Source organism: Streptomyces sp. NPDC058985, assembly GCF_042740985.1.
Lineage (GTDB): Bacteria > Actinomycetota > Actinomycetes > Streptomycetales > Streptomycetaceae > Streptomyces.
On sequence record NZ_JBHYJX010000007.1, the window covers coordinates 1 to 111,211 of the forward strand.

Consider the following 111,211-nt stretch of genomic DNA (forward strand, 5'->3'; position numbering starts at 1 on the left):
CGGCGTCCAGCGGGGAGACGCCCTCGTCGTTGCTCTCCCAGTCGGCGCGGGAGCCTCACTTCTTCCCGGCGCCGCGCCGCACCGCCCTGCGCACCACCCGCCGGGCCCGCCGCACCTGGAGCCTCGCGCGCAACTGCGGGCGGCTGCCGGGCAGTCCCAGCTCCGTCAGCCGCAGCTCGGAGAAGTAGTGGGCGGGGGTGGCGGCAAGCCGGGCGCGCAGCCACGCGTCGGTCGGCTCCCGCAGGTCCGCGTACGTCTTGGGCTGCATGCAGAAGCCGATCGCCCGCACCAGCGGTGACAGCGATTCGGGCGCCGCGCCGACGCGGGCCGGCTCCTCGCCGCGCTCCAGGTCGGGCACCAGGTGGTCGACCACGGCCAGCGGCACCCGGTTGCTGTTCGGGTACGGCTTGAGCCGCTCCATCACCAGCGCCGTCCCCACCCGGGCGACGGGCACGTCGTAGTAGGCCGAGGCGGTCACCATCGCCGTCGAGAAGCAGCCGACGACCAGTTCGGGCGCGCAGCGGTCGTACAGCGTCTCGGCCAGCAGCGGCGCGTCCAGCACGGTGAGCCGTACGCCCGCGTCCGCCGCCGCCTTGCTCAGGGCCGCCGTGTACCCGGCGGGGGCCGTCGGGTGCGGCTTGAAGACCACGGACCGGTGCCCGGCCCGCGCGGCCCCGGTGAGCATCCGGACGTGCAGGTCCTCCTCCTCCCGCGCGGTGAGGATGTTGATCGCCGCCAGGTACTGGCCGAGCAGCACGGCCGTCGGCTTCTGACGGATCACGGGGGCCAGTTCGGAGTCGTCCGCCGCCTCCCGGGAGATCTCGTCGAGCACGGCGCGGAACGCGTCGTCGGGGACGATCTCGGGTTCGACGCCGTACTCGGACAGCAGCAGGGGCCGCAGCCCCGGGATCAGGTCCAGGTGGAGGAGGCGCCGGACGCGGCTCGCGATGGTCAGCGGGAGCTTCTCGCGGGTCGGGCCGTAGCTCATCAGGCCGTCGGCGTACACGTGGACGGCGCTCTCCGAGAAGATCGCCGCCAGCGCGCGGGCCGGGTTGACCTGGATCGACTCGACCGCCAGCTCGACCAGGTCCCGCTCGTCGATGCCCCAGGCGAGCCGGAAGGCCTTCTGCCACAGTGCCGTGTCGTTTCCGCGCGGGCCCCAGGCGCTGGGGTGGTGCGGGCGGATCGCCTCGTTCCAGCTGACGACGGAGTCGAACCGCGCCGTTATTCGCCCGTACCCGTGCATCTCGTCCAGCCGCAGCGCGGTCTCGGGTACGGCGGCGTTGTTCGAGACCAGCAGGATCCGCCGGGCGCCGTCGCGCGGCCCGAACAGGCCCGCGTCGAGCGCCGCGGCGAGGGTGGCCGCGCCGTACAGCGTGGAGACCTGGAAGATCTGGGTCCGGTGGGGCGTGGAGGTGGTGTGGGACATGGGTCAGGCAGCCTTCCGCCCGTCACGCAGGCGGTTGAGCAGCCTGCCGCGAGTCCTGTCGATGGTCCGGAGGGTCTCCTCCAGCACGTGCTGGGGCATGCGGTGCAGCGCGTCCCGCGCCTCCCGGCGCAGCCGCTGGGCCGCCGCCGACTCGTACTCGTCCACCTTGCCGAGGTGGAAGGCGATCATGGCGCAGTACGTCCGCACGGCCTTCGGCAGGAAGCGCTCGGCCTCCGGGTCCTTCAGCAGGTCCGCGAGGAGCATGTCGTAGGCCGGGATGAAGTCCAGCTGCCGGGAGTCCTTGATCTGCGTCAGCGAGGTGGCGACGCCGCGCCGGTAGAACACGCCGTGCAGACCGACGGACGCGTACGAGCGTGCCTTCAGGTGCAGGCGCCAGATCCACAACCGGTCCTCGGCGGTGCGCAGTTCGGTCGCGAAGCGCATCCCGCCGTCGGCGAAGAGGTGCCGGCGGTAGATCCCGGCCCAGACGAAGGGGTAGTCCACCATCGTCTCCATGTGCGGCGGCGCGATGCCGTCGCGCGGGTCCATCACGGTGTTGCGCACGGGCGCCGGCGGCCGCTTGATCACCCGCTCCGTGCCGTTGGCCTGCACGTGGTCGGTGCGGGCGAAGTCGCAGCCCAACTCGTCCATACTGCGCACCAGTTCGGGCAGGTAGCCCGGCCCGTACCAGTCGTCGCCGTCGAGGAAGGTGACGTACTCGCCGCGGGCCTCGTCGATGCCGCTGTTGCGGGCCTGCGCTATGCCGCGATTGGTCTCGTGCCGGATCACCCGGGTGTCGGAGCGTCGCTCCGCCCAGCGGTCGATCACCCATGACGTGGCATCCGTGGAGCAGTCGTCGACGAGCAGGAACTCGAAGTCCGGGTCCGCGTTGTTGGCGAGACTTCTCAGAGTGCTCTCGGCGAAGGTCTCCACATTGTGCATGGGGACGACGACGGACAGTTTCGGCACGCGGGCCTCTCACGCTCGTAGGTCGGGGATTGGAACAGGCTAACGACGCCGCCGAATCCGCCGGTGTCCAATCGGGCGCGGAAAAGCGAACTCCGTTCGCGGTGGAAGTGAATTCTTGGTGATTCCCGCCCGGGATCACGTCAGGCCGAAGACGTCCCGCAGTTCCTGGAGGTTCTCCTGCGTGGTCTTCCACAGGAATTCCTGCGCGCCGTGCACGTCGGCGACCGCCGCCGCGTGGTCGTCGAGCACCGCGGACGCCCGCTCCGCGAGACGCGGTCCCAGCTCCCGGTCGTGCACCGACAGCCCCCACTCCGGGCGCCCGATGTCCGACAGGAAGTAGGCCAGCTTCGGATGGGAGACGAGGCTCAGGATCGGGGTCCCGCAGCCGAAGGGGATCATCCCGGCGTGCCCGCGCATCCCGATCACCAGCCGCGCACGGGCGTACAGGTCGCGGATCGTGTCGTTCGACAGCGCGTAGAGCCGCTCGACGGGCAGGGCGATGCCGTGCTCCCGGCGCAGGTCGTGCACGAACCGCTCGTCCGCCGGCATGTGCGCCGCGTACCGGACGTCCGCCCGCTCCCGCAGCGCGCCGAGCGCGTGGGCCGTCTGGGCGAGGAAGTGCCCGTAGTCGTGGCCGAATCGCAGGCCCGCGCGGTCGTAGGCGCAGTTGACCAGCACGGTGTCGGACCGCTCGGCCGCCTCGAAGCGGCCCGGGAGCAGCTGCCGGGCCACCGTGGTCGGGCAGGGCTGGTAGCGCACCCGGTCGCGCAGTGAGGCGGGGAGCAGCTCGCGGACCCGGTCGATGGAGCCGTGGTTGCGCAGCCCGAAGAAGGCCGACCGCTCCACGAGGACGCGCAGGCTCTCGGCGAACCGGCGACGCCGGTACAGCTGCCCGTCGAAGACGTTGTAGCCGACCGCGAACACCGCGAGCGGTGCGGTGACGCGGGACAGCAGGTCGTCCGGCACGTTCCACTGCCAGTGGCTGTTGCCGTTGGGGGAGGTGTCCGGGAGGAAGAGCCCGCCGCCGCCCACGACCACTCCGCGGCGCGCGTTGAGTTGCTCCAGGGCCGCCTCGTCGACCAGCCGGTGCACCGGCTGCGGGTACCAGTGCCGGGGGCCGGTGTCGGTGCCGAAGCACATGCGTACGGCCTCGGGCAGGACCTTGTCCCCGGCGTTCTCGTCGCCCTCGGCGAACAGCGCCACGTGCGCGAGCTGCCCGGAGGGGGCCGGCCCCGGAGCGGCGGCACCGCCCTCCGGCTCCCGTGTCCGGGTGCGGACGTACCAGGCGTGGCAGCCCGCGTCGGTCGGGTCGGCGTCCAGGCCCTCGCGGGCGTAGGCGTGCGCGTCCGCCTCCCGGCCCAGGAGCCAGGCCAGCCGGGCGAGCTGCGCGAAGGCGCGCGGGGCGACGTCCGGGGCGGCGGCCGCCAGCAGCAGATGGGCCTCGGCCTCGTCGTAGCGGGAGAGCGCCATCAGGCAGACGCCCAGGGTCTCGTGGCAGCGCGGCGCGTCCAGCCGGTCCGCCACGACGGGCGCGAGGACCTCGACCGCCTCGTCGTACCGGCCCTGCCCGCGGTACACGTCGGCGACCGTGCGGGCCAGGTCCAGCGAGGGGCGGGCCTTCAGCAGGGGTGGGGCGTAGTGCGCCAGCAGTTCGGGGTGCTTGCGGCCGCGCAGGGCGCGGAAGGCGGCGCGGAACTCCTCGTCGCCCAGCTCGAAACGGCGCCGCGCCTCGGCCGCCGGGCCGTGCCCGGGGGTGCCGGACGGTCCCGTGAAGCGCAGGACGACGACGTCCTCGGGCACCGGCAGGTCGTCGTGCAGGCGGCGGGCCGGGAAGTCGTACCGCGCGTCGAGCGGGGTGAGGGCGCCGTCGGGCGCCACGCCCTCGCCGGAGCCGGAGCCGGAGCCGGAGCCCGACCCCGAGCCGGATGCGGACGCGGCGGCGAGCCGGGTCGCCAGGGCGTCGTCCACGTCCGCGCGCTGGAGGACGAACAGCCCGTCCGGCAGCACCACCGGCCGCTCCCCGTCCCGCTGTCCGGCGTGCGGCGACCGCGGTACGGCGGCCACCCCGTGGCGCATCCGCAGCAGCTCGCCGAGGTCGCCCAGGACGACCATGCCGGGGTCGAGGGCGACGACGGTGTCGTACCCCTCCAGCCGGAGGACGTCCCCGCGGCCGCCCTCCGCGCGGCGGGTGAGGAGGCGCGGGTGCAGCGGCCGCAGCGCGTCGAACGCGTCGTCGGGCAGCCCGGGGTGGAGGACCACGAAGTCCTCGCACACCCCCGGGTTGGTCAGCGCCAGGCTGCGTATCAGCGTGGGGAGGCGGGACAGGCCGTCCCGGTCGGTGTGGACGGCGAAGGCGATCCGGCGTCTGCCGGTGACGGCGCTCCGGTCGTCCGCGGAGGCGGGGGAGTGGGTCATCGCAGGGCGATCCTCATCTTGCTGTCGTCGACGTGCGTCGCGCGGTCCATGACCCACTCGGCCTCCCTCGGCCGTAGCCGCCCGGGCAGGGTGAAGCCGATCAGGTCGAGGCGGGGGCTCGCGTCCAGGAAGTCCAGGAGCCTGAGCACGGTGAAGGCGGTGGTCGTCGCCGGCTCCCAGCCGCCCTCGCCCAGCAGGGCCGGGTCGGCGAGCGGGCGGCGCAGGGAGGCGTCGCCGACGTGCTCCTGCGCCCCGGGCGCCAGCCGGGTCCGCACGGCGCGGCGCCAGTCGGCGGCCGGGTCGCCGAAGACCAGCCGGATGCCGGCCGGCCGCGCCCAGGCGGGCTCCTCCCAGGGGGCGCCGCCGCCCCGCAGCGTGACGGCGTGCAGGCCGGTGCGCTCGCCGGTGCCCTCGGCGCGGACGCGGTAGCCGTCGCAGCGCACCACCAGGTCGTAGTGGTCGATCTCCGGGCCCAGGGTGCTCGCGGCGACGTCCCCGGCGTTCGCGACCAGGCACACCGTCCGCCCCGCGATCAGGCCCCGCAGGCCGGCCACGCCGACCGGGGCGGCGCCGCCGAGCAGCGGTTCGGGTGCGGCGCCCTGCTCGACGAGGCGCCGGTGCCGGCCGTGCAGCTCCAGCAGGCGCCGCACCGCCGGGTCGCCCGGGCCGTGCTCGGCCAGCCGCTCCCGTACGAAGGAGGCGAACCGGGGTTCGACGACCGCGGTGGTCGTCGTGGGCTCGCGGAGCAGGCCGGCGAGAGGGGCGCCCGCCTCGGGGAAGAGCGCCACGGCCGCTTCGAGGCAGGCCCGGCGGCGGCGCAGGGTGTCCATCCTGCGGGCGACCTCGGGCGCCGGGGCGCCGCCGCCGAGGAGCGTGACGTAGCGCTCGTAGCACTGCAGCGCCTCGTCCCCGCGGCCGAGCCCGTCCAGCGCCAGGCCGCGCAGCCGCCAGGCGCCCTTGGACCGCTGCCGGATCCCGGCCGACGACTCGGCGAGCCCGAGCGCCAGGCCCAGCCCGCGCTCCCCGCCCGCCTCCAGTGCGCGCTCGCCGACCTGGAGCAGGGCGTCGAAGGGGTCGGCCGACGGGCTGTCCAGCGAGGCCGCGAACACGCCGATCGCCCGGGTCAGCCGCACCTGCGGGACGCCGGCCTTGTCGCCCTCCCCGGCGAGGTGCTCACCGCACAGCCGCATGCTCCGCGCGTACAGCACCGGCCTGGCGGCGTCCTTCTGCCGTGCCTTGAACAATCCCGCCAGGGGTTTCGTCATGCGCTCCACCGTTCTCCGACCGGAGCCCGAATGTGCCGCAGCCCAACGCTCCGCGGGTGTCCGGGGGACGGACACCGGGTGAACACTCGCCCCGTCCAAGAGCCCCGCACGCACCCGGCACCCGGCCGCCTCACCGCCCCAAGGAACGCCGAATCGCCCGTGCCCGCCGCACGACCCTCCGGGCCGTCGAGTTGTGCGGCAGGAAGCCCAGGCGGGACGGGATGCCGCCGGGGAGGCCCAGGGACGTGAGGCGGCGTTTCTTGAAGTAGCGCCAGGTCTGGGGGGTCAGGCTGGTGCGGAGGTAGGTCTCGGCGGCGGGGCGCAGCTCCGGGAGGACCTTCGGCTGCATCGCGAAGCCGACGGTCCGCAGCAGCGCGGTGAGGGCGTCGGTGTCCGTGGCGGGCCGGCCCTCGGCGACCGCTTCGGCGTCGGACAGGTCCGGCAGCAGCGCGTCCACGAGGGTGGCGGGGACGCGGTTGCTGTTCTCGTACGGCGTCAGCCGGTCCAGCAGCGTCTCGGTGCCGACCCGCGCCACCGGCAGCCCGTACAGCGTGGACGCGGTGAGCAGCGCCGTGGAGAAGCAGCCGACGACCAGCGCCGGGCGGGTCCGCTGGAACAGCACCTCCGCGAGGACCGGCGTCTCCACCACGTGCAGCTCGACGCCGAGTTTCCCGGCCTCCCGTTCCAGCGTCCGCGTGAACCGGGCCGGTGCGGTCGGGTGCGACTTGAACACCACGCGGGTGTGCCCGAGCGCCGCCGCACCGGTCAGCATCCGTACGTGCAGGTCTTCCTCCTCCTCGGCGGAGAGCACCCCCAGCGCCGAGAGGTACTGGCCGAGCAGCACCGCGGGCCGCTCCACGTCCGGCAGACCCGCGCCGGTCTCCGCCAGCTCGGCGAGCACCTTCGTGAACGCCGGGGCCGGCACGATCTCGGGTTCGACGCCGAACTCCGTCAGCAGCAGCGGCGCGAGCCCCGGCACCAGGTCCAGGTGGAGCAGCCGTTCGACGCGCGTGCCGACCAGGGGGGCCAGCTTGGTGCGGGTGGGCCCGTAGCTCATCAGCCCGTCCGCGTAGACGGTCAGCGGCGCGTCGGTGAAGATCTGCGCCACGCCGAGCGCGGGGTGCACCTGGATCGACTCCACGGCCAGCGCCACGTCGTCGTCGCCGATGCCCCAGGCCAGCCGCAGATGCCGCTCCCACATCGGTACGTCGTCCAGCCGCGGCGACCAGCCGCCGGGGTGGAAGGGGAAGACCGTCTCGTTCCACGACACCACGTCGTCGAACCGGTCGCGCAGCCGCTCGAACCCCGGCATCCGGTCCACGGACGGGGCCGTCTCGGGCGTCGCCGCGTTGTTGGAGACCAGCAGGATCCGCCGGTCGGCCGGGGTGAAGCAGCCGGTGTCCAGGGCCGCCGCGAGCGTCGCCGTGCCGTACAGCGTCGACGCCAGGAAGATCTGCGTGGTCACGCCGCCGCCCCCGTCCCCGCACGCCGGCGCAGCCGGCGCAGTCGCGTGGCGCGCTCGGCGTCCATCGAGGCCAGCGCCCCCTCCAGCGCGTCCTGCGGCATCCGCCGCAGCGCCGCCGCGCTCATCTCCTTGAGTTTCCGCGCCACGGCAGGCTCGAACCTTTCGATGGAACCGAGATGGTGGGAAATGATCGCGCAGTACGTCCGCACGGCCTTGGGCAGCAGCAGCTCCGCCTCCGCGTCACCCGCCGCCCCCGCGACGACCTCGTCGAACGCGCGGATGAAGTCGAGCTGGCGGACGTCACCGATCTGGGTGAGCGAGGACGCCACCCCGCGGCGGTAGAAGGCACCGAGCAGCCCGGTCACCGCGAAGGAGTCCGCCTCCCGGTGCAGCTTCCAGATCCACGGCCGGTCCTCGGCCGTGCGCAGCCCGTCGGTGAAGTGCAGCAGGCCGCGCTCGGCCAGCCGCCGGTGGTAGATCCCCGCCCACGCGTAGGCGTAGTCCACGGAGGTCGAGCGGTGCGCGGGCAGGATCGCGTCGCGCGGACGCAGCGCCACGTTGCGGCGGCCGTGCGGGACGCGGTGCAGCGTCCGGGCCCGCCCGGTGCACTGCACGTGGTCGGTGCGCACGAAGTCGACGTCCAGCCCCTCGATCGCGGTCACCAGCCGGGCGCAGTGGCCCGGCGCCAGCCAGTCGTCGCCGTCCAGGAAGGCGACGTACTCGCCGCGCGCCCGGTCGATGCCGGTGTTGCGGGCGGTCGCCAGGCCGCCGTTCTTCTCGTGTATGACCAGCACCGCCCCCGGCAGCTCGCGCTCGGCACGCGCGAGCAGGTCCACGGTCCCGTCGGTCGAGCAGTCGTCGACGAGAATGAATTCGAAGTCGTCCCGCGCGTTTGCGCGCAGACTCCGCAGGGTGTCTGGTGCGTACTGCCGAACGTTGTAGAACGGCACGATGACGGAGAGCTTGGGCACGTGAGCGACGTTATGCGCCGGCCCGGCATTCGGCTTTACCGCCGCCTTGATGTGAGGTGAACGCGGCGTGGCGAAGCAGTGAAGCGAACATTCTTACGGGCGCCGGGTGAGCTGATTCCCCTTCCGGCGATGTGCTGTTCACCATTTGTTGGATTCCGGTTGGGCGGTTCCTAGAAATGGCTTCCTAGCGTCTACGACGTGCCAGCAAGTGCAACGAAGGCCCTGCGAGTCGCCGTCCTGGCGGACTCCGACACCCGGTGGAAATGGGGCGCGCTCACCGCGACCCGGATCTCCCCCGCGGAACCGGAGGACATCCGCCTCGACGGCTACCTCCTGCGCGGCCGAGCCACCCCCACCGCCCGCCAGCTGCGGGAGGTCGGCGTCACCGCGGACTCGCTCCGCGAGGTGACCGCCGTCGAGTTCCTGCGCGCCATGGAGACGGCGACGGGCGAGGAGTCCTACGACGTCCTCGTCCTCGCCCTGGTCGGCGGCGGCGTCCAGGCGATGCTGCACGGACTCGGCCGCGTCTGGCGGGACCGCGCCGACCGGCCCGTGGTCGTCACCGGCTACGTCGGCGTCGTCTACGAGAAGCTCGCCGACGGCCTGCTGCTGCGTCACGGCGCCGACCTCGTCCTCGCCAACTCCCGCCAGGACGCGGAGCGTTTCCGGTCCGTGTACGAGGGGGTCGGCGCCGACGCCTCGGCCGTGACCGAGGTGGCCCTGCCCTTCCTGGGCGGCGCGGGGTACACGGGCGAGCCCGACGGCACCGACCGCCCCTACACGGTCGTCTTCGCCGCCCAGCCCTCGGTGCCGGACAGCCGCAAGGACCGTACGTACCTCCTCGAACGGCTGATCCGGCACGCCCGCCGGCACCCCGAGCGCGAGGTGCTGCTCAAGCTGCGCTCCAAGCCCGGCGAGCACACCACGCACATCGAGGAGCTGCCGTACCAGAAGCTGGTGCAGCGGGCCGACCCGCCGCCCAACTTCCGCCTGGTCTACGGGCACATGGGCGATGTCCTGGACCGCACCGACCTGCTGGTCACCATCAGCTCCACCGCGGCCCTGGAGTCCCTGCACCGCCGCATCCCGACGGTCGTCCTCACCGACCTGGGGGTCCGCGAGACCCTCGGCAACCACCACTTCGTGGGCTCCGGCTGCCTCGCCTCCTGGGACCAGCTCGACGAGGGCCACCGCCCCGAGCCGGACGCCGGGTGGGTCGCCCGGCAGGGCGTCGCGGCGGACGGCGAGTACGCGACCGCCTTCGACGCGGCCCGCGACCGCATCACCGCCCTGCGGGGCGCCCTGCCCCCGCTCGCCCCGTACTACACACCGGTCACCGCCCCCGGCTACCTGCCCGGCATCCTCGCCCGCCACCACCTCGCCCCCGACGGCACCCCGCTGCCCGGCGCGCCCGCCGCGGACCGCGAGCCCGGCCCCGTCCGCCAGGTCGTGCGCAGGGCGGCACGCGGCGCCTACCGCCACGGCGTCCAGCGGGTCGCCCCGGTGATCCGACGCATGGGGGAACTGTGACCCCCGCGACCTCGGCCCCCACGACCTCCACCCCCGCACACATCCCCGCACAAGGAGCAGACCCCATGTCCAACCCGCAAGCGGGCCAGGGCGCTTCGGTGCGCCGGGTGCTCGCGGTGATCCCCGCGCGCGGCGGTTCCAAGGGAGTGCCCGCGAAGAACCTCGCCCCCGTCGGCGGCGTCCCGCTCGTGGCCCGCGCGGTGCGCGAATGCCGGGCCGCCCGCCTGGTGACGGACGTCGTCGTCTCCACCGACGACCAGACCATCGCCGCGGCGGCCCGCGAGGCCGGCGCCGAGGTCGTGCTGCGGCCCGCCGCCATCGCGGGGGACACGGCCACCTCCGAGGCCGCCGTGCTGCACGCCATGGACGCCCACGAGGCCCTGCACGGCTCCGCCGTCGACGTGGTGCTGCTCGTGCAGTGCACCAGCCCCTTCATCGTCCGCGAGGACATCGACGGGGTGGCCGGCGCGGTCGCCGAGGCCGGCGCCGACACCGCGGTGACGGTGGCGCCGTTCCACGGCTTCGTGTGGCGCGACGGTGCGGACGAGGCGGAAGGCACCGACGGCGGCTACGGCGTCAACCACGACAAGTCGTACCGCCCCCGCCGCCAGGACCGCCCCCAGGACCTGCTGGAGACCGGCGCCGCCTACGCCATGGCCGCCCCCGGCTTCCGCAAGCACGGGCACCGCTTCTTCGGCCGCACCGAACTGGTCCGCACCGACCCGGCCCGCGTCCTGGAGATCGACGACCCGCACGACCTGGCCCGCGCCCGCGCCCTGGCGCCGCACTTCGACGCCGCCCGGCCCGGCGCCCTCCCGACCGCGCGGGACATCGACGCGGTCGTCCTCGACTTCGACGGCACCCAGACCGACGACCGGGTGCTGATCGACTCCGACGGACGGGAGTTCGTCTCCGTGCACCGCGGCGACGGACTCGGCATCGCGGCCCTGCGCCGCAGCGGCCTGACGATGCTGATCCTGTCCACGGAGGTGAACCCGGTCGTCGCCGCCCGCGCGCGCAAGCTCAAGCTCCCCGTGCTGCACGGCATCGACCGCAAGGACCTCGCGCTCAAGCAGTGGTGCGAGGAACAGGGCATCGCGCCCGAACGCGTGCTCTACGTCGGCAACGACGTCAACGACCTCCCGTGCTTCGCCCTCGTCGGCTGGCCGGTTGCGGTCGCCAGCGCCCACGACGCCGTACGCGGCGCGGCCCGCGCGGTGACCACCGTCCCCGGCGGTGAGGGCGCCATCCGGGAGATCGCGAGCTGGCTCCTCGGCCCCTCGCTCGACTCCCACGACACCCCCGACTCCTTCGAATCCCCCACGATCACCCAGTCCAAGTAAGGAACCACTGCCATGAGCACCAACTCCCGTATCCGCACCTTCGGTACCCGCGAGGCCGGCCCCGGCCGCCCCGTCTACGTCACCGGTGAGATCGGCATCAACCACAACGGCGAGCTGGAGAACGCCTTCAAGCTGATCGACGCCGCCGCCGAGGCCGGCTGCGACGCCGTCAAGTTCCAGAAGCGCACCCCCGAGATCTGCACCCCGCGCGACCAGTGGGACATCGAGCGGGACACCCCCTGGGGCCGGATGACGTACATCGACTACCGCCACCGCGTGGAGTTCGGCGAGGACGAGTACCGCCAGATCGACGAGTACTGCAAGACCAAGAACATCGCCTGGTTCGCCTCCCCGTGGGACACCGAGGCCGTCGCCTTCCTGGAGAAGTTCGACGTCCCCGCCCACAAGGTCGCCTCCGCCTCGCTGACCGACGACGAGCTGCTGCGCGCCCTGCGCGCCACCGGCCGCACCGTCATCCTCTCCACCGGCATGTCCACCCCGAAGCAGATCCGCCACGCGGTCGAGGTCCTGGGCAGCGACAACATCCTGATGTGCCACGCCACGTCGACGTACCCGGCGCAGGCCGAGGAGCTGAACCTCCGCGTCATCCACACCCTCCAGCAGGAGTACCCGAACGTCCCGATCGGCTACTCCGGTCACGAGACCGGCCTGCAGACCACGCTCGCCGCCGTCGCCCTCGGCGCCACCTTCGTCGAGCGCCACATCACCCTCGACCGCGCCATGTGGGGCTCCGACCAGGCCGCCTCCGTCGAGCCGCAGGGCCTGACCCGCCTGGTGCGCGACATCCGCACGATCGAGGCCTCCCTCGGCGACGGCGTCAAGAAGGTCTACGAGTCCGAGCTGGGCCCGATGAAGAAGCTGCGCCGCGTCACCGGCGTCGTCGCCGAGGCGGAGATCGCCGACGCCGCGGGCGAGCCCGTCAACGTCTGACACCAGGCCCCACCACCCCACCAGGCCCTCACCACGGGACGGTCGTACGCCGATGAGCCCCCGCGCCGGGAATGCCGGCCCCCGCACTCTCGCCTTCGTCGAGAGCCCGGTACAACTGCTGAACGTGCTGGAGTGGGCGCACACCCGCGCACCCGGCGCGGAGCTCACCCTCGTGGTGCTGTCCCCCGTGGACCCGATGACCCGCGGTCAGCTGCGCCGCATGGCGGAACTGGCCCGCAAGGAGGGCCACACGATCCGCTGGGAGGAGGCCCGGGGCGGTGCCACGGCACCCTTCCGCACCGTGGGCGGCCTCACCACCGCCCTGCGCCAGGCCGAACGGGTCGTGATGGGGGACCCCTTCTCGCGCTACGTCCAACTGCTCCTGACCATCACCCGCGCCCACGATCTCGTCGTCGTCGACGACGGCACGGCCACGATGGAGTTCGTCACCCAGCTCGCCCAGGGTGAACGCCTGGTGCGCTGGCACCGCAAGGGCAGCCGGCCCGGCCCGCGCGACCTGCTCTTCGCGCCCGTCTCCCGGTCCGCCCGGCACCGCCTGACCCCGACCCCCGACCGGCAGGTCTCGGTCTTCTCCTCGATGCCGATCGAGGACGTCCCGGACGGCGTCACCGTCACCGCGAACGACTTCGCCTGGACCCGCGCCCGCTTCGGCCCGCCACGCATCACCAAGGGCGCCGACATGGTCGGCACCTCCCTGGTCGAGACCGGCGTCGTCGAGGCCGACCGCTACCTGGACGCCGTACGCGGCCTGGCGAGGACGCACGGGGCCGCCCGCTACTTCGCCCACCGCCGGGAGAGCGCCGAGAAGCTGCACCGGCTGGCCGTGGAGACGGGCCTGCAGATCGTCCGCCCCGACCTCCCCCTGGAGCTGATCGCCCGCCGCGGCCCGATCGGCCGAACGGTCGTCAGCTTCCCCTCCACCGTCGTCCACACCCTGCCGCTGGCCCTGGCCGGCACCGAGGTCCGCGTCGCGGTCTGCGACATCGACCCCGCCTGGCTCACCCAGCACGCCTCACCGCGGGCCCGCGGCTTCCTGTCCGGGGTCACGGGCTCGGCCCGGGACGTCCACCGGCTGTCGGCGGTGGCACACGCGGGGCAGGCCGTCTCCTGGGCAACTCCGTAGGCCATCTCACGTGGACGCTCCAGCGTGGCTCAGCCGTACCGTGGTATGCGTGAGAGGAGCAAGTAAACAGGAAAGACGGAGCCGGGTGCCGAGGCCAGAAGCGGGTGAGTGTACCCACCCCCGTTGAGAGCCATGCGCCGAGCGGCCAACTTTCTTCGCCCAGCGGGCTGAAATTTTGTTGATCGCGGGACAGTTGACCACCCCGGCGTCCTACCCTTCAGAGGGTGAAGCAACTGATGTCCCGTGAGACCGAGGCCGATCCGTCAGGGGAAGCGCAACTTCCCGGTACGTTGCCGGAGGCGTTGCGCGCAGAACTCGTGGCCTTCCGCCGCGACCTGCACATGCACCCCGAGCTGGGCAACCAGGAGTTCCGCACCACCGCCGCGATCAAGGAACGGCTCGAACGAGCCGGCCTCAAGCCGCGCGTGCTTCCGGTCGGAACCGGGCTCGTCTGCGACATCGGCACCAACACCGACTCGGGGCAGTGGGCGGGCGGGCCGCGCATGCTCGCCCTGCGGGCCGACATCGACGCCCTGCCCATCCCGGACACCAAGAGCGACTGCCCGTACCACTCGCGGGTGCCGGACCGCGCCCACGCCTGCGGCCACGACGTGCACACCACCGTCGTCCTCGGCACCGGACTGGTCCTCGCCGCGCTGCACGAGCGGGGGCTGCTGCCCCGGCCCGTGCGGCTGGTCTTCCAGCCCGCCGAGGAGGTGCTGCCCGGCGGTGCGGCCGACGCGATCGAGGGCGGCGCGCTCGACGGGGTGCGCCGGATCCTGGCCGTGCACTGCGACCCCCGGGTGGACGCCGGGCGGATCGGACTGCGGGTGGGGCCGATCACCTCCGCCTGCGACCGGCTGGAGATCGCCCTCAACGGACCCGGCGGCCACACCGCCCGCCCGCACCTGACCACCGACCTGGTCACCGCCGCCGCACGGGTGGTCACCGACGTGCCCTCGCTCGTCGCCCGGCGCGTGGACAGCCGCAGCGGTCTCGCCCTGACCTGGGGCCGGGTCGAGTCCGGCCACGCCCCGAACGTCATCCCGCAGCACGCCGAACTCGCCGGGACGGTCCGCTGCCTCGACCTCGACGCCTGGCGCCAGGCCCCCGACCTGGTGGTGGGCGCCATCGACGAGATCGCCAACCTGTACCGGGCGAAGTCCGAGATCACCTACGTCCGGGGCGTGCCGCCGGTCGTCAACGAGGTGACCAGCGTCGAACTCCTCCAGACCGCCATGATCGCCCGGCTCGGCACGGACTCCGTGGAGAGCACCGAGCAGAGCCTCGGCGGCGAGGACTTCTCCTGGTACCTGGAGCAGGTGCCCGGCGCCATGGCCCGCCTCGGCGTCCGCCCGCCCGGCGAGCGGACCGTCCGCGACCTGCACCAGGGCGACTTCGACGTGGACGAGTACGCCATCACCGTCGGCGTGGAGATGTTCACCGCGGCGGCGCTCATCGACGCCGTCAACTGAGCGGCACCCGTCCGCCGAGCCCGTCGCGGTTGCGGCCGCGGCGGGCCGGGGGCAGCCTGACGCGGTCGTTCACAAGGTCGTAACCGGCCAGCGGCACGAATGGGTAACGGCCATGCGGAACCCCGTTCCCAGGAGTTTCTACGCGCGTTAATCTGCGCCGAACCGAGCGCCCGCTGCGGGGCTTTGGAGAATGGGGAACTTCAGATGCGTCGGATATCGAGACTCACCCGCGTCGCGGTGGGGGCCGCGTCGCTCGCACTCGCCGCCACGGCCTGCGGAGGCACAAGCAGCGACAGTGGCGACGGCAAGGACGACAAGGGCCTCGCCATCGCGTACGACATCGGCGGCAAGGGCGACCAGTCCTTCAACGACGCCGCGTACGCCGGTCTGGAGCGGGCGAAGAAGGAGTTCGGCTACGAGACGGCCGACATCGAGCCCACCGACGGTGAGACGGACGCCGACAAGGAACAGCGTCTGACCTCCCTGGCCAAGCAGGGCTACAACCCCGTCATCGGCGTCGGCTTCGCCTACGGCCCGGCGATGAAGGCGGTCGCCTCGAAGTACCCGGACACCACCTTCGGCATCGTCGACTCGGTGGTCGAGGGCAAGAACGTGGCGTCCCTCGTCTTCGCCGAGAACGAGGCGTCCTACCTCGCCGGTGTCGCCGCCGCCAAGGCCACCAAGACCAAGACGGTCGGTTTCGTGGGCGGCGTGGACATCCCGCTGATCCACAAGTTCGAGGCCGGCTACAAGCAGGGGGTCCAGGACACCGACCCGAAGATCAAGGTCGTCTCGCAGTACCTGACGCAGACCGCCGAGGAGGGCGGCTTCTCCAGCCCGGACAAGGGCCGCGCGGCGGCCGAGGGCCAGATCGAGAAGAAGGCCGACGTCGTCTACCAGGCGGCCGGGCTGTCCGGGCAGGGCGTGATCGAGGCGGCCGCCAAGGCGAAGGTCTGGGCGATCGGCGTCGACTCGGACCAGTACGAGCAGGAGGCCCTCGCGGCCTACAAGGACTCCATCCTGACCTCCGCCCTCAAGGACATCGACGGGGCGGTCTTCGCCCTGGCCGAGTCCGTCGAGGACGACAAGCCGCTGGCCGGCACCCACACCTTCGACCTGAAGTCGGACGGGGTGGGCCTGTCCGACAGCAACCCGAAGTTCGCCGAGGTCCCGGGCGCGCAGGACGCCGTGGCCAAGGCCAAGGAGGGCATCACCAGCGGCTCGATCAAGGTGAAGACCGAGTAGCGGGGGCCGGCACGGCACGTCCCGAAGCGGGCGGGCGCCCCGGGCGCCCGCCCGCTTCGGCATGCCCCGGACGCGCTCCCGGCTCCGCCCGCCGCGTCACCCTCCGCCACCCTCCGTTTGCGTCCGGCAAGCCTCGCGCCCCCGTCCGGGCCGCCTAGCTCACGGGCGGATAACAAGGTGGACAGAAGGGGTTTTCAGGCAGGTCTACGCGCGTTAATCTGCGGCGAAACCCAGCGCCGCAGCCGAACCGTCCCCGGCGCTTGTACGACAGGAGCACCAGACATGCGCCGGATTTCCCGGATCACGGTCGCAGGCGCAGCGACCGCCTCCCTGGCCCTCGCGCTCTCCGCCTGCGGCGGCACCTCGACCTCCTCCGGGTCGGACTCCGAGGGCGACAAGGGCCTCGCCATCGCCTACGACGTCGGCGGCAAGGGCGACCAGTCCTTCAACGACGCCGCGTACGCCGGTCTGGAGCAGGCGAAGAAGGAGTTCGGCTACGAGACGGCCGACATCGAGCCCACCGACGGCGAGACCAACGCCGACAAGGAGCAGCGCCTGGTCTCCCTGGCCAAGCAGGGCCACAACCCGGTCATCGGTGTCGGCTACGCGTACGCCGCCGCGATCAAGAACGCCGCCGAGAAGTACCCGGACACCACCTTCGGCATCGTGGACGACGCCACGATCGAGTCGAAGAACGTGGCGGACCTGGTCTTCAACGAGGAGCAGGCCTCCTACCTCGCCGGTGTCGCCGCGGCCAAGAGCACCAAGACCGACACGGTCGGCTTCGTGGGCGGCGTGGACATCCCGCTGATCCACAAGTTCCAGGCCGGCTTCGAGCAGGGCGTCAAGGACACCGACCCGAAGGTCAAGGTCCTCTCCCAGTACCTCACGCAGACCGCGGAGGAGGGCGGCTTCTCCAGCCCCGACAAGGGCAAGACCGCCGCCGAGGGCCAGATAGAGAAGAAGGCCGACGTGGTCTACGCGGCCGCCGGTCTCTCCGGCCAGGGCGTGATCGAGGCCGCCGCCGCCAACAAGATCTGGGCGATCGGCGTCGACTCCGACCAGTACAAGCAGGAAGCCCTCGCGAAGTACAAGGACTACATCCTGACTTCGGCCACCAAGGACGTCGCCAAGGCCGTATACAACCTCGCGAAGTCCGTCGAGGACGGCAAGCCGGAGACCGGTATCGTTCGGGGCGATCTGAAGTCCGGCGAGGTCGGTCTCTCGGACTCCAACCCGAAGTTCGCGGACGACGCCGAGCTCCAGGCAGCCATCAAGACGGCCAAGGAGAAGATCATCAGCGGCGAGATCAAGGTCAAGAGCAGCTGAGCACCGAGCAGCTGACCAGCAATACCTCGAACAGCGTGTAACCGCGCCGGTCGCACCGCTCGGCGGGGTACGGGGAGGGAGCCTCCGGCTCTCCTCGTACCCCGTCGTGTCGATGTGCCGCCGCTTTTAGATGCCGTAGGGGCGCTACGCGCGTAGACGGCCCCCGTCCCCAGGAGTGTGCGCCATCAACGCGTCCAGCAGCCCTCCGGCCGAAGCGGCGGTCAGCGAACCGGTGACCGCCGTCGAACTCGCCGGGATCACCAAGCGATTCCCCGGCGTCGTGGCCAATCACGACATCCACCTCACCGTCCACAAGGGCACCGTGCACGCCCTCGTCGGCGAGAACGGCGCCGGCAAGTCGACGCTGATGAAGATCCTCTACGGCATGCAGAAGCCGGACGAGGGCACCATCGCGGTCGACGGCGAGAAGGCCGCCTTCTCCTCGCCCGCCGACGCCATCGCCCGCGGCATCGGCATGGTCCACCAGCACTTCATGCTCGCCGACAACCTCACGGTCCTGGAGAACGTGGTCCTCGGCAGCGAGAAGCTGTACGGCATCGGCGCCAAGGCCCGCCGGAAGATCAAGGAGATCTCCGAGCGGTACGGCCTCGGCGTCAAGCCCGACCTCCTGGTCGAGGAGCTGGGCGTCGCGGCCCGGCAGCGCGTGGAGATCCTCAAGGTCCTCTACCGCGGCGCCCGCACGCTGATCCTGGACGAGCCGACCGCCGTGCTCGTGCCGCAGGAGGTCGACGCCCTCTTCGACAACCTGCGCGGGCTGAAGGCCGAGGGCCTGTCCGTCATCTTCATCTCCCACAAGCTGGGCGAGGTCCTGTCGGTCGCCGACGAGATCACCGTCATCCGCCGGGGCACCACGGTCGGCACCGCCGTCCCCGCCGAGACCACCCCGCGCCAGCTCGCCGAGCTGATGGTCGGCAGCGAACTGCCCACCCCGGAGACGGCGGAGTCCACGGTCACCGACCGCGCGGTCCTCACCGTCGACACGCTGCGCCTGGCCGCGCCCGGCGGCAAGGCCCTGCTGGACGACATCTCCTTCACCATCCACGCCGGTGAAGTGCTGGGCATCGCCGGTGTCGAGGGCAACGGCCAGACCGAGCTGGTCGACGCGCTCATCGGCCTGCGCCACGCCGACTCCGGCTCCATCCGCTTCCTCGACGAGGACATCACCGCGCTGCCCACCCGCAAGCGCCGCGAGCAGGGCGTCGGCTACATCCCCGAGGACCGCCACCGCCACGGCCTGCTCCTGGAAGCGCCACTCTGGGAGAACCGCATCCTCGGCCACGTCACCGAGAAGCCCAACAGCAAGGGCGTCTGGCTGGACCCGAAGGGCTCCCAGGAGGACACCCGCCGCATCGTCGAGACGTACGACGTCCGTACCCCCGGCATCGAGGTCACCGCCGCCTCGCTCTCCGGCGGCAACCAGCAGAAGCTGATCGTCGGCCGCGAGATGAGCCACAAGCCGCGCTTCCTGATCGCCGCCCACCCCACCCGCGGTGTGGACGTCGGCGCGCAGGCCGCGATCTGGGACCACATCCGGGAGGCCCGCCGCGAGGGCCTCGCCGTCCTGCTGATCTCCGCCGACCTGGACGAGCTGATCGGCCTGTCCGACACGCTCCGGGTGATCTACGACGGCCGGCTCGTCGCGGACGCCGACCCGGCCTCCATCACACCCGAGGAGCTGGGGTCGGCGATGACCGGCGCCGCGAGCGGCCACCTGGAACACGACGCGACCGACGCGACCGGTACCACCGACGCGACCGACGAGACCCCCGAGATCCGCAAGTCTCCCCAGTCCCCGTCCCCCGAGGCTCCGGAAGACGAGGCCCGCTGATGAAGAAGTTCGACAAGGAGCGCGTGCTCCTCGCGGTGGCCGGGCCGGTCATCGCGCTCGCCGTGGCCTTCGTGCTCAGCGCGATCGTCCTGATCGCCTCGGGCAAGAACCCGGTCGAACCGTTTGCCCTGATGTTCGAGCAGGCCGGATTCTCCGACATCCAGGTCCTGATCATCAACCAGGCGTCGATGTACTACATCGCCGCCCTGGCGGTCGCCATCGGCTTCCGGATGAACCTGTTCAACATCGGCGTCGACGGCCAGTACCAGCTCGCCGCCTTCATGGCCGCCGTGGTCGGCGCCCACGCGAACCTGCCGGCCTTCCTCCAGGTCCCGCTGCTGCTCCTGACCGCCGTCCTCACCGGCGCCTTCTGGTCCGGCATCGCCGGTGTCCTCAAGGTCACCCGCGGCGTCAGCGAGGTGGTCGCGACGATCATGCTCAACGCGATCGCCACCTCGCTCATCGTCTACATGTGGAAGCCGGACGTCTTCGGCGTCAAGATCGGCAACAACAGCACCACCGGCGAGATGCACGAGTCCGGCTGGATCCCCGGCATCGACATGGGCGCGGCCGGCGAGGTCTACGGCCTGGTCGTCCTGGCCGTGCTGCTCGGCATCGGCTACTGGATCACCCTCAACCGCACCCGCTTCGGCTTCGACCTGCGCGCCTCCGGCGCCTCCGAGTCCGCCGCGGCGGCCAGCGGCGTCGACCCCAAGCGCATGGTGCTCACCGCGATGCTCCTCTCCGGCGGCCTCGCCGGTCTCGCGGGCCTGCCGATCCTCCTCGGCGACACCCACACCTACAGCCTCAACTTCCCCACCGGCATCGGCTTCCTCGGCATCGGCATCGCCCTGCTCGGCCGCAACAGCCCGGTCGGCATCGCCTTCGCCGCCCTGCTGTGGGCCTGGCTCGACAAGGCCTCGCCCGAACTGGACTTCCACGGCTACGACAAGGAGATCGCGGTCATCATGCAGGGCCTGATCGTCCTCTCGGTCGTCGTCTCCTACGAGGCCGTCCGCGAGTGGGGTCTGCGCCGCCAGCAGCGCCGGGTCGGCGCCGAGCTGGCCGCCGGACACGTCCTCGGCGCCACCGACAACACCAAGAAGGAGGTGGCTGGCCGATGACCACCGCAACCGACCTCAACCAGCCCACGCTGGAGCACGGGGCGCCGGCCGGCCGCCGGATCTCGCTGGGGGTCCTGATGCTGGTTATCGCCGGCGCCCTGGCGCTGACCTCCATCGTCCGCCTCATCACCGGTGCCAACGGCATCACCAACGTCAGCCAGATGTCCACCGCGCTCCAGCTCGCCGTGCCGATCGGCCTCGCCGGTCTCGGCGGCCTGTGGGCCGAGCGCGCGGGCGTGATCAACATCGGCCTCGAAGGCATGATGATCCTCGGCACCTGGTTTGGTGCCTGGGCCGGCTTCCAGTGGGGCCCGTGGACCGGCATCCTCGTCGGCATCGTCGGCGGCGCGCTCGGCGGCCTGCTGCACGCCATCGTGACGATCACCTTCAACGTCAACCACATCGTCTCCGGCGTGGCCATCAACATCCTCGCCCTCGGCGCCACCCGCTACCTGGCCCCGCTGGCCTTCGAGGGCCACCAGGGCGGCTCGGCCAAGCAGTCGCCGCCGGTCGAATCCCTCGGCCACTTCACGGTGCCTGGCCTCTCCGACGGGCTGGTGAGCCTGAACGACCAGCACTGGTTCCTGATCTCGGACATCGCGGGCCTGCTCGGCGGTCTGGTCACGAACGTCTCCTGGCTCACCCTGATCGCCGTCGCGCTGGTCCCCGCCACCTGGTACATCCTGTGGCGCACCCCGTTCGGCCTGCGCCTGCGCTCCTGCGGCGAGAACCCGGTCGCGGCCGAGTCGCTCGGCGTCAACGTCTACAAGTACAAGTACCTCGCCGTGATCATCTCCGGCGGCCTGGCCGGCCTCGGCGGCGTCTTCCTCTCCATCGTGGCCAACCCCTTCTACCTGGAGGGCCAGACCAGCGGCCGCGGCTACATCGGCCTCGCGGCGATGATCTTCGGCAACTGGATGCCGGGCGGACTCGCCCTCGGTGCCGGGCTGTTCGGCTACACCGACAGCCTCAACCTGCGCGGCGGCTCCGCCAACGTGCACGCCCTGCTGCTGCTCGGCGCGCTGCTGCTGGTGGCCGGCGCCATCTGGCTCGCGATCCGCAAGAAGTACGTCAAGGCCGGGATCACGGTGCTCGTCGGCGCCCTGGTCTTCGCCTGGTACGCCGGTACCGACGACGTTCCCAACCAGGTCGTCTCCGCCACGCCGTACGTCGTCACCCTCGTCGTCCTCGCGCTCTCCGCCCAGCGGCTGCGGATGCCCAGGGCGAACGGCAGGTCGTACCGGAAGGGACAGGGCAAGTGACGGCCGTCGACTGGGACGGACTGCGCGCGGCCGCCCGGGACGCGATGTCCCGGGCGTACGCCCCCTACTCCGGGTACGCCGTCGGCGCCGCCGCCCTGGTCGACGACGGCCGCACGGTGACCGGCTGCAACGTGGAGAACGCCAGCTACGGCATCTCCCTGTGCGCCGAGTGCGGGCTCGTCTCCCAGCTCCGGCTGACCGGCGGCGGCCGCCTGACGCATTTCGTCTGCGTCGACGGCGAGGGCGCGGTCCTCGTCCCGTGCGGCCGCTGCCGCCAGCTGCTGCACGAGTTCGGCGGCCCGGAGCTGCTCCTGGACACCCCGGCGGGGATCGTCCCCCTCGCGCAGATGCTCCCGCAGGCCTTCGGCCCGGACCACCTCACCAAGTAACTCCCGCAATCCCGTTAGGAAAGCCATACATGGGCATGGACGTCATCTCCGTCATCCGCACCAAGCGGGACCGCGGCGAACTCAGCGGCGAGCAGATCGACTGGGTCATCGACGCCTACACGCGCGGCGAGGTGGCCGACGAGCAGATGTCGTCGCTGGCGATGGCGATCCTGCTCAACGGCATGAACCGCGGCGAGATCGCCCGCTGGACGGCCGCGATGATCGCCTCCGGCGAGCGGATGGAGTTCTCGTCCCTGTCCCGTCCCACCGCGGACAAGCACTCCACGGGCGGCGTCGGCGACAAGATCACGCTGCCGCTCGCGCCCCTGGTGGCGGCGTGCGGAGCGGCCGTCCCGCAGCTCTCCGGCCGCGGCCTCGGCCACACCGGAGGCACCCTGGACAAGCTGGAGTCCATCCCGGGCTGGCGCGCGCTGCTCTCCAACGAGGAGATGCTGCACGTCCTGGACACCACCGGCGCGGTGATCTGCGCGGCGGGTGACGGCCTCGCACCCGCCGACAAGAAGCTGTACGCCCTGCGCGATGTCACCGGCACGGTGGAGGCGATCCCGCTCATCGCCTCCTCCATCATGTCCAAGAAGATCGCCGAGGGCACCGGCTCCCTGGTCCTGGACGTCAAGGTGGGCTCGGGCGCCTTCATGAAGACGCTGGACGACGCCCGTGAACTGGCCTCCACCATGGTCGGCCTCGGCACGGACCACGGCGTGAAGACGGTCGCGCTGCTCACCGACATGGCGACCCCGCTCGGCCTCACCGCGGGCAACGCCCTGGAGGTCCGCGAGTCGGTCGAGGTGCTGGCCGGCGGCGGCCCCGCCGACGTGGTCGAGCTGACCCTCGCCCTGGCCCGCGAGATGCTGGCCGCGGCGGGCCTGCCGGACGCCGACCCGGCGAAGGCGCTGGCCGACGGCTCCGCGATGGACGTCTGGCGGCGCATGATCGCGGCCCAGGGCGGCGACCCGGACGCGGCCCTGCCCACGTCGAAGGAGCAGCACGTGGTGAAGGCGGGTGCCTCCGGCGTCCTGACCCGCCTCGACGCCTACGACGTCGGCGTCGCCGCCTGGCGCCTCGGCGCGGGCCGCGCCCGCAAGGAGGACCCGGTGCAGGCCGCCGCGGGCGTCGAGCTGCACGCGAAGCCCGGCGACACGGTCGCGGCCGGCCAGCCGCTCCTCACCCTCCACACCGACACCCCGGACCGCTTCGAGTACGCCCTCGCGGCGATCGAGGGCTCCTACGACGTCGCCCCGGCAGGCGCGGAGTTCACGGCGTCGCCGGTGGTGCTGGAACGTATCGCCTGACCTGCGAATTCCCCATTCGGGTGAACGGGACCGGTAGACCAGTGCCGGTCCCGTTCGGCATGCTGGGATCGGTGACGCATCGATTGGAGACACCGCCATGAGCGCACTCAGTGCCGAGCCGACCCCTGGAGGGGCGGGCTGGGACGAGGTCGTCCGTGTCCTGGAGGAGACGGACGCTCCGGAGGGCAGCAAGGTGGAGATCATTGAAGGGATCGTCACCGTGGCGCCTCCGCCGTCCGAAGCGCACAACGACACCGCCGAACTGCTTCAACTCAGCCTCTACACCGCTGTCCCCGAGGGCTGTGGCATCTACCAGACTTTGGGTCTGGGGGTCCCGGAGACTGCCGGTGTTTTTCAGCCCGATCTGTGCGTGGTGCCCAGAGTGGCGTTGCGGCAGGGCAGGAGAGTGCATGCGAGTGAGGCGGAATTGGTCGTCGAAGTCACCTCGCGCAGCAACGCCAATCACGATCGGATCAAGAAGGTCAGGGGATATGCCCGGGCCGGTGTCCCCCTCTACCTTCTTCTGGACCCCTGGCACAGCGGATGCCCGACGGTCACGCTGTACGGAGTACCTGAGGACGGCACCTATCGCGTCCTGGCGTCGGTGGAGTACGGAGAGAAGTTGACCCTGCCGGACCCCTTTGGCCTGGAGATCGACACCGGCGCCTTCCCCGCAAGCTGAGGCTCGTCAACCCAGCACCGCCGCCACCCCCACCAGCACCGGCACGGACACCACCGTCGACACCAGGATCGCGTCCCGGGCCAGGCGCTCGCCGACCCCGTACGTCGACGCGTACGTGTAGAGGTTCTGCGCGGCGGGCAGTGCCGACGTCACCACCACGTCCAGGAGTTGGGCACCCCGCAGCCCGAACACCCCCGACGCCAGTGCCCAGGCCACCGCGGGCTGGCCCACCGTCTTCAGCGCGACCGCGAGCAGCACCGGCCGCCGTTCCACGCCCCGCAGCGGCATCGTGGAGCCGCACAAGGAGATGCCGAAGGCCAGCAGCACCGCCGGGACGGACATGTTGCCGATCAGGGTCACCGGGTCCATCACCGCGTCCGGCACCCGCAGCCCGGTCGCGGCGACCGCGACACCGGCGAGGGAGCCCAGCGCGATCGGGTTGCGCAGCGGAGTCAGCAGCCGCCGCCAGAGAGGGCCCCGAGCGCCCCCGCCGGACAGGTCCAGGATCGTCACCGCCACCGGTGTCACCAGCACCAGCTGGAACAGCAGCACCGGCGCCACCAGAGAGGCGTCGCCCAGCACGTACACGGCGATCGGGATGCCGAGGTTGCCGGAGTTGACGTAGCCGGAACAGAGCGCGCCGACCGTGGTCCGGCCCACGCCCCAGCCGCGTACGGCGCCCACCGCGACGAAGGCCCCGGCCACCGCCACCGTGGACAGCGCCGTCACCAGGAGCCGGCTGGAGAAGACCACCGACAGGTCGGCCGTCGCGAGGGTGGTGAACAGCAGGGCGGGGGACGCCACGTGGAAGGCCAGCTTGGTCAGCACCTCACGCCCCTGCGGCCCCAGGTGGCCGCGCAGCCCCAGTACATAGCCGACGGCGATGACGACCGCGATGACCGCGAACCCGGTCAGCACCCCCTGCACGGCGACGCCTCCTCGGCGAGGACGGGGACGTCCGGCGGCACGGCGGGGCAGGGCGATGCATGGGGCATACAGCAAACCCTCCGGCGGAGGGCATGCGCAGGTCAATGTGATCTCTGCCCGCGGACACCGATGAGTTCGGGGCGCGTGCCGGGTCTACCGCTCGTGGACGCCGTGACACCCGCCGTGCTCGTGCTGCCGGGGCCCGTCTCCCGAGGGGAGACACCCCGGCTCTGCGACGAGGCGCGCGCGCTGCTGGAAGCCACCCGCGCCGGGGTGGTCGTCTGCGACGTCGGGGGGCTCGGACCGCCGGGGCTGGCGGTCGTGGACCTGCTGGCCCGCCTGGAACTCACCGCCCGGCGGGCGGGGGGCCGGATACGGCTGCGGGACCCCGACCCCGCTCTGCACGCGCTACTGGACCTGGTCGGCCTCCGCTTCGAGACGGAGGGGCAGGTCGAACAGCGGGAACCACCGCTTCGTGTCGAGGAAGCAGTGGAACCCGGTGATCCGGCCGTCTGAGATCTCCAGCACCTGGACCGCCCACGGCGTGTACCCGCCCGCCTCGGGGTCCGGCTTGTAGTGCGCGAAGGCGGGCAGTCCGTTGGCCTCCACCCGCACCAGCCGGGAATCCGCGCAGGCCGCGCCGAGCGTCGTCATGAAGCCGGTGATGTCCTCGGGACCGGCCAGCCAGAGGTCGAACGGCGGCATCGTCATGACCGCGTCCTCGTGCAGCAGCGCCGTCAGCGCCGTCATGTCATAGCCCTCGAAGGCGGCGACGTACCGCTCCAGGAGCTTCTGCTGCTCCTCGTCGAGCGGGTCGGAGACGGCCGCGCCGTCCCCGCGGTCCGCCCGGTCGGCGAGGGTGGCGCGGGCGCGCTGCAGGGCGCTGTTGACCGACGGGACCGAGGTGCCGAGCAGCTCGGCGACCTCGCTCGCCTTCCACGCCAGCACCTCGCGCAGGATCAGCACCGCCCGCTGCTTGGGCGGCAGCTGCTGGAGGGCGGCCATGAAGGCGAGCCGCACGGACTCCTTGGCGACCGCGGCCTCGGCCGGGTCGGCGGTCGAGGGCAGCACGCGGGCGTCGGGCATCGGCTCCAGCCAGGTGTGGTCCGGGCGGGGGGAGAGGGCGGCCTGGGCGAGCGGCGTGGACTCCGTCAGGTCCATCGGGCGGGCCCGCTTGTTGCCCGCGGTCAGCATGTCCAGGCAGACGTTGGTCGCGATCCGGTAGAGCCAGGAGCGGAGACTGGAGCGTCCTTCGAACTTGTCATAGCTGCGCCAGGCGCGGACCAGGGTGTCCTGCACCGCGTCCTCGGCCTCGAAGGAGGAGCCGAGCATCCGGTAGCAGTACCCGGTCAGCTCGGTCCGGTGCTTCTCCAGCGCGGAGTCCAGCTCCGTCGTCATGGTGCCGTTGGTCATCGTCCACCCACCCCTGTGGCCGTCCCGTCGTGCGCGTCTTCGCGCCCCGCACTTCGGAAGCTACCGCAGGGGACTGACAATGGCCTGTGCAGCGAATGAAACCGCAGGTCGAGGCGGTCCCTCCCGTCCGGCCCCGACCTGTTCCGCCCCGGCCCCCGAGACCCTCAGGCGCCCGCCGCGACCGGCCCCGCGCCGCGCCGTGCCGCCACCGAGCCCGTCACCGTGATCGCCACGACGCCCAGGACCGCCAGCAGGCCGATGCCGACCGTGCCGGTCCAGCCGCCCGCGTGGAAGGCGACCGCGCCCACCGTGCTGCCCGCGCTGGAGCCCACGTAGTAGGCGGACTGGTACAGGGCCGAGGCCTGGGCGCGGCCGTGCTGGGCGGTCTTGCCGACCGCCGAGGAGGCCACCGCGTGGCCGGCGAAGAAGCCCGCCGTGATCAGCACCAGGCCCAGCAGGACCAGGGGCAGGGAGGGGGCGAGGGAGAGCAGCAGGCCCGCCGCCGTCGTGCCGCCGCCCAGGTACAGCGCCCCGCGCCGGCCGAGGCGGCCGACCAGGCGGCCCGCCGTCGAGGCCGAGACCGTGCCGACCAGGTAGACCAGGAAGATCGAGCCGATGAGACCCTGCGGGAGGGAGAACGGCGCCTCCGCCAGCCGGTAGCCGATCACCGTGTAGACGCCGCCGAAGACCGTCATGAACAGCGCGCCGATCGCGTACAGGCGCCGCAGCAAAGGGTTGGCGAGGTGGTCGCGGACCGTGCGGACCAGGACGCGCGGGCGCAGCGAGCCCGGCCTGAAGTGCTTCGGCGCCGGGAGCAGCAGCCGGAAGGCGACCGCGCACGCCACCGCCACGACGCCGATCACGCCGACGGCGACCCGCCAGCCCCACTCCTGGGCCACCCAGCCGGTGATCACCCGGCCGCTCATCCCGCCGACGCTGTTGCCCGCGACGAACAGACCGATCGCGGTGACCAGCGCCCGCGGCGTGACCTCCTCCGCGAGGTACGCCGTCGCCGAGGCCGGCAGCCCCGCCAGCGCCGCGCCCTGCACCGCGCGCAGCGCGACCAGCGCCGGCAGCGAGGGGGCGAAGGGGACCAGCAGCCCGACGGTCACCGCGACCGCCAGCGACGCCGTCATGACCGTACGCCGCCCGAAACGCTCCGAGAGCGCGCTCATCGGCAGCACGAACACCGCCAGACCACCGGTCGCGGCGGCCACCGTCCAGCTCGCGTCGCTCGCCGTGACGCCCATGTCGCCGGAGATCAGCGGCAGCAGCGCCTGCGTGGAGTACAGCAGCGCGAAGGTCGCGACGCCCGCGAGGAAGAGGGCGAGGCTCATCCGGCGGTAGCCGGGCCCGCCCGGGGCCATGCGCGCGTCGGAGGTGTCGGGGACGGAGACTGCGGATGCGGCGCCCACGGTGGTGGACGCCCCGGTATCGGCGGGAGTCATACCGTGACCGTACGGAGCCCGTGACTCATCCGTCCAATGCATGGAATGGGCATAATCGTTCCCATGGTGCATCAGCAAAGCTCACAGGCGCGGCTGTCACGGTCCGGTGACACAGAAGACATCGTCGCGCTGCTCGCGCCCCGCCTCGCGCACTTCGCCGGCGTCGCCCGCACCGAGCACGTGACCCGGGCCGCGCAGGAGATGAACGTCCCCCAGTCGACCCTCTCCCGCGCCCTGGTCCGCCTCGAAGCCGACCTGGGCGTCGACCTCTTCGTCCGCCACGGCCGCACCCTCGCGCTGACCGTCGCCGGACGGACCTTCCTCGGCTCCGTCGAACGCGCCCTCGCCGAGGTCGAGCGCGCCGCCGAGGAGGTCCGCGCGGACGCCGACCCGGCCACCGGCAAGGTCGCCTTCGGCTTCCTGCACACCATGGGCGCCGAGACCGTCCCCGGCCTGCTGCACGCCTTCCGCGCCGACCACCCCCGGGTCCGCTTCAGCCTCGTCCAGAACTACGGCGAGGCCATGCTGGAGCGCCTGCGCGCCGGGGAACTCGACCTCTGCCTGACCTCTCCGGTCCCGGACGCCCCCGACCTCGTCGCCCGCCGCCTCGACGAGCAGAAGCTGCGCCTGGTCGTCCCGGCCGACCACACCCTGGCCGCCCGCAGGCGCATCCGCCTCGCCGAGGCGGCCGACGAGAACTTCGTGACCCTGGAGCCCGGCTACGGCCTGCGCCGCATCACCGACGCCCTGTGCGTGGAGGCCGGTTTCCGCCCCAAGGTCGCCTTCGAGGGCGAGGAGGCGGAGACGCTGCGCGGCCTGGTCGCCGCCGGGCTCGGCGTCGCCCTGCTGCCGCCGCCCGCCGTTCCCCGCCCCGGTGTGGTCGAGTTGACGGTCACCGCCCCGCGCGCGGCCCGGGAGATCGGCGTCGCCTGGCTGGCGGGCCGCGCGGACACCCCGCCCGTGGCCGCGTTCAAGAGGTTCCTGCTCTCCAGGAGGGGGAGCCTGCTGCCGTCCTGACCCGGGGCCCGCCCCGTCCGGTCCCTACCGGCGTAAGGACTTGCCGAACCCCACCGCCAGCGGCATCCGCAGCCCCAGCGGCGGCGGCGCGGCCAGCGCGTCCTCCACCGGCCGCGAGAAGGGCTGCCCGAAGAGAACGCCCATCACGAAGTCCTCGGCCAGCGCGGCGACTTCCTCCCGGTACTGACGCAGCCCGTGGCCGTCGGAGTGCACTTCGAACCGGCACACCGCGCGGTTGGCCTTCTTCGCCCGCGAGGCCAGCCGGAACGACAGCTCGGGGTCGCTGCGTTCGTCGTTCGTGCCGTGCACGATCAGCACCTGCCGGCCGGCCAGCTGCTTCACCGGTTCGGGCGGTGCGGCCACGTCCTCCTCCGGCAGCCAAGGGGCGATCGCCAGCACCGAGTTGACGGCCTCGTGCCCCGCCGCACGCAGCGCCGCCCGGCCGCCCATGCCGATACCGGCCAGGCAGACGGGCACGTCGCCGTAGCGCCGTACCGCCTCGTCGGCGGCCCAGTCGGCGTCCCGGGCGAGGTGCGCCTCGGTGCCGTTCCAGCCGCGGTAGCGGTAGTGCACGACGTGCGCGGCCAGCCCCTCGCCCCGCCCCGCCCGCGCCACCCGGCGCCCCAACGCCCGTACGGACGCGGCCGCCAGCAGCGGAGAGGGTCTGCGGCCGGACACCTCGTCGCCGCCGGGGAGCAGCAGCACCACTCCGCTCACCGCCGTCCCCTCCGGGCCGAGCGTCCGCCCCAGCCGGGCCTGTCGGACCGGCGTCGCTTGCTGTGCCATGGCAGAACATTCTCAGAAGACCGGGTGTACGCCACCTGTCCGTGCAATCACCGTTACATATCGACGGAGCTGTACACCGGGGCGCCTCGTTCCCCCCGCATTCACGTCCTCGTGCGTTCGCCCGGCGCTCTACGCGCGTAGGAGTTAGAGTGCGGAAATGACGAGCCAGAACACCGCGAAGAGCGCCGCGGGGAACGCGGCGAAGGCAGGGAAGGCGCCGACTCCGGACCGGATCCGCCGGGCGCCGAAGGTTCTGCTGCACGACCATCTCGACGGCGGGCTGCGTCCCGGTACGGTCGTCGACCTCGCCCGGGAGACCGGGTACGCGGGCCTGCCCGAGACCGACCCCGACCTGCTCGGCACCTGGTTCCGGCAAGCCGCCGGCTCCGGGTCGCTGGAGCGGTACCTGGAGACCTTCTCGCACACCGTCGGCGTCATGCAGACCCGCGACGCCCTGGTCCGGGTCGCCGCCGAGTGCGCCGAGGACCTCGCCGAGGACGGCGTCGTCTACGCCGAGGTGCGGTACGCCCCCGAGCAGCACCTGGAGGGCGGGCTCACCCTGGAAGAGGTCGTCGAGGCCGTCAACGAGGGCTTCCGGGAGGGCGAGCGGCGCGCCCGGGAGAACGGCCACCGCATCCGCGTCGGCGCCCTGCTCACCGCGATGCGGCACGCCGCCCGCTCCCTGGAGATCGCCGAACTCGCCAACCGCTACCGCGACCTGGGCGTCGTCGGATTCGACATCGCCGGCGCCGAGGCCGGCTACCCGCCCACCCGGCACCTGGACGCCTTCGAGTACCTCAAGCGCGAGAACAACCACTTCACCATCCACGCCGGCGAGGCCTTCGGGCTGCCGTCCATCTGGCAGGCCCTCCAGTGGTGCGGCGCCGACCGGCTCGGGCACGGGGTGCGCATCATCGACGACATCCAGGTGCACGAGGACGGCACGGTCAAGCTCGGACGGCTCGCCTCCTACGTCCGCGACAAGCGGATCCCCCTGGAGCTGTGCCCCAGCTCCAACCTCCAGACCGGCGCCGCGGACTCCTACGCCGGACACCCCATCGGACTGCTGCGCCGGCTGCACTTCCGCGCCACCGTCAACACCGACAACCGGCTGATGTCCCACACCAGTATGAGCCGGGAATTCGAGCACCTGGTCGACGCCTTCGGTTACACGCTCGACGACATGCAGTGGTTCTCCGTCAATGCGATGAAATCAGCGTTCATTCCTTTCGATGAACGACTGGCCATGATCAATGACGTCATCAAACCCGGATATGCCGAGCTGAAGTCCGAATGGCTGTTCCAGCAGACCGCTTCGACCAGCGACTCTTCGGAGGGCGAGGGCTGAACGGGACCGCACGGTAATACGGGACAGCGGACCGGCGTTCACAATCCGTCCGCATTTCGATGTTTGCCGCGCGGGGCGGGGCGTGTTTACGGTCGAGCACCGCTCACATCCCCGTCACCCCAATACGAGGACGCATTTCATGAAGCAGTCTGCTGTCAGGACCCTCGGTGTCGCCGCACTCGGTGCCGCCTTCGCCGCCGCCGGTGCCGGCGCGGCCGCCGCGGCCCCCGAGCTCCCCAACACCGCGCAGACGGTGGACTCCGTCGCCCGCACCCTCCCCGCGGAGACCGTCTCCCAGGTGGCACCCGGCGCGGGCAACGTGCTGGAACAGGGCCGTCGCCTCTCCGGCACCGGCCTGACCGCCGCACAGCCGGTCGCCGAGCAGGTGCTCGCCGAGCAGCTCGCGGAGGGCCCGACCGAGCCGGTCGCCAAGAGCCTCGGCGGTGTCCCGGTGCAGGGACTGCCCACCAAGGGCCTGCCGGTCAACGGCATCCCGCTCGGCGGCTGAGTCCCGCCCTCCCCGCACGCGCCGACGGGGCGCACCCGGCGACACCGGGTGCGCCCCGTCGGCGTACCAGAGGGGAGGTGCGGGCATCACCAGGCCGTGCGCGCCGCCTTCTCCTCGGAGGGGAGCAGCAGCCACAGGGCCAGGTACAGCAGGAACTGCGGGCCGGGCAGCAGGCAGGAGACCACGAAGATCACCCGCATCGTGGTGGTGGAGGTGCCGAAGCGCCGGGCCAGCGCGGCGCACACTCCGCCGATCATGCGGCCGTGGGTGGGGCGGGCGAGGCGGGACATCGCGGCTCCTTCGTGAGCGTGTGGGCGGGGCTGCCGTTCGGCTTCCCCTTCATCTGCCCTCCACGCTACGGAGACGAACGGAACATAGCGTCGCTCTACGGGGCGATCCCGACCCTGGGAATCGTCGGGGTCCGACCCTGAGCGGGCTCCTCCCGGGGAACGCCCTCCCGCCCCTCCCGCCGGTACCTGCGGCGGAGCCGGGCGCGGCCCGCCGGGACGACGGCCAGATGCACGAGGGCCACGCCCGCCGTGTTCAGCAGCAGCGAGTCGACGTCGACCACCTGCCCGGGCACCCCGGTCTGCAGCAGCTCGATGCCCAGCGACAGCAGGATGGCCGCGGCCGTGGTGCGCAGGAGGGAGGCCAGCGGCGAACCGGTCAGCCGCCCCCCGGCCATCGGCAGCAGTACGCCGAGCGGCGCCAGCAGCGCGAGCGCCCCGCCGAGCGAGCGGGCCGCCCCGGGCCAGCCCAGGGCCACGTCGGCGCGGATCCCGTCGAACGGACGCAGGTTGGGCGGCAGTACCCAGGGGACGTCCAGCGGGCGCAGCGTGTACCAGGCGACGAACGCGAGATGTGCGACCAGGAGAACACTTCCTGTCACACGGATGCGGAGCGCGGCGCTGCCGCCGAGGAACCCATGACGCTGCACGTCCCCCTAGACGCGGCCTCCGCCACGCGCGGTTCCGGTCTCTCCCGCGCGAGGATGAGGCTTGCGCCACACGGCCCCCACGCGGGGTGGTCAGCCGTCCTCGGCCTCGGTGGCCGGCGGCTCGTTGCTGCCCGGCCGGGCCCGCACCTCGTCCGTGCAGGCGTAGCGGCGGGCGGGCCCGTCGCCGGGCCCGGCCAGGACGACCGAGCCGTCCCCCTCGGCCGCCGCCGAGTCGGAGAACGTGCAGACGACCTGGGCGAGGGCGTACGAGGTCAGGTCGTCGGGCGCGGTGCTCAGCCGCAGCGTGTCGTCGGGGTCACCGGAGCGCGGCCCGGTCACGGCGATCCCGCGGCGGACGTCCGTCGTGTACCCGGCCTCCTTCTCGGCGGGCGACGGCGACGCCGCGAGCCGGTCGAGCAGCCCCTGCGCCACCAGCACCCGCCGCCCCGAGTCGGACGCCCCGTCCGGCACCCGCACCGTGCGGTCCACCGCCACCAGCGACGAGCCGCACAGCAGGAACACCTGGGCCGGCACGCCGGCCGCGTCCTGCTCCGACACGTCCGTCTCGGCGAGCGGGCAGCGCACCCGCGACGGCGCCGGACCGTAGTCCGTGGGCACCTCCGTGGCGCGGATGCCGCACCCGGCGAGCAGTGCGGTCAGCGCGGCCAGCACCGCGAGCCCGGGCCGTGCCGGCAGGCGGCGTACGGTCATCAGACCTGTCCCTTCGCGTCCTTGCCCCTGCTCCCGTCGTCCGGGACGCCCCCGCTGCTGCCGCCGCCGTCGCCGTCGGCGTCCTCGTCCGTGGGCGGCGACGGGTCCTGCGGCAGCCGCAGGACGAACACCGCACCCCCCTCGGGCGAGTTCTCGGCGGTGATCCCACCGCCGTGGATGTGCGCGTTCTCCACGGCGATCGACAGGCCGAGGCCGCTGCCCTCGGAGCGCGGCCGGGAGGCGCTCGCCTTGTAGAAGCGGTCGAAGACGTGCGGCAGGACGTCCTCGGGGATGCCGGGTCCGTGGTCGCGCACCCGGATGACGATCTCGTCGTCCGCCCGCGCCACCGACACCCTGACCGGCGAACCGCCGTGCTTGAGCGCGTTGCCGATCAGGTTGGCCAGGATCACGTCGAGCCGGCGCGGGTCGAGGCGGGCGTGGATGCCGCGCTCGGCGTCCAGGTCTACGGCGTCCAGCCAGGCCCGGGCGTCGATGCAGGCGGTGATCTGGTCGGCGACGTCGACGTCGTCCAGGACCAGCCGGGCGGTTCCCGCGTCGAAGCGGGTGACCTCCATCAGGTTCTCCACCAGGTCGTTGAGCCGCCGGGTCTCGCTCACCACCAGCCTGACCGCGGGCTCGACCATCGGGTCAAAACTCCCGCCCTCGCCCTCGAACTCCAGCTCCTCCTCCAGCACCTCCGTCACGGCGGTGAGCGCCGTCAGCGGCGTACGCAGCTCGTGGCTCATGTCCGCGACGAAGCGGCGGGAGGCCTGCTCGCGGCCCGCCATGTCCGCGACCCGCTTCTCCAGGTTCTCGGCGGCGCTGTTGAACGTCCGTGACAGATCGGCCAGTTCGTCGGTGCCGGACACCCGCAGCCGGGTGTCCAGCCTGCCCTCGCCCAGGCGCCGCGCCGCGACCCCCAGCCGGTGCACGGGCTTGAGCACGGTCGTCGCCAGGGCCTGCGCGAGCAGCGCGGAGCCGAGCAGGGCGAGCGCGGTGGCGATCCCCAGCGACCAGGCCAGCGAGTTCAGGTCCTTGGCCTCCGGTTCCAGCGACTTGAGCATGTAGCCGGTCGGCCCGCCGCCGATCACCTTCGTGCCGGCCACCAGGTACGGGGTGTCGTCATCGGTGATCCGCTGCCAGTACAGGTGGTACGGGTGCTTGTTGGCGGAGGTGAGCTTCTGCTCCTTGTTCACCGCGGTGCGCAGCGACTCGGGCACGTCGGCCAGCGCGAAGCCGTCCAGGCCGCCGGAACTGCCGTACACGGTGTCCCCGTCGGCGTTCTCGGCGACCAGCAGCACGCCGAACCGCTGGCTGCTGTTGGCCATCTGCCCGGCGGTGTGCTGCAACTCGTCCTGCGTGGGGTGCTCGGAGAGCGCGCCCGCCCGGTTCTGCATCTCCTGCTCGAAGTCGCGCAGCACGGCGTCCTGGGTGCGGGTGAGCACCGCCTCCCGGTTCAGCCAGTAGGCGATGCCGGAGGCGGACACGGCGGCGGTCAGCGCGACCAGTCCGAAGACGAGGACCAGCCGCAGCCGCAGGCTGGTGAAGCGCAGCCAGGACCAGACTCCCTTGCGAGCCGCGGTCCAGCCGCGTGAACCCCCCTGGTGTTCCTCCGTCACTGAGGCGGATCCAGCCGGTAGCCGACACCCCGCACGGTACGGATCAGGGTCGGCGACGACGGTACGTCCTCGACCTTGGCGCGCAGCCGCTGCACGCAGGCGTCCACCAGCCGGGAGTCGCCGAGGTAGTCGTGCTCCCACACCAGCCGCAGCAACTGCTGACGGGAGAGCGCCTGCCCCGGCCGCCGGCTCAGCTCCAGGAGCAGCCGCAGCTCGGTCGGCGTCAGCTGGAGGTCCTCGCCGTTCTTCGTCACGGTCATCGCCGAACGGTCGATGACCAGGCTGCCGAAGCTCGCCGAATCACTGGACTCCCGTTCCCCGCGCCGGAGCACGGCCCGGATCCGGGCGTCAAGGACCCGGCCCTGGACCGGTTTGACGACGTAGTCGTCGGCGCCCGACTCGAGACCCACGACCACGTCGATGTCGTCGTTGCGCGCGGTCAGCAGGATGATCGGCAGCTGGTCGGTGCGCCGGATGCGACGGCACACCTCGAAGCCGTCGATGCCGGGCAGCATCACGTCCAGCACGATCAGGTCCGGCCGCTGCTCGCGCAGCAGCTTCAGACCGTCCTCACCGCTGGCAGCCGTGGCCACCCGGTGACCCTGGCGGCTCAGGGAGAGCTCCAGGGCCGTGCGGATGGCGTCGTCGTCCTCGATCAGCAACAGGGAAGGCACGGGCTCATTCTGGCCCATGGAGGGGCCGGTGTTCGACCTGTGGGGTGCGGAAGCGGCCCCGGGGCGCCGCCGGACCCTGTGAAGGACCGGTGATCCAGCCGTGACGGACCCCTGTGACAGGTCTGTGACAGTCGACGGACACGGCCATGAAGTCGCCCCGGCAGGCTTTTGGTCAGCACAGTGAGCCGAACACCGGAAGTCCACGACGGGGGGCGCGAGATGAACACGCTGAAGGGCACCACCAGCGCAGTGGTCACGCGTCTGCACGACGTGCACGGACACCGGGGTTCCGAGAAGGCCGGTGCCGTGAGCGGGCGGGGGTGCGCTCGCGGCACCGGGCGTCAGCACACCGCGTACATGGCGGTGGTCGACGCCCGCCAGGGGGAGACGCACGGGGGAACCGCGTACGGGGAGGCAGAGGGGGAGCGCCGCTCCCTGTCGGAGGCGGAGTTCACCGCCTACGTCCAGGAGCGCCGCGCCTCCCTGTACGCCACCGCCTACCACCTGACCGGCGACCGCTTCGAGGCCGAGGACCTGCTGCAGAGCGCGCTGTTCTCGACCTACCGGGCGTGGGACCGGATCACCGACAAGGCGGCGGTCGGCGGCTACCTCCGCCGCACCATGACCAACCTGCACATCAGCGCCTGGCGGCGCCGCAAGCTCAACGAGTACCCGACCGAGGAACTGCCGGAGACGCCCGGCGACATCGACGCGATGCGCGGCACCGAGCTGCGCACGGTCCTGTGGCAGGCGCTCGCCCGGCTGCCCGAACTCCAGCGCACCATGCTGGTCCTGCGCTACTACGAGGGCCGCACGGACCCGGAGATCGCGGACATCCTCGACATCAGTGTCGGCACGGTGAAGTCCAGCATCTGGCGCTCGCTGCGCCGGCTGCGCGAGGACGAGGTCCTCAGCTTCGGCCGTGACCGGGAGGACGCCTTCGGCGAACTCGTCGCCTGAAGGCAGGGGGGCCGGGGGGCCCGTCGAAAAAAGTGGGAGCCGGGGTGTATCAGGGGGAGGATGCCGGGCTCTTACTCACGGGGAGGCACCACGGGGGACACGGGGGCCTCCCCAGGGGGGACACGGGGGAACGGAAACACGGGGGTCACGGGGGATACGGGGGACCCACGGGGGAGCGGAAAGAGAGCGGGACTGGAGGGCCGGGGGGTCCGTCCAGTCCCGCTCTTTCCGTCTGTACGGACGCGCTGTCCGGACGCGCTGTGCGGACGCGCTGTGCGGACCCGCGCGTGCGCCGGAGGCGTCAGGCGGCCGTACGCGCCGTCGCGCACCGTCCGGCCGCGGCGTCCGCCAGCCGCCCCATCGCCTCGTCGCGGTCGCACGCGTACGCGCCCAGCGCCGTCTGCCGGGCGATGACCGACCGCTCCTGCCGCATCAGCCGCCAGCCCCTGCGCAGCAGGAATGGCACGGACTTGCGCCCCTCGCGCAGATCCCGCACGAAGCGGCGGCGGAAGGTGGTCACCGGCCCGCGGCTCAGGCACAGGGCGTCGGCCAGCACGCCCAGTTCCCGGCAGCGCGTCACCAGCTCGGCGGCGAAGATGCCCTCCGCGAGGAACAGCGGCGTCCGCCCGATGTCGACCGCCTCCGCGCCGGTGCGGGCGCTCAGCGAGAGGTCGTAGACCGGCACCCGGGTACGGCCCGTGCGGCACAGCTCCGCGATGGCCGCGACGGCCGCGTCCGCGTCCCACGACCCGGGATGGTCCCAGTCGATGTCGGAGCTCTGGGGCACCGTCGGCAGCGTCGGGTCGGTCCCCTCCTTGTAGAAGTCGTCGAGGCGCAGCACCGGGAGACCGGAGCGGGCCGCGAGGAGGGACTTGCCGGAGCCGGAGGGGCCGCAGAGCAGCACGACTCGGGTCGGTATGGGCGGATGGGAGGTCACGGGAGACCAGTCTGAGGCATCCCCCGGCCGACGTACGACCCCGCGGGTGGACTTTGCAGTGCGCGTCACATCTCGGTTGCGTTGTGCGGTGACCTGATCGCGGTCTGCGCTGTTATCAGGGCAGTCCGTAGCAATCCACACCAAGAGGTGGCACCAGGCATGGCCCGACACGCGTCCCCCCGCCCCCCGCACGCACAGCGCGCTCTGATCGCCCTCGCGACCGCCGGGGCCGCCCTGGCGGCAGGAGCGGCGACGGCTTCCGCGGACAGCGGTGAGACGATCGCCGGCCTGGCCCACACCCGCCCCACCTCGCTGGGCAACATCGACCCGCAGGCCGGGGCCGAGGCCCTGACCGGAACCGTCGGTCACGTCACCGGGCCGGTCTCCGGCCTCAAGCCCAACCCGCTGGCCGGTACCGGCATCGACCCGCTGGACAACGGCGTCGGCACGAAGGTCGCCGACTTCCAGCCGCTGACCTCGACGGCGCTGACCGGCCCCGTCGCCCAGGCCGAGTCGCTGGGCGCCGTGCCGGTGCTGGGGCAGGCGACGTCACTGCTGGGCTGACTCGCCCGCACGCGAAGAGCCGCGCCCACCCCGGACGGAGGGAGGGCGCGGCTCGCTCTCGGTGCGCGCGGTGCCGCGGCTGACTCAGTACGACGACCCGGACGCGCCCAGCGCGCCCGTCGGGTGCCAGACCGTCTTCGTCTCCAGGAACGCCGTCATGCGGTCGGTGGCCGGGGCCGCGGACCAGTCCGCGTTGTCCACAGCCTGTGGACGCAGGACGCGCTTGAGGTTGTCCGCCGCCGCGATCTCCAGCTCCTTCGCCAGCGCCTCGTCGGCGCCCGCGAGGTCGATCGCGTTGACGTCCTGGTGGGCGGCGAGCGGGGCGGCGATCTCCGCCGTACGGCCGGAGAGGACGTTGACCACGCCGCCGGGGAGGTCGGAGGTGGCCAGCACCTCGCCGAGGGAGAGGGCGGGGAGCGGGGACTTCTCGCTCGCGACCACGACCGCGGTGTTGCCCGTCGCGATGACCGGGGCGACGACCGAGACCAGGCCCAGGAAGGACGACTCCTGCGGGGCCAGGACGGCGACGACGCCGGTCGGCTCCGGCGAGGACAGGTTGAAGAACGGGCCCGCGACCGGGTTGCCGCCGCCCGTCACCTGGGCGATCTTGTCGGTCCAGCCCGCGTACCAGACCCAGCGGTCGATCGCCGCGTCCACCTGCGCCGCCGCCTTCGACTTCGACAGGGCCTCGGCGCCGGCGACCTCCGCGACGTACTGCTCGCGGCGGCCCTCCAGCATCTCGGCGACGCGGTAGAGGATCTGGCCGCGGTTGTACGCCGTCGCGCCGGACCAGCCGCCGAACGCCTTGCGCGCGGCGACCACCGCGTCACGGGCGTCCTTGCGGGAGGAGAGCGGGGCGTTCGCCAGCCACTTGCCCTTTGCGTCGGTCACCTCGTACACCCGGCCGCTCTCGGAACGCGGGAACTTCCCGCCGACGTACAGCTTGTAGGTCTTCAGCACGCTGAGACGCTGCTCGGACTTCTCAGACATCGAGGTACGCCTCCAGGCCGTGGCGGCCGCCCTCGCGGCCGAAGCCCGACTCCTTGTAGCCGCCGAACGGCGACGTCGGGTCGAACTTGTTGAACGTGTTGGACCAGATCACGCCCGCGCGGAGCTTGTTCGCGACCGCCAGGATGCGCGAGCCCTTCTCCGTCCAGATGCCCGCGGACAGGCCGTACGGCGTGTTGTTGGCCTTGGCGACCGCCTCGTCCGGGGTGCGGAACGTGAGGACGGACAGGACCGGGCCGAAGATCTCGTCGCGGGCGACGGTGTGCGCCTGGGTGACGTTGGTGAAGAGCGTCGGCGCGAACCAGTAGCCGGAGGACGGCAGCTCGCAGGCCGGGGACCAGCGCTCGGCGCCCTCCGCCTCGCCCTGGTCGGCCAGCGCGGTGATACGGGCCAGCTGCTCGGCGGAATTGATCGCGCCGATGTCGGTGTTCTTGTCCAGCGGGTCGCCCAGGCGCAGGGTGGCCAGGCGGCGCTTGAGGGAGTCGAGCAGCTCGTCGTGGATCGACTCCTGGACCAGCAGGCGGGAACCCGCGCAGCAGACCTGGCCCTGGTTGAAGAAGATGCCGCTCACGATGCCCTCGACGGCCTGGTCGATCGGGGCGTCGTCGAAGACGATGTTGGCGCCCTTGCCGCCCAGTTCGAGAGTGAGCTTCTTGCGGGTGCCCGCGACCGTGCGCGCGATCTCCTTGCCGACGGCCGTGGAGCCGGTGAAGGCGACCTTGTTCACGTCCGGGTGGGCGGTCAGCGCGGCGCCGGCGCGGCCGTCACCGGTGACGATGTTGACGACGCCCTTGGGCAGGCCCGCCTGACGGCAGATGTCCGCGAAGAACAGGGCGGAGAGCGGGGTCGTCTCGGCGGGCTTGAGGACGACCGTGTTGCCGGTCGCCAGGGCCGGGGCGATCTTCCACGCCAGCATCAGGAGCGGGAAGTTCCAGGGGATGACCTGGCCCGCGACGCCCAGCGGGCGCGGGTTCGCGCCGTAGCCGGCGTGGTCGAGCTTGTCGGCCCAGCCCGCGTAGTAGAAGAAGTGCGCCGCGACCAGGGGGAGGTCCGCGTCGCGCGTCTCCCTGATCGGCTTGCCGTTGTCCAGGGTCTCCAGGACGGCCAGCTCGCGGCTGCGCTCCTGGATGATCCGGGCGATGCGGAAGAGGTACTTCGCGCGCTCGGCGCCGGGGAGCGCCGACCACTTCTCGAAGGCCCTGCGGGCGGCCTTGACGGCCCGGTCCACGTCCGCCTCGCCGGCCTCGGCGACCTCGGAGAGGACCTCCTCGGTGGACGGGGAGACGGTCTTGAAGACCTTGCCGTCGGCCGCCTCGGTGAACTCGCCGTCGATGAACAGGCCGTAGGACGGAGCGATGTCGACGACCGCGCGCGACTCCGGCGCCGGTGCGTACTCGAAAACAGGTGCCATGGTGATCAGTCCACCGTCACGTAGTCGGGGCCGGAGTAGCGGCCGGTGGCCAGCTTCTGGCGCTGCATCAGCAGGTCGTTCAGCAGTGAGGAGGCGCCGAAGCGGAACCAGTGGTTGTCCAGCCAGTCCTCGCCCGCGGTCTCGTTGACCAGGACCAGGAACTTGATCGCGTCCTTGGCGGTGCGGATGCCGCCGGCCGGCTTCACGCCGACCTGGACGCCGGTCTGCGCGCGGAAGTCGCGGACCGCCTCCAGCATCAGGAGGGTGTTGGAGGGCGTGGCGTTGACCGCGACCTTGCCGGTCGAGGTCTTGATGAAGTCCGCCCCGGCCAGCATGCCGAGCCAGCTGGCGCGCCGGATGTTGTCGTACGTCGACAGCTCGCCGGTCTCGAAGATGACCTTGAGGCGGGCGGACGTCCCGCAGGCCTCCCGTACGGCGGTGATCTCGTCGTACACCTTCATGTAGTGCCCCGCGAGGAACGCCCCGCGGTCGATGACCATGTCGACCTCGTCCGCGCCCGCGGCCACGGCCTCGCGCACGTCGGCCAGCTTGACGGCCAGCGAGGCCCGGCCCGCCGGGAACGCGGTGGCGACCGAGGCGACCTTCACGTCCGACCCGGCGACGGCCGCCTTCGCGGCGGGCACCATGTCGGGATAGACGCAGACGGCCGCCGTGGCGGGGGCCGTGCGGTCGGTCGGGTCGGGGCGGACCGCCTTCGCGCCGAGCGCCCGGACCTTGCCCGGGGTGTCCGCGCCTTCCAGCGTCGTCAGGTCGACCATCGAGATGGCGAGGTCGAGGGCGTACGCCTTCGCGGTGGTCTTGATGGAACGGGTGCCGAGCGAGGCGGCGCGCGCCTCCAGGCCGACCGTGTCGACGCCGGGCAGTCCGTGGAGGAAGCGGCGCAGCGTGCTGTCGGACGCGGTGACGTCGGCGAGTCCGTGTGCGGATGCCGCGGGTGCGGCGGATGCGGCGGGTGCAGTGGTGGGCATGGTCACCAGGCGAGCATATCTACGCGCGTAGCGGCTGTACAGCCCCGGGCGCTCATTCGTCCTGACGGCATCGCCCATGAGCGTCCCGGCGGACGTCGGCGAGAACCGGTCGTGCACAATCGGCAGCATGACGACCCCGGAGCCCCAGTCCCCCTCGCCGCAGCCGCCGGTGCCCGCGTCCAAGGACCGCGTCTACCGCTCGCCCGCGGGCATCGCCGGTGGCGTGCTGCTGCTCGCGCTCGCCCTGTGGCTCGGTATCGACGCCGTCGTCGCGGGCGAGGGGCGCACCCCGTGGACGGCTGCCGCGGCCCTGCTCTTCCTGGTGCCGCTGATCGCCGCCTACACGGTGCGGCCCGCCGTGTTCGCCGGCGAAGACCGGATGCGGGTGCGCAATCCCTTCCGCGTGATCGTGCTGCCCTGGGCGCAGGTCGGGTCGTTCCGTTCCGCCTACTCCAACGAGGTCTTCAGCGAGGCCGGCGACAAGTACCAGCTGTGGGCCCTTCCGGTCTCGCTGCGCGGGCGCAAGAAGGCGGCGCGGCAGGAGTCCCGGCGGGCCGCCGGGGGTGGCCGGGGGCGCGGCGGTCTGTTCGGGGGCGGCCGGGGGGCCGGTTCCGGCGGGGCCGTGGACGAGGGGCCGGTCCGCGCCGAGGCCGACAAGGTCATGGACGAGCTGCGGGAGCTGTGGGAGGCGCGGAAGGACGCCGACACCTCGCGGGGTGAGGTGGCCGTGCGGTGGGCCTGGGAGGTCGTGGTGCCGGTGGTGGTGGGGGCTGTGGGGCTGGCGGTGTTGCTGGGGACGCAGTGACGGGGCCTACGGCCGGGGGTGGTGATGGTGCCGCTCGCGGAGGCCGTCACCGGAGGCCGTCACCGAGCTTGGCCGGGAGTGCCGCCGTGGGGGTGACCGGGGGGCCGGGGGTGCCGCTGTGGGCACCCCCGGGTGTGGTCAGATGCCCGCCGCTGCCGAGAGGTCGCGCTTGAGCGTCGTCAGCAGGTCCGTCGCCTTCGCGCGGGCCGCGGGGAGGTCGGCGTGCGCGCCGACCGGGACGACCACCTCCAGGTAGCACTTCAGCTTCGGTTCCGTGCCGCTGGGGCGGACGATGACGCGTGCGCCGTCCAGGGTGTAGCGCAGGCCGTCCGTGGGCGGGAGCGTGGCCGTGCCCCGGGTGAGGTCCTCGGCGTCCGTGACCGGCAGGCCCGCGAGGTGGGTCGGGGGCTGCTCGCGCAGCCGGTCCATCGCGGCCGAGATGAGGGACAGGTCCTCCACGCGGACCGAGAGCTGGTCGGTGGCGTGCAGGCCGTGGTCCACGGCCAGGTCGTCGAGGAGGTCCAGGAGGGTGCGGCCGTCCTCCTTGAGGGTGGAGGCCAGCTCCGTGATCAGGAGCGCGGCGGTGATGCCGTCCTTGTCGCGGACGCCCTCCGGGTCCACGCAGTAGCCGAGGGCCTCCTCGTAGCCGTAGCGGATGCCGTCGACGCGCGCGATCCACTTGAAGCCGGTGAGGGTCTCGACGTGCGGGCGGTCCGCCTTCTCGGCGATGCGGCCGAGGAGGGACGACGACACGATCGACTCCGCGAACGTGCCCTGCGCTCCGCGGGTGACCAGGTGGGCGGCGAGGAGGGCACCGACCTCGTCGCCGCGGAGCATGCGCCAGTCGTCCGTGGCGTCCCGTACCGCCACCGCGAGGCGGTCGGCGTCCGGGTCATTGGCGATGATCAGGTCGGGGGTCGTCTCGCGGGCCCTCGCGAAGGCGAGGTCCATCGCGCCGGGCTCCTCCGGGTTGGGGAAGGCGACGGTGGGGAAGTCCGGGTCGGGGTCCGCCTGCTCGGTGACGAGGGCGGGGGTGGGGAAGCCGGCCCGGGCGAAGGCGGCGAGGAGGGTGTCCTTGCCGACGCCGTGCATCGCGGTGTAGACCGTGCGGGCCGTGCGGGGGGAGCCGGGGGAGAGGACCGCGTCCGTGCGGGCGAGGTAGGCGTCGAGGACGTCGTCGCCGAGGGTCTGCCAGCCGGTGGTGGGGCGGGGGACGTCGTGCAGGGAGGCTACGGCGTCGATCTCCGCGGCGATGCCGGCGTCCGCGGGGGGAACGATCTGGGAGCCGTCGCCCAGGTACACCTTGTAGCCGTTGTCGCGGGGCGGGTTGTGGCTGGCCGTGACCTCCACGCCGGCGACCGCGCCGAGGTGGCGGATGGCGAAGGCGAGCACGGGGGTGGGGAGGGGGCGGGGGAGCACGGCCGCCCTGAGGCCGGCGCCGGTCATGACCGCGGCGGTGTCGCGGGCGAAGTCCTCGGACTTGTGGCGGGCGTCGTAGCCGATGACCACCAGGCCGTCGGTCCGGCCCTCGTTCTTGAGGTACGCGGCGAGGCCGGCCGCGGCGCGGATGACCACGGAGCGGTTCATGCGCATCGGGCCGGCGCCGAGTTCGCCGCGCAGGCCGGCGGTGCCGAACTGGAGGGTGCCGGAGAAGCGTGCGGTGAGCTCTGCGTGGTCCTCGGCGTCGATGAGCTTGGCGAGTTCGGCGCGGGTGTCCGCGTCGGGGTCCTCGGCCAGCCATGCCTTGGCCCGTGCGAGGAGGTCGTCTTGCACGTCGGTCAGCCTCTCGTGTGTCGGTTGTCTGCGGGGTGCCTGCGGCGGCCTGTGCGGGTGGGTGGGGGTGCGCGTAGCGCGGTGCGGTGTGTTGTGGGTTGGGGTCGCGCCGGGGGGTGTCCGTCCTCGGAACGGCGCGGAATCGGTGCCTCAAGATGCGTGGTTCGTTGACGCGCCAACCGCTGCGGGCGGACACCCCCCGACACGCCCCCTTCGCGCCGTACGCGGCTCTCCGCCGTCTCCCCACCCCAGCTGCGGGCGGTCGTGCCGCTGGGGCGATGGGGGAGGGTGGGCGCGGCGGCACCCGGCAAGCGCCGGGTCGCGTCGCCCACCTCCCGAGCCTGCACCCACGCCGGGTGCCGAGGTAACGGCGTCGGGCTAGAGACGGCCCAAGACCTGCGTCAGCAGTTCGCCCATCCGGGTGGCCGAGTCGCGGCCCGCCTGGAGGACCTCCTCGTGGTTGAGGGGCTCGCCCGTCATGCCCGCGGCGAGGTTGGTGACCAGGGAGATGCCCAGGACCTCCGCGCCGGCCTCGCGGGCGGCGATCGCCTCCAGGACCGTCGACATGCCCACCAGGTCGGCACCGATGACGCGGGCCATGCGGATCTCGGCCGGGGTCTCGTAGTGCGGGCCGGGGAACTGGGCGTAGACGCCCTCCTCCAGCGTGGGGTCGACCTCCTTGCACAGCGCGCGCAGGCGCGGCGAGTAGAGGTCCGTCAGGTCGACGAAGTTCGCGCCGATGATGGGGGAGGTGGCGGTGAGGTTGATGTGGTCGCTGATCAGGACCGGCTGGCCGGGGCGCATGCCCTCGCGCAGGCCGCCGCAGCCGTTGGTCAGGATGATCGTCTTGGCGCCGGCCGCCACCGCGGTGCGGACGCCGTGGGAGACGGCGGCGACGCCGTGGCCCTCGTAGTAGTGGGTGCGGCCCAGGAAGACCAGTGCGCGCTTGTCGCCGATCGAGTACGAGCGGATCCTGCCGCCGTGACCCTCCACCGCGGGCTTGGGGAAGCCCGGCAGGTCGGTGACCTGGAGATCGGCCTCGGGGGCGCCCAGGGCGTCCACGGCCGGTGCCCAGCCGGAGCCCATCACGAGGGCGACGTCGTGGGTCTCGGCGCCGGTGAGTTCGCGCAGGCGGGCCGCGGCGGCGTCGGCGGCAGCCCCCGGGTCAACTGGGGTGGCGCCCTGGATGTCGTCCGGAAGAAGAGATGCGTTCACGCCGACGAGGGTAGCCGGTTTACGCCTACGCGCGTAGATGACAGAGGTCACGGGATGGAGATTGTTGGGTTGGAGGATCTGACAGGGATGGGGTCAGCAGGGGCGTTTGCGGAGTTCCATCACGTAGTCGTGGGGGGCGCCCGCTGATTCGGCCGCGTCCGCCACCTCGCCCAGGTAGCGGGCGGAGGGCAGGCCGCCCTCGTAGGCGTTCAGGACGTACGTCCAGGCCTTCTCCTCGCCCTCCAGGGTGTGGACGCGCACCCGGGTGCGGCGGTAGATGTCCAGACCCACGCCCTCCCAGCGGTCGAGCGAGTCCTCGTCCATCGGGGCGACGTCGTAGAGCGCCACGAAGACCTGCGAGATCGGGTCCTCGACCAGGGTCGCCAGCGCGCCCTCCCAGCCCATGTGCTCGCCCCCGAAGGTCAGTCGCCACCCGTTCAGCCAGCCGGTCGCGCGCAGCGGCGAGTGCGGGGCGCGGCGGGTCATGAGCCGCGCGTCGAGGTTGCCGGCATAAGCGGCGTAGAGCGACATGGGGGAAGGGTACGACAGGCGCCACGCGCATCACGTTCGTAACGGTGGTGCCCCCGGGCAGCCGCCCGTTGAAGGGTGCGGGACAATGGAGTACGTGACTCGGATCGTGATCATTGGCGGCGGACCCGGCGGATACGAAGCGGCGCTGGTGGCCGCGCAACTCGGTGCGGAGGTGACCGTCGTCGACTGCGACGGTCTGGGCGGGGCGTCGGTGCTGACCGACTGCGTGCCGTCCAAGACCCTCATCGCCACGGCCGAGGTGATGACCACCTTCGATTCCTCTTATGAGGAACTGGGGATCATCGTCGCCGACGACACGCCGCCCATGGAGCAGGCCGCCCGGGTCGTGGGCGTCGACCTCGGGAAGGTCAACCGACGGGTCAAGCGGCTCGCGCTCGCCCAGTCGCACGACATCACCGCCTCCGTGACGCGGGCCGGCGCCCGGGTCATGCGCGGGCGCGGGCGGCTGGAGGGGATGCAGGGGCTCGACGGGTCACGGAAGGTCGTGGTGCGCGCCGCCGACGGGAGCGAGGAGACGCTCACCGCCGACGCCGTGCTGATCGCCACCGGCGGGCACCCGCGCGAGCTGCCGGACGCCCGGCCCGACGGGGAGCGCATCCTGAACTGGACCCAGGTCTACGACCTGGACGAGCTGCCGGAAGAGCTGATCGTGGTCGGGTCCGGTGTGACCGGTGCCGAGTTCGCCGGTGCCTACCAGGCGCTCGGGTCGCGGGTCACCCTCGTGTCGTCGCGGGACCGGGTGCTGCCCGGTGAGGACCCCGACGCCGCCGCCGTGCTGGAGGACGTCTTCCGGCGGCGCGGCATGAACGTCATGTCGCGGTCCCGGGCCCAGTCCGCCAAACGGGTGGGCGACCGGGTCGAGGTCACGCTCGCCGACGGACGGGTCATCACCGGGTCGCACTGCCTGGTGGCCGTCGGCGCCATCCCCAACACCGACGGGATGGGTCTCGAGGAGGCCGGGGTCAAGCTCAAGGACTCCGGGCACATCCGCACCGACCGCGTGTCGCGGACCTCGGCTCCCGGTGTGTACGCCGCCGGTGACGTCACCGGCGTCTTCGCCCTGGCCTCGGTGGCGGCGATGCAGGGGCGCATCGCCATGTACCACTTCCTCGGGGACGCGGTCACTCCGCTGAACCTCAAGACCGTCTCCGCCAACGTCTTCACCGACCCCGAGATCGCCACCGTCGGCTACTCCCAGGCCGACGTCGACGGCGGCAAGATCGACGCCCGCGTGGTGAAGCTGCCGCTGCTGCGCAACCCGCGCGCCAAGATGCAGGGCATCCGGGACGGCTTCGTCAAGATCTTCTGCCGGCCCGGCACCGAGATCGTGGTGGGCGGTGTCGTCGTGGCGCCGCGTGCCTCGGAGCTGATCCACCCCATCTCCCTCGCCGTCGACAACAACCTGACGGTCGAGCAGATCGCCAACGCCTTCACCGTGTACCCGTCGCTCTCCGGCTCGATCGCGGAGGTCGCCCGGCAGCTGCACACGCGGAAGGCGGGCGGCGAGGGCTAGCGACGCAGGGTGCCCGGTCCGCTGGCACGACCGTACGGACCGGGCCGGGCTCCCCATGAGCGCTCAGTCCTCTTCTCGTACGTACTTGTCGATATTCTTGGACAGGCGACCGGCCGTCTTAGCAGCCTCCCGCCACTTGTCACCGGTCAGCGAGTCGTAAGGCGGGTCCTTCAACTCCCGGAAGAGTTCGAACGCGTCCCACGCGGACCGCACCGACTCGAAGAGGACCTTCTCGGGCTCTTCCGCGGCGGTGACCGGCGTGATCAAGTCCTCCTTGAGGACGCGTTCGCGGAGCCAGTCGTTGTTGTACGACGGTGTGTTCGCTTTCGCGTCGTCGGGCAGTTCGTTGCCCTCGGGGTCGAGCCGTGGGAAGGGACGGTCCTCGCGAGACGCCCGGACCGTGGCCATGAGCTGCTGAATCCCCCACTCGCTCTGCATCATGCGGCCGATCACCACGGCTGGCTGCCCTCGGTAGCGGGCGGAGCCGCGGTCGACGCCCAGCCCGCCCAGAGCCAGGAGGGGAACCACGCCACGGGCGGCGACCTCGTGGCAGTGGGAGCCCGGACTGCCGTCGTGGACCTCCGCCAGCGCTTTCTCTTCCAGTTCGCCCAGGCTCTTGTGGTCGGGACGCGGCACGACGTCCCAGTCGGTACCCGAGTCCGCCCACAGGGCGTGCACAGCAGCGTTCCGGGCGCGTTCGAGGTAGGGGCCGTCGTAGCCGGAGAAGGAGCGCAGCGCCAGTTCGATCGTCGGGCGGGAGCGGTTCTTGGCTGAGAATGCCTTGGCACCGAGCGTCTCGTTCAGGATCCTACGACGAGCGGGGTCGGGCGAGGTCATGAGCCGGATGAGCCAGGCGCAGCGTTCGTCACGATGCCGACTGAGCCCCAGAGCTGCCGCGACGCGCGTCAGATCCTCGCGGCCGAGCGCGTAGACGAGCTCGGTGGAGCTGATCATCCCGTAGTCCGCCAGCGTGTTCACCGCGCGTTCCGCGAGCAGGGTGCCCTGAGCCTCGGCGGAGAAGGACTTCGGCTCGATGTTCTGCGCGCCCAGGGCCAGGTTCAGCGTGCTCGCGTACGTCGGATCGACGCCCTGGGGACGTCCCGCGATGCGCTCGTCCCAGCCCCAGCCGACGATCAGGTCGGCCTCGGCTGTCACGGCGTTCACCTGGCTCTCCATGGCCAGCAGCCGTTGGTGGTCCGGCTCGTCGGTGGTCACGAGGGCGCTGACGTCGGTGTTCAGTCCCTTCAGGAAGCGGGTGAGCCACTTGCGCTGTGCCTCGGGAGTGACCGCGACGATCTCCGACTCAGTGAGGCCGAGGACCCGATGTGCCGAGGCGGTACGGGACGTACCGTCCACGACACCGACAGCGGGGCGCGGTGGAGCGTCGGTGAAGCGGTACTCCACGTGCCCCGCGAGCAGCGGCATCAGAATCCCGTTGAGCCGGATGTCGGCTTCCCAGGAGTTCTCCCGGCGTACGAAGTCCGCGTTCTCGTCCAGCGCGGTGGCGACGGCCTGCCGGGTACCACGGTAAACGAGTGAGGGGATGGTGCCGGAGGAGTCCGGCGCCGCGAGGGCGACCTTGGTCGTCGTTCCCGCGGAGACCCTCGGGTCGGACAGGTATGTCTGACCGACGACGAACCGGCCGTTCGTCGCGTCGACGAGGAGCAGAGGCGTCCACACGGTGACCCGCAGGAGGTGCAGGACGCGTCCGCCGCGCACACGCTGCGACCGTATCTGGGTGGGGCGGATCGCCCTCGGGTCGACCGCGACGCTGAGCAACTCGGTCGCCGACTCGACGGTGTGCGTCGTACCGCTCGGATGCTCCACGATGCGTTCGGCCGCGGAACGGATCGACCTCAGGTCGCGAACTTGCAGGTCACGTAGTCGGTCGGCGAGAACACCGACGCGGCTGTTGTATTCGTCTTCGGGCAGGTCGTAGGAGGTGTCGACGTCACTCATACGTGGATGGCCTTCCGCTTGACCCCCGGCGGGCGGGGAGGCAGAGTGGGTGTAATGCCGACCCCAGGAGGGGTCGGAAGTGGGGCCAGGCCATCCGCCGGACGACGGACGCCTGGCCTTCGCGCTTTCTCAGTGAGGCCCCGGCCTGATGGCGGGCGTGTGCGGCGTCCCGCAGGCCCCGCAGGTCAGCACGGTGCCCTTGCTGCCCTTCAGAGCCTGCTCCCAGTTGGCGCACGTGCCGCCCATCGCGGCGTTGTACGCTCCAGCCGCGATGTCGGCCGCCCACAGCGCGTGCTCATCGCTACCGGGGGCGTGGTCCACCCGCATCGTGGACGGCAGTATGCCGGAGCGCCGCAGCCCTGCCAGCGAGGCCACGTCGGCCCGGTCGCGGTCCGGCCCCCGCGACTCGAACAGGGCCTGCCGCACCGAGCGGCGGGCCAGGTCCAGCAGCAGAGTCTCCAGCGCCTTACGGCGGGCGCGTTCCTGCTTGTCGTGGCTCATGCCGCACCAAGTGGCGATGACGATGTCGGCCCGCAGCGAGGCCAAGCCGTCCGCGGCCAGCGCTCGGCGGGCCGCGGACTCGTCACGCCAGTGCAGCTTCTTGCGCTGTCCGGGCAGCCGCAGTCCCGTCATCCGTTCACGTACGGCGGCCAGTTCGCCCTGGGGCACGATCACCGAGGACAGCAGGTAGACACCGGAGGTGGGGGTGTCACGACGCATGGATTCGTCGCACAGCGCGACGGTTCCCGTCTCCGGCTCGTCCGGAACGGTGTACGGATGGGCGGCATTCATGTCAGGTCTCCTCGGAGCCATTCGGCTCTACGCAGGAGGCCGGCCGCGAGGGCTTGTCTTCCTGCACTCCGTCGCGTGAGGGCGCTCGGCGCTCGCGCGTTCCAGTGGGTGGACCGGTTCGTCATGCGCCTACGACAAGCTCGACAGGAGCGGTTCCTGGTGGAACCGGCCAGCCGGGCGTGAAGGAGAGGAGGTCTGACCGTGCGGCTGCCTGAGGCTCCGGCGGTGGGACGTCTTCCCGCGTACGAGGTTGTCGATCCGTGGTGCTGTGCTGTTGTGGTCAATTACCGTACTGGCAGGCGCGCTTGCCTGACAAGTGCGATCGCCGAGAGTCTGGCGGCTCGTCAGGTGACGGAGCATCAAGTGTCAAGTGACTCTGTTCGCAGGCGACATGACACGTCAGGCGGCCGATAGGCGACGCCCGCTGGTCACGGGGAGTTGCGGCGCTTGCGAGTGGCATAGGCGGCCGGGGTAGGCCCGTATACCACTTCCGGTGGTGGCATGCGAACAACTTCTGTTATTCGGCGCATACTGCTGAAAGCAGACGGTCGTTGGGGTTACTGTCAGTTTCGTGTTCGCTGCAGAACGTCGCCAATTGATCCTCGAAATGGTGCGCGCGAACGGGGCCGTGTCGCTCCGTGAGCTCGCCCGCGTCGTCCAGACCTCCGAAGTGACCGTACGGCGGGACGTGCGCGCACTGGAGGCAGAAGGACTCCTCGACCGCCGGCACGGCGGTGCGGTACTGCCGGGCGGTTTCACGCGAGAGTCCGGCTTCCCGCAGAAGTCCCATCTCGCGACCGCCGAGAAGACGGCCATCGCCGATCTCGCCGCGGGCTTCGTCGAAGAGGGCGAGGCCATCGTGGTGGGTGCCGGGACGACCACGCAGGAGCTGGCCCGCCGGCTCGCGCGGGTGCCCGGGCTGACCGTCGTCACCAACTCGCTGCTGGTGGCCCAGGCCCTCGCGCACGCCAACCGGGTCGAGGTCGTGATGACCGGCGGCACGCTCCGCGGGTCCAACTACGCCCTGGTCGGGTCGGGTGCCGAGCAGTCCCTCCAAGGGCTGCGGGTCTCCAAGGCATTCCTGTCCGGGAGCGGACTGACCGCCGAACGGGGGCTGTCCACCTCCAACATGCTGTCGGCGTCCGTCGACCGCGCCCTGGTGCAGGCTGCCGCCGAGGTCGTCGTCCTCGCCGACCACTCCAAGCTGGGCACGGACACCATGTTCCAGACCGTGCCCACGGACCTCATCACCCGCCTGGTCACCGACGAGGCGCCGCCTCACGACGACCGTGCCGCCACCGAGCTGCAGGCCCTTGCCGACCAAGGGGTGCAGATCGCCGTGGCGGGGGCGTCGGGCGGTGCGGCGTCCGGCCCGGGGGGCACCGGGGCCCCGGGGGGTGATGCCGTCCCGGCACGTCAGCAGCGCCGCGACGTGCCGCTTCCGGGGCCGCGCCGACAGGTTCCGGGCGCGGCGGCGGGGCTCCGCTCGGCGACCGCCCTGGGCGAACAGCCGGCCGGGCCGGAACGGGCGCGCGTCGCCGACATGCGCCGACGCTAGCCGTCGTACGGCCCCGGCATCCGCTGTACGTCCCCGGTCGCCGGCAGCCGCCGAACGGTCCCGGAAGCCGTCGTACAGCCTCCGGCAGCCGGCGTACGGTCCCGGTCGCGCCCCCGAGAACGGCGGGGGCGCCCGGCGGACCGGTTGCTTCGGTCCGCCGGGCGCCCCGGATGTCTTCTGCGGGTGCCTCAGTCCTTGATCTCGCAGATCGCCGCGCCGGAGGTCACGGAGGCTCCGATCTCGGCGCCCAGGCCCTTGATGGTGCCGGACTTGTGGGCGTTGAGGGGCTGCTCCATCTTCATCGCCTCCAGTACGACGATCAGGTCGCCCTCCTGGACCTCCTGGCCCTCCTCGACGGCGATCTTGACGATGGTGCCCTGCATCGGGGAGGCGAGGGTGTCGCCCGAGGCCGCGGGGCCGGACTTCTTCGCCGCGCGGCGCTTGGGACGGGCGCCGGCCGCCAGTCCGGTGCGGGCCAGGGACATGCCCAGGCTGGAGGGCAGGGAGACCTCCAGGCGCTTGCCGCCGACCTCGACGACGACCGTCTCGCGGCCCGACTCCTCGTCCGCCTCGGTGTCGGCGGGCGCGTTGAAGGGCTTGATGTCGTTGACGAACTCCGTCTCGATCCACCGGGTGTGGACCGTGAAGGGGGCGCTGGAGCCGGTCAGCTCCGGTGCGAACGCCGCGTCACGCACGACCGTGCGGTGGAACGGGATGGCCGTGGCCATGCCCTCCACGGTGAACTCGTCCAGGGCGCGGGCGGCGCGCTGGAGGGCCTCCTTGCGGGTGCGGCCGGTCACGATGAGCTTGGCCAGCAGGGAGTCCCACGCCGGGCCGATCACGCTGCCGGACTCGACGCCGGCGTCCAGGCGGACGCCGGGGCCGGTGGGCGCGTCGAAGAGGGTGACGGTGCCGGGGGCGGGCAGGAAGCCGCGGCCCGGGTCCTCGCCGTTGATGCGGAACTCGAAGGAGTGGCCGCGCAGCTCCGGGTCGTCGTAGCCGAGCTTCTCGCCGTCGGCGATGCGGAACATCTCGCGGACCAGGTCGATGCCGGCGACCTCCTCGGTGACCGGGTGCTCGACCTGCAGGCGGGTGTTGACCTCCAGGAAGGAGATCGTGCCGTCCATGCCGACGAGGAACTCGACGGTCCCGGCGCCGACGTAGCCGGCCTCCTTCAGAATCGCCTTGGAGGCCGAGTACAGCTCGTCCATCTGCGCCTGGGACAGGAACGGGGCGGGGGCTTCCTCGACCAGCTTCTGGTGGCGGCGCTGCAGCGAGCAGTCACGGGTGGAGACGACGACCACGTTGCCGTGCTGGTCGGCCAGGCACTGGGTCTCCACGTGGCGGGGCTTGTCGAGGTAGCGCTCGACGAAGCACTCGCCGCGGCCGAACGCGGCCACCGCCTCACGGACGGCGGAGTCGTACAGCTCGGGGACCTCGTCCAGGGTGCGGGCGACCTTCAGGCCGCGTCCGCCACCGCCGAAGGCCGCCTTGATCGCGATCGGCAGGCCGTGCTCCTCGGCGAAGGCGACGACCTCGTCCGCGCCGGAGACCGGGTCGGGGGTGCCCGCGACCAGCGGGGCGCCCGCGCGCTGCGCGATGTGCCGGGCCGCGACCTTGTCGCCCAGGTCACGGATGGCGTGCGGGGGCGGACCGATCCAGATCAGCTCCGCGTCCAGGACCGCCTGGGCGAACTCGGCGTTCTCGGAAAGGAATCCGTAGCCGGGGTGGATGGCGTCCGCGCCCGACTCCCGCGCGGCCTTGAGGACCTTGTCGATGTCCAGATAGCTGGTGCCGGGGGTGTCACCACCCAGGGCGAACGCCTCATCAGCGGCACGGACGTGCAGAGCGTCCCGGTCCGGGTCCGCGTAGACGGCCACGCTCGCGATCCCCGCGTCCCGGCAGGCCCGGGCCACACGGACAGCGATTTCGCCACGATTGGCGATGAGCACCTTGCGCACGATTGAGGCTCCCTCCTTGAAACAAGCCGATTTTAGGGACTGCCGACACGGCACTACGACCCGTCCCCAATGGTGAGCTTGCCCACACGGAGCGTGATTCGAGGCTCGCTCGACCCGCGAAAGCCCGTGCAGTACCGCGGTACGCAGGACTCATGGGGCAAACCCTAGCCCTCCCGTGTGGTCAAGGTCTCTGTAAGAGCGTGCTGCGGGCCACTCCGTTTCTTTGTCGAGTCCCTACTAATGGCCCAATGATTCTTTGCTCGCGGCAGACCTCTTGTCGCGAGGTTTACCCGTTAGTAGCGTTCGGGTCGTCTCGAACGTACTTGGGGTAACAGCTGTCCCGTGCGACAGCGGTCGAAAGTGGGTGGGGACCGGTGTCAGTGCGCAGGCCGGTGGCGTGGATCGTGGCGATCGTGCTCTTCCTGGAGGCGGTCGGCGTCGCGGCGCTGAACTGGTTCCTGGGGATCGTCGTCGACCGGCAGGACATGTCCCTGGCCGGTCTCGATCCGGACGCGATGTCCGTGTCGTCGAAGATCGGCGGAGTGGTCTTCGGGCTCTACTTCGCGCTGTGCGGGCTGGTTGCCCTGCTGGTGGCGCTCCGCGACCGCGCCCCGGCCGGGCTCGGCCGGATCCTGCTGATCAGCGCGGCCGTGGTGCACGGGCTGCTCGGGGCCTTCACCTGGGGACTGGTGGGTCCCGGCGCCTTCGTCTTCATGATCGTCGTACTCGGTCTCATCGTGCTGCTGCTGATGACCTACGACGCCCACGAGCGGCCCGCGCCCGCGGCGCGCCCCGAGGACGGCGCGGGCGACGACGGTACGCCGGTCAGCCCGCCGCCGGCGCCCACAACTCCGTGATGCCGGTCCCCAGCTCGGCGAGCAGCCGCCGCAGCAGGGGCAGGCTGAGGCCGATCACGTTGCCGTGGTCCCCGTCGATGCCGTCGATGAACGGGGCCGAGCGGCCGTCCAGGGTGAACGCCCCGGCGACGTACAGCGGCTCTCCGGAGGCCACGTAGGCCGCGATCTCCTCGTCGGTCGGCTCGCCGAAGCGGACGACGGTGGAGGCGGTGGCCGAGACGTGCCGCCCGGAGGCGGTGTCCCAGACGCAGTGGCCGGTCTGCAGCGTGCCCGCCCGGCCGCGCATCGCCTTCCAGCGGGCGGTCGCCTCCTCGGCGTCCGCCGGCTTGCCGAGGGCCTGGCCGTCCAGGTCGAGCACCGAGTCGCACCCGATCACCAGGGCACCGTGCACCTCGGGCTTCGCGGCCACGACGGAGGCCTTGGCCTCGGCCAGGGCGAGGGCCAGCTCGGCGGGGGTGGGGGCGGTGACGGCGTCCTCGTCGACCCCGCTCACGAGTACCTCGGGAGCCAGGCCGGCCTGGCGGAGCAGGCCCAGTCGGGCCGGGGACTGGGAGGCGAGGACGAGGCGGCGGCGCGGCTGCTGGTCGGTCATGGGACCAGGGTATCGGCGGCGCGGGGATCGCCGGCGGCTCAGTGCAGGCCGGCGACCAGCATCGCGAGCACCATCGCCAGCGCCAGGAAGACGCCCAGCCGCCGCAGCCTGTGCTGCATGTCGCGCAGTTCCTCGGGCGGCTCGTTCTTCGGGTCGGACCACAGCATGGCACCAGCGTGCGGCTTGGGCGGGGGGCGGCGCTTGAGTACGGGTACCTAGATCGGGGCGCGGGGTTCCGCTGCCGTGCGCGGTTCCTCGCGCCCCTGGGCGTTCGCCCTCAGGCCGGCCAGTAGGTGCGGCCCCATGTCGCCGGGCCCGGCTGGGGCAGCCGGTGGGCGGCGATGCGGGCGGGGTCGGACCACGCGTCCCTGCCGCCCGGCGCGCCCGTGGGCTCCGATTCCGCCGCCGCCGCGCGAGCCCTGACCACCGCCAGCGCCGCGGCGAGTTCCTCCGGGGTCGGGTTGCCCCGTACGACCTTGATCACAACGGCTCCTTACCGGGGTCAGAGGGGGATGTTGCCGTGCTTCTTCGGCGGCAGGGACTCGCGCTTGGTGCGCAGTTGGCGCAGGCCGCGGACGATGTGGCGGCGGGTGTCGGACGGCATGATCACCGCGTCGACGTAGCCGCGTTCGGCCGCCGTGTAGGGGTTGAGGAGGGCGTCCTCGTACTCCTGGATCAGACGGGCGCGGGTGGCCTCGGCGTCGTCACCGGCCTCGGTGATCGTGCGGCGGTGCAGGATGTTGACCGCGCCCTGGGCACCCATGACGGCGATCTGGGCGGTCGGCCAGGCCAGGTTGAGGTCGGCGCCCAGGTGCTTGGAGCCCATGACGTCGTAGGCGCCGCCGAAGGCCTTGCGGGTGATGACCGTGATCAGGGGCACGGTGGCCTCGGCGTAGGCGTAGATCAGCTTGGCGCCGCGGCGGATGATGCCGTCGTGCTCCTGGTCGACGCCGGGCAGGAAGCCGGGGACGTCCACGAAGGTGATCACGGGGACGTTGAAGGCGTCGCAGGTGCGCACGAAGCGGGCCGCCTTCTCGGACGCGGTGATGTCCAGGCAGCCGGCGAACTGCATCGGCTGGTTGGCGACGATGCCGACCGGGCGGCCCTCGACCCGGCCGAAGCCGGTCAGGATGTTCGGCGCGAACATCGCCTGGGTCTCGAAGAACTCCGCGTCGTCCAGCACGTGCTCGATGACCGTGTGCATGTCGTACGGCTGGTTCGCCGAGTCCGGGACGATCACGTCCAGCTCGGCGTCCTCGTCGGTGACCGCGAGGTCGGCCTCCTCGGGGAACGCGGGCGGCTCGGAGAGGTTGTTGGACGGCAGGTACGACAGCAGCTGCTTGACGTACTCGATGGCGTCCTTCTCGTCGCCGGCCATGTGGTGCGCCACGCCCGAGTTGGTGTTGTGGGTGCGGGCGCCGCCCAGTTCCTCGAAGCCGACGTCCTCGCCGGTGACGGTCTTGATGACGTCGGGTCCGGTGATGAACATGTGCGAGGTCTGGTCGACCATGACCGTGAAGTCGGTGATCGCCGGGGAGTAGACCGCGCCGCCCGCGCAGGGGCCCACGACCAGGCTGATCTGCGGGATCACGCCGGAGGCGTGGGTGTTGCGGCGGAAGATCTCGCCGTAGGCGCCGAGCGAGGCCACGCCCTCCTGGATGCGGGCGCCGCCGGAGTCGTTGATGCCGATGACCGGGCAGCCGGTCTTCAGCGCGAAGTCCATGACCTTGACGATCTTCTGGCCGTAGACCTCGCCCAGGGCGCCGCCGAAGACGGTGAAGTCCTGGGAGAACACGGCGACGGGGCGGCCGTCGACGGTGCCGTAGCCGGTGACGACGCCGTCGCCGTAGGGGCGGTTGGCGTCCAGGCCGAAGTTGGTGGAGCGGTGCCGGGCGAACTCGTCCAGCTCGACGAAGGAGTCCTCGTCGAGCAGGAGCTCGATACGCTCACGGGCCGTCAGCTTGCCCTTGGCGTGCTGCTTCTCCACGGCACGTGAGGAACCGGCGTGCGTCGCCTCCTCGATACGGCGCGTCAGATCCGCGAGCTTGCCCGCGGTCGTGTGGATGTCGGGCTGCTGCTCTTCCGGCTCGGACATCGGGATGCGGCTCCCTGCCTGCTCAAAAGGGGGGACGGTTACTCATTCGTAGAGTAGTAGGGGGTCTTCCGTTCGGCAGTGCGGTGTTTCCCACACCTAGGGTGGGTTGCATGACGCCGCGCGATGCCTCTGGCTCCCCGAACAACCGCTGGTCCGACCTGGACCGGCCGCCCCTCAACGGCACGGCGCTGCGCCGGGCGCTGGTGCGGCAGGGAGGGCTGTGGCAGCAGGTGGACGTGGTGCAGCGGACCGGCTCCACCAACTCCGACCTCGTGGCCCGCGCCGCCGAGGAGGAGCTGGGAGAGGGGGCCGTCCTGGTCGCCGAGGAGCAGACCGCCGCGCGGGGCCGCCTGGACCGGCAGTGGACGGCACCGCCCCGCTCCGGGCTCTTCTTCTCCGTGCTGCTGCGCCCCACCGAGGTGCCGGTGGCCCGCTGGGGCTGGCTGCCGCTGCTGACCGGCGTGGCGGTGGCGACCGGACTCTCCCGGGTGGCGGGCGTCGACACGGCTCTTAAGTGGCCCAACGACCTGCTGGTGACCGTCGGCGAGGAGGAGCGCAAGGCCGGCGGCATCCTCGCCGAGCGGGCCGGCGACGGGGTCGTCATCGGCGTCGGCCTCAACGTCAGCCTGAGGGCCGACGAGCTGCCGGTCCCGCAGGCCGGCTCGCTGACGCTGGCCGGCGCCGCGAACACCGACCGGGATCCGCTGCTGCGGGGCGTGCTGCGGTCGCTGGAGGACTGGTACGGGCGGTGGCGGTCGGCGGAGGGCGACCCGGTGGCCAGCGGGCTCCAGGAGACCTACGCGGCGGGCTGCGCCACGCTCGGACGCGTGGTCCGGGCCGAGCTGCCGGGTGACCGGTCCCTGGTCGGGGAGGCGGTGGCCGTGGACGGGGACGGGCGGCTGGTGCTGGCCACGGGCGCGGGGGTGCAGGAGCCGGTGGGGGCCGGCGACATCGTGCACCTGAGGCCGGCGTGAGCGGGGCTCGGCGCGAGGCCGGGCGGGGCGGGCGCGGTCCGGTGCGGGGTCGGGCGCGCGGGCGTACGCGAGGGTCGGGCGGGGGCGCGGGAGGCCGTGGGGGCCTCGTGCGCCTGCCTTTGGTGTGCGCCCGGTTCGGGGGCACGCTGGGGACGCGCATGGTCCGGTGCGAGGCCGGGCGGGTCGGGGACGGTCCGGTGCGGGGTCGGGCGCGCGGGTGTACGGAGCGCCGGCTTGCTGGGCGGGGGAGCGGGAGCCGGTGGGGGGCATCGTGCACCTGCCTTTGGTGTGCGTCCGGTTCAGGGGCGCGCTGGGGGCGCGCATGGTCCGGTGCGGGTTCGGGCTTCCGCCGCGCGGGAGCGCGGCGCCCACTGGACGAGGGCCGGGGACGCGGGAGCCCGTGGGGGCGGGGGACCGCCTGCGGCCGCGGGTGGCGTGCGTGCGGTTCGGGGCGCAGGCTCGGGCGAGCGGGGTTCGGTGCGGGCTCCGGCCTGTGGCTGTACGGAGAGGGGCGTGTGCCGAGTGGGAGAACGGTGGCGTTCGTGCGGGAACCGGGGTGCGGGACGGGCCCGGGGACGGCGGGCCCGGAGTGCGGCCGCACGGCAGTGAGCTGGGGCACACCTGACGTAAAGTTGTGGCCGGTCGATATCTGACCGCGGCAGATCGGAAGGGCAGCAGGCTTGAGCGTCGACGACACGGGCCCCGGCGCGGACGGGGACGGCCGGGTGGACCCCGAGCCCGCCCCGGACTCCGCCGACTCCGGCGAGGACCCGCTCGCGCTGCGCCTGGAGGGGCTCATCCTGGGCGCCGAGCGCCGCTACACCCCCTTCCAGGCCGCCCGGAGCGCGGGCGTCTCCATGGAGCTGGCGTCCCGTTTCTGGCGGGCCATGGGCTTCGCCGACATAGGCCAGGCCAGGGCGCTCACCGAGGCCGACGTCCTCGCCCTGCGGCGGCTGGCCGGTCTGGTGGAGGCGGGCCTGCTCAGCGAGGCGATGGCCGTGCAGGTGGCCCGGTCCACCGGGCAGACCACCGCCCGGTTGGCCGAGTGGCAGATCGACTCCTTCCTGGAGGGCCTGACCGAGCCGCCCGAGCCCGGCATGACGCGCACCGAGGTGACGTACCCGATCGTCGAGCTGCTCCTGCCCGAGCTGCAGGAGTTCCTCGTCTACGTCTGGCGCCGTCAGCTCGCCGCCTCGGCGGGCCGGGTCGTGCAGGCCGCCGACGACGAGGAGATGGTGGACCGGCGGCTCGCGGTCGGCTTCGCCGACCTGGTCGGCTTCACCCGGCTGACCCGCCGGATGGAGGAGGAGGAACTCGGCGAGCTGGTCGAGGCCTTCGAGACCACCGCCGCCGACCTGGTCGCCGCGCGCGGCGGGCGGCTGATCAAGACCCTCGGCGACGAGGTGCTCTACGCCGCCGACGACGCCGGAACGGCCGCCGAGATCGCGCTGCTCCTCGTCGAGACGATGGCGAACGACGAGACCATGCCGGAACTGCGCGTCGGCATAGCCTTCGGCACGGTCACCACCCGGATGGGCGACGTCTTCGGTTCGACCGTGAACCTGGCCTCCCGGCTGACCTCGATAGCTCCCCGTGACGCGGTCCTCGTCGACGCCGCGCTCGCGGAGGAGCTGATCCGCACGCAGGACGCGCCGGCCTCGGAGGCGGTCGCGGCCGAAGAGGCCGCCGCCGCGGAGAAGGCGGGCGAGGACCCGCCGTCGTACCGCTTCGCGCTCCAGCCGATGTGGCAGCGCCCGGTGCGCGGTCTCGGCGTGGTCGAGCCCTGGCTGCTCACCCGCCGGGGCGACGACGGCGACGAGGGTTAGGGCCAGTGCCGGGCCCGCCCGGCGGATCAGGTCGCAGGAAGGCGCGGCCGTCAGTCGCCGCCGCGCAGGTCCACGCAGAGGCCGATGACCGGCACGCAGAGCCCCGGATCGTGAGGTTCCGGGGCGGGTGCCGACGGTGTGCCGCGCTCCGGGGGCGGTGTGGGGCGCGGGGCGTCGGAGCGCGGGGGCCGTGGGGCGTGGGTGGAGCCCGGCGGCCGTGGGGTGTGCGGTGCGGCCGTGGCGCCGGCGTCGGCGCGGTCTTCGGGCGGGTTCGGAGCGTCGGGGACGGTCGTCGTACCGGAGGCCGATGACGAGGCCGATGACGAGGCCGCGGGGTGGGGCGTGGACGGGGCCGGTACCGGGCCGCCCGCCGGGGATCCGCTCAGGCCGCCCATGGCGGACGTCGCCGAGGGGCTCACGCCGGACGGACCGGCGGTGCGGGCGGTGCCCGGTGTCCCCGCCCGGTCCGTCGCGGTCTCCCCGCCCCCGCGCGGGTCCACGCGCGGCGCGGCCTCGGCGCCGTGGCCAGCCGCGTCGCCGCCCGGCCCGGGCAGCAGGCGTACGAGGCTCAGGGCGCCGGCCGCGAAGGCCAGGCCGCCCGCGGTCAGCAGCACCTTGCGGGGCCGCGGCCGGCGGTGCCGGCCCCGGCGGCCCCAAGGGTGCGCCCGTCCTGTCGGTGTGCCGGTCGTCGTCATGATCCCTCCCCGGTGCCACGGGCCCCCGCCGCACCGTGGCGGGGCGACGCTACGGGCTGCCGGCGGCCCCGGTACGACGGTCGGCCGGATGTCACTCGAACGGGTGGGCGGCGTGGCGCGGGGGCCGGGCGGGTCCGGCCTTCCGTCGCGCGGGCATGCCTGCGATGATCGGACGGTCGGCTGTTAACACGCGTTAACCGGAGGGTGTCATGAGCGAGGAGCGGTTCGGAGATTTCGTCCTGGTGCGGCGGCACGGGGACGGGCATGTCGCGGAGCTCGCGCTCGACCGGCCGAAGGCCATGAACGCCGTATCGACCGCGATGGCCCGCTCCGTCGCCGAGGCGTGCGCGGCGCTCGCCGAGGACCGCGGCGTGCGGGCGGTGGTGCTGACCTCGACCCACGAGCGGGCGTTCTGCGTCGGCGCCGACCTGAAGGAGCGCAACTCCTTCTCGGACGCCGACCTGCTGCGCCAGCGGCCGGTGACGCGGGGCGCGTACACCTCGGTGCTGGAGCTGCCGGTGCCGACGATCGCGGCCGTGCACGGCTTCGCGCTGGGCGGCGGCTTCGAGCTGGCGCTCTCCTGCGACGTGATCGTGGCCGACCCCACGGCGGTCGTGGGGCTGCCCGAGGTGTCCGTCGGGGTCATCCCGGGCGGCGGCGGGACGCAGCTGCTGCCGCGCCGGGTGGGGGCGGCGCGCGCCGCCGAGCTGGTGTTCACGGCGCGCCGGGTGGAGGCCGCGGAGGCGCGCGAGCTGGGGCTGGTGGACCAGCTGGTGGACGAGGGGCGGGACCGGGAGGAGGCGCTGGAGCTGGCGTCCCGGATGGCCGCGAACTCGCCCGTGGGGCTGCGGGCGGCCAAGCGGGCGCTGCGGCTCGGTCACGGACTGGACCTGCGGGCGGGGCTCGAGGTCGAGGACGCGGCGTGGCGCGCGGTGGCGTTCTCGGGTGACCGTGCGGAGGGAGTGGCGGCGTTCAACGAGAAGCGGGCGCCGCGGTGGCCGGGAGAGTAGCTCGACGTGTCGTATGCGACCCCGTTCGCCCTGCTTGAGTCACTTTTCTGACTGAATCTCCCTAGCCTGGAGTGATGGGTGAGGACAGACGGCTGGCGGCGGTGGTGGCACTGGCGCAGGGCATGGCCGCCGCGCACAGCTCCCGCGAGGCGTGGCGGGCGGCGGCGGCCGGTGCGTGTCTGGCGCTGGGCGGCAGCTTCGCCGCGCTGTCGGTGTGGGAGCGCGAGCTGGGCCGGCTTCGCGTGCTGGTGAACGTGGGCAGGCGGGCCGAGGACGAGGAGGAGTTCCCGGAGGACGAGTCCTACCCGGTGCACCAGTTCGCGGAGATCACCGAGTTCCTGCACGAGCGCTGGGCCGGCGGTGGGGAGCCCGACGCCTGGGTGGAGACGGCCGAGGGGCCCGCCGCCGGGCGGCCGGGGTACGTCCACCAGCGGGTCGCCGCCCTGCGCCGCCGGGGGCGCGGCTGCTGCGTCGTCGCGCCGATCGTGCTGCACGGCCGGGCCTGGGGCGAGCTGTACGTGGCCCGCCCGGTGGGCGACCAGGTCTTCGCGCGGCCCGACGCCGACTTCGCCACCGTGCTGGCCTCGGTGGTGGCCGCCGGGATCGCGCAGGCGGAGCGTCTCGAGGAGGTCCGGCGCCTCGCGTACACCGACGCGCTCACCGGGCTCGCCAACCGCCGTGCCGTGGACGCGGCGCTGGACGAGGCCGTCGAGCGGCACCGCGGGGACGACGTGGTCGTCAGCCTCGTCGTCTGCGATCTGAACGGCCTCAAGCGGGTGAACGACACGCACGGGCACGCCGTCGGGGACCGGCTCCTGGAGCGGTTCGGGTCGGTGCTGTCGCTGTGCGGGGCGATGCTGCCGGGGGCGCTGGCCGCGCGGCTGGGCGGGGACGAGTTCTGCCTGCTCGCGGTCGGGCCGCCCGCCGACGAGGTGGTCAAGGCCGCCGAGGAGCTGTGCCGCCGGGCGGCCGAGCTGGAGCTGGGCGACGGGGTGGCCTGCGGGGTCGCGTCCACGCAGGACGAGGTCGGGCCGGTGCGCTCCGCCCGCCGGCTGTTCCGGCTCGCCGACGCCGCCCAGTACCGCGCGAAGGCCGAGCGCTCGGCCGGCCCGGTCGTCGCGGGCCGTGAGGGACCCGACGACCCCGTCGTACGGCTAGCCGACGAACCGTCCCGGGAGGAGGGCGGGGAGCGCCGGCGGTTCCGGGGGCGGCACTCGCCGTAGGGCCGGGTCCGCCGCGGCGCGGAGTCGGGTCGGTAAGGGGTGAAAGCGGTGCCCGATGGTGACGTACCCCCTCGTGACATCAAGGAATTCACTGCGTACGCTCCTGAATATGGATATGCACACTGTGGTGGTGGGGACGTCGGGGGTCACCGCGTCCGACGTTCTCGCCGTGGCGCGCGCCGGCGCCCGGGTCGAGCTCTCCGACGAGGCGGTGGCCGCCCTGGCCGCGGCCCGCGACATCGTGGACGCGCTGGCCGCCAAGCCGGAACCCGTGTACGGGGTGAGCACCGGCTTCGGTGCCCTGGCGACCCGGCACATCAGCCCGGAGCTGCGGGGCCGGCTCCAGCGCAACATCGTCCGCTCGCACGCCGCCGGGATGGGCCCGCGGGTGGAGCGCGAGGTGGTCCGCGCGCTGATGTTCCTGCGGCTGAAGACCGTCTGCTCCGGCCGCACCGGCGTCCGCCCCGAGGTGGCGCGGACCATGGCCGACGTGCTGAACGCCGGGATCACCCCGGTCGTGCACGAGTACGGCTCCCTGGGCTGCTCCGGCGACCTCGCGCCGCTGTCGCACTGCGCGCTGACCCTGATGGGCGAGGGGGACGCCGAGGGCCCCGACGGCACCGTGCGCCCGGCCGGTGAGCTGCTCGCCGAGCACGGGATCACGCCGGTCGAGCTGCGCGAGAAGGAGGGCCTCGCCCTCCTCAACGGCACCGACGGCATGCTCGGCATGCTGGTCATGGCCCTCGCCGACCTCGACACCCTCTACAAGTCCGCCGACGTCACCGCCGCGCTGACCATGGAAGCCCTGCTCGGCACCGACAAGGTGCTCGCCCCCGAACTGCACGCCATCCGCCCGCACCCCGGGCAGGCCGCCAGCGCCGCCAACATGCTCGCCGTGCTCGACGGCTCGGGCCTGACCGGCCACCACCAGGACGACGCCCCCCGCGTCCAGGACGCCTACTCGGTGCGGTGCGCCCCGCAGGTCGCCGGTGCCGGACGCGACACCATGGCCCACGCGGGGCTGGTCGCCGAGCGCGAGCTGGCGTCGGCCGTGGACAACCCCGTGGTGCTGCCCGACGGACGGGTGGAGTCCAACGGCAACTTCCACGGCGCCCCCGTCGCCTACGTCCTGGACTTCCTCGCCGTGGCCGTCGCCGACCTCGGGTCCATCGCCGAGCGGCGCACCGACCGGCTGCTCGACAAGAACCGCAGCCACGGCCTGCCGCCCTTCCTCGCCGACGACGCGGGCGTCGACTCCGGGCTGATGATCGCCCAGTACACGCAGGCGGCCCTGGTCGGCGAGTTGAAGCGGCTCGCCGTACCGGCCTCGGCGGACTCGATCCCGTCCTCCGCGATGCAGGAGGACCACGTCTCCATGGGCTGGTCGGCGGCGCGCAAGCTGCGCACGGCCGTCGACAACCTGGCCCGCGTGATCGCCGTCGAGCTGTACGCCGCCACCCGCGCGATCCAGCTCCGCGAGGGCCTGACCCCGGCCCCGGCCTCGCGGGCCGTCATCGACGCCGTACGGGCCGCCGGTGTCGAGGGGCCCGGACCGGACCGCCACCTGGCGCCGGACCTCGCCGCGGCGGACGCCTTCGTGCGGGCCGGGCACCTGGTCGCGGCGGCGGAGACGGTGACCGGACCGCTGCGCTGACGCCGACGCGTGAGGGGCCCCGTCCGGGCTTCAGTTCTCGTGGACGAGGCCCCTCACGCGTCTCCCGACGGAGTCGCAACCTCTCAGAACTCGAGGCGTTCCCGGCGCACCGAGTACCCGACGAAGCCGGCGCCGAGCCCGAGGCACAGGGCGCCGCCGATGACGTACGGGGTGCTGTCGAAGCTGCCGGTGTCGGCCAGGCGGGTCGTGCCCCCGTCGGTGGCCGTGGTGGCCGCCGTGTCCGTGGACGCGACTCTGGCCTGTGCGGTGACCTGCGGAGACGGGGTCGCGGCCGCGGACTCGAACGCGGGTGTCTCGGGTGTCGCGTTCGCCGACGGGACGAACCACAGGGCGCACAGGAGGCCCCCCGCGGCGGCGGCGGTCAGCAACGGACGGCGAGCGGATGACACGGAATATCGATCCCCTTGTGGCGCTGGCGAATTGGCCGTGTGGGCAGATGTTAGTGAAAGGCGCGGGTCACGGGAAAGTCACGGGAGCGGTCGGCCTTACGCTCCGGGCATGACTACTCCAGAGACATCCCGGTTCATCCGCATTCGCGTCGAGCTTGTCGTCGAGATCGACGACGAGGAGGCCCTCACCGGGGCCGCGCTGCAGAGCCTCGCCGACGACGCGGACCTGCCCGAAGCGGAACGCGCCCGGTCCGAACGTGCCGTGACGGAGGACACCGCCGAGGCCCTGGCCCACCTCGTCGACCCCTTCGACCTGGTCGGGGCGGTCCCCGGGGTCGAACTCCAGCAGGCCTCCTGGAGCAGTGAGCAGATCGACTACGACCCCGACTCGCCCGAGTGGGACCTGCACGAGGACGATGACGACGAGAACGCCCCGGAGGGCGACGAGAACGCCCCGGAGGACGACGAAGTGAGGGTCGGCTGACGCCGCGTGGGGAAATTCGTGACCCCGGGTGGCAACCACCACCCGGGGTTTCGTCGTCTCAATGTGCGCACTGACCGACCCCGCGCCCCGCCCCGACGGGTAAACGTGGCGTGACCCACACCCGCGAGCGATGTGGAACGGGACGAACCGGTCGTAGCGTTGAAAGTTATTGACGGGGTATCTCGGGGTTTCGGGAATCGGCAACGATGGAGAAGCGTGTGATGACGGACGGTAAGCGGCGCAAGGGCCTGGCGGCCGCGTCCGCACTGCTCGGCGGTGTGCTGGTGCTCTCTGCATGTTCCAGCGGCGACGCCGACACCTCCGGTGGGGACGGGAAGACCTCGCAGGCCGAGGTGGACGAGGCAGCGGCCAAGAAGACGTCCGAGGCCCAGATCAAGATCACCCCGAAGGGCGGCTCGGACGGCGCCTCCATCAACAACGGCACCGGCGTCACCGTGAGCAAGGGCACGCTCACGGAGGTGAAGATGACCGCCTCCGACGGCACCGCCGTCGAGGGCGAGATATCCGCCGACAAGACCAGCTGGAAGCCCAGCGGTCAGCTGGAGCGGGCCACCAAGTACCAGATCACGGCGACCGCGGAGGACTCCGACGGCCGCGCCGCCCATGAGAACGCGTCGTTCACCACGGTCTCCCCGGAGAACAGCTTCATCGGCACCTTCACGCCGGACGACGGCAAGACCGTCGGCGTCGGGATGCCCGTGTCGATCAACTTCGACAAGGAGATCACCGACAAGGCCGCCGTCCAGAAGGGCATCACGGTCAACACCAGCAGCGGCCAGGAGGTCGCCTGCCACTGGTTCAGCACCCAGCGCATGGACTGCCGCCCCGAGAAGTACTGGACGGAGAACTCGACCGTCACCCTCAAGCTGGCGCTCGACGGGGTCGAGGGCGCCGACGGCGTCTACGGCGTGCAGCAGAAGACGGTCACCTTCAAGATCGGCCGCAACCAGGTCTCGTACGTCGACGCCAAGACCAAGCAGATGAAGGTCACGCAGGACGGCAAGACGGTCAAGACCATCCCGATCTCCGCCGGTTCGCCCGACAACAAGACCTACGAGGGCGAGATGGTGATCTCCGAGAAGTTCAAGGAGACCCGGATGGACGGCTCGACCGTCGGCTTCACCGACGACGACGGCAAGGGCGAGTACGACATCAAGGACGTGCCCCACGCCATGCGGCTGAGCACCTCCGGCACCTTCATCCACGGCAACTACTGGGGCAAGGGCATCTTCGGCCAGGCCAACACCAGCCACGGCTGCGTGGGCCTGGAGGACGCCAAGGGCGCCAACGACCCGAACACGCCGGGCTCGTGGTTCTTCGACAACTCGATCATCGGTGACGTGGTCGTCGTCCAGAACACCGGCGACAAGACCATCGCCCCGGACAACGGCCTCAACGGCTGGAACATGGACTGGGCCCAGTGGAAGGCCGGTTCGGCGGTCTGACGCCGAAGTCCCCACGGCCAGGCAGTACTTCGCACCCGGCGCCCGCCACTCCCCGCACGGGGGTGGCGGGCGCCGGGCGTTCGGCGCGGCTTCTCATCGTTCTCTTACGCCGGCCTTATCCCTTCATCACGGGGCGTCCCTACTTTGCGGCCATGTTCTTCACCTACCTGAGGCGCGAGCTGCGCCGCCGCAGAAAGGCGGCCCTCGTCGTCGCCTCCGGCCTGGCGCTGGGCATCGCGCTGGTCATCGTCGTCGACTCCGTCTCCTCCGGCATGGGCCGGGCCCAGGACAAGGTCCTGCAGTCCCTGTACGGGCTGGGCACGGACATGACGGTCACCAAGGCCGCGGAGCCCTCCTCCGGAGCCGGGACCGGAGCCGAACGCCCCCGCTTCCGCTTCGACGCCCAGGAGAACGGCTCCGAGGAGGAGCAGAGCACCGACCGCGTCATGGTGCAGGGCTTCCAGACGCTGGCCGACTCGACCGTCGGCAAGGTCGCCGGCCAGAGCGGTGTCGCCGACGCGGTGGGCGGACTGAGCCTCCAGGTCGTCAAGGTCAGCGGAGAGTTCACCCGCGGCCAGTTCCAGCAGGAGGGCGGCTCCGGCGGCCAGGGCGAGGGGCAAGGGCAGGGCGGCGGTCCGGGCGGCGGGCAGTCCCCGCAGGGCCGGGTCCAGGGCGGCGGCGCCGACTTCGACGTCAACAGCTACTCCGTCTACGGCACCGACGTCACGCAGCCCGCCCTCGGCCCGCTGACCTCCTCCACCATCACCAGCGGCCGCACCTTCAAGGAGTCGGAGACCAACGCCGCGGTCGCCGTCGCCGACTCCGCCTACGCCAAGGAGAAGAAGCTCGAGACCGGCAGCACCGTCACCGTGAAGGGCGTGAAATTCGAGGTCGTCGGCATCGCCACCGCCGACAGCGGCGACGCCGCGGCCAACCTCTACGTACCGCTCCAGCAGGCGCAGACCCTGGGCGACGCCAAGGACAAGGTCACCACGATCTACGTCCAGGCGACCGACTCGCAGAAGATCGACGGCGTCAAGTCCGCCATCCAGAAGAACATCCCGGACACCACCGTCACCACCTCCGCCGACCTCGCCGACACCGTCTCCGGCTCCCTGTCCACGGCCTCCTCCCTCGCCGCCGGCGTCGGCAAGTGGCTGTCGATCGTGGTACTGGCCGCCGCCTTCCTCGTCGCCGGCCTGCTCACCTCCTCGGCGGTCTCCCGCCGGGTCCGCGAGTTCGGCACGCTCAAGGCGCTGGGCTGGCGCTCGGGCCGGGTCACCCGGCAGGTGATCGGCGAGGCCGTCGTCAACGGCCTGGTCGGCGGCGTCCTCGGCATCGCGCTGGGCCTCGCGGGCGCGTACGCCGTGACGGCCGTCAGCCCGACGCTCCAGGCCCAGCTCGGCGGCGGCATGGGCGGCGGCGGGGGCGCGGGCGGTCCCGGCGGCTTCGGCGGCGGCATGGGCGGTCCCGCCCGGCAGAGCGCCGCGAAGACCCTGGACATCGCGCTCACCGCACCCGTCAGCGTCACCACCATCGCCCTCGCGGTCGCCCTCGCCGTGGCGGGCGGCCTGGTCGCCGGTGGCTTCGGAGGCTGGCGCGCCTCCCGGCTGCGCCCGGCGGACGCGCTGCGCCGCGTCGAGTAGCTCCACCTTCCCCGTACTCCAGGAGTCCCACCATGTACGAACTCACCGGCGTCACCAAGCGCTACACCCGCGGCAAGGACGCCGTGACCGCCCTCGACGGCGTCGACCTGACCATCGCCGACGGCGACCGCCTGGTCATCCAGGGCCCCACCGGCGGCGGCAAGTCCACCCTGCTCCAGATGCTGGGCGCGCTCGACCGGCCCAGCTCCGGCCGGATCGTCCTCGACGGCACCGACCTCGCCACGCTCCCCGAGGCCAGGCTGACCCGGGTGCGCAGCGAGAGCATCGGCTTCGTCTTCCAGTCCTTCAACCTGATCCCGACCCTCACCGCGCAGGAGAACGTCGAGACCGCGCTGGTCCCGCTCGGCGTCAAGGCCAGGGAGCGGCGCGAGCAGGCCGCCGAGGCGCTGGCCTCCGTCGGCCTCGGCGAACGGCTCGCCCACCTCCCCGGCGAGATGTCCGGCGGCCAGCAGCAGCGCGTCGCCATCGCCCGCGCCCTGGTGAAGCAGCCGAAGGTACTCCTCGCCGACGAACCCACCGGAAACCTCGACGAGTCGACGCGCGACGAGATCATGGACGTACTCGACCGCATGTGGAAGGAGCTGGGGCTGACCTTCGTGATGGTCACCCACGACTCGGCGATCGCGAAGCGGGCCCCACGGGTGGCGACGATCCGCAAGGGCCGGATCACCGTCCGGGAGAACGCCTCGGCGTGACGGGAGGGGCGTACGGCGGGCGGTCCGGGGCGGTGGTCACGTCCGGACCGACGCCGCCGCGTCCGTCCCCCAGCTCGCCAGCAGCCGCAGCGCCTCCGCCGACGGCGAACCCGGTTCGGCGTGGTACGTGACGAAGGCCTGCTCGTCGTCGTCGACCAGGCGGAAGGTCTCGAAGGACAGGGTCAGGTCACCGACCAGCGGGTGCCGCATCCGCTTGACGCCGTAGCTCTTCTCCTTGACGTCGTGGGTGGCCCACAGCCGCCGGAACTCCTCGCTCTTCACGGACAACTCGCCGACCAGCGCGGACAGCCGCGGGTCGTCCGGGTGCCGGCCCGCGTCCATGCGCAGGAAGCTGACCATGTCGTACGCCTTCTGGTCCCAGTCCACGAACAGCTCGCGGTACTCCGGGTTCAGGAAGACCAGCCGCGCCCAGTTCCGCTCCGGGGCCGGCAGCTTGCCCCAGTCGCCGAAGAGGGCGGCGGCCATCCGGTTCCAGGCGAGGATCTCCGAGCGGCGGCCCGACACGTACGCCGGCACCGCCTCGATCGACTCCAGGAGCTGGAGCAGCGCCACCCGCACCGGGGCCTGCTGGGCCCGCGCCGACGACGACGCCCGCCTGCGCTGCTGCTTCGGCTTCGCCAGATGCGTCAGGTGGGCCTGCTCCGCGTCCGTCAGCCGCAGGGCGCGGGCGATCGCGTCCAGGACCTCCGACGACACGTTCTGGCCGTTGCCCTGCTCCAGACGGGTGTAGTACGCCACCGACACCCCGGCCAGCTGCGCCAGCTCCTCCCGCCGCAGGCCGGGGACCCGGCGGTGCCGCCCGAACGACTCCAGGCCCACGTCCTCCGGCTTCAGCCGGGCCCGCCGGGTGCGCAGGAACTCGCTCAGTTCGGCCCGCCGGTCAAGCTGTCCATCCATGGTGTCCAGTATCGCCCGACGTATTCCCGGTCGTACGCCCAGGAGCCTGTCCCCGTCAGTGGTACGCACGCTGGACGTACGCAAAAGCGTGGTCTGGGTGACTTCGCGGGCCGCAGGCAGGGTGGAGGTATCCCCAGACGAAGACGAGAGAATCCCGGAGAACCCGGCATGACCACTGTCGCCGCGTACGCAGCACCCGCCGCGAAGGCTCCGCTGGAGCGCACCACCATCGAGCGGCGCGAGGTGCGGGAACACGACGTCCTGATCGACATCAAGTTCGCCGGCATCTGCCACTCCGACATCCACCAGGTCCAGGAGGGCTGGGGCGAGGCCATCTTCCCGATGGTCCCCGGCCACGAGATCGCCGGCATCGTCACGGAGGTCGGCCCCGGCGTGACCAAGTTCGCCGTCGGCGACCGGGTGGGCGTCGGCTGCATGGTCGACTCCTGCCGCGAGTGCGAGAACTGCAAGGCCGGCCGCGAGCAGTACTGCACGGGCGGCAACGTGATGACGTACAACGGCATCGGCAAGGACGGCGAGCCGACCTACGGGGGCTACTCGCAGAAGGTCGTCGTCGACGAGAACTTCGTCCTCGGCATCCCCGAGGGCATCTCCCTGGACGAGGCCGCGCCCCTGCTGTGCGCCGGCATCACCACGTACTCGCCGCTCAGGCGCTGGAACGCGGGCCCCGGCAAGAAGGTCGCCGTCGTCGGCCTGGGCGGTCTCGGCCACATGGCCGTCAAGCTCGCGCACGCCCTCGGCGCCGAGGTGACCGTGCTGTCGCAGTCGCTGCGCAAGAAGGACGACGGACTGAAGCTGGGCGCCGACCACTACTACGCCACCAGCGACCCGGCCACCTTCGAGGAACTGGCCGGCAGCTTCGACCTGATCGTCTCCACGGTCTCCGCCCCGCTCGACCTCGGCGCCTACCTGGGCCTGCTGAAGACGGAGGGCACGCTGGCCAACGTCGGCGCGCCCGAGGAGCCGGTCTCCCTCAACCTGTTCGCGCTGCTCGGCGGCGGCAAGTCCCTCTCCGGGTCCATGATCGGCGGCATCGCCGAGACCCAGGAGATGCTGGACTTCTGCGCGGCGCACGGCATCGGCGCGGAGATCGAGCTGATCGCCGCGTCCGAGGTCAACGAGGCGTACGAGCGGGTGCAGGCGAGTGACGTGCGGTACCGGTTCGTGATCGACACGGCGACCATCTGAGCCGTCTCGCGCCGAGATCCAGGGCCGGGGAAGATTTCTTCCCCGGCCCTGTCACATCTCCGTCCCGCCCCGGGTCATACCGCCACGACACCCAAGGCAGACCCCGGGAGCAGAAATGACGCACCCCTCCACCCCCTCCACCCCTTCCTCCTCCACCCCCTCGAACCCCACCACCCCCCTTCTGGTCACCGGCGGCACCGGCACCCTCGGCGGGCACGTCGTCCCGCTGCTGCGGGCGGCCGGTCACCAGGTGCGGATCCTCACCCGGCGGCCCCCCTCCGCCGCGGACGACGGCGTCGAGTACGTCACCGGCGACCTCCTGACCGGTGCGGGCGTCGACGCCGCGGTCGGCGGTGTGCACACCGTCCTGCACCTGGCGGGCGGCCCGAAGGGCGACGACGAGGCGACCCGCACCCTGGTGCGCGCCGCGGCACGGGCCGGCGTACGGCACCTCGTGTACATCTCGGTCGTGGGCGCCGACACCGTGCCGCTGGCCTGGCTGCGCACCAAGCTGGAGTCGGAGCGGGCGATCGCCGAATCGGGCATCGGCTGGACGGTGCTGCGGGCGGCCCAGTTCCACGAGCTGACCCTGACGATGGTCGAGAAGATGTCCAAGCTGCCGGTCCTCCCGGTCCCGGGCGGACTGCGCCTCCAGCCGGTCGCCGCCCGCGAGGTCGCCGAACGCCTGGCGGAACTGACCCTGGCGGAGCCGTCCGGCCGGGTCCCCGACATGACCGGCCCCGAGGTCCACGACCTCGCCGCGCTGGCGGGCTCCTACCGCGAGGTCCACGGTCGCCGCCGGCGCCCGAGGCTGCCGGTTCGCCTTCCCGGCAAGGCGGGGCGCGCGTACCGCTCCGGCGCCAACCTCACCCTGGCGGGGGCTCTGGTGTCCAAGCTGACCTGGGCGGAGTTCCTGGCGGAACGGGCGGAACCGGCGGGCTGCGGCCGGTGACGGCTCCCCGGCGCCGCTCACCCGGCCGGTCAGCGGCGCCGCAGCGAGGGGTCGAGGAGCGCGGGCGTGGCGTCGAACTTCTCGTGCGCCGCCAGGTCCGTGCCGGGGGCGACGATCTCGTCGATCGCGTCGAGGACGTCGTCGGAGAGCACGGTGTCCGCGGCGGCCAGCTGCGCGTGCAGGTGGTCCAGGGTCCGGGGGCCGACGAGCGCGGCGGTGACGGCCGGATGGGCGGTCACGAAACCGAGCGCGAGCTGGATCATGGTGAGCCCGGCCTCGTCGGCGACCGCGGCCAGCTTCTCGACGGCGTCGATGCGGGCCCGGTTGGCGGGCAGCGAGGTGTCGAACCGCTCCGGCAGCACCGACGAACGGTGCGTGGCGATCTCCCGTCCCGCCCGGACCGCCCCCGACAGCCATCCCGAGGCCAGCGGGCTCCACACCAGCACCCCGAGCCCGTACCGCTCGGTCACGGGCAGCACGTGGCTCTCGACCCCGCGCTGGAGGACGGAGTAGCTGGGCTGCTCGGTGACGTACCGGCCCAGGTGGTGCTCGCGGGCGGCCCACTGCGCCTCGACGATGCGGTACGCGGGGAAGGTCGAGGAGCCGAAGTAGCGGATCTTCCCCGCGCGCTGGAGGTCGGTGAGGGCGGACAGCGTCTCCTCGTCACTGGTGGCCGGGTCCCAGCGGTGTATCTGGTAGAGGTCGACGTGGTCGACGCCGAGCCGGCGCAGGCTGTTGTCCAACTCGGTGACCAGCCAACGGCGCGAGGCGCCCTTGTGGTTGGGTTCGTCGCTCATCGGCATGGACGCCTTCGTGGCCAGCACGATGTCCTCACGGCGCCCGGCGATGGCCTTGCCGACCATCTCCTCCGACTCGCCGCCGCTGTACCAGTCGGCGGTGTCGATGAGGTTGATCCCGGCCTCCAGGGCGGCGTCGACGAGGGCGGTGGCGTCCTCCTGGGTGGTGCGTCCGATGCTGCCGAAGTTCATGGCGCCGAGCGCGAGCGAACTGACCTGCACGCCGGTGCGGCCCAAGGTGCGGTACTGCATGACGAATTTCCTCCGTACGGGGAGATCGGGGCATGACTGGGTATCGGGCATGACTTGGTGGCGGGTCCGCTGCTCTGGCATCATGGAGAGCCAAGTGGAACCCTGTCCCGTTTAACGATACGGAACGGTGTCCCGTTTAGCAACGCCGACCTGGTCCGGTCGGCGTCGGCGGAGGGAATGGCACGGTGAAGGACGGCCAAGAGGTCACGAGGGACGGCGGAGGCGCCGCGGGGAACGCGGCCCGCCCCAAGCGTGCGGACGCGCGGCGCAACGAGAAGACGCTGCTCGACGCGGCCGCCGCGGTGTTCGTGAGGTCGGGCGTCGAGGCTCCCGTCCGCGACATCGCGGCCGAGGCCGGCGTCGGAACGGCCACGATCTACCGCCACTTCCCGACCCGGGCCGACCTGATCATCGGCGTCTACCGGCACCAGGTGGAGGCGTGCGCCGAGGCGGGCCCCGCCCTGCTGGCGAGCGCCCCGACCCCGTACGACGCGCTCGCGCGCTGGATCGACCTCTTCGTCGACTTCCTGGTCACCAAGCACGGCCTGGCCGGGGTCCTCCAGTCCGACAACGCGGGTTTCGAGGCCCTGCACACGTACTTCCTCGACCGCCTGGTCCCGGTGTGCACCGACCTCCTGGCCGCCGCGTCCACCGCCGGAGAGATCCACTCCGACGTACCCGCCCTCGCCCTCATGCGCGGCGTCGGCAACCTCTGCATCGGCGCGGAGAACGACCCGCGCTACGACGCGCGGCAGCTGGTGGGGCTGCTGATCGGGGGGTTGCGGGGGCAGGGCTGAGGCGGGGCTCAGCCTGTGTGCCGCTCCAGCTCCGTTGACCGAGGCGCGTTGCTCGAATGACCGAGGCGCGTTGCTCGAACGCGCAGCTCAGCGGTTATCGCGCCGTCCCTCCTGCGCCGCTCGGTTCGGCCAGCAGCAGGTCACGGTGGAGCAGCGCGAGGTCGAGCAGCCCCGCGGCCGGGGAGGAGAGACGGTCCCGGGGTAGGGCGCCGACGCTCGCGGCATCGAGCGGCAGGCCCGTGATCGTGCCGTTCGTGCGCGCCCCGCACACCACGATTCCCTCCTCGTTCCGCTCGACGTCGTCCAGCGCCGCGTCGAGCAGGCTGTACGGGGGTGGCGGCGTTGACCCAGTACAAGGCGCATGCGCATAATCCGTCGGCCGACAGCGGCAGTTGGGAAGCAAATGAGGGGCAGCGTGTGCGGACCTTGCGGTCGCGACGAGACCATCACAGCGATCGCGCGCAATGCCGCGGCACCGGCCGATGTATTGATCAGGCTGCTGTGTGAGGAAGCCAAAGGGGCCTGGGGTACGTTCGCTTGGCGTGCTCTGCCGGACGAGGTGGTCGATGCCATCGTCGTGCACCCCGACCGCAGGCTGCGGGGTACGTTCGTTGAGAACTTCTCCGTGTCGGCGGAGCAGCGTGCCCGACTCGTGGACGACCCCGATCCCCGTGTCCGCCATGCTCTGGCCATCGGACCCGGACCGTTCCGCATCCCCGTGCAACCACTGCCTCTCTCGACTCAGCAACGCCTGCTTGCCGACCCGAGGCCTTCGATCCGCCAGAGCGCGGCCTTCAGCCAGCACACGGCTCCAAGCCTGGTCGCCGGGCTTGCCGAGAACGCCGACCCGACCCTTCGGCAGGCAGCCTGCCAGCAGTGGGCACTGCTTTCCGAGGACACCCGGAGCCGAATGCTCTGTGACGATGACGGCGACGTACGTCGAGCAGCCATGATGAAGGCCTGTGCGGATGACCCCGGCTACACGGACCTTCTTCTCGATGCGGAAGTCGGAGGCCTCGCCCGGCGCGATGTGATCAGGCGCGGCGCCATGAGCTTGGCGACCGCGCAGCGGCTCGCGGCAAGCATTGAGGAGGCAGACCGGGAGGGGCTGGCGGCCAACCTCAACGTTCCCATTGACATCGTCAGGACGTTGACGGAGGACGACGCGCACAGCGTACGACTGGCGGTTTCGGTACGGCCCGAACTGACGGAGCGCGACCGCTCCGCCATTGATGTCACCATCGGACCGTCCGACCGGCTCGTGCCCGTCGAGTGGGTTCGACTCTGCACCGATCCCGACGTCTTGCGGCAGTGCGCCACCTCGGCCAACATCCTGCTGCGGCGCAGCGCCGCCTACAGCCGGAACCTGCCCGCCGACGCCATCGCCCTGCTCTCGAAGGACGACGACCACGCCGTGCGCCTCCTGCTGTGTGAGAACCAACCGTCCGTCGACGGCGAGGTTGTGCTGCGGACGTATCTGGAGTGCCAGGTCATCACCAAGGGGGCACTGCAGGGGCACCCGAATTTTCCGGGCGCGGGCAACGCACAACGCTTCGCCAACGACCCGGATCCGGAGAAGCGACGGCTGGTGGGACTCGACTCCGCAGCGCCCGTCGACGTTCTGGTCCGCCTGCTTGCCGACCCCGATGGCCTTGTACGTGCGATGGCCGCCGGGCACCCGGCGCTGCCGGTCGACCTCATCCTCCGAACCTGCGCAGATCCGGAGCTCGCTGCCCGTGCCCTCGGCAACCCGAGCCTTCCCGTGGAAGCCATGCACCGGTATCTGGACGCGGCGGGCATCCCTCGCTGACACGGTCGCCGTGGTCCGCCCCGGCGCGAGCGCCGGTCAGGCCGGCGGTTGGTCAGTCAGTGCTGAGCGACGCCGCCGTTGCTGCTCTGCGCCGGGCGGCGGGTCCACAGCGACACGTCACTGCTCGTCGCGACGGCGATGGTTTCCCCGGAGGGAGAGAAGCCGAAGGCTCGCAGTTCGGAGTAGTTGGAGTGGAAGATGTGCCACCATCGCTCTCCATGCGGGCCGGAGTGCGGAAGCCCGCCGTCGGCGGAGAGCAGTACACGGTCGTTGGGCCACGCCGGGGCGACGGCCTCCAGGGTCCAGCCGTCCTGAGTCGTGGTGTGGAGCCCTCCGCCGAAGAGTCCTGCGATGTGTACGCGGCTGTCGGCGATCGGTCCCAGTCCGGGGCAGGTCAGGTCGGCCGCCTCATCGGGAGTGCTGTGCTCGGGATCGCGGTCCCTGGCGATCTTCTCACCGGTGACGGCGTCGAAGAGACCGTGCCCGTCCCGCGAGACGACCATGACCAGGTCATGGCCACTGTCGGGATGCGACGCGAAGCCGATGCCGAGGAGCCCACCGACAGGGACTCCGTACGCGTACTCGAAGACGGGCCGCCAGGGCGCGGGCGCGGGAACGACAGGGGCGGCGAGTAGGCGGTCTCGCAGCGCCCGCTGGTAGGCGGAGAGCTCCGGGTCGCTGACTGACTGCTCCACTGGACTCGCCTTCTTGATCTGCATCGTCACGTCTTCATGATCTCGCTCCACCCGGGTATCACGCGGAGCAGGGGGGCCGGGGCACCCAGACAGTACCTCGTTCTCGACATACGCTCGCATGCCTGCTTCACTCATGACATGCCCTCAATTCGACTTACCCGGCCGACCCTTGAGGTGCTCAAGGTGTTGCTGGCGTCCACACCCGACAACCCGGCCTGGGGCCTCAAGATCTGTGACGAGGCCGACCTCGGCTCCGGCACCGTCTACCCCATCCTCGACCGGCTCGAAGAGAACGGCTGGATCACCAGCCGCAAGGAATCCGGACCCCACCCGGGCCGACCGCCGCGCCGCTACTACGAACTGACCGCAGCCGGACGTGTCCAAGCCGTAGAGTCCCTGGCGGCCCGTGAGGCGCGCCGTACTCGCCGGTGGGGGATCGCGGAAGGAGTGGCCTAGCCATGCCTCTCCTGGCGCTGCTTGTGGCCGCTACCGTCGTTGGTTTCGAGCAACTGCTGCAGCACCAGTTCGGCCCCGTCGGGGTGATTGGATTTCTTCTCCTCACGATCGGGCTCAAGGCGAGGAGTGTCACCGTTGACAGTGCGCTCACCTTCATGCGGGCCCCGCGCGGCACGATGGGACTGGCTTCGCTCATCGCCGGCCGGCGCAGGGTGCACCTGAGGGAGGAGTGGGCCGCCGTTCTGGCCGGCGACCCAGAGAACGGCCGCGTGCTGACGGCCCTCGCCCAGCTCCGGCTGGCGGTGGGCTTCCTCGTGGCCTCGGTCCGCATGCGCCTCCACGACGTGTCGGCACCCCTGTGGGTGCCGGTTGACTGGCTGCTTTCGGTGGAGTCGCGCAGCAACACGGTGATCGCGGTCCTCGTGAGCTTGCAGGCCCTGTACATCGCCGGGGACGGCGGCCTCGGAGCACTGGTCGCCGAAGTGTGGGAGCCGTGCGGGATCTTCGGCGGTGCCCTGTACATGCTCTTCCGTTGGCTTCGGGGAGTGAGGGGGATTGAGCTGTCGGCGACTCGCAGTGAGGAATCAACCACGGAATAGATCAGGGACCGACTCAGGGCGTGACCTCTGAGGAGCAGAAGGCCGGGCCGTGGGCCTGGAATCGCTGGGCGCCCCCAGGCGTTGCACGGGAAGGGCAAGGGTGGCCGGTGTGTGAGCCGGGTGGCCCGAGTGATCTAGATGACTGGTATTGGAGGGCCACCATGGCTGCGCAGACACAGAGGGCCGTGCTCGCGGGCGGATGCTTCTGGGGGATGGAGGAGCTGATCCGCCGGCTTCCCGGCGTCACCGCGACCCGGGTCGGTTACACCGGGGGAGACGTGGAGAACGCGACGTATCGCAACCACGGCACCCACGCGGAGGCCATCGAGATCCTCTACGACCCGGAGCAGACCGACTACCGCGCGCTCCTGGAGTTCTTCTTCCAGATCCACGACCCGAGCACCAAGAACCGCCAGGGCAACGACATCGGTCTCAGCTACCGCTCGGCGATCTACTACGTCGACGACGAGCAGAAGCGGATCGCCGAGGACACCATCGCGGACGTCGACGCCTCCGGCCTGTGGCCCGGCAAGGTCGTCACCGAGGTGGAGCCGGTCGGGCCCTTCTGGGAGGCCGAGCCCGAGCACCAGGACTACCTGCAGCGCTACCCCGACGGCTACACCTGCCACTTCCCGCGGCCGGGGTGGCGGCTGCCGGTGCGCGCGGACGGATGACCAGTTGACTGGTTGACCCGGTGGGCAGCCCGGCTCCGTAGTCAGGGAGCCGGGCTGTCCGCTGTTGTCACTGGGGGAGCGTCGCCGGACTGCCGCCGTTCGCCTCGTAACCCGCCACCGCGAGGGCGCGGTAGACCGCGAACTCCGCCGCCGGGTCGCTGGACAGGGTCCAGGGCAGGGCGCCGACGTGCCCGTCGATCACTATCAGCTGGTTCATGGCCTCGGCCCAGCGCTCGCCGCGGACCAGGAAGAAGACCAGCAGGTGACGGACGTGCGCCTGCATCGGGTCGTCCGGGCGGGCCGAGTGCACCGCGTGCAGGGCGCCGTGGACGGCCTTGGTGACGACCTCGCTCTGGTAGAAACCGCTGACCAGGTTGACCTCGGGCATGTGCTCGAAGACCGCGAAGAGCGGCATGGCCGCGAGGAGGGAACCGCGCGGGGCGCGGGCCGCGGCCGCCTCCGCGAAGGAGTACGCCAGGTCGCGCGAGCCGTGCCACTTCTCGCACCAGTAGTGCAGGGCCGCCAGGTGCGCGCCCATGTGGTTCGGGGCGCGGTCCAGGATCTTCAGCCAGAGCTGCTCGAACTCCTCGCGCGGATAGCCGAGGCCACGGGCCACCGACAGCTCGACGATGTACGGGATCGGGTCCCCGGGGGCCAGCAGCGCCGCCTCCGAGCAGGCCGACTTCGCCTCCTCCATGATGATCCGGAAGTCGTCCGTGCCCGGCGTCGCCGTCCGCCAGGCCTGCTGCACCAGGAACTCGGCGTGCACCGCCGCCCCGCCCGCGTCCTTCGGCGCCTCGGCCCGCCACACCCGCAGCCACTGCCCGCCCGGTGCGTCCCCGACACCGCCCGGCCGCTGCCGCAGCTCCAGCGACGCGGCACCCGCGAAGGCCTGCACCCGCTGCCAGCGCCGCTCGCTCTCCGCCTCCGTGCCCGCGAGGAGCTGCTGCGCCCCGCGGTAGTCCTGCGTGCGCTGCACCAGGTCCAGGACTTCCAGCAGGTCCTGGTCGGGTCCTGGCATCCGGATGTCCAGCTCCTCCTCCAGGGCGAAGCCGTAGTTCGCGGGGTCCGCGGCGTCCGGGTGGCCGGGGGACACCAGACCGACCGCGCCTCGCCGGCGCCGCAGAACGGGGAGCAGCACCACGCACAGCATGGCCAGTGCCATCAGGACCCAGAGAATCTCCATGTCTCAAGCGAACCAGACGGCGCCGACAATTGGCCAACCTGTCCCCCGCCCTGTGGAAAACGCGCGAAGCCCGTCTCGCCGCTACCCTCGGTGCCCATGAGCGACAGGCACATCAGTCAGCACTTCGAGACGCTCGCGATTCACGCGGGCAACACCGCCGATCCCCTGACGGGCGCGGTCGTCCCGCCGATCTATCAGGTGTCGACCTACAAGCAGGACGGCGTCGGCGGACTGCGCGGCGGCTACGAGTACAGTCGCAGCGCCAACCCGACCCGTACGGCCCTGGAGGAGAACCTCGCGGCCCTGGAGGGCGGCCGCCGAGGTCTCGCGTTCGCGTCCGGACTGGCGGCCGAGGACTGCCTGTTGCGCGCGCTGCTGCGGCCCGGCGACCACGTGGTCATCCCGAACGACGCGTACGGCGGCACGTTCCGGCTCTTCGCCAAGGTCGCCACCCGATGGGGCGTGGAATGGTCCGTGGCCGACACGAGCGACCCCGCCGCGGTGCGGGCCGCGATCACCCCGAAGACCAAGGCCGTGTGGGTGGAGACGCCCTCCAACCCGCTGCTCGGGATCACTGACATCGCCGCCGTCGCCCAGGTCGCCCGCGACGCCGGCGCCCGGCTCGTCGTCGACAACACCTTCGCCACGCCGTACCTCCAGCAGCCGCTGGCGCTCGGCGCGGACGTCGTCGTGCACTCGCTGACCAAGTACATGGGCGGCCACTCGGACGTCGTCGGCGGCGCGCTGATCGTGAACGACCCGGAGCTGGGCGAGGAGCTGGCGTTCCACCAGAACGCGATGGGCGCGGTCGCCGGGCCCTTCGACTCCTGGCTGGTGCTGCGCGGCACCAAGACCCTCGCCGTGCGCATGGACCGGCACAGCGAGAACGCGGTCAAGGTCGCCGACATGCTCTCCCGGCACGCGCGCGTGACGAGCGTCCTGTACCCGGGCCTCCCGGAGCACCCGGGTCACGAGATCGCCGCCAAGCAGATGAAGGCGTTCGGCGGCATGGTGTCGTTCCGCGTCGAGGGCGGCGAGACGGCGGCCGTCGAGGTCTGCGACCGCGCGAAGGTGTTCACGCTCGGCGAGTCGCTGGGCGGCGTCGAGTCGCTGATCGAGCACCCCGGCCGCATGACGCACGCCTCCGCCGCGGGCTCGGCCCTGGAGGTGCCCGCCGACCTGGTGCGGCTGTCGGTCGGCATCGAGAACGTCGACGACCTGCTGGCGGACCTCCAGCAGGCCCTGGGCTAGACCCGACCCAGGGGCTCACCAGCCCTCCCAGCCCGTCACGGGTGGGGTCGTCTCCGACGGCGGCTCCACCCAGGGCTGCACGGTCAGCGCCCACACGGTGAACGCCACGACCGCGGCGCACAGCAGCAGCCACATCGTGCGGCGGGCGGCGGCCCGGCGCCGCAGCATGCGGCCGCCACGGCGCACGGCGTCCGCGTACAGCTCCGGCGGCACGCGCGGCGGCGACTGCTCCATGATCCGCCGGGCAGCGGCCTCACGCCCCGCCCGGTTCACCGCCACCTCCCGACGCACCACACGCGCGTGCCGGCGGCGGTCCTGCCGGACGCGCGGGACTCGCCGGCCCCACTGAACGCCCCCGGCCCGCCGGATACCCCCGGCCCGCCGGAGGGGCCTGACACGCCCGACCGGCCAGACGCGCCGGGCCCGCGGGGCGAGGCGTATGCGCCCGCCCTGCCGCACCCGCTGGACCAGCCCGTCCCGTCGAACCTGCGGGCCGCTCCGGTCCCGTCGAGCGTGCGGGCCGTTCCCGCCCCGTCCCGCGCATCCGATCCACCAGACGCGCCGGGCCCGCGGGGCGAGGCGTATGCGCCCGCCGTGTCGAGCTCGCCGGACCAGCCCGTCCCGCCGAACCTGCGGGCCGCTCCGCTCCAGTCGAGCCTGCGGGCCGTTCCCGCCCCGCCCCTCACGGCGTGACCGCCTTCGCCTTCGCCCCCGCCCGGCGGGCCGGTGAGGTGGGCGGATGCAGCAGCGTGGCCGTCGCCCGGTCGCAGATCGTGCGTACGCGCTCCACGGGCAGGCCGAGCAGCGCGGCCGTCTGTTCCTCCGCGACGCCCTCGTACAGCCTGAGGACCAGGATCAGCCGTTCCTGAGGGGTGAGCGCGCCCAGCGGGCCCACGGGGCGCTGCCGGGGCCGGACCAGGCCGCCGTGCCGGTGCCAGGCGCCGCGGGCGAAGCGGGCCGCCAGGTCCTGCCGGGCCCGGTCGTACGGGTCCTCGCCGTGCAGCCGGTCCCAGGACGCGTACGTGTGGGCGAGGGACAGTGACAGCAGCCGCCGCGCGCGCGGGTTGGCGTCCGGCGCCTCCGCCGTGAGCAGGGTGGCGGCATGCAGCAGCCGCCCCGCCGCGCCCGCGACGAACGCCTCGAACTCCCGGGCCCGGCGGGCACCGTGGGACGCATGCCGTTCTCGCACCGCGCCTCCCGCCCAGACGGCGACGACCCCTGAGGTCTCATATCAGGCCAGGCGTGCCCCGTCGGTCAAGAGTTCGGTCCGAACCGAGCGGTAAAGCCGCGGAAGGGCGTGGAAGGTGCCTCAGGAGCCGGACGGCGAGTCCTGCCCCGCCACGCCCGAAGGGGCCATACGGGCGGACAGGGCACCGTTGAAGCGCGCGAGGAGCGCGCAGAACGCCTCGCGCTCCTCCGGCGCCCAGTCATGGGTCAGCTCGGCCATGAGCTGACGCCGGGAGGAGCGGACCTCCTCCAGCCGCGACTCGCCGCGCGGGGACAGCTGGAGCACCACCGCGCGTCCGTCCTCCGGGTGGGACGTCCTCTTGACCAGGCCCGTGTCCACGAGCGGAGCTACCTGACGGGTGACCGTGGAGGAGTCGATCCCCATGCTCGCGGCCAGCGCCTTCACGCCCATCGGGCCCTCTTTGTCGAGGCGGTTGAGCAGCAGGTAGGCGGCGCGGTCCATGGAGTTGCGGACCTGCCCGACCCCGCCGAGCCGGGTCTGTTCGGCACGACGGGCGAAGAGCGCGACCTCGTGCTGGAGCGTCTCGAGAAGACCGGGGTCACCGGCGGTCGTCATGTCCATCGACATTTCAGGTGTTGTGGGCATGGCCGGGGGCTCACTTCGTGGAGGGCTGCTAATTGGGGGACAGGGTACGCGGCCGGGGGGCAGGGCGTACCGGCGCTGCGCAAAGCGGGTCTCGGAGGTTGGTCACAACGGCCCCTGGCCCCCGTGAACTGCGATGCTGGAGGCATGAGCTACAGCACGGCCGCCCTCGTCGGACCCGTCACCCTCGACGACGTGCGCGGAGCGCAGAAGATGCTCTCGGGCGTGGCGCGGGTGACGGCGATGGAGGGCAGCAGGCACCTGTCCCAGCTGGTCGGCTCGCCGGTCCACCTCAAGTGCGAGAACCTCCAGCGGACGGGCTCGTTCAAGCTGCGCGGCGCCTATGTCCGGATCGCCGGGCTACTCCCCGAGCAGCGGGCCGCCGGGGTGGTCGCGGCGAGCGCCGGCAACCACGCGCAGGGCGTGGCCCTGGCGTCGTCGTTGCTCGGCGTGCGTTCGACGGTGTTCATGCCGAAGGGCGCCCCGCTGCCGAAGATCAGCGCGACCCGGGACTACGGCGCCGAGGTGCGGCTGCACGGCCAGGTGGTCGACGAGACGCTGGCCGCGGCGCAGGAGTACGCGGAGCGGACCGGCGCGGTGTTCATCCACCCCTTCGACCACCCCGACGTCATCGCGGGCCAGGGGACGGTCGGGCTGGAGATCCTGGAGCAGTGCCCCGAGGTGCGGACCGTCGTGGTCGGTATCGGCGGGGGAGGGCTGGTGGCCGGCATCGCGGTCGCCGTGAAGGCGCTGCGGCCGGACGTGCGGATCGTGGGGGTGCAGGCGGAGGGCGCGGCGGCGTATCCGCCCTCGCTGGCCGCCGGGCGCCCGGTGGCGGTCGACCACCCGGTGACGATGGCCGACGGCATCAAGGTGGGGCGGCCGGGCGACGTGCCGTTCGGCATCGTCGGCGAGCTGGTGGACGAGGTCCGCACCGTCTCGGAGGACGAGCTGTCCACGGCTCTGCTGCTCTGCCTGGAGCGGGCCAAGCTCGTCGTGGAGCCGGCCGGGGCGAGTCCGGTGGCGGCGCTGCTCAGCGATCCCGGGTCGTTCGAGGGCCCCGTCGTGGCGGTGCTGTCCGGCGGCAACGTGGACCCCGTGCTGATGCAGGGCGTGCTGCGGCACGGCATGGCCGCGCAGGGCCGCTACCTGGCGGTCCGGCTGCGGCTGACGGACCGTCCCGGCGCCCTGGCCACGCTGCTCGGGGTGTTGTCAGTGGTCGACGCTAACGTCCTCGATGTGAGCCACGTACGGACCGATCCACGGCTCGGGCTCACGGAGGCGGAGGTCGAGCTGCACCTGGAGACGAAGGGCCCGGAGCACTGCGCCGAGGTCGGCAGGGCGCTGCGGGAGGCCGGCTACCCCGTCATCGGCTGAGGCGGATCCCGGAACCGGGTGGTTCGAGAACCGGGGGGATCCGAGGATCCGGAAGGGCCGGCCACCATTTGTCACTCGTTCGTGTAAGTAGATTGCGAGACGCGATACATCGCGTTATGGTGTGTCTCGTAATTCGCTCGCTGAGCGCGGCGAAATCCATAAACCTAGGTTTTCCGAAGCATCCCCGACGACGTGGAGACTCATATGCCAGGCGCCATCTATGCCGAAGGCCTGGTCAAGACCTTCGGTGACGTAAGGGCTCTGGACGGCGTCGATCTGGACGTTCCCGAGGGCACGGTCCTGGGCCTGCTCGGGCCGAATGGCGCGGGCAAGACCACCGCCGTCCGCTGCCTCACGACGCTGTTGCGCCCCGACAGCGGCAGGGCCGTCGTCGCGGGCATCGACGTGCTCAAGCACCCCAACGACGTCCGGCGCTCCATCGGCCTCTCCGGCCAGTTCGCCGCGGTCGACGAGTACCTGACCGGCCGGGAGAATCTCCAGATGGTCGGCCAGCTCTACCAGATGCGGTCCAAGGCCGCGAAGGCCAGAGCCGTCGAGCTGCTGGAGCAGTTCCATCTCACCGATGCCGCCGACCGTCCCACGAAGACCTACTCCGGAGGCATGCGCCGCCGGCTCGACCTGGCGGCGGCCCTGGTGGTCTCCCCGCCCGTCATGTTCATGGACGAGCCGACCACCGGCCTCGACCCGCGCAACCGCCAGGAGCTGTGGGAGGTCATCAAGCAGCTGGTCTCCGGCGGTACGACCCTGCTGCTGACCACGCAGTATCTGGAGGAGGCCGACCACCTCGCGCACGACATCGCGGTGGTCGACCACGGCCGCGTCATCGCCCGCGGCACCTCCGACCAGCTCAAGGCCCGCACCGGCGGAGAGCGCGTCGAGGTCGTCGTCCACGAGCGCGACCACATGGGGACGGCCGCCGAGGTGCTCGCCGGATTCGGCAAGGGCTCGACCACCGTCGAGGAGCACACCCGCAAGCTCACCGTGCCCGTGACCGGCGGCGCGAAGCTGCTCGCCGAGGTCATCCGCGAACTCGACGTCCGCGGCATCGAGATCGACGACATCGGCCTGCGCCGCCCCACCCTGGACGACGTCTTCCTCTCCCTGACCGGCCACGTGGCCGAGGCCGAGGCCGAGGACCAGGGCGACGACCAGGAACCGACGGCCGACGCCGGCCACCAGGACAAGAAGGAGGCCGCCAAGTGAGCGCCGCCACCGAAGCCGCGCCGGCCGGGGCAAGCACCAACCCCGTCGGGGCGTCCATCAGGGACTCGCTGGTCATCGCCCGGAGAAACCTGATCCGGATGACCCGGATCCCGGAGATGGTCCTGTTCGGGGTCATCCAGCCGGTGATGTTCGTGGTCCTCTTCACCTACGTCTTCGGCGGCTCCCTGCAGATCGGGAACACCACCGACGCGGGCGTCTACAAGGACTTCCTGATGGCCGGCATCTTCGCGCAGACCGTCACCTTCGCCACGGCGGGATCGGCCGCGGGCATCGCCGACGACATGCAGAAGGGACTGGTCGACCGCTTCCGCTCCCTGCCGATGGCCCGCGGCGCGGTGCTCACCGGCCGGACCGTCGCCGACCTGGTGCAGACGGCGATCACCCTGCTCGTCCTCGCGATCGTCGCGCTGATCGTGGGCTGGCGCACCGGCTCCGCCGAGCCGACCAACGCCGGGCAGATCCTCGCGGGCTTCGGCCTGCTCCTGCTCCTGGGATACGCCTTCACCTGGATCGGAGCGCTGATCGGGCTCTCCGTACGGACCCCGGAGGCGGCGACCTCGGGAGGGATCATCTGGCTGTTCCCGGTGACGTTCGTGTCGAACGCCTTCGTGGACTCCAGCCAGATGACCCCCTGGCTCCGGCACATCGCCGAGTGGAACCCGTTCAGCGCCACCGTGCAGGCCTGCCGCGAGCTGTTCGGCAACCCCGGCGTCGTGCAGTCGGACGCCTGGCCCATGCAGCATCCCGTCTGGGCGTCGGTGATGTGGTCGGTCCTGATCATCGCGGTCTTCCGGACCCTGTCGGTGCGCAAGTACCGCTCGGCCGCCTCATGACGAGGAGCCCCCGGCGTCACCAGGACGCCGGGGGCTCTTCTACGACGGGGGCCGGGCACACCGGCCAGGGCTCCGCAGGACGGATCAGCCGGACGGATCAGCCGTCGTACGGCTCGGCCTTGAGGATCTTCACGGAGGCCGGCTTGCCGTTGGGCAGCTCGTACTGCGCGTCCTCGCCGACCTTGTGGCCGATGACGCCCGAGCCCAGCGGGGACTGCGGCGAGTAGGTCTCGATGTCCGAGCTCGCGTACTCGCGCGAAGCGAGCAGGAAGGTCAGCGTGTCGTCCTCGTCGCCGTCGAACGCGATCGTGACGACCATGCCGGGGGCCACCGCGCCGTTCGCGGCCGGGGCCTCGCCCACCTTGGCGCTTTCGAGCAGCTGGGTCAGCTGGCGCACGCGGAGCTCCTGCTTGCCCTGCTCCTCCTTCGCCGCGTGGTACCCGCCATTCTCACGGAGGTCACCCTCCTCACGGGCCGCGGCGATCTTGGCAGAGATCTCGGTGCGCGCAGGACCAGTAAGGTATTCAAGCTCCTCCTTGAGCTTGTTGTACGCCTCCTGGGTCAGCCAGGTGACGTTCTCGCTGGTCTGGGTCACGGGTGCTCCTCGTTGGTACTGGGAATACAAATCAACGCCCTACCCAGAAGGATGTTCCTTCACGGAAGGGCGAAACCACGAGCCTAACAATTCAGTGGGCAAAGGGGGAGGACATAAGCCGCCAGAATCCTGTCATCGCAGGTGGGAGCCCATGGATTCGCGCTGGCGTTCGCCGCCGGGTCACTCCGGGTGGCAGCCGAGCAGCTCGGCCGTCGTGCCCGCGGCCTTCGTCCGCAGCGTGACGACCCTGTCGATGCGCGTGCCGTCCCCGTCGAAGCGGAAGTCGGCGCGGCCGACCTCGTCGCCGTCCTCCGCCTGGGAGCGCACCGTGCAGTAGCCGGTGACACCGGCGTCCTTGCGGACCTCCAGGTGCACCTGCACCGAGTCATCGGCGAGCTCGAAGCCGATCAGCTCGCCACTGATCTTGTTCTGACCGACGTAGTGGTAGCCGAACCAGCCGATCACGGCGAGCAGGACGGCACCGAGCACCGCGCCGACGACCTTGAGCGTGCGGTCGGCCCGTTCGTCCGAGGAACGGCCGTAGCGGCCCTCGGGCCTTCGCGTCGTGGCCGTGCTCATGATCGTCCTCTCGGCAGGAGCCGGTCTTCCCGGGCCCCGGAATTATTCGGCTCCCGATTCGGTCACTATAGAAGCCTCCGATTGCGCCGATGCACACGGGCGCCGACTGACCCGAGGATTGAGTCTTGACTGACCAGCTGCGACTGATGGCCGTCCACGCCCACCCCGACGACGAGTCGAGCAAGGGCGCGGCCACCATGGCGAAGTACGTGTCCGAGGGGGTGGACGTGCTGGTGGTGACCTGCACGGGCGGGGAACGCGGCTCCATCCTCAACCCCAAGCTCCAGGGCGACCCGTACATCGAGGAGAACATCCACGAGGTGCGCAGGAAGGAGATGGACGAGGCCCGGGAGATCCTGGGCGTCAAGCAGGAGTGGCTCGGCTTCGTCGACTCCGGCCTGCCCGAGGGCGACCCGCTGCCGCCGCTGCCGGACGGTTGCTTCGCCCTGGAGGACGTCGACAAGGCGGCCGGTGAGCTGGTGCGGAAGATCCGCTCCTTCCGGCCGCAGGTGATCACCACCTACGACGAGAACGGCGGGTACCCGCACCCCGACCACATCATGACCCACAAGATCACGATGGTGGCCTTCGAGGGTGCGGCGGACACCGAGAAGTACCCGGAGGCCGAGTACGGCCCCGCGTACCAGCCGGTGAAGGTGTACTACAACCAGGGCTTCAACCGCCCCCGCACCGAGGCGCTGCACCACGCGCTGCTGGACCGCGGACTGGAATCGCCCTACGCGGACTGGCTCAAGCGCTGGTCGGAGTTCGAGCGCAAGGAGCGCACGCTCACCACGCACGTGCCCTGCGCGGACTTCTTCGAGATCCGTGACAAGGCGCTGATCGCCCACGCCACGCAGATCGACCCCGACGGGGGCTGGTTCCGGGTCCCGATGGAGATCCAGAAGGAGGTCTGGCCCACCGAGGAGTACGAGCTGGCGAAGTCCCTCGTCGATACTTCCCTCCCCGAGGACGACCTCTTCGCGGGCGTCCGGGACAATGCCTGACATGAGTGCAAGCGCAAGCCTGGCAATGACGCACCTCGTCACCCTCGCCGAACTCGACGAGGACAAGGTCACCCCCGGTGTCCTCGGCTTCATCGTCTTCGCGGTGATGGCCCTGGCGGTGTGGGCCCTGATGAAGTCCATGACCCGGCACATGGGCAAGGTCGACTTCAAGGAGTCCCCGGACCCGAAGGCCGAGGCCGCCGGCGGCGAGCCGGCGAAGCCCCGGCAGGGCTAGCGACGGCCGGGGGCGGCACCCCCGGCACCCCTGGCACCCCCGGTCACGAGCGGGCCGTCACCGCCACCCCCATGACCTCCCGGGCCTGGCGGTTCGGGACCATGCCCAGGCGCCAGGCCTGCCAGCCGGACTCCAGCTGGACGCCGCGTTCCAGGAGCAGCTGGTACGCGTCGACGTACTCGTCGAGCTTCGCGTCCCGCGCCGGGTGCCCGGCGCGGGACAGCTGGGCCAGCTCCTCCTGCGCCACCGCCGTGCCGACCTCCACCCCGCCCGGGGCCGCGTACGGCAGCAGCGTGCAGCGCAGGAAGCGGGCCCAGTCCTCGCCCCGTCGGTCGCCGTACGCGGCGAACAGGGCGGTGGCTTCGTCGCACAGCCCCAGTGCCTGCGGCGTACGGGCGTTGCCCGCGTCCACCACCGCCAGCTCCAGGCAGGTCCACGCCTCGCCGTGGCCGACGCCGATGCGCTGGAAGTCGGCGCGCGCGTCCACCAGGAGCTGCCGGGCGAAACCGGAATTGCGCAGCGAGCCGGTCTGCGCGGCGCGCTGGTCCCGGGTGACCCGCGCCGAGTGGTGCCGGGCGCAGGCCAGGCCGTACACGTCCCGCATCCGGGAGAACATGGTGCGCGAGCGTTCCAGCTCGCGCACCGACTGGTCGAGATCGCCCGTCTCCTCCAGCGCCTGGCCCACGTAGTAGACCGTCCACGCCTCGCCCCGGGCGTCCTCGTTGTCCCGGTGCCGGGCCGCCGCGCGCCGCAGCTCGTCGACCGCCTCGGAGGCCTCCCCGTCCACCAGCCGGGCCCGCGCCAGCTGGGTCAGCGCCCACGCCTCGCCGCGGGCGTCCTGGGTCCGGCCGTACAGCTCCAGGGCCGCACGCAGGTCCGACTCCGCGCGCGGTACGTCGCCCATGCGCAGGTGCAGCTGCCCGAGCTGGAAGTGGGCCCACGCCTGCCCGTGCAGCGACTCGCCCGCCCGGTGCAGCACCAGTGACTCGGTGAGCAGGTCCAGGGCCTCCGCCAGCCGGGCCCGGTCGCGCTGCACCGCCGCCAGCGCGTGCAGCGTCCACGCCCGGTCCGTGTCCAGCTCGGGCGAGGCCTGGAGGTCGAGCGCCTCCCGCAGCTTCGCCGCCGCGTCGGTCAGGTTGCCCTGGTGGTGCAGCGTGATGCCCAGCGAGCACAGGGCACGGGCCGCGCCCGCGTCGTGATGCGCCTCCCGGTACAGGTCGACCACGGAGGCCAGCGTGGTGCGCGCCTTGTCCAGCTCGCCGAGCTGCCGGGCCGCGATGCCGGTGCGCCACTGCACCGAGCGCACCAGCAGCCCCTGGTCCACGGACTGCGCCAGCTCGCTGATCTCACCCAGCCGGTAGAGGTCGCCGCGCAGCAGGCAGTAGTCGCACAGCGCGCCCAGCAGGTTCAGCACCGCCCCCTGGTCGACGCCCTCCGCGTGTCTGAGCGCCGCCGTGATGAAGCTCGACTCGTCGTCCAGCCAGCGCAGCGCCTCGTCCAGGGACGTGAAGCCGTACTGCCCGAACTGGTTGGAGCGGGTCGACATGTTGCCGTCGACCAGGCGCAGCACCGAGTCGGCCAGCTCGCCGTAGTTGGCGATCAGCCGCTCCTGCGCCGCCGTCCGCTCGCCGGGCTCCTCCTCGTCGGCGAGCCGGGCGCGGGCGAAGGCACGGACGACGTCGTGCAGTCGGTAGCGGCTGCCCCGGACGTGGTCGAGCAGGCCCGCCCGGGACAGCGCCGTCAGCTGCTTGGTCGCCTCGGTCTCGTCCGTGGCCAGCAGCGCGGCGGCGGCCGCGGCCCCCATCGAGGTGCGGCCCGCGAGCGCCAGCCGGCGCAGCAGCCGCCGGGCCTGCTCCGGCTGGTCGGTGTAGCGCAGCCACAGGGCGCGCTCGACCGGCTCCACCGGGCCGTACGCGCCCAGGTCGGCCGCCAGGGCGCGCGGCGAGCGCGGGCCGAGCGACGAACCGGCGACCCGCAGCGCCAGCGGCAGCCCGCCGCACAGCTCCCGGATCCGGTCGCCGGCGTCGGCGTCGTACGGCCCCGAGGCGTCCTCGGCGGCGGCGCCCAGCAGTGCCTCGGCGCCCGCCGCGTCCAGCGCCTCGACCGGCAGCGCGTACACGTGCGCGGGCAGGTCGGGCGGCAGTGCCAGCGGCTCCCGCGCGGTGACCAGCACCAGGCTGTCGGACCGCTCCGGCACCAGGGTGCGCACCTGCTCGGGGTCCGCGGCATCGTCCAGGACCACGGTGACCGGTACGCCCGTCAGATGCTGGTGGTACAGCTCGCTCAGCCGCTTGACCTGCTGGTCCGCGGAGGAGCGCTCGCGGAAGAGCAGCTGTTCGCGCGGCGCCCCGAGCCGGTTGAGCAGATGCAGCAGGGCGTCCCGGGTGGTGAGCGGCGCCTCGCCCCCCGACGCGGTGCCGTCGCCGCGCAGGTCGACCAGGCAGGCCCCGCGGAAGTAGTCGCGCAGGTCGTGGACGGCGCGCACCGCGAGCGTCGTACGGCCGCTGCCGGGCGCCCCGTGCAGAACCACCACCGTCGGCTTCGTCTCGGTGCTCGCGCGGGCCGCCTGCACCCACTGCCGCAGCTGGGCCATCTCCCGCCGACGGCCGGCGAACGCCTCGTCCGGCTCGGGAAGGTGACCGAACGACTGCTCCAGCACGCTGCGGCCCCGGGCCGCCGCGCTCTTGTCCGCGCCCCGCAGTTTCGGGCCGGTCTTGGCCGGAGCGGTGGACGCGGCGAGCATCCGCTGCTGGTCCAGGAAGGGCCGGATGCCGCGCACCTCCAGGGCGGTGAGCCACTGCAGCCGCAACTGCTCGGGCCCGCCGGGCTGGCTGACGGCCCCGGCACGGTGGTGGGCGGCCGGCAGGTGGGATCCGGCCACCTTCAGCACGGTCGCCGCGGCGCCGACGACGCCGACGGTCAGGCCCGCGCCCACCGCGGTGCCGGTGCCGGTGCCGAGCGCCACGTCGGCCACCACCGCGGCGACCGCCGCGACGGCGGCGACCAGCAGGGGAGTGCCGGCGCCCTCACGGGCGTACCGCTGCCGGAACGTGAGCTGCCCGGCCGCCGCCTCGTCGAGGGCCCGGGTGTAGGCGTCGTACTCCTCGGCGGACGTGCCCGCCATCGCGTCCAGTGCCGCGCGGGCCCGGGAGAGCAGTACGTTCCCGTCCGTGCGTCCGCCCGAGCGCCGTACCTCCTCCTCCACGGCCCGCCTCAGCAGCGCCTCGGCCTCTGCACGATGACTGTCCCGCATGTCGCGCCCCCTCCGGCGGCATCCGCGTCCTCCCGGGTGCCCCGGTGACCCAGGAGCCCCAGGGACCCTCCCGGCCCCATCCCCGGGTCCTTCCCCGGTTGTGCGTGGGTCAAGTGTGCTGCGCCGGGGAGAGCCTGGGGAGGGGGCGGTTCGGGTGCTTCGGCAGGGAGGACCGCCGCCCGGTGGCGGGCGGCGGCCCCTGGGTGGGTCAGCTGCCGGTGACGTTGTAGAGGAAGAGCCGCTCGCCGTATTCGTGGTGGAGCCAGATGCGGCGGTTGTCCTCCGCCGTGCGCAGGCGGAGGTTGTCGAAGTGGAAGTCCTGTCCGGTGTTCGAGCGGATGCTGACCTGCGCGCGTTCCAGGCACCAGTACTGGACGCTGCCCGAGCCGGCGAAGCGGATGTAGGCGGGCGCCAGGTCCAGGTCCTCGGTGTCGAGCTGGGGCTTGCGGGGATCGTTGTACTCGGCGTTGCGGACGGTGACGTCGGTGAAGCCCACCTCGCCACCGTCGTTCGCGGAGCTGCCCTCCTCGCCGAGAATGAAGCAGGTCTTGGCGCCGACGGCGAAGTCTTCGCCGCTGCCGGAGTCGAGGCAGAACTCGCGGCCGGCGATGCCGAGGTAGATCCAGCTGCTGGTTTCCGCCCCGCCCACGTCGGCGGTCTCGATGCGGGCGCGAATCTGGGTGATGTCACTCATGTGGACTGCTCTTCCTGTGCGGGGACGGGGTGCCGCCCCGGTCGTTGAGGACGGGGTGTGTCCTCGCGGACGCCCGGTTGTGGAGGGCGTTCCGTACGGACGGTATCGCCGCAATCGCTGGGAGCAACCAAATGGATGCGGGGCGTGATGATGTGCGGTGCCGGTGAGGTCGTACGACCGTCGTGCGCGTCCCGAGCCGTACGCGGGCGCGCGAGAGGCGTTCTCGCAGCGGGTCCCTGAACGCGCTGCGGTGCGCTTCCTCGTTCGGGTGAAGCGACCCCCGTGCACCGCATCGCACCTCGCCCGGGAGGGCAGCCGGGACAGAGGTGAACCCCGCTACGACGCGGGTGGTCCTGGTCCCGGACCGGGGTCTGGCCAGAACCGCACAAGGAGCAGCGATGGCGAACGATCGGACGGTCAACGCGTTTCTGAGTCTCCGGCTCCCCCCACCCCTGGTCGACGCCCTCGTCGCCCTTCAGGAAACGCAGCGGGACCGCGTCGATCCGCAGGACCGGGACCGGATGCACGTCACGCTGGGCTTCCTGCACGACGCCGACGCCGGACGGCTGGCCGATGCGGCCGCGCTGTTGAGCGACGGCGACTGGGCCGCCCCGCACGTTCGGCTGACCGGCGAGGTGCGTCACGGAAGCTGGCGGCTGCAGAAGGACCCCGCGTACCGCTACGACGCCCGCACCGTCCAGCGTCAGGAACAGGTGCGGCTGGGGATCGAGCACACGCCGGAGCTGGCCACGCTCTACACCGGCACCGTACGGCGCCTGGGCATCGAGGAGGGCGACTTCTGGCCGCATCTCACCCTCGGGCTCGCGAAGTACGACTTCCCGGCGGAGGAGGCCGAGGCCATGGACCTGCCCTCCGTGACGGGAGCGGCCCCCAGCGTCGAACTCCAGCAGGAGTTGTCCGTCACCGAGTTCAGGGTCCTCGTCGACAAGCCCTTGGTGTGAACGGCTGAGCGTACGCCCGCGCCGGCGGCGGCATGAACCGGCTCACGTGGTCGGAGCATGGGTGGTGGACTCGATCAGATGGTCCACGACGTCGGTGATCCTGTGTCGCTCCCGGTAGGCGCGCCGCTGCCGGTCGGCGCCGTTTCCACCCCTGGCCAGGCGGGTGCGCGCGTCTCTCAGGAGCATCGACTCCGCTCCGTCCAAGGTGGGCAGGATCGTTTCCCAGAGCCGGTCGAGATGGGATGCGGTGGTTTCCAGGCGGTTCGTGCGCAGGTCGAGACTGTGGCCGGCCAGGCCGTCACGGGCCGCACGCCAGCATGCCGCCCGCAGCACCTCCGGCTCGGGACGTTGTGCCCGCTGGTCACGGACCGGCCCGGACAGCCAGTGGACGGCCAGTCCCCTGACGGCCGCGGCGAGCAGAAGGGTGTCGTGGACGGTGTGGCAGGCGTCCGCGACACGGACCTCGAGGGTGGGTACGTGGTGGGAGGGACGGATGTCCCAGTACAGGCCACCGCGGTCCATCACCGATCCGGTGGCCGTCAGAGTGCCGACGAGGTCCTCGAAGTGGCTGGGCGACTCGAGGTACGGGGGTGGCCCGGCCACCGGCCAGCGCCACCGGGTCAGGGTGCGCCAGCTGGCGTATCCGGTGTCCTGGGCCTCCCAGTAGGGCGAGTTGGCGGTCAGTGCGATGAGCGCGGGCAGCCAGCAGCGCAGTTGGTTGCTCAGGTGCAGTGCGGTCGCCAGGTCGGGCACTCCGATGTGCACGTGGCAGGCACAGGCGGTCTGCTCGTGGTCCAGGGCGCGGAACGTGGCGGAGCTCCGGGCGTAGCGAGGGCCCGGGGTCAGCGGCGGAGGGGTGTGCTGGCCCAGGACGGGGGTGCCGCTGGAGACGGCGCGCAGGCCGAGCATTCTCGCCGCCTCCGCCACCGCGCGGCGCGCGGCGAACAACTGATCGCCGAGATCGGTCAGGCTGGTGTGCGGGTCGGTACGGATCTCGACCTGGTAGCGCGTGAGTTCGGTGGTGACCCGGTCGCCCAGTTCGGCGCCCGTCAGTGCGACGACCTTGTCGGCCTTCGCGCTCAGGTGCCGGGTGACCGGGTCGACCAGCAGATACTCCTCCTCGACCCCGACGGTCAGCGGTAGCGGTCCGTGCGCGGCCCGGCGGCGGGCGGTACCGGCGGTCGCCTGAGCGGTGCCCTGTGGCCACTTGTCGCTCTTCATGGTGACCAGCCTGACACTTAAAGTGAGCTGAGACTCCGTTGATCGCCCATCGACCCGTCTGGGGGCATGTGTGCGGGAGGAAACCCAGGTACTCATCGTCGGCGGCGGCCCCGCGGGATCGACCGCCGCCTCCTTCCTGGCCCGGCAAGGCATCGCGGTCACCCTGCTCGAGAAGGACCGATTCCCCCGCTACCACGTCGGCGAGTCCCTGCTGCCCTCCCTGCTGCCGCTGTTGGACGCCATGGGGGCGCGCGAGGCCGTCGAACGGCACGGCTTCGTCCGCAAGACGGGGGCCTTCTACGGCTGGGGCGGCCAGCAGTGGTCGCTGGGCTTCGACGAGCCCGGCCGGCCGGCCCCCTACAGCTTCCAGGTCATCCGTTCGCAGTTCGACGAGGTTCTGCTGCGTCACGCGCAGCGGCAGGGAGCCGATGTCCGCGACGCCACCTCCGTACGGCGCATCCACCTCGCGGACGGCACGGCGCGGGCGGCCTCCTGGACCACCGACGACGGACGCCGCGGCGAGATCGCCTTCCAGCACCTCATCGACGCCTCCGGCCGCGCCGGGCTACTGGCCACCCGCCACCTCGGCAGCCGCCGGTTCCACGACGTCTTCCGCAACGTCGCCGCGTGGGGCTACTGGCGAGACGCCCCGCCTCTGCCCCAGGCACCCCAGGGGGCGATCGGCGTCTTCTCCCTGCCGGACCACGGCTGGTTGTGGGCCATCCCGCTGCACGACGGCACCCTCAGCGTCGGCTTGGTCACCGACAAGCACTCCTTCAAGCAGGCACGACGGCACACCGGCTCGACCGAAGCGGCCTACCACCAGGCCCTCGCCCAGTGCCCCCTGCTCGCCGGTGTCCTGCGCGGGGCACGCCTGGTCTCGGACCTGAAGGTCGAGAGCGACTACTCCTATGTGGCCCAGCGCTTCAGCGGCCCTGGCTACTTCCTCGCCGGTGATGCCGCCTGCTTCCTGGACCCACTGCTGTCGACCGGGGTCCACCTGGCCATGTACAGCGCCACCCTCAGTGCCGCCTGCACCGCCGGACTGCTGCGCGCAGAGGTCGAGACCGATGCCGCCCACACCTTCTACGACACCGCCTACCGGCACGCCTACGAACGCCTCCTCATCCTGGTCAGCGCCTTCTACCGCATCCACGACGGCCGCGACTCGTACTTCCGCCGGGCACAGACCCTCAGCCACCGCGACCAGAACCGACTGCGGCTGCACGAGTCCTTCCTGAACATCATCACCGGCCTCGACGATCTGCATGACGCACAGCAGGACGCCGCCGCCCTGCTGCAGCGGCGACTCGCCCAGCCGCGCACCGGACGGCAGCACGGACTGGGAGGCCACGGCACCAGCGACATGCTGCCCCTGCCCACCACTGCCGACCATGCCGCGGGAGGCCTCTACCTGGCCCTCGACCCCCACCCCCGACTCCTGTCCGCGCGCTGACCGGGCCATGTGGGGACCGGCGTTGTCCGCTCAAGGTGTGGCGACCCATCCCGCCCGCTCGTGGACGCCACCCCTGATCATGCGACGACGCCGGGTATGAATCGCCTGGCTGATTCCGCCTTCCCCTCGCCGTCGAGGGCCGCGGAGGCCGTGACCGGGGTCACATGTCCCCGATGTCGACCGTGACGGAGAAGGGTGCGGTGGCCTTCACCGAGCCGGTGAACATCTCGCCGTCCCGGTAAGCCTTGGTGGCGGGGTCGAGGACGTAGGTGTAGGTGATGGGGACACCGGTGGCGGCCTGCTCGACCCGCCAGTAGAAGGGGATGCCGGCCTTGGCGTACTGGTCGACCTTCACGATCCGGTCGGTGGTCTCCGAGCCGGGCGACACCACCTCGACGACCAGGAGTACGTGCTCGGGGCGGGTGGGAGTGAGGTCGATGGTCTCCGCCCGGTAGACGATGACGTCAGGACGGCGGTTGGTGAGTGGAACGTCTTGCAGGCGGACGTCGAAGCCCGTGTCCGCGTTCCAGTCCGGGCCCGCGGCGGCGTCCAGGGCGTTGGCCAGGATGCGGGCCAGCCGGTTGTGGCGCTTGGAGGCGCTCGGGCTCACGACGACCATCCCGTCCACGACCTCGATGCCGGCGCACTGCTCCTCGGACCAGGAGTCGTACTCTTCCGCGCTGATCTGCAAATGCATCCACGCGGGCGCCACCATTTCGGCGGTCATGGCGTACCTCCTTCGAGAGGTCTCGGCAGGTCCGGCGCTGCTGCGCCAAGCCTACTGTTTCGAGGTGCCGGGCTGCCCGGCACGCAACGGAGGGAGCCCTTCGCCACGTGATGGCTCACCAGCGCGATCGGCCGAGCGAGGCGGGCCCGTGCGGGTTCGCCGGTCGTGGCCTGCGCTGTGAGAGGCTGGTCCGTATGAACCGGCTGGCTGGTGTGACCTCGCCTTATCTGCTTCAGCACGCTGACAATCCGGTCGACTGGTGGCCCTGGGAGCCGGAGGCTTTCGAGGAAGCCCGGCGGCGCGACGTCCCCGTGCTGCTGAGCGTCGGCTACTCCGCCTGCCACTGGTGCCACGTGATGGCGCACGAGTCCTTCGAGGACGAGGCCACCGCCGCGTACCTCAACTCGCACTTCGTGAGCGTCAAGGTCGACCGCGAGGAGCGGCCCGACGTGGACGCCGTCTACATGGAGGCCGTACAGGCGGCGACCGGGCAGGGCGGCTGGCCCATGACCGTGTTCCTCACGCCGGACGCCGAGCCCTTCTACTTCGGTACGTACTTCCCGCCCGAGCCCCGGCACGGCATGCCGTCCTTCCGGCAGGTGCTCCAGGGAGTCCAGCAGGCCTGGGCGGAGCGGCGGGACGAGGTCACCGAGGTCGCCGGGAAGATCGTGCGGGACCTCGCGGGGCGGGACATCTCCTACGGCGACGCGCAGGCGCCCGGCGAGGAGCAGCTCGGGCAGGCGCTGCTCGGGCTGACCCGGGAGTACGACGAGCAGCGCGGCGGCTTCGGCGGGGCGCCGAAGTTCCCGCCGTCCATGGCCGTCGAGTTCCTGCTGCGCCACCACGCCCGTACCGGCGCCGAGGGCGCGCTCCAGATGGCGCGGGACACCTGCGAGCGGATGGCCCGCGGCGGCATCTACGACCAGCTGGGCGGCGGTTTCGCCCGCTACTCCGTGGACCGCGAGTGGGTGGTGCCGCACTTCGAGAAGATGCTCTACGACAACGCGCTGCTGTGCCGCGTGTACGCCCACCTCTGGCGCGCCACCGGTTCCGACCTCGCCCGCCGGGTCGCCCTGGAGACCGCGGACTTCATGGTGCGGGAACTGCGCACCGCGGAGGGCGGGTTCGCCTCGGCGCTGGACGCCGACAGCGACGACGGAACGGGCCGGCACGTCGAGGGCGCGTACTACGTGTGGACGCCCGCGCAGCTCACCGAGGTGCTCGGTGCCGAGGACGCCGGACTCGCCGCCCAGTACTTCGGCGTGACCGAGGAGGGCACCTTCGAGCACGGTGCGTCCGTGCTGCAACTGCCGCAGCAGGAGAGCGTGTTCGACGCCGCGCGGATCGCCTCGGTGCGGGAGCGGCTGCTGGCCGCGCGGGACGGCCGGGCCGCCCCCGGCCGGGACGACAAGGTGGTCGCCGCCTGGAACGGCCTCGCGATCGCCGCGCTCGCCGAGACCGGCGCCTACTTCGAGCGCCCCGACCTGGTGGAGGCCGCCGTGGCCGCCGCCGACCTGCTGGTCCGGCTGCACCTCGACGAGCAGGTCAGGCTCGCGCGCACCAGCAAGGACGGCCGGGCCGGTGCCAACGCCGGGGTGCTGGAGGACTACGCCGACGTGGCAGAGGGCTTCCTCGCGCTGGCCTCGGTCACCGGGGAGGGCGTCTGGCTGGACTTCGCCGGGTTCCTGCTCGACCACGTCCTCACCCGCTTCACGGACGCCTCCGGCTCGCTGTACGACACGGCGTCCGACGCGGAGCACCTGATCCGCCGCCCGCAGGACCCCACCGACAACGCGACGCCGTCGGGCTGGAGCGCCGCGGCGAACGCCCTGCTCTCCTATGCCGCCCACACCGGTTCCGAGCCGCACCGCACCGCCGCCGAGCACGCCCTCGGCGTGGTGAAGGCGCTCGGCCCGCGGGTCCCGCGCTTCGTCGGCTGGGGGCTGGCCGCCGCCGAGGCCCTGCTGGACGGGCCGCGCGAGGTCGCCGTCGTCGGACCGGACGCCGCCGACGCCGCCGCGCGCGGACTGCACCGGACGGCGCTGCTGGGGACGGCGCCGGGCGCGGTCGTCGCCTTCGGCGCGGAGGGGAGCGACGAGTTCCCGCTGCTCGCCGACCGGCCACTGGTGGGCGGCGCGGCGGCCGCGTACGTCTGCCGGAACTTCACCTGTGACGCGCCGACGACCGATCCGGAGCGGCTGCGGGCCGCGCTGAACGGCTGAGGGGGCCGGGCGCCGGGCTCCTATGAGCCGTCCAGTGGCCGGGCGCCGGGCTCCTGGGCACTGTCCCGTCCGGACTCCGTGAGGGCCCGTGCCACGATCGCCTCCAGCTGGTCGTGGTGGGCGCCCTTCCAGTACGCGCGGCCGCAGTCGCCGCACCGGGCGAACACGTCGTACGACCGCTGCGTGCCGCCCTTGAGCTGGTCGGCCACCTCGTCCTTGGTGGCGGGCGCCAGGGGGCCGTTGCACGCGGTGCACCGGGTCCACGGGCGCAGCTCGGGCCGGAACCGGGTCAGGACCTCCCGGAGCTGTTCCTCGGGGCGGGTGCTGTAGACGTAGGCGCCGGCCCACAGCTCGCGGCGGCGCAGCAGGCCCCGGTCGCGGCTGAGCATGACCCGCCGCTCGGCCGCCGAGAGGGAGGCGAGGGCCGGGTCGCCGGGGTCCGCCGACTGGTACGCCGTGTCCACGCCGAGCAGCCGCAGCCGGCGGGCCAGCGTGCCGAGGTGGACGTCGAGCAGGAAGCGCAGGGGAGCGCCCGGTACCTCCTGGGGGTGCGCGACGGCCCGGACGCGCACCGACTCGCCGCCCGCCGGGACGTGTCCGGGCGGGACCTCGCGGCCGTCGACGAGGAGGGCGCCGACCTCGGTCAGCGGGACGCCGAGGGACTCGACGACGTGCCCGAGGGTGGAGACCCCGTCCGCGGTGGCGCGGGTGACCCCGGTGGGGCGGGCGCGCGGTACGAACAGGTGCAGTTCGGGAGGGAACTCGACGTGGATCTCGGGACCGTTCACCCGGTGACCTTCCTCGTGCCGCCGGCCGCCTAGTAGGCGACCAGCGAGATCCCCACGTAGTGGGCGATGAACGCGGCCAGGGTGAAGGAGTGGAAGACCTCGTGGAAGCCGAACCAGCGGGGGGACGGGTTGGGGCGCTTGAGGCCGTAGATCACGCCGCCGGCGCTGTAGAGCAGGCCGCCCGCGATCACCAGGACGAGGACGGCGATGCCGCCGGCCCGCATGAACTCCGGCAGGTAGAAGACGGCCGCCCAGCCCATGGCGAGGTAGCAGGGGGTGTAGAGCCAGCGCGGGGCGCCGACCCAGAAGACGCGGAAGACGATGCCCGCGGCCGCGGCGGCCCAGATACCCCAGAGCAGCCACTCGCCCTTGGCGCCGGGCAGCAGCAGCATCGTGAGCGGGGTGTAGGTGCCCGCGATGATCAGGAAGATGTTGGCGTGGTCCAGGCGGCGCAGCACGCCGTCCATGCGCGGGCTCCAGTTGCCCCGGTGGTAGAGCGCGCTGACGCCGAAGAGCAGACAGGCTGTCAGGACGTAGATCCCGCAGGCGACGCGGGCCTGGGTCGACTCGGCGAGGGCCGTGAGCACGAGGCCCGCGACCAGCACGGCCGGGAACATGGCCAGGTGCAGCCAGCCGCGCAGCTTCGGCTTGACCGGATGCGGCAGGGAGATCGCCACAGGGCCACGGCCGTCGGCCGGCGTGTCCCTGGGCTCGTCGGGGACGGACGCAGTCATGAGCGCATCGTACCTACGGTTCCGTAAGTTACGCATCAGTACGGGCGTATGACGAACGGCGAGTGGCCATCGTCTCACGGGCCCTTCTGCCCCGCACCCCCGCCGCGTGCACGTGGCGATCCTCACTCCGCTCAAGTGTGACGCCCTCTGGACAGATGGGCGCTCGCGTCGGATGATCAAATGAGTGCGGTCGACACCGGATGAGCGCCCACGAGGTCAACGTCACGCGTCCGGGTCGCAGCCCCCAAGGGGCCTCCAACCAAAAACCCCTCATCTAGGAGCAATCGTGGCGCGCGACATCGCTGCTCCCCCCGTCCCCACCCATCACCAGGAGCTGATCTCGTGGGTGAACGAGATCGCCGAACTGACCCAGCCGGACGACGTGGTCTGGTGTGACGGATCCGAGGCCGAGTACGAGCGCCTGTGCGAGGAGCTCGTGGCGAAGGGCACCTTCCGCAAACTCGACCCCATCAAGCGGCCCAACTCCTACTACGCCGCCTCCGACCCCACCGACGTCGCGCGCGTCGAGGACCGGACCTTCATCTGCTCCGCCAAGGAGGAGGACGCCGGCCCGACCAACCACTGGAAGGACCCCGCCGAGATGCGGGAGATCTTCGCCGGTGACAAGGGCGAGGGCGGCCTGTTCCGCGGCTCGATGCGCGGCCGCACCATGTACGTCGTGCCCTTCTGCATGGGCCCCCTCGGCTCCCCGCTCTCCGCGCTCGGCGTGGAGATCACCGACTCCGCGTACGTCGCCGCCTCCATGCGCACCATGACCCGCATGGGACAGCCGGTCCTGGACGAACTGGGCGCGGAGGGCTTCTTCGTCAAGGCCGTGCACACCCTGGGCGCCCCCCTGGCCGAGGGCGAGAAGGACGTGCCCTGGCCCTGCAACAGCACCAAGTACATCTCGCACTTCCCCGAGGACCGCGAGATCTGGTCCTACGGATCCGGCTACGGCGGCAACGCCCTGCTCGGCAAGAAGTGCTACGCCCTGCGCATCGCCTCCGTCATGGCCCGCGACGAGGGCTGGCTCGCCGAGCACATGCTGGTGCTGAAGCTGACCCCGCCCACCGGCGCGCCCAAGTACGTCGCCGCCGCCTTCCCGTCGGCCTGCGGCAAGACCAACCTCGCCATGCTGGAGCCCACGATCTCCGGCTGGACGGTCGAGACCATCGGCGACGACATCGCCTGGATGCGCTTCGGCGAGGACGGCCGCCTGTACGCCATCAACCCCGAGGCCGGCTTCTTCGGCGTCGCGCCCGGCACCGGTGAGCACACCAACGCCAACGCGATGAAGACCCTGTGGGGCAACTCCGTCTTCACCAACGTCGCCCTCACCGACGACGGCGACGTGTGGTGGGAGGGCATGACGGAGGAGACGCCCGCCCACCTCACGGACTGGAAGGGCAATGACTGGACGCCCGAGTCCGGCACCCCCGCCGCCCACCCCAACGCCCGCTTCACCACGCCCGCCGCGCAGTGCCCGATCATCGCGCCGGAGTGGGAGGACCCCAAGGGCGTGCCGATCTCGGCCATCCTCTTCGGCGGGCGCCGCGCCACCGCCGTACCGCTGGTCACCGAGTCCTTCGACTGGAACCACGGCGTCTTCCTCGGCGCCAACGTGGCCTCCGAGAAGACCGCCGCCGCCGAGGGCAAGGTCGGCGAGCTGCGCCGCGACCCCTTCGCCATGCTGCCGTTCTGCGGCTACAACATGGGCGACTACATGGGGCACTGGATCGACGTGGCCAAGGACAAGGACCAGGCCAAGCTGCCGAAGATCTACTACGTCAACTGGTTCCGCAAGGACGACGAGGGCCGGTTCGTCTGGCCCGGCTTCGGTGAGAACGGCCGCGTCCTGAAGTGGATCGTGGAGCGTCTGGAGGGCCGCGCGGAGGGCGTCGAGACGCCGATCGGCGTGCTGCCGGCCAAGGGCTCCCTCGACACCGAGGGCCTCGACCTCCCCGACGCCGACCTGGAGTTCCTGCTCAGCGTCGACAAGGAGGTCTGGCGCGAGGAGGCGGCGCTCGTGCCCGACCACCTCAACACCTTCGGCGACCACACGCCCACCGAGCTGTGGGACCAGTACCGGGCCCTGGTGCAGCGCCTGGGCTGAGCTTCCGCCTCCCTGCTTCGCGGCCGGTTCGACTAGCCCTGACCAGTGAAGTCGTCACGAAAGCCGGCCGCGATGGGGTCCCGCCCGCTCCTGTAGCTCGATGTCCCGGAGCCGGGCGGACACCCCGCACGGGCCGGGTCCCCGCACAACGGCGTGCGACGGACCCGGCCCTTTGGCGCCCCCGGGCCATACCGGTATGCAACGGGAACCGGCCACTCCGTCCCGGGTCCGGCTGAGGGCGCCCGGTCCGCGCGTCGCTGCGGTGCACGCGGACCGGGGCCGTCCGTGGGGAGCCGGGAGGCTCAGTGGGCGGCGAGCTCGCGCGGTTCGAGGGCCGCCGTGTGCGCGTCCATCCGCTCGGCGCTGAGGATCGCGGCCGCCGTGTCGGCGCGGGAGGCGGCCACCACCAGGGCGCGGCCCGCCAGGGTGTGGGCGCGGCGGTGCAGGGCCGCCGGGTGCGGCTCGGGGTGGGCGGCGGTCACCGGCACCCGGACCGGCGTCCGGCCTCCGCGCAGCCGGGTGACCTGTGCGGCGAGCCGCTCGGCCGCGGCGTCCAGGCCGGCGGCGGGGGCCAGCGCGCGCAGCTCGTCCGTGACGGCGAGCAGGGCGGCGAGGTGGCCGGCGAGCTGGATGTCCAGCTCCTCCTCCCGGGACCGGTGGGGGAAGTCGGAGGGGGTGCCGGCCGTCGTGCTGTGGACCGACTTGCTGCGGATCGCTTCGTACATGGGACGGCCTCCTGATTGCTTCAGGAAGCCATCCTACATTAGATCCATTCTAAAGTTGAGAGTGTTCGGCTTCTGGCCGGGCTCAGGGCTGGCCGTAGCCCTCCAGGAAGTTCCCGATCCGGTCGACCGCCTCGCGCAGGTCGTTGGCCGTGGGCAGGGTCACCACCCGGAAGTGGTCGGGCTCGGGCCAGTTGAAGCCGGTGCCCTGGACGACCATGATCTTCTCCTGCCGCAGCAGGTCCAGGACCATCCGCCGGTCGTCCTTGATCTTGAAGACCTTGGGGTCGAGCCGCGGGAAGAGATACAGCGCTCCCTTCGGCTTCACGCAGGTCACGCCGGGAATGCTGGTCAGCGCCGCGTGCGCGGCGTCCCGCTGCTCCCGCAGCCGCCCGCCCGGCAGCACCAGCTCGTTGATGGTCTGCCGCCCGCTGAGCGCCGCGACCACGCCGTGCTGCCCCGGCATGTTGGCGCACAGCCGCATGTTCGCCAGCACCGTCAGGCCCTCGATGTAGGACTCGGCGTGCGCGCGCGGACCGGAGATCGACATCCAGCCGACCCGGTAGCCGGCCACCCGGTACGACTTCGACATGCCGTTGAAGGTGAGGGTCAGCAGGTCGGGGGCGATCGCGGCGGTCGGGGTGTGCGTGACCTCGTCGTACAGGATCTTGTCGTAGATCTCGTCGGAGCAGATCAGCAGGTTGTGGCGGCGCGCGATGTCGGTCAGGCCGCGCAGCATCGCCTCGTCGTAGACCGCGCCCGTGGGGTTGTTCGGGTTGATGATCACGAGCGCCTTGGTGCGGTCGGTGATCTTCCGTTCGACGTCGGCGAGGTCCGGCATCCAGTCGGACTGCTCGTCGCAGCGGTAGTGGACCGCCGTGCCGCCGGAGAGCGAGACGGCGGCCGTCCACAGGGGGTAGTCGGGCGCCGGGACGAGGACCTCGTCGCCGTCGTCGAGCAGCCCCTGCATCGCCATCACGATCAGCTCGGAGACGCCGTTGCCGATGAAGACGTGCTCGACGTCCGTCTCGATGCCGAGGGTCTGGTTGTGCATGACGACCGCGCGGCGGGCGGCCAGCAGACCCTTCGCGTCGCCGTAGCCGTGCGCCGTCGAGACGTTGCGGAGGATGTCCTCCAGGATCTCGGGCGGGCACTCGAAACCGAAGGCCGCCGGGTTGCCCGTGTTCAGCTTCAGGATGCGGTGCCCGGCCGCTTCCAGCCGCATCGCTTCCTCGAGCACCGGGCCCCGGATCTCGTAACAGACGTTGGCGAGCTTGGTCGACTGGATCACCTGCATGTCCGTGAGCTTACGACCCGGTTACGTTCCATGGGTCGTGTTATCCGCCACTTGAGACATGCGGTATAGGCGGTTTTGGTCACTCACCGGGAACTCCGCCGCACCGAGCGCCCCGCCAGTACGTCCGTACGCCTCCCCTCCGCCATCACGAACCGCCCGTCGACCAGCACGTACGGGATGCCGGTCGGCAGCACGCGCGGGTTCTCGTAGGTGCTGCCCGCCGCGACCGTCGCCGGGTCGAAGAGCACCAGGTCCGCGCGGTACCCCTCGCGGACCAGACCCCGGTCCGGCAGCCGCAGCCGGGCGGCCGGGCGCGAGGTCAGGTGGGCGACGCACTCTTCCAGGGAGAGCACGCCCAGCTCGCGCACGTAGTGGCCGAGGTAGTGCGGGAAGGTGCCGTAGGCGCGCGGGTGGGGCTTGGTGCCCTGGAGGATGCCGTCCGAGCCGCCGGTGTGGACGCGGTGCCGCATGATCGCGCGCACGTTCTCCTCGTGGCCGACGTGCTGGAGGATGGTCGGGGCCAGCCGGTCGGCCAGGAGCAGCTCGCGGGCCACCGTCCAGGGCGTGACGCCGCGCCGGGCGGCCGACTCCATGACCGTGCGGCCGACGTACTCCCCGAGCGCCGGGTCGCCGGTGCCGGAAATCTCGATCGTGTCCCACTCCATGGGCACGCCGTGGCAGCCGTCGGAGCCGATCTCCTCGATGTGGTGCCGGATGCGTTCGGCGGTGTCGTCGTCCGACAGCCGCTTCATGATCTGCTCCGGGCCGCCCTCGCTCGCCCAGCTCGGCAGCATCGCCACGAGGGTGGTGCAGCCGGGGGTGTAGGGGTACGTGTCGAGCGTGATGTCGGCCCCGGCGGCCAGCGCGCCGTCGAGCAGCGTCAGCAGCTCGGGGGCCTTGCCCTTGTTGACGCCGAAGTTCATGGTGGCGTGCGCCAGGTGCAGCGGGCAGTCCGCCTCCCGGGTCAGCTCCACCATCTCCTCGTACGCCTGCAGCGCCCCGGCGCCGTACGAGCGGTGGTGCGGGCAGTAGTAGCCGCCGTACTCGGCGACCACCCGGCACAGCTCGGTCAGCTCCGCGTCCTTCGCGTACATGCCCGGCGTGTACGTCAGCCCGGACGACATGCCGACCGCGCCCTGCGCCATGCCTTCGGCGACCAGCCGCCGCATGTGCTCCAGCTCGGCGTCGGTCGCGTCCCGGTCGTCCCAGCCGACGGCGAGGGCGCGGACCGTGCCCTGCGGGATCAGGTACGCGGCGTTCACGGCGATGCCCCGGTCGAGGCGGTCCAGGTACTCGCCGACCGACCGCCAGCCGAAGTCGATGTCGTCGCCGGGGCCGTTCCACCCGGCGATCGCGCGGCGCACCTCGCCGAGGGTGCGGTCGTCGACCGGCGCGTAGGAGAGCCCGTCCTGGCCGATGACCTCCAGGGTGACGCCCTGCGCGGCCTTGGCGCTGTGGTCGGGGTCCCGCAGCAGCGCCAGGTCGCTGTGGGCGTGCATGTCGATGAAGCCGGGGGAGAGGACCAGGCCCTCGGCGTCCAGTTCGCGGCGCGCCTCGGGGCGCTGGCAGCCGGCGGCCGCCGCCTCCTTGACGATCGAGACGATACGGCCGCCGTCGACCACGACGTCGGCGCGGTAGGAGGCGGCGCCGGAGCCGTCCACGACCTCCGCGTCCCGGATGACCAGCTCTTCCATGTCCCGGTCCCTTCCTGAAAGAACGTGTTCCTAGAAGAACGTGCGGATGTACTCGACGACCGTCCCGTCCGCCTCGGCGACCGGGATGAGCTGCCACTTGTCGAAGGACGTGCAGGGGTGGGACAGACCCAGGCCCAGCCAGTCCCCGACCGCCAGCTCCGCCTCCGGGGCGGTGCGCAGCCAGGCGTGCTGGTCGGACAGGCCGGTGACCGTGATGCCGGTGGCCGGACGCTCGGGCCCCCCGTCCGCGGGGCGTACCACCTGGGCGAAGGGCAGGTCGAGGTCGTACGCCGCGTCCCGCTTGCCCGCGTTGGCGAAGGCCTGCTCGGGGGAGGGCCGGGAGACCACCTGCGTCCACAGCCGGAACGCGGGCTCCAGGGCACCCTCGGCGGGGACGCGGTTGAAGGGGGTCACCTCCCGGTAGTGCCCGTCGTCGTGGGAGACGTAGGCGCCCGAGCGCAGCAGCTTCAGCACGGGCAGGGACAGGCCGGGGACCTCGGCGAAGACGTCGGCCACCGCGTCGAACCAGGCGCTGCCGCCCGCGCTCAGCACGATCTCGTCCAGGCCGCCCGCGCCGAACCGTCCGGCCTGGTCGAAGTCCGCCGCCAGCGCGACCAGCCGCCGCAGCCAGGCGTGCACGCGCTCCGGGTCCGCGTCGGGCACCTCGCCCTCGTACCCGGCGACCCCGGCCAGCCGCAGGGTCCGGGTGCCGGCCACCGCGTCGGCGACGGCCGCGCAGTCCGCCTCGGTGCGTGCCCCGGTCCGGGCGCCTTCCCCGGCGGCCAGTTCGACCACGACGTCGACCGGTCGGGTGGCCCCCGCGTCGGTGAGCGCCGCGTCCATCAGCTCGACGCCGCGCACGGAGTCGACGTAGCAGACGAAGCGGAAGTCCGGGTCGGCGTCCAGCTCGGCGGCGATCCAGCGCAGGGCGGCGGCGTCGACCAGTTCGTTCGCGAGGAAGATCCGCCCGACGCCGAAGGCGCGCGCCACCCGCACCTGGTGCGGCACGGCCAGGGAGATGCCCCAGGCGCCGTGCTCGATCTGGCGGTGGAAGAGCTGCGGGGCCATGGAGGTCTTGCCGTGCGGCGCGAAGGCGAGGCCGTGCCGGGCCGCGTACGTCTCCATCAGCGCCAGGTTGTGCTCCAGGCGCTCGGCGGACAGGGCCAGCACGGGGGTGGCGAAGCCGTCGGTGAAGAGGTTGCGGCGTTGGCCGGCCAGCTCGGCGACGGTCAGGCCGTCGGCGTCCGGCGGGAGGCCCTTGAAGCGGTGGTCGACGTGCTCCTCGGCCAGACGGGCGAGGGCACCGGTGCCGGTGTCGAGGGCCATGGAGCCTCCATGAGGTGCAGTGTTGCATTGTGTGCAACGGTCATTGCGTATGTCGCTTACTGGTGTCTAACATCTCGGCCAACGCGGGGTCAACGGATCCCCCGGGAACCGGGGGACCCGCGGGAGCCGCAGACCCGCAGGCCCCCGCAGGCCCGCCGACCCTGCAGGCCCGCCGACCCCGAAGACCCGCAGAGCCCGAAGACCCGCAGAGCCGCAAGGGAGCCCTCACCATCGTGACCGCCACCGGACCCACCAGCACCGCCCCCGACGTCGTGGACGTCGTCGCGCTCGGCGAGTCCATGGTCACCTTCCTGCCCTCGCGGCCCGGGCGCCTCGCCGACGTCCCCTCCTTCGACCGGGCCATCGGCGGCGCCGAGTCCAACGTGGCCTGCGTGCTCGCCGCCGCCGGGCACACCACGCGCTGGGCCGGCCGGGTCGGCGCCGACGGCTTCGGCGACCACCTCGTCGAGGCCATCGGCGCCTACGGTGTCGACGTCTCCCTCGTCCGCCGGGACCCCGACCGCCCGACCGGCATCTACTTCCGCACCGCCGGCGACCGCGCCACCGACGCCCACGAGGTCGCGTACTACCGGGCGGGCTCCGCGGCCTCCGCGATGTCCGTCCACACCATGGACCTCGACGCCCTCCGCTCCGGCCGCGTCCTGCACGTGTCCGGCATCACGCCCGCGCTCTCCGCCGACTGCCTCGGCCTGATGCGCGAACTCACCGCCCGGCACCCCGGCCGCGCCCGGGGCCCCCTCGTCTCGTTCGACGTCAACCACCGCCCGGGCCTGTGGCGCGAGTCCGGGGAGGCCGCCGAAGTACTGCTCGAACTGGCCCGCGGCGCCGACATCGTCTTCGTCGGCGAGGACGAGGCCTGGGGCCTGGGCGGTCCCGAGGCCGTGCGCGCCGCGCTGCCCGAGCCCGGCCTCCTCGTCGTCAAACAGGGCGCGACCGGCGCCACCGCCTTCCACGGGACGGAGGTCACCTCCGTCCCCGCCCTCACCGTCGACGTCGTGGCCGCGGTCGGCGCGGGCGACGCCTTCGCCGCCGGGTTCCTCTCCGCCACCCTGCGCGGACTGCCCGTGCGCGAGCGGCTGCGCCACGGCCACCTCATGGCCGCCGCCGCCCTCACCGTCCCCGGCGACCTCGCCACGCCCCCCGCCCGCGACCACGCCGACCGCCTCGCGGCCCTCGACGACGCGGCGTGGGGGAGACTGCGACTCGGCCCCGGCTGGACCCAGGCCGGCGACAGGGCCGACGAGGAGGCACGCACACCATGAGTCAGACCGTCGACCGCGCGCTCAGCATCCTGCCGCTGCTCGCCGAGGGCCCCGCGGACCTCGGCCGGGTCGCCGACCGCCTCGGCGTGCACAAGTCCACCGCGCTGCGCCTCCTGCGCACCCTGCACGACCACGGCTTCGTCTACCGCCAGTCCGACCAGCGCTACCGCCTCGGCGCCCGGCTCATCTCCCTCGCCCAGGAGGCGATGGAGAACCTCGACGTCCGGGAGATCGCCCACCCCCACCTCGTACGCCTCAACGAGCAGGTCGGACACACCGTCCACCTCGCCGTCCACGAGGAGGGCGAGGTCCTCTACATCGACAAGGTGGAGAGCCGCTACCCGGTCCGCATGTACTCCCGGATCGGCAAGCCCGTCGCCATCACCGTCGCCGCCGTGGCCAAACTGCTGCTCGCCGACCTCCCCGAGAACGAGCGCCGAGCCGTGGTCGAGCAGCTCGACTACCCCATGTACACGGCCCGTTCCACACCGAACGCCGACGGCTTCCTCAAGGAGCTGGCCAAGGTGCGCGAACAGGGCTGGGCCACCGACCTCGGTGGCCACGAGGAGTCCATCAACTGCGTCGCCGCCCCCATCCGGGGCGCCGACGGCAGGGTGGTCGCCGCGATGTCGGTCTCCGCGCCGAACGTCGTCGTCACCGCCGACGAACTCCTCACCCTGCTCCCGCTGGTGCGCCGTACGGCGGACGCCATCAGCGGCGAGTACTCCGGCAGGACCCCAGTCAAGGAAGTCACCACATGACCGACAAGATCGCCCTCACCCCGGCCACCCACACCACCCCGCCGGCGAAGTTCTCCCACGGCGTCCGCAAGGGCAACATCCTCCAGGTCGCCGGCCAGGTCGGGTTCCTCCCCCACGAGGAGGGCAAGGCCCCCACCCCGGCCGGCCCGACCCTGCGCGAGCAGACCCTCCAGACCCTCGCCAACGTCAAGGCGATCCTGGAGGAGGGCGGCTCCTCCTGGGACGACGTGATGATGATCCGCGTCTACCTCACGGACGTGGACCACTTCGCGGAGATGAACGAGATCTACAACGCGTACTTCGCGGAGCAGGGCCTCACCCAGCCGCCCGCCGCGCGCACGACCGTCTACGTCGGCCTCCCCGCGGGCCTGCTCATCGAGATCGACGCGCTCGCCGTCCTGGGCTGACCCTCCCCCTGGGCCCCCCGCGTTCCCGAACCGCCTGTCGCACGGCACGGCGCTCCCCTTCCCCAGGGGGCGCCGTGCCGCGCCCCGCCCTGCCCGAAAGCACCATGTGTTTAGCCAGAGGACCCCCGAATGCCCCCTGTGTCCCTCCAGCTCGCCGCCGCCGAGACCCCACCGCACACCGGCGGTCTGCTCACCCTGATCGACGGCACGGCGGGCCTGCTGACCGTCGCCGCGATCGGCATCGTGCTGCTGCTCTTCCTGATCATCAAGGTGCGGCTCCAGCCCTTCGTCGCGCTGCTCGCCGTCTCCATAGCCGTCGGCCTGCTCGCCGGCCTCTCGGTCACCGAACTCTTCGGCACCGTCCAGAAATCCGACGCGGTCTCCACCATCGAGTCCGGCATGGGCGGCATCCTCGGGCATGTCGCCATCATCATCGGCCTGGGCACCATGCTCGGCGCGATCCTCGAAGTCAGCGGCGGCGCGCAGGTGCTGGCCTCCCGCCTGCTGGGCCTCTTCGGCGAGAAGCGCGCCCCCCTCGCGATGGGCCTCACCGGTCTCATCTTCGGCATCCCGGTCTTCTTCGACGTCGGCATCTTCGTCCTCGCGCCGATCGTCTACGCCGCCGCCAAGCGCTCCGGCAAGTCGGTGCTGATCTACTGCCTGCCGCTGCTGGCCGGCCTGTCGATGACCCACGCCTTCCTGCCGCCGCACCCCGGTCCTGTCGCCGCCGCCGGGCTGCTGAAGGTGGACCTCGGCTGGGTGATCCTCATGGGCATCGTGTGCGGCATCCCCGCCGTGCTCGCCGCCTGGGTGTTCTCCGCCTGGATCGGCCGCCGCATCTTCGTGCCCGTCCCGCAGGACATGGTCGAGGCCGCCGACGAGGCCAAGCAGGCCGTCATCGAGGAGCAGCGGGCGTCCGGCGTCGAGCCGCACGAGAGCCCGGTCGCGCTCGGCACGGTCCTCGGCATCATCGGCACCCCGCTGGTGCTGATCCTCGCCGCGACCTTCTCCTCCATCGCCCTGGACCCGTCCACGCTCCGCTCGGTCATCGAGTTCTTCGGCAACCC

104 protein-coding genes (1 of these 104 cut by a window edge) are annotated in these 111,211 nt (G+C 72.0%); 53 read left to right on the forward strand and 51 right to left on the reverse strand.

Annotated features, from left to right (window positions below):
• Positions 1-55: 55 nt before the first annotated feature.
• The 6 genes from ACFW01_RS08065 to ACFW01_RS08090 all read right to left on the reverse strand — a co-directional run bounded on the left by ACFW01_RS08065 (position 56) and on the right by ACFW01_RS08090 (position 8,514).
• Positions 56-1,429, reverse strand: a complete 1,374-nt coding sequence (locus ACFW01_RS08065; RefSeq protein WP_384502644.1) for a polysialyltransferase family glycosyltransferase — start codon at positions 1,427-1,429, stop codon at positions 56-58.
• A gap of 3 nt (positions 1,430-1,432) precedes the next feature.
• Positions 1,433-2,398, reverse strand: a complete 966-nt coding sequence (locus ACFW01_RS08070; protein WP_234955186.1) for a glycosyltransferase family 2 protein — start codon at positions 2,396-2,398, stop codon at positions 1,433-1,435.
• Between the two features lie 135 nt (positions 2,399-2,533).
• On the reverse strand, positions 2,534-4,813 hold the full coding sequence (locus ACFW01_RS08075; protein WP_384502645.1) for a polysaccharide pyruvyl transferase family protein: 2,280 nt from the start codon (positions 4,811-4,813) through the stop codon (positions 2,534-2,536).
• Positions 4,810-6,078, reverse strand: a complete 1,269-nt coding sequence (locus ACFW01_RS08080; RefSeq protein WP_234955453.1) for a hypothetical protein — start codon at positions 6,076-6,078, stop codon at positions 4,810-4,812. Before ACFW01_RS08080 ends, ACFW01_RS08075 begins: the two co-directional genes overlap by 4 nt.
• Positions 6,079-6,208: 130 nt before the next feature.
• Complete coding sequence (locus ACFW01_RS08085; RefSeq protein WP_234955182.1) at positions 6,209-7,543, reverse strand: alpha-2,8-polysialyltransferase family protein; 1,335 nt, start codon at positions 7,541-7,543, stop codon at positions 6,209-6,211.
• On the reverse strand, positions 7,540-8,514 hold the full coding sequence (locus tag ACFW01_RS08090; protein WP_234955180.1) for a glycosyltransferase family 2 protein: 975 nt from the start codon (positions 8,512-8,514) through the stop codon (positions 7,540-7,542). The genes ACFW01_RS08085 and ACFW01_RS08090 overlap by 4 nt, the downstream gene beginning before the upstream one ends.
• Positions 8,515-8,712: 198 nt before the next feature.
• Between ACFW01_RS08090 and ACFW01_RS08095 the strand changes: the two genes are divergently transcribed.
• The 13 genes from ACFW01_RS08095 to ACFW01_RS08155 all read left to right on the forward strand — a co-directional run bounded on the left by ACFW01_RS08095 (position 8,713) and on the right by ACFW01_RS08155 (position 24,150).
• A complete protein-coding gene (locus ACFW01_RS08095; RefSeq protein ID WP_234955178.1) occupies positions 8,713-10,044 on the forward strand; it encodes a DUF6716 putative glycosyltransferase in 1,332 nt (443 codons plus the stop codon).
• 65 nt (positions 10,045-10,109) lie between these two features.
• The gene (locus tag ACFW01_RS08100) at positions 10,110-11,387 is read left to right on the forward strand and encodes a cytidylyltransferase domain-containing protein (protein ID WP_384502646.1); all 1,278 of its coding nucleotides are present in this window, start codon (positions 10,110-10,112) and stop codon (positions 11,385-11,387) included.
• A 12-nt stretch (positions 11,388-11,399) separates the two neighbouring features.
• A complete protein-coding gene (locus ACFW01_RS08105; RefSeq protein WP_234955174.1) occupies positions 11,400-12,338 on the forward strand; it encodes an N-acetylneuraminate synthase family protein in 939 nt (312 codons plus the stop codon).
• Between the two features lie 52 nt (positions 12,339-12,390).
• Entirely contained in the window at positions 12,391-13,482 is a 1,092-nt protein-coding gene (locus ACFW01_RS08110; protein ID WP_234955172.1) for a hypothetical protein, read from the forward strand.
• Positions 13,483-13,718: 236 nt separating this feature from the next.
• Positions 13,719-14,957 carry a M20 family metallopeptidase gene (locus ACFW01_RS08115; protein ID WP_384502757.1) on the forward strand — a complete coding sequence of 413 codons (1,239 nt, stop codon included), beginning with the start codon at positions 13,719-13,721 and terminating at the stop codon, positions 14,955-14,957.
• 204 nt (positions 14,958-15,161) lie between these two features.
• Entirely contained in the window at positions 15,162-16,202 is a 1,041-nt protein-coding gene (locus ACFW01_RS08120) for a BMP family ABC transporter substrate-binding protein (RefSeq protein WP_234955170.1), read from the forward strand.
• Positions 16,203-16,484: 282 nt separating this feature from the next.
• The gene (locus tag ACFW01_RS08125) at positions 16,485-17,531 is read left to right on the forward strand and encodes a BMP family ABC transporter substrate-binding protein (protein WP_234955168.1); all 1,047 of its coding nucleotides are present in this window, start codon (positions 16,485-16,487) and stop codon (positions 17,529-17,531) included.
• A 232-nt stretch (positions 17,532-17,763) separates the two neighbouring features.
• Positions 17,764-19,380, forward strand: coding sequence for an ABC transporter ATP-binding protein (locus ACFW01_RS08130; RefSeq protein ID WP_234955434.1), 1,617 nt, complete (start codon positions 17,764-17,766; stop codon positions 19,378-19,380).
• Complete coding sequence (locus ACFW01_RS08135; protein WP_234955166.1) at positions 19,380-20,504, forward strand: ABC transporter permease; 1,125 nt, start codon at positions 19,380-19,382, stop codon at positions 20,502-20,504. The genes ACFW01_RS08130 and ACFW01_RS08135 overlap by 1 nt, the downstream gene beginning before the upstream one ends.
• Positions 20,501-21,766: an ABC transporter permease gene (locus ACFW01_RS08140; protein WP_384502647.1), complete on the forward strand. Its 1,266-nt coding sequence runs from the start codon at positions 20,501-20,503 to the stop codon at positions 21,764-21,766. The genes ACFW01_RS08135 and ACFW01_RS08140 overlap by 4 nt, the downstream gene beginning before the upstream one ends.
• Complete coding sequence (locus ACFW01_RS08145; protein ID WP_125493310.1) at positions 21,763-22,155, forward strand: cytidine deaminase; 393 nt, start codon at positions 21,763-21,765, stop codon at positions 22,153-22,155. Before ACFW01_RS08140 ends, ACFW01_RS08145 begins: the two co-directional genes overlap by 4 nt.
• A gap of 29 nt (positions 22,156-22,184) precedes the next feature.
• Complete coding sequence (locus tag ACFW01_RS08150) at positions 22,185-23,468, forward strand: thymidine phosphorylase (RefSeq protein ID WP_384502648.1); 1,284 nt, start codon at positions 22,185-22,187, stop codon at positions 23,466-23,468.
• A gap of 97 nt (positions 23,469-23,565) precedes the next feature.
• Positions 23,566-24,150, forward strand: a complete 585-nt coding sequence (locus ACFW01_RS08155) for a Uma2 family endonuclease (RefSeq protein WP_234955162.1) — start codon at positions 23,566-23,568, stop codon at positions 24,148-24,150.
• Between the two features lie 6 nt (positions 24,151-24,156).
• On the opposite strand, the gene ACFW01_RS08160 is transcribed toward ACFW01_RS08155, so the two are convergent.
• Positions 24,157-25,077 carry an AEC family transporter gene (locus tag ACFW01_RS08160; protein WP_384502649.1) on the reverse strand — a complete coding sequence of 307 codons (921 nt, stop codon included), beginning with the start codon at positions 25,075-25,077 and terminating at the stop codon, positions 24,157-24,159.
• 129 nt (positions 25,078-25,206) lie between these two features.
• On the opposite strand from ACFW01_RS08160, the gene ACFW01_RS08165 reads away from it, so the two are divergent.
• A complete protein-coding gene (locus ACFW01_RS08165; protein ID WP_384502650.1) occupies positions 25,207-25,593 on the forward strand; it encodes an STAS domain-containing protein in 387 nt (128 codons plus the stop codon).
• On the opposite strand, the gene ACFW01_RS08170 is transcribed toward ACFW01_RS08165, so the two are convergent.
• Positions 25,486-26,490, reverse strand: a complete 1,005-nt coding sequence (locus ACFW01_RS08170; protein WP_234955159.1) for a sigma-70 family RNA polymerase sigma factor — start codon at positions 26,488-26,490, stop codon at positions 25,486-25,488. The genes ACFW01_RS08165 and ACFW01_RS08170 overlap by 108 nt on opposite strands.
• 164 nt (positions 26,491-26,654) lie before the next feature.
• Positions 26,655-27,938 (reverse strand): MFS transporter, encoded by a 1,284-nt coding sequence (locus tag ACFW01_RS08175; protein WP_234955158.1) that lies wholly within the window; start codon positions 27,936-27,938, stop codon positions 26,655-26,657.
• Positions 27,939-28,001: 63 nt separating this feature from the next.
• On the opposite strand from ACFW01_RS08175, the gene ACFW01_RS08180 reads away from it, so the two are divergent.
• Positions 28,002-28,955: a LysR family transcriptional regulator gene (locus ACFW01_RS08180; RefSeq protein ID WP_234955157.1), complete on the forward strand. Its 954-nt coding sequence runs from the start codon at positions 28,002-28,004 to the stop codon at positions 28,953-28,955.
• A 24-nt stretch (positions 28,956-28,979) separates the two neighbouring features.
• Here ACFW01_RS08180 and ACFW01_RS08185 read toward each other — a convergent pair whose 3' ends face one another.
• Positions 28,980-29,741 carry an alpha/beta fold hydrolase gene (locus ACFW01_RS08185; RefSeq protein ID WP_234955156.1) on the reverse strand — a complete coding sequence of 254 codons (762 nt, stop codon included), beginning with the start codon at positions 29,739-29,741 and terminating at the stop codon, positions 28,980-28,982.
• 157 nt (positions 29,742-29,898) lie between these two features.
• Here ACFW01_RS08185 and ACFW01_RS08190 point away from each other — a divergent pair, with 157 nt between their 5' ends.
• Together ACFW01_RS08190 and ACFW01_RS08195 are read left to right on the forward strand one after the other, a co-directional pair.
• The gene (locus ACFW01_RS08190; RefSeq protein WP_384502651.1) at positions 29,899-31,089 is read left to right on the forward strand and encodes an adenosine deaminase; all 1,191 of its coding nucleotides are present in this window, start codon (positions 29,899-29,901) and stop codon (positions 31,087-31,089) included.
• Between the two features lie 139 nt (positions 31,090-31,228).
• Positions 31,229-31,597, forward strand: coding sequence for an ATP-binding protein (locus ACFW01_RS08195; RefSeq protein WP_384502652.1), 369 nt, complete (start codon positions 31,229-31,231; stop codon positions 31,595-31,597).
• Positions 31,598-31,683: 86 nt separating this feature from the next.
• Here ACFW01_RS08195 and ACFW01_RS08200 read toward each other — a convergent pair whose 3' ends face one another.
• The 5 genes from ACFW01_RS08200 to afsQ1 all read right to left on the reverse strand — a co-directional run bounded on the left by ACFW01_RS08200 (position 31,684) and on the right by afsQ1 (position 35,538).
• A complete protein-coding gene (locus tag ACFW01_RS08200) occupies positions 31,684-31,887 on the reverse strand; it encodes a PspC domain-containing protein (RefSeq protein WP_064729508.1) in 204 nt (67 codons plus the stop codon).
• A 95-nt stretch (positions 31,888-31,982) separates the two neighbouring features.
• On the reverse strand, positions 31,983-32,534 hold the full coding sequence (locus tag ACFW01_RS08205; RefSeq protein WP_384502653.1) for a VanZ family protein: 552 nt from the start codon (positions 32,532-32,534) through the stop codon (positions 31,983-31,985).
• Between the two features lie 90 nt (positions 32,535-32,624).
• A complete protein-coding gene (locus ACFW01_RS08210) occupies positions 32,625-33,245 on the reverse strand; it encodes a hypothetical protein (protein WP_234955151.1) in 621 nt (206 codons plus the stop codon).
• The gene (locus ACFW01_RS08215; protein ID WP_384502654.1) at positions 33,245-34,864 is read right to left on the reverse strand and encodes an ATP-binding protein; all 1,620 of its coding nucleotides are present in this window, start codon (positions 34,862-34,864) and stop codon (positions 33,245-33,247) included. Before ACFW01_RS08215 ends, ACFW01_RS08210 begins: the two co-directional genes overlap by 1 nt.
• Positions 34,861-35,538: a two-component system response regulator AfsQ1 gene (gene afsQ1, locus ACFW01_RS08220; protein WP_234955147.1), complete on the reverse strand. Its 678-nt coding sequence runs from the start codon at positions 35,536-35,538 to the stop codon at positions 34,861-34,863. Before afsQ1 ends, ACFW01_RS08215 begins: the two co-directional genes overlap by 4 nt.
• 219 nt (positions 35,539-35,757) lie before the next feature.
• Here afsQ1 and ACFW01_RS08225 point away from each other — a divergent pair, with 219 nt between their 5' ends.
• Positions 35,758-36,498, forward strand: coding sequence for a SigE family RNA polymerase sigma factor (locus tag ACFW01_RS08225; RefSeq protein ID WP_384502655.1), 741 nt, complete (start codon positions 35,758-35,760; stop codon positions 36,496-36,498).
• A gap of 301 nt (positions 36,499-36,799) precedes the next feature.
• Here the strand turns inward: ACFW01_RS08225 and ACFW01_RS08230 are convergent, their stop codons facing one another.
• The gene (locus ACFW01_RS08230) at positions 36,800-37,435 is read right to left on the reverse strand and encodes a uridine kinase (protein ID WP_234955143.1); all 636 of its coding nucleotides are present in this window, start codon (positions 37,433-37,435) and stop codon (positions 36,800-36,802) included.
• Between the two features lie 159 nt (positions 37,436-37,594).
• On the opposite strand from ACFW01_RS08230, the gene ACFW01_RS08235 reads away from it, so the two are divergent.
• Positions 37,595-37,999: a hypothetical protein gene (locus tag ACFW01_RS08235; RefSeq protein WP_384502656.1), complete on the forward strand. Its 405-nt coding sequence runs from the start codon at positions 37,595-37,597 to the stop codon at positions 37,997-37,999.
• An 84-nt stretch (positions 38,000-38,083) separates the two neighbouring features.
• Here the strand turns inward: ACFW01_RS08235 and ACFW01_RS08240 are convergent, their stop codons facing one another.
• From ACFW01_RS08240 to deoC, 3 genes are read right to left on the reverse strand one after another with little or no spacing between them, the layout of a single operon-like run.
• Positions 38,084-38,989: an aldehyde dehydrogenase family protein gene (locus ACFW01_RS08240; protein ID WP_384502657.1), complete on the reverse strand. Its 906-nt coding sequence runs from the start codon at positions 38,987-38,989 to the stop codon at positions 38,084-38,086.
• Complete coding sequence (locus tag ACFW01_RS08245; protein WP_384502658.1) at positions 38,982-40,418, reverse strand: aldehyde dehydrogenase family protein; 1,437 nt, start codon at positions 40,416-40,418, stop codon at positions 38,982-38,984. Before ACFW01_RS08245 ends, ACFW01_RS08240 begins: the two co-directional genes overlap by 8 nt.
• Before the next feature lie 5 nt (positions 40,419-40,423).
• Positions 40,424-41,407: a deoxyribose-phosphate aldolase gene (gene deoC / locus ACFW01_RS08250; RefSeq protein WP_234955136.1), complete on the reverse strand. Its 984-nt coding sequence runs from the start codon at positions 41,405-41,407 to the stop codon at positions 40,424-40,426.
• Positions 41,408-41,534: 127 nt separating this feature from the next.
• Between deoC and ACFW01_RS08255 the strand changes: the two genes are divergently transcribed.
• On the forward strand, positions 41,535-42,212 hold the full coding sequence (locus ACFW01_RS08255) for a PH domain-containing protein (protein WP_384502659.1): 678 nt from the start codon (positions 41,535-41,537) through the stop codon (positions 42,210-42,212).
• Between the two features lie 138 nt (positions 42,213-42,350).
• On the opposite strand, the gene ACFW01_RS08260 is transcribed toward ACFW01_RS08255, so the two are convergent.
• The 3 genes from ACFW01_RS08260 to ACFW01_RS08270 form a co-directional block, all read right to left on the reverse strand.
• Entirely contained in the window at positions 42,351-43,985 is a 1,635-nt protein-coding gene (locus tag ACFW01_RS08260; RefSeq protein ID WP_234955132.1) for a phospho-sugar mutase, read from the reverse strand.
• Between the two features lie 378 nt (positions 43,986-44,363).
• On the reverse strand, positions 44,364-45,200 hold the full coding sequence (locus ACFW01_RS08265) for a purine-nucleoside phosphorylase (RefSeq protein WP_234955130.1): 837 nt from the start codon (positions 45,198-45,200) through the stop codon (positions 44,364-44,366).
• A 93-nt stretch (positions 45,201-45,293) separates the two neighbouring features.
• Positions 45,294-45,731 carry a gamma-glutamylcyclotransferase gene (locus ACFW01_RS08270; protein WP_125495169.1) on the reverse strand — a complete coding sequence of 146 codons (438 nt, stop codon included), beginning with the start codon at positions 45,729-45,731 and terminating at the stop codon, positions 45,294-45,296.
• 85 nt (positions 45,732-45,816) lie between these two features.
• Between ACFW01_RS08270 and ACFW01_RS08275 the strand changes: the two genes are divergently transcribed.
• Positions 45,817-47,265, forward strand: coding sequence for an NAD(P)H-quinone dehydrogenase (locus tag ACFW01_RS08275; protein ID WP_234955128.1), 1,449 nt, complete (start codon positions 45,817-45,819; stop codon positions 47,263-47,265).
• A gap of 63 nt (positions 47,266-47,328) precedes the next feature.
• Here ACFW01_RS08275 and ACFW01_RS08280 read toward each other — a convergent pair whose 3' ends face one another.
• The gene (locus ACFW01_RS08280; protein ID WP_234955126.1) at positions 47,329-49,224 is read right to left on the reverse strand and encodes a hypothetical protein; all 1,896 of its coding nucleotides are present in this window, start codon (positions 49,222-49,224) and stop codon (positions 47,329-47,331) included.
• 129 nt (positions 49,225-49,353) lie between these two features.
• Positions 49,354-50,016 (reverse strand): hypothetical protein, encoded by a 663-nt coding sequence (locus tag ACFW01_RS08285; protein WP_234955124.1) that lies wholly within the window; start codon positions 50,014-50,016, stop codon positions 49,354-49,356.
• 571 nt (positions 50,017-50,587) lie between these two features.
• On the opposite strand from ACFW01_RS08285, the gene ACFW01_RS08290 reads away from it, so the two are divergent.
• A complete protein-coding gene (locus tag ACFW01_RS08290) occupies positions 50,588-51,574 on the forward strand; it encodes a DeoR/GlpR family DNA-binding transcription regulator (protein ID WP_384502660.1) in 987 nt (328 codons plus the stop codon).
• A gap of 188 nt (positions 51,575-51,762) precedes the next feature.
• Here the strand turns inward: ACFW01_RS08290 and ACFW01_RS08295 are convergent, their stop codons facing one another.
• A complete protein-coding gene (locus ACFW01_RS08295; protein ID WP_234955122.1) occupies positions 51,763-53,535 on the reverse strand; it encodes a biotin carboxylase N-terminal domain-containing protein in 1,773 nt (590 codons plus the stop codon).
• A 374-nt stretch (positions 53,536-53,909) separates the two neighbouring features.
• Between ACFW01_RS08295 and ACFW01_RS08300 the strand changes: the two genes are divergently transcribed.
• Positions 53,910-54,392, forward strand: a complete 483-nt coding sequence (locus tag ACFW01_RS08300) for a hypothetical protein (protein ID WP_234955120.1) — start codon at positions 53,910-53,912, stop codon at positions 54,390-54,392.
• Here the strand turns inward: ACFW01_RS08300 and ACFW01_RS08305 are convergent.
• The 4 genes from ACFW01_RS08305 to ACFW01_RS08320 all read right to left on the reverse strand — a co-directional run bounded on the left by ACFW01_RS08305 (position 54,361) and on the right by ACFW01_RS08320 (position 57,079).
• Complete coding sequence (locus ACFW01_RS08305) at positions 54,361-54,984, reverse strand: nucleoside triphosphate pyrophosphatase (protein WP_234955118.1); 624 nt, start codon at positions 54,982-54,984, stop codon at positions 54,361-54,363. The two genes, ACFW01_RS08300 and ACFW01_RS08305, sit on opposite strands and share 32 nt — an antisense overlap.
• A 38-nt stretch (positions 54,985-55,022) precedes the next feature.
• Positions 55,023-55,151: a morphogenic membrane protein MmpB gene (gene mmpB / locus ACFW01_RS08310; RefSeq protein WP_272924142.1), complete on the reverse strand. Its 129-nt coding sequence runs from the start codon at positions 55,149-55,151 to the stop codon at positions 55,023-55,025.
• A 110-nt stretch (positions 55,152-55,261) separates the two neighbouring features.
• A complete protein-coding gene (locus ACFW01_RS08315; RefSeq protein WP_234955117.1) occupies positions 55,262-55,468 on the reverse strand; it encodes an acyl-CoA carboxylase epsilon subunit in 207 nt (68 codons plus the stop codon).
• 18 nt (positions 55,469-55,486) lie between these two features.
• Positions 55,487-57,079, reverse strand: a complete 1,593-nt coding sequence (locus ACFW01_RS08320) for an acyl-CoA carboxylase subunit beta (protein ID WP_234955115.1) — start codon at positions 57,077-57,079, stop codon at positions 55,487-55,489.
• Between the two features lie 110 nt (positions 57,080-57,189).
• Here ACFW01_RS08320 and ACFW01_RS08325 point away from each other — a divergent pair, with 110 nt between their 5' ends.
• Positions 57,190-58,053: a biotin--[acetyl-CoA-carboxylase] ligase gene (locus ACFW01_RS08325; RefSeq protein WP_234955113.1), complete on the forward strand. Its 864-nt coding sequence runs from the start codon at positions 57,190-57,192 to the stop codon at positions 58,051-58,053.
• Between the two features lie 680 nt (positions 58,054-58,733).
• The gene (locus ACFW01_RS08330; protein ID WP_234955111.1) at positions 58,734-59,879 is read left to right on the forward strand and encodes an adenylate/guanylate cyclase domain-containing protein; all 1,146 of its coding nucleotides are present in this window, start codon (positions 58,734-58,736) and stop codon (positions 59,877-59,879) included.
• 50 nt (positions 59,880-59,929) lie between these two features.
• Here ACFW01_RS08330 and ACFW01_RS08335 read toward each other — a convergent pair whose 3' ends face one another.
• Positions 59,930-60,574, reverse strand: a complete 645-nt coding sequence (locus ACFW01_RS08335) for a hypothetical protein (RefSeq protein WP_234955109.1) — start codon at positions 60,572-60,574, stop codon at positions 59,930-59,932.
• 209 nt (positions 60,575-60,783) lie between these two features.
• Here ACFW01_RS08335 and ACFW01_RS08340 point away from each other — a divergent pair, with 209 nt between their 5' ends.
• The 3 genes from ACFW01_RS08340 to hutH all read left to right on the forward strand — a co-directional run bounded on the left by ACFW01_RS08340 (position 60,784) and on the right by hutH (position 64,461).
• On the forward strand, positions 60,784-61,584 hold the full coding sequence (locus ACFW01_RS08340) for an enoyl-CoA hydratase/isomerase family protein (RefSeq protein ID WP_234955107.1): 801 nt from the start codon (positions 60,784-60,786) through the stop codon (positions 61,582-61,584).
• A 74-nt stretch (positions 61,585-61,658) separates the two neighbouring features.
• Positions 61,659-62,807, forward strand: coding sequence for a sensor domain-containing diguanylate cyclase (locus ACFW01_RS08345; RefSeq protein WP_234955105.1), 1,149 nt, complete (start codon positions 61,659-61,661; stop codon positions 62,805-62,807).
• 115 nt (positions 62,808-62,922) lie between these two features.
• Positions 62,923-64,461: a histidine ammonia-lyase gene (gene hutH, locus ACFW01_RS08350; RefSeq protein WP_234955430.1), complete on the forward strand. Its 1,539-nt coding sequence runs from the start codon at positions 62,923-62,925 to the stop codon at positions 64,459-64,461.
• Between the two features lie 83 nt (positions 64,462-64,544).
• Here hutH and ACFW01_RS08355 read toward each other — a convergent pair whose 3' ends face one another.
• Complete coding sequence (locus ACFW01_RS08355) at positions 64,545-64,871, reverse strand: LPXTG cell wall anchor domain-containing protein (protein WP_234955103.1); 327 nt, start codon at positions 64,869-64,871, stop codon at positions 64,545-64,547.
• 109 nt (positions 64,872-64,980) lie between these two features.
• Here ACFW01_RS08355 and ACFW01_RS08360 point away from each other — a divergent pair, with 109 nt between their 5' ends.
• From ACFW01_RS08360 to ACFW01_RS08375, 4 genes are all read left to right on the forward strand, one after another.
• A complete protein-coding gene (locus ACFW01_RS08360) occupies positions 64,981-65,355 on the forward strand; it encodes a hypothetical protein (RefSeq protein WP_234955101.1) in 375 nt (124 codons plus the stop codon).
• 221 nt (positions 65,356-65,576) lie between these two features.
• On the forward strand, positions 65,577-66,821 hold the full coding sequence (locus ACFW01_RS08365) for an Ig-like domain-containing protein (RefSeq protein ID WP_234955099.1): 1,245 nt from the start codon (positions 65,577-65,579) through the stop codon (positions 66,819-66,821).
• 152 nt (positions 66,822-66,973) lie between these two features.
• Entirely contained in the window at positions 66,974-68,467 is a 1,494-nt protein-coding gene (locus tag ACFW01_RS08370; RefSeq protein WP_384502661.1) for an ABC transporter permease, read from the forward strand.
• 32 nt (positions 68,468-68,499) lie between these two features.
• Positions 68,500-69,183 carry an ABC transporter ATP-binding protein gene (locus ACFW01_RS08375; protein ID WP_384502662.1) on the forward strand — a complete coding sequence of 228 codons (684 nt, stop codon included), beginning with the start codon at positions 68,500-68,502 and terminating at the stop codon, positions 69,181-69,183.
• A 36-nt stretch (positions 69,184-69,219) separates the two neighbouring features.
• Here the strand turns inward: ACFW01_RS08375 and ACFW01_RS08380 are convergent, their stop codons facing one another.
• On the reverse strand, positions 69,220-70,101 hold the full coding sequence (locus ACFW01_RS08380) for a helix-turn-helix domain-containing protein (protein WP_384502663.1): 882 nt from the start codon (positions 70,099-70,101) through the stop codon (positions 69,220-69,222).
• Positions 70,102-70,269: 168 nt separating this feature from the next.
• Here ACFW01_RS08380 and ACFW01_RS08385 point away from each other — a divergent pair, with 168 nt between their 5' ends.
• Entirely contained in the window at positions 70,270-71,310 is a 1,041-nt protein-coding gene (locus ACFW01_RS08385) for an NAD(P)-dependent alcohol dehydrogenase (RefSeq protein ID WP_234955095.1), read from the forward strand.
• 115 nt (positions 71,311-71,425) lie between these two features.
• Complete coding sequence (locus ACFW01_RS08390; RefSeq protein ID WP_384502664.1) at positions 71,426-72,262, forward strand: SDR family oxidoreductase; 837 nt, start codon at positions 71,426-71,428, stop codon at positions 72,260-72,262.
• A gap of 29 nt (positions 72,263-72,291) precedes the next feature.
• Here ACFW01_RS08390 and ACFW01_RS08395 read toward each other — a convergent pair whose 3' ends face one another.
• Entirely contained in the window at positions 72,292-73,311 is a 1,020-nt protein-coding gene (locus tag ACFW01_RS08395; protein ID WP_234955093.1) for an aldo/keto reductase, read from the reverse strand.
• Between the two features lie 185 nt (positions 73,312-73,496).
• Here ACFW01_RS08395 and ACFW01_RS08400 point away from each other — a divergent pair, with 185 nt between their 5' ends.
• Complete coding sequence (locus ACFW01_RS08400; RefSeq protein ID WP_234955092.1) at positions 73,497-74,108, forward strand: TetR/AcrR family transcriptional regulator; 612 nt, start codon at positions 73,497-73,499, stop codon at positions 74,106-74,108.
• A gap of 94 nt (positions 74,109-74,202) precedes the next feature.
• Here ACFW01_RS08400 and ACFW01_RS08405 read toward each other — a convergent pair whose 3' ends face one another.
• A complete protein-coding gene (locus ACFW01_RS08405) occupies positions 74,203-74,382 on the reverse strand; it encodes a hypothetical protein (RefSeq protein WP_234955091.1) in 180 nt (59 codons plus the stop codon).
• Positions 74,383-74,511: 129 nt separating this feature from the next.
• Between ACFW01_RS08405 and ACFW01_RS08410 the strand changes: the two genes are divergently transcribed.
• Positions 74,512-75,918 carry a hypothetical protein gene (locus tag ACFW01_RS08410; RefSeq protein ID WP_234955090.1) on the forward strand — a complete coding sequence of 469 codons (1,407 nt, stop codon included), beginning with the start codon at positions 74,512-74,514 and terminating at the stop codon, positions 75,916-75,918.
• 56 nt (positions 75,919-75,974) lie between these two features.
• Here the strand turns inward: ACFW01_RS08410 and ACFW01_RS08415 are convergent, their stop codons facing one another.
• Entirely contained in the window at positions 75,975-76,637 is a 663-nt protein-coding gene (locus tag ACFW01_RS08415; RefSeq protein ID WP_234955428.1) for a hypothetical protein, read from the reverse strand.
• Between the two features lie 114 nt (positions 76,638-76,751).
• Between ACFW01_RS08415 and ACFW01_RS08420 the strand changes: the two genes are divergently transcribed.
• From ACFW01_RS08420 to msrA, 3 genes are all read left to right on the forward strand, one after another.
• On the forward strand, positions 76,752-77,069 hold the full coding sequence (locus tag ACFW01_RS08420; RefSeq protein WP_234955088.1) for a PadR family transcriptional regulator: 318 nt from the start codon (positions 76,752-76,754) through the stop codon (positions 77,067-77,069).
• 2 nt (positions 77,070-77,071) lie between these two features.
• Positions 77,072-77,668 carry a hypothetical protein gene (locus ACFW01_RS08425; RefSeq protein WP_234955450.1) on the forward strand — a complete coding sequence of 199 codons (597 nt, stop codon included), beginning with the start codon at positions 77,072-77,074 and terminating at the stop codon, positions 77,666-77,668.
• A gap of 161 nt (positions 77,669-77,829) precedes the next feature.
• The gene (msrA, locus tag ACFW01_RS08430; protein ID WP_234955087.1) at positions 77,830-78,342 is read left to right on the forward strand and encodes a peptide-methionine (S)-S-oxide reductase MsrA; all 513 of its coding nucleotides are present in this window, start codon (positions 77,830-77,832) and stop codon (positions 78,340-78,342) included.
• Positions 78,343-78,409: 67 nt separating this feature from the next.
• Here msrA and ACFW01_RS08435 read toward each other — a convergent pair whose 3' ends face one another.
• Positions 78,410-79,528 (reverse strand): hypothetical protein, encoded by a 1,119-nt coding sequence (locus ACFW01_RS08435; RefSeq protein WP_234955086.1) that lies wholly within the window; start codon positions 79,526-79,528, stop codon positions 78,410-78,412.
• Positions 79,529-79,624: 96 nt separating this feature from the next.
• On the opposite strand from ACFW01_RS08435, the gene ACFW01_RS08440 reads away from it, so the two are divergent.
• The gene (locus tag ACFW01_RS08440) at positions 79,625-80,779 is read left to right on the forward strand and encodes a cystathionine gamma-synthase (protein WP_234955085.1); all 1,155 of its coding nucleotides are present in this window, start codon (positions 79,625-79,627) and stop codon (positions 80,777-80,779) included.
• Between the two features lie 15 nt (positions 80,780-80,794).
• On the opposite strand, the gene ACFW01_RS08445 is transcribed toward ACFW01_RS08440, so the two are convergent.
• The 3 genes from ACFW01_RS08445 to ACFW01_RS08455 form a co-directional block, all read right to left on the reverse strand.
• Positions 80,795-81,052, reverse strand: coding sequence for a hypothetical protein (locus ACFW01_RS08445; protein WP_234955084.1), 258 nt, complete (start codon positions 81,050-81,052; stop codon positions 80,795-80,797).
• 409 nt (positions 81,053-81,461) lie between these two features.
• On the reverse strand, positions 81,462-81,968 hold the full coding sequence (locus ACFW01_RS08450; protein ID WP_234955083.1) for a sigma factor-like helix-turn-helix DNA-binding protein: 507 nt from the start codon (positions 81,966-81,968) through the stop codon (positions 81,462-81,464).
• A gap of 120 nt (positions 81,969-82,088) precedes the next feature.
• Entirely contained in the window at positions 82,089-82,595 is a 507-nt protein-coding gene (locus tag ACFW01_RS08455) for a MarR family winged helix-turn-helix transcriptional regulator (RefSeq protein ID WP_161330644.1), read from the reverse strand.
• Between the two features lie 162 nt (positions 82,596-82,757).
• Between ACFW01_RS08455 and ilvA the strand changes: the two genes are divergently transcribed.
• The 3 genes from ilvA to ACFW01_RS08470 all read left to right on the forward strand — a co-directional run bounded on the left by ilvA (position 82,758) and on the right by ACFW01_RS08470 (position 86,065).
• A complete protein-coding gene (gene ilvA, locus ACFW01_RS08460; RefSeq protein WP_234955082.1) occupies positions 82,758-83,987 on the forward strand; it encodes a threonine ammonia-lyase in 1,230 nt (409 codons plus the stop codon).
• A 204-nt stretch (positions 83,988-84,191) separates the two neighbouring features.
• Positions 84,192-85,211 carry an ATP-binding cassette domain-containing protein gene (locus ACFW01_RS08465; RefSeq protein ID WP_384502665.1) on the forward strand — a complete coding sequence of 340 codons (1,020 nt, stop codon included), beginning with the start codon at positions 84,192-84,194 and terminating at the stop codon, positions 85,209-85,211.
• Positions 85,208-86,065, forward strand: a complete 858-nt coding sequence (locus tag ACFW01_RS08470; RefSeq protein WP_234955079.1) for an ABC transporter permease — start codon at positions 85,208-85,210, stop codon at positions 86,063-86,065. Before ACFW01_RS08465 ends, ACFW01_RS08470 begins: the two co-directional genes overlap by 4 nt.
• A gap of 97 nt (positions 86,066-86,162) precedes the next feature.
• Here ACFW01_RS08470 and greA read toward each other — a convergent pair whose 3' ends face one another.
• Both greA and ACFW01_RS08480 read right to left on the reverse strand, forming a co-directional pair.
• Positions 86,163-86,660, reverse strand: a complete 498-nt coding sequence (greA, locus tag ACFW01_RS08475) for a transcription elongation factor GreA (RefSeq protein WP_125492249.1) — start codon at positions 86,658-86,660, stop codon at positions 86,163-86,165.
• A gap of 180 nt (positions 86,661-86,840) precedes the next feature.
• Entirely contained in the window at positions 86,841-87,239 is a 399-nt protein-coding gene (locus tag ACFW01_RS08480; protein ID WP_234955077.1) for a DUF4307 domain-containing protein, read from the reverse strand.
• 125 nt (positions 87,240-87,364) lie between these two features.
• On the opposite strand from ACFW01_RS08480, the gene mca reads away from it, so the two are divergent.
• Together mca and ACFW01_RS08490 are read left to right on the forward strand one after the other, a co-directional pair.
• Positions 87,365-88,246, forward strand: a complete 882-nt coding sequence (gene mca, locus ACFW01_RS08485; RefSeq protein WP_384502666.1) for a mycothiol conjugate amidase Mca — start codon at positions 87,365-87,367, stop codon at positions 88,244-88,246.
• Positions 88,239-88,481: a hypothetical protein gene (locus tag ACFW01_RS08490; RefSeq protein WP_234955075.1), complete on the forward strand. Its 243-nt coding sequence runs from the start codon at positions 88,239-88,241 to the stop codon at positions 88,479-88,481. The genes mca and ACFW01_RS08490 overlap by 8 nt, the downstream gene beginning before the upstream one ends.
• 43 nt (positions 88,482-88,524) lie before the next feature.
• On the opposite strand, the gene ACFW01_RS08495 is transcribed toward ACFW01_RS08490, so the two are convergent.
• Positions 88,525-91,734, reverse strand: coding sequence for a tetratricopeptide repeat protein (locus ACFW01_RS08495; RefSeq protein ID WP_384502667.1), 3,210 nt, complete (start codon positions 91,732-91,734; stop codon positions 88,525-88,527).
• Positions 91,735-91,942: 208 nt separating this feature from the next.
• Positions 91,943-92,428 (reverse strand): hypothetical protein, encoded by a 486-nt coding sequence (locus tag ACFW01_RS08500; RefSeq protein WP_384502668.1) that lies wholly within the window; start codon positions 92,426-92,428, stop codon positions 91,943-91,945.
• Positions 92,429-92,826: 398 nt separating this feature from the next.
• Here ACFW01_RS08500 and ACFW01_RS08505 point away from each other — a divergent pair, with 398 nt between their 5' ends.
• Entirely contained in the window at positions 92,827-93,390 is a 564-nt protein-coding gene (locus ACFW01_RS08505; protein WP_384502669.1) for a 2'-5' RNA ligase family protein, read from the forward strand.
• Positions 93,391-93,432: 42 nt separating this feature from the next.
• Here ACFW01_RS08505 and ACFW01_RS08510 read toward each other — a convergent pair whose 3' ends face one another.
• Positions 93,433-94,611, reverse strand: a complete 1,179-nt coding sequence (locus ACFW01_RS08510) for a glutamate--cysteine ligase (RefSeq protein ID WP_384502670.1) — start codon at positions 94,609-94,611, stop codon at positions 93,433-93,435.
• 70 nt (positions 94,612-94,681) lie between these two features.
• On the opposite strand from ACFW01_RS08510, the gene ACFW01_RS08515 reads away from it, so the two are divergent.
• Positions 94,682-96,067, forward strand: a complete 1,386-nt coding sequence (locus tag ACFW01_RS08515) for an NAD(P)/FAD-dependent oxidoreductase (protein ID WP_384502671.1) — start codon at positions 94,682-94,684, stop codon at positions 96,065-96,067.
• 160 nt (positions 96,068-96,227) lie between these two features.
• Here ACFW01_RS08515 and ACFW01_RS08520 read toward each other — a convergent pair whose 3' ends face one another.
• Positions 96,228-96,794 carry a Uma2 family endonuclease gene (locus tag ACFW01_RS08520; RefSeq protein WP_384502672.1) on the reverse strand — a complete coding sequence of 189 codons (567 nt, stop codon included), beginning with the start codon at positions 96,792-96,794 and terminating at the stop codon, positions 96,228-96,230.
• A 194-nt stretch (positions 96,795-96,988) separates the two neighbouring features.
• Here ACFW01_RS08520 and ACFW01_RS08525 point away from each other — a divergent pair, with 194 nt between their 5' ends.
• Positions 96,989-99,016, forward strand: a complete 2,028-nt coding sequence (locus tag ACFW01_RS08525) for a thioredoxin domain-containing protein (protein WP_384502673.1) — start codon at positions 96,989-96,991, stop codon at positions 99,014-99,016.
• A gap of 20 nt (positions 99,017-99,036) precedes the next feature.
• Here the strand turns inward: ACFW01_RS08525 and ACFW01_RS08530 are convergent, their stop codons facing one another.
• Entirely contained in the window at positions 99,037-99,804 is a 768-nt protein-coding gene (locus ACFW01_RS08530; RefSeq protein ID WP_384502674.1) for a Mut7-C RNAse domain-containing protein, read from the reverse strand.
• Positions 99,805-99,833: 29 nt separating this feature from the next.
• Positions 99,834-100,538 (reverse strand): hemolysin III family protein, encoded by a 705-nt coding sequence (locus tag ACFW01_RS08535; RefSeq protein WP_234955062.1) that lies wholly within the window; start codon positions 100,536-100,538, stop codon positions 99,834-99,836.
• Between the two features lie 286 nt (positions 100,539-100,824).
• Between ACFW01_RS08535 and ACFW01_RS08540 the strand changes: the two genes are divergently transcribed.
• Positions 100,825-102,654, forward strand: a complete 1,830-nt coding sequence (locus ACFW01_RS08540; RefSeq protein WP_384502675.1) for a phosphoenolpyruvate carboxykinase (GTP) — start codon at positions 100,825-100,827, stop codon at positions 102,652-102,654.
• 302 nt (positions 102,655-102,956) lie between these two features.
• Here ACFW01_RS08540 and ACFW01_RS08545 read toward each other — a convergent pair whose 3' ends face one another.
• The 4 genes from ACFW01_RS08545 to ACFW01_RS08560 form a co-directional block, all read right to left on the reverse strand.
• Positions 102,957-103,379, reverse strand: a complete 423-nt coding sequence (locus tag ACFW01_RS08545; protein ID WP_384502676.1) for a hypothetical protein — start codon at positions 103,377-103,379, stop codon at positions 102,957-102,959.
• 82 nt (positions 103,380-103,461) lie between these two features.
• Positions 103,462-104,673, reverse strand: a complete 1,212-nt coding sequence (locus ACFW01_RS08550) for a pyridoxal phosphate-dependent aminotransferase (RefSeq protein ID WP_234955059.1) — start codon at positions 104,671-104,673, stop codon at positions 103,462-103,464.
• A gap of 83 nt (positions 104,674-104,756) precedes the next feature.
• On the reverse strand, positions 104,757-106,367 hold the full coding sequence (locus tag ACFW01_RS08555) for an amidohydrolase family protein (RefSeq protein WP_384502677.1): 1,611 nt from the start codon (positions 106,365-106,367) through the stop codon (positions 104,757-104,759).
• Between the two features lie 30 nt (positions 106,368-106,397).
• Positions 106,398-107,693, reverse strand: a complete 1,296-nt coding sequence (locus ACFW01_RS08560; RefSeq protein WP_234955055.1) for an amino acid deaminase — start codon at positions 107,691-107,693, stop codon at positions 106,398-106,400.
• Between the two features lie 233 nt (positions 107,694-107,926).
• On the opposite strand from ACFW01_RS08560, the gene ACFW01_RS08565 reads away from it, so the two are divergent.
• The 4 genes from ACFW01_RS08565 to ACFW01_RS08580 all read left to right on the forward strand — a co-directional run.
• Positions 107,927-108,976, forward strand: coding sequence for a sugar kinase (locus ACFW01_RS08565; RefSeq protein WP_234955053.1), 1,050 nt, complete (start codon positions 107,927-107,929; stop codon positions 108,974-108,976).
• A complete protein-coding gene (locus tag ACFW01_RS08570) occupies positions 108,973-109,737 on the forward strand; it encodes an IclR family transcriptional regulator (RefSeq protein WP_122615976.1) in 765 nt (254 codons plus the stop codon). The genes ACFW01_RS08565 and ACFW01_RS08570 overlap by 4 nt, the downstream gene beginning before the upstream one ends.
• Positions 109,734-110,144, forward strand: coding sequence for a RidA family protein (locus ACFW01_RS08575; RefSeq protein ID WP_064729579.1), 411 nt, complete (start codon positions 109,734-109,736; stop codon positions 110,142-110,144). The genes ACFW01_RS08570 and ACFW01_RS08575 overlap by 4 nt, the downstream gene beginning before the upstream one ends.
• A 129-nt stretch (positions 110,145-110,273) precedes the next feature.
• Positions 110,274-111,211: the 5' portion of a gluconate:H+ symporter gene (locus ACFW01_RS08580; RefSeq protein ID WP_234955051.1), read on the forward strand. The gene runs 541 nt beyond the window's last position; 938 of the gene's 1,479 nt are visible here — the first part of the coding sequence; it begins with the start codon at positions 110,274-110,276; its stop codon lies off the right edge, out of view.

What these genes read in the sequence shown, in the direction of transcription:
- ACFW01_RS08380 (WP_384502663.1), bottom strand. Translation starts at nt 70,101, where the DNA reads ATGGATGGACAGCTTGACCGGCGGGCCGAACTGAGCGAGTTCCTGCGC.
- ACFW01_RS08195 (WP_384502652.1), top strand. Translation starts at nt 31,229, where the DNA reads ATGAAGCAGTCTGCTGTCAGGACCCTCGGTGTCGCCGCACTCGGTGCC.
- mmpB (WP_272924142.1), bottom strand. Translation starts at nt 55,151, where the DNA reads ATGCTGTGGTCCGACCCGAAGAACGAGCCGCCCGAGGAACTGCGCGAC.
- ACFW01_RS08375 (WP_384502662.1), top strand. Translation starts at nt 68,500, where the DNA reads ATGTACGAACTCACCGGCGTCACCAAGCGCTACACCCGCGGCAAGGAC.
- ACFW01_RS08545 (WP_384502676.1), bottom strand. Translation starts at nt 103,379, where the DNA reads ATGTACGAAGCGATCCGCAGCAAGTCGGTCCACAGCACGACGGCCGGC.
- ACFW01_RS08360 (WP_234955101.1), top strand. Translation starts at nt 64,981, where the DNA reads ATGACTACTCCAGAGACATCCCGGTTCATCCGCATTCGCGTCGAGCTT.
- ACFW01_RS08080 (WP_234955453.1), bottom strand. Translation starts at nt 6,078, where the DNA reads ATGACGAAACCCCTGGCGGGATTGTTCAAGGCACGGCAGAAGGACGCC.
- ACFW01_RS08100 (WP_384502646.1), top strand. Translation starts at nt 10,110, where the DNA reads ATGTCCAACCCGCAAGCGGGCCAGGGCGCTTCGGTGCGCCGGGTGCTC.
- ACFW01_RS08505 (WP_384502669.1), top strand. Translation starts at nt 92,827, where the DNA reads ATGGCGAACGATCGGACGGTCAACGCGTTTCTGAGTCTCCGGCTCCCC.
- ACFW01_RS08240 (WP_384502657.1), bottom strand. Translation starts at nt 38,989, where the DNA reads ATGTCTGAGAAGTCCGAGCAGCGTCTCAGCGTGCTGAAGACCTACAAG.
- ACFW01_RS08510 (WP_384502670.1), bottom strand. Translation starts at nt 94,611, where the DNA reads ATGAAGAGCGACAAGTGGCCACAGGGCACCGCTCAGGCGACCGCCGGT.
- ACFW01_RS08385 (WP_234955095.1), top strand. Translation starts at nt 70,270, where the DNA reads ATGACCACTGTCGCCGCGTACGCAGCACCCGCCGCGAAGGCTCCGCTG.
- ACFW01_RS08185 (WP_234955156.1), bottom strand. Translation starts at nt 29,741, where the DNA reads ATGGCACAGCAAGCGACGCCGGTCCGACAGGCCCGGCTGGGGCGGACG.
- ACFW01_RS08365 (WP_234955099.1), top strand. Translation starts at nt 65,577, where the DNA reads ATGACGGACGGTAAGCGGCGCAAGGGCCTGGCGGCCGCGTCCGCACTG.
- ACFW01_RS08345 (WP_234955105.1), top strand. Translation starts at nt 61,659, where the DNA reads ATGGGTGAGGACAGACGGCTGGCGGCGGTGGTGGCACTGGCGCAGGGC.
- ACFW01_RS08535 (WP_234955062.1), bottom strand. Translation starts at nt 100,538, where the DNA reads ATGACTGCGTCCGTCCCCGACGAGCCCAGGGACACGCCGGCCGACGGC.
- ACFW01_RS08150 (WP_384502648.1), top strand. Translation starts at nt 22,185, where the DNA reads ATGGGCATGGACGTCATCTCCGTCATCCGCACCAAGCGGGACCGCGGC.
- ilvA (WP_234955082.1), top strand. Translation starts at nt 82,758, where the DNA reads ATGAGCTACAGCACGGCCGCCCTCGTCGGACCCGTCACCCTCGACGAC.
- ACFW01_RS08235 (WP_384502656.1), top strand. Translation starts at nt 37,595, where the DNA reads ATGGCCCGACACGCGTCCCCCCGCCCCCCGCACGCACAGCGCGCTCTG.
- ACFW01_RS08125 (WP_234955168.1), top strand. Translation starts at nt 16,485, where the DNA reads ATGCGCCGGATTTCCCGGATCACGGTCGCAGGCGCAGCGACCGCCTCC.
- ACFW01_RS08465 (WP_384502665.1), top strand. Translation starts at nt 84,192, where the DNA reads ATGCCAGGCGCCATCTATGCCGAAGGCCTGGTCAAGACCTTCGGTGAC.
- ACFW01_RS08120 (WP_234955170.1), top strand. Translation starts at nt 15,162, where the DNA reads ATGCGTCGGATATCGAGACTCACCCGCGTCGCGGTGGGGGCCGCGTCG.
- ACFW01_RS08555 (WP_384502677.1), bottom strand. Translation starts at nt 106,367, where the DNA reads ATGGAAGAGCTGGTCATCCGGGACGCGGAGGTCGTGGACGGCTCCGGC.
- ACFW01_RS08285 (WP_234955124.1), bottom strand. Translation starts at nt 50,016, where the DNA reads ATGAATGCCGCCCATCCGTACACCGTTCCGGACGAGCCGGAGACGGGA.
- ACFW01_RS08390 (WP_384502664.1), top strand. Translation starts at nt 71,426, where the DNA reads ATGACGCACCCCTCCACCCCCTCCACCCCTTCCTCCTCCACCCCCTCG.
- deoC (WP_234955136.1), bottom strand. Translation starts at nt 41,407, where the DNA reads ATGCCCACCACTGCACCCGCCGCATCCGCCGCACCCGCGGCATCCGCA.
- ACFW01_RS08270 (WP_125495169.1), bottom strand. Translation starts at nt 45,731, where the DNA reads ATGTCGCTCTACGCCGCTTATGCCGGCAACCTCGACGCGCGGCTCATG.
- ACFW01_RS08415 (WP_234955428.1), bottom strand. Translation starts at nt 76,637, where the DNA reads ATGCAGATCAAGAAGGCGAGTCCAGTGGAGCAGTCAGTCAGCGACCCG.
- ACFW01_RS08495 (WP_384502667.1), bottom strand. Translation starts at nt 91,734, where the DNA reads ATGCGGGACAGTCATCGTGCAGAGGCCGAGGCGCTGCTGAGGCGGGCC.
- ACFW01_RS08275 (WP_234955128.1), top strand. Translation starts at nt 45,817, where the DNA reads ATGGAGTACGTGACTCGGATCGTGATCATTGGCGGCGGACCCGGCGGA.
- ACFW01_RS08335 (WP_234955109.1), bottom strand. Translation starts at nt 60,574, where the DNA reads ATGACGACGACCGGCACACCGACAGGACGGGCGCACCCTTGGGGCCGC.
- ACFW01_RS08410 (WP_234955090.1), top strand. Translation starts at nt 74,512, where the DNA reads ATGAGGGGCAGCGTGTGCGGACCTTGCGGTCGCGACGAGACCATCACA.
- ACFW01_RS08190 (WP_384502651.1), top strand. Translation starts at nt 29,899, where the DNA reads ATGACGAGCCAGAACACCGCGAAGAGCGCCGCGGGGAACGCGGCGAAG.
- ACFW01_RS08105 (WP_234955174.1), top strand. Translation starts at nt 11,400, where the DNA reads ATGAGCACCAACTCCCGTATCCGCACCTTCGGTACCCGCGAGGCCGGC.
- ACFW01_RS08075 (WP_384502645.1), bottom strand. Translation starts at nt 4,813, where the DNA reads ATGACCCACTCCCCCGCCTCCGCGGACGACCGGAGCGCCGTCACCGGC.
- ACFW01_RS08200 (WP_064729508.1), bottom strand. Translation starts at nt 31,887, where the DNA reads ATGTCCCGCCTCGCCCGCCCCACCCACGGCCGCATGATCGGCGGAGTG.
- ACFW01_RS08165 (WP_384502650.1), top strand. Translation starts at nt 25,207, where the DNA reads ATGAGTTCGGGGCGCGTGCCGGGTCTACCGCTCGTGGACGCCGTGACA.
- ACFW01_RS08175 (WP_234955158.1), bottom strand. Translation starts at nt 27,938, where the DNA reads ATGACTCCCGCCGATACCGGGGCGTCCACCACCGTGGGCGCCGCATCC.
- ACFW01_RS08480 (WP_234955077.1), bottom strand. Translation starts at nt 87,239, where the DNA reads ATGAGCACGGCCACGACGCGAAGGCCCGAGGGCCGCTACGGCCGTTCC.
- ACFW01_RS08225 (WP_384502655.1), top strand. Translation starts at nt 35,758, where the DNA reads ATGAACACGCTGAAGGGCACCACCAGCGCAGTGGTCACGCGTCTGCAC.
- ACFW01_RS08500 (WP_384502668.1), bottom strand. Translation starts at nt 92,428, where the DNA reads ATGAGTGACATCACCCAGATTCGCGCCCGCATCGAGACCGCCGACGTG.
- ACFW01_RS08340 (WP_234955107.1), top strand. Translation starts at nt 60,784, where the DNA reads ATGAGCGAGGAGCGGTTCGGAGATTTCGTCCTGGTGCGGCGGCACGGG.
- ACFW01_RS08325 (WP_234955113.1), top strand. Translation starts at nt 57,190, where the DNA reads ATGACGCCGCGCGATGCCTCTGGCTCCCCGAACAACCGCTGGTCCGAC.
- hutH (WP_234955430.1), top strand. Translation starts at nt 62,923, where the DNA reads ATGCACACTGTGGTGGTGGGGACGTCGGGGGTCACCGCGTCCGACGTT.
- ACFW01_RS08395 (WP_234955093.1), bottom strand. Translation starts at nt 73,311, where the DNA reads ATGCAGTACCGCACCTTGGGCCGCACCGGCGTGCAGGTCAGTTCGCTC.
- ACFW01_RS08135 (WP_234955166.1), top strand. Translation starts at nt 19,380, where the DNA reads ATGAAGAAGTTCGACAAGGAGCGCGTGCTCCTCGCGGTGGCCGGGCCG.
- ACFW01_RS08140 (WP_384502647.1), top strand. Translation starts at nt 20,501, where the DNA reads ATGACCACCGCAACCGACCTCAACCAGCCCACGCTGGAGCACGGGGCG.
- ACFW01_RS08425 (WP_234955450.1), top strand. Translation starts at nt 77,072, where the DNA reads ATGCCTCTCCTGGCGCTGCTTGTGGCCGCTACCGTCGTTGGTTTCGAG.
- ACFW01_RS08170 (WP_234955159.1), bottom strand. Translation starts at nt 26,490, where the DNA reads ATGACCAACGGCACCATGACGACGGAGCTGGACTCCGCGCTGGAGAAG.
- ACFW01_RS08180 (WP_234955157.1), top strand. Translation starts at nt 28,002, where the DNA reads ATGGTGCATCAGCAAAGCTCACAGGCGCGGCTGTCACGGTCCGGTGAC.
- ACFW01_RS08280 (WP_234955126.1), bottom strand. Translation starts at nt 49,224, where the DNA reads ATGAGTGACGTCGACACCTCCTACGACCTGCCCGAAGACGAATACAAC.
- ACFW01_RS08550 (WP_234955059.1), bottom strand. Translation starts at nt 104,673, where the DNA reads ATGCAGGTGATCCAGTCGACCAAGCTCGCCAACGTCTGTTACGAGATC.
- ACFW01_RS08255 (WP_384502659.1), top strand. Translation starts at nt 41,535, where the DNA reads ATGACGACCCCGGAGCCCCAGTCCCCCTCGCCGCAGCCGCCGGTGCCC.
- msrA (WP_234955087.1), top strand. Translation starts at nt 77,830, where the DNA reads ATGGCTGCGCAGACACAGAGGGCCGTGCTCGCGGGCGGATGCTTCTGG.
- ACFW01_RS08575 (WP_064729579.1), top strand. Translation starts at nt 109,734, where the DNA reads ATGACCGACAAGATCGCCCTCACCCCGGCCACCCACACCACCCCGCCG.
- ACFW01_RS08110 (WP_234955172.1), top strand. Translation starts at nt 12,391, where the DNA reads ATGAGCCCCCGCGCCGGGAATGCCGGCCCCCGCACTCTCGCCTTCGTC.
- ACFW01_RS08245 (WP_384502658.1), bottom strand. Translation starts at nt 40,418, where the DNA reads ATGGCACCTGTTTTCGAGTACGCACCGGCGCCGGAGTCGCGCGCGGTC.
- ACFW01_RS08115 (WP_384502757.1), top strand. Translation starts at nt 13,719, where the DNA reads ATGTCCCGTGAGACCGAGGCCGATCCGTCAGGGGAAGCGCAACTTCCC.
- ACFW01_RS08420 (WP_234955088.1), top strand. Translation starts at nt 76,752, where the DNA reads ATGCCCTCAATTCGACTTACCCGGCCGACCCTTGAGGTGCTCAAGGTG.
- ACFW01_RS08525 (WP_384502673.1), top strand. Translation starts at nt 96,989, where the DNA reads ATGAACCGGCTGGCTGGTGTGACCTCGCCTTATCTGCTTCAGCACGCT.
- ACFW01_RS08435 (WP_234955086.1), bottom strand. Translation starts at nt 79,528, where the DNA reads ATGGAGATTCTCTGGGTCCTGATGGCACTGGCCATGCTGTGCGTGGTG.
- ACFW01_RS08570 (WP_122615976.1), top strand. Translation starts at nt 108,973, where the DNA reads ATGAGTCAGACCGTCGACCGCGCGCTCAGCATCCTGCCGCTGCTCGCC.
- ACFW01_RS08155 (WP_234955162.1), top strand. Translation starts at nt 23,566, where the DNA reads ATGAGCGCACTCAGTGCCGAGCCGACCCCTGGAGGGGCGGGCTGGGAC.
- ACFW01_RS08440 (WP_234955085.1), top strand. Translation starts at nt 79,625, where the DNA reads ATGAGCGACAGGCACATCAGTCAGCACTTCGAGACGCTCGCGATTCAC.
- ACFW01_RS08305 (WP_234955118.1), bottom strand. Translation starts at nt 54,984, where the DNA reads ATGACCGACCAGCAGCCGCGCCGCCGCCTCGTCCTCGCCTCCCAGTCC.
- ACFW01_RS08520 (WP_384502672.1), bottom strand. Translation starts at nt 96,794, where the DNA reads ATGACCGCCGAAATGGTGGCGCCCGCGTGGATGCATTTGCAGATCAGC.
- ACFW01_RS08320 (WP_234955115.1), bottom strand. Translation starts at nt 57,079, where the DNA reads ATGTCCGAGCCGGAAGAGCAGCAGCCCGACATCCACACGACCGCGGGC.
- ACFW01_RS08490 (WP_234955075.1), top strand. Translation starts at nt 88,239, where the DNA reads ATGCCTGACATGAGTGCAAGCGCAAGCCTGGCAATGACGCACCTCGTC.
- ACFW01_RS08370 (WP_384502661.1), top strand. Translation starts at nt 66,974, where the DNA reads ATGTTCTTCACCTACCTGAGGCGCGAGCTGCGCCGCCGCAGAAAGGCG.
- ACFW01_RS08560 (WP_234955055.1), bottom strand. Translation starts at nt 107,693, where the DNA reads ATGGCCCTCGACACCGGCACCGGTGCCCTCGCCCGTCTGGCCGAGGAG.
- ACFW01_RS08210 (WP_234955151.1), bottom strand. Translation starts at nt 33,245, where the DNA reads ATGACCGTACGCCGCCTGCCGGCACGGCCCGGGCTCGCGGTGCTGGCC.
- ACFW01_RS08065 (WP_384502644.1), bottom strand. Translation starts at nt 1,429, where the DNA reads ATGTCCCACACCACCTCCACGCCCCACCGGACCCAGATCTTCCAGGTC.
- ACFW01_RS08455 (WP_161330644.1), bottom strand. Translation starts at nt 82,595, where the DNA reads ATGTCGATGGACATGACGACCGCCGGTGACCCCGGTCTTCTCGAGACG.